Annotated in this window: 117 protein-coding genes and 3 tRNA genes (1 of these 120 running past the window's edge); 48 read left to right on the plus strand and 72 right to left on the minus strand. The window is 64.8% G+C overall.

All coding sequences use genetic code 11. The features are described 5' to 3' along the window. The 4 genes from CH290_RS30715 to CH290_RS14055 all read left to right on the plus strand — a co-directional run. The coding region (locus CH290_RS30715) for a methylmalonate-semialdehyde dehydrogenase (protein ID WP_094620605.1) at window positions 1-146 on the plus strand (146 nt) is incomplete at its 5' end. 156 nt (window positions 147-302) lie between these two features. Continuing rightward, window positions 303-1,460 (plus strand): iron-containing alcohol dehydrogenase, encoded by a 1,158-nt coding sequence (locus tag CH290_RS14045; RefSeq protein ID WP_019667407.1) that lies wholly within the window; start codon window positions 303-305, stop codon window positions 1,458-1,460. A gap of 114 nt (window positions 1,461-1,574) precedes the next feature. Further along, complete coding sequence (locus CH290_RS14050; RefSeq protein ID WP_033190626.1) at window positions 1,575-2,177, plus strand: superoxide dismutase; 603 nt, start codon at window positions 1,575-1,577, stop codon at window positions 2,175-2,177. A 54-nt stretch (window positions 2,178-2,231) separates the two neighbouring features. After that, window positions 2,232-3,167, plus strand: a complete 936-nt coding sequence (locus CH290_RS14055; RefSeq protein WP_033190486.1) for an NAD(P)/FAD-dependent oxidoreductase — start codon at window positions 2,232-2,234, stop codon at window positions 3,165-3,167. Here the strand turns inward: CH290_RS14055 and CH290_RS14060 are convergent. The 6 genes from CH290_RS14060 to CH290_RS14085 form a co-directional block, all read right to left on the minus strand. Next, window positions 3,164-3,955 (minus strand): MHYT domain-containing protein, encoded by a 792-nt coding sequence (locus CH290_RS14060; RefSeq protein WP_033190485.1) that lies wholly within the window; start codon window positions 3,953-3,955, stop codon window positions 3,164-3,166. The two genes, CH290_RS14055 and CH290_RS14060, sit on opposite strands and share 4 nt — an antisense overlap. Before the next feature lie 10 nt (window positions 3,956-3,965). Then, entirely contained in the window at window positions 3,966-4,550 is a 585-nt protein-coding gene (locus CH290_RS14065) for a GTP-binding protein (RefSeq protein ID WP_019667411.1), read from the minus strand. Continuing rightward, the gene (locus CH290_RS14070) at window positions 4,531-4,908 is read right to left on the minus strand and encodes a DUF742 domain-containing protein (RefSeq protein ID WP_051127756.1); all 378 of its coding nucleotides are present in this window, start codon (window positions 4,906-4,908) and stop codon (window positions 4,531-4,533) included. The genes CH290_RS14065 and CH290_RS14070 overlap by 20 nt, the downstream gene beginning before the upstream one ends. 120 nt (window positions 4,909-5,028) lie before the next feature. Next, window positions 5,029-5,442: a roadblock/LC7 domain-containing protein gene (locus CH290_RS14075; RefSeq protein ID WP_019667414.1), complete on the minus strand. Its 414-nt coding sequence runs from the start codon at window positions 5,440-5,442 to the stop codon at window positions 5,029-5,031. Then, entirely contained in the window at window positions 5,439-8,132 is a 2,694-nt protein-coding gene (locus CH290_RS14080) for an ATP-binding protein (protein WP_230621113.1), read from the minus strand. The genes CH290_RS14075 and CH290_RS14080 overlap by 4 nt, the downstream gene beginning before the upstream one ends. 267 nt (window positions 8,133-8,399) lie before the next feature. Further along, window positions 8,400-9,263 carry a LysR family transcriptional regulator ArgP gene (locus CH290_RS14085; protein ID WP_033190483.1) on the minus strand — a complete coding sequence of 288 codons (864 nt, stop codon included), beginning with the start codon at window positions 9,261-9,263 and terminating at the stop codon, window positions 8,400-8,402. A gap of 69 nt (window positions 9,264-9,332) precedes the next feature. On the opposite strand from CH290_RS14085, the gene CH290_RS14090 reads away from it, so the two are divergent. From CH290_RS14090 to CH290_RS14100, 3 genes are read left to right on the plus strand one after another with little or no spacing between them, the layout of a single operon-like run. Beyond that, window positions 9,333-9,956: a LysE/ArgO family amino acid transporter gene (locus tag CH290_RS14090; protein WP_020111578.1), complete on the plus strand. Its 624-nt coding sequence runs from the start codon at window positions 9,333-9,335 to the stop codon at window positions 9,954-9,956. Between the two features lie 30 nt (window positions 9,957-9,986). Next, on the plus strand, window positions 9,987-10,436 hold the full coding sequence (locus CH290_RS14095; protein WP_020111579.1) for a MarR family winged helix-turn-helix transcriptional regulator: 450 nt from the start codon (window positions 9,987-9,989) through the stop codon (window positions 10,434-10,436). Then, window positions 10,433-10,846 (plus strand): DUF5313 family protein, encoded by a 414-nt coding sequence (locus CH290_RS14100; RefSeq protein ID WP_019667419.1) that lies wholly within the window; start codon window positions 10,433-10,435, stop codon window positions 10,844-10,846. The genes CH290_RS14095 and CH290_RS14100 overlap by 4 nt, the downstream gene beginning before the upstream one ends. Here the strand turns inward: CH290_RS14100 and CH290_RS14105 are convergent. Further along, on the minus strand, window positions 10,812-11,471 hold the full coding sequence (locus tag CH290_RS14105) for a TetR/AcrR family transcriptional regulator (protein WP_019667420.1): 660 nt from the start codon (window positions 11,469-11,471) through the stop codon (window positions 10,812-10,814). The two genes, CH290_RS14100 and CH290_RS14105, sit on opposite strands and share 35 nt — an antisense overlap. Before the next feature lie 66 nt (window positions 11,472-11,537). Here CH290_RS14105 and CH290_RS14110 point away from each other — a divergent pair, with 66 nt between their 5' ends. After that, window positions 11,538-12,155: a TetR/AcrR family transcriptional regulator gene (locus tag CH290_RS14110; RefSeq protein ID WP_020111580.1), complete on the plus strand. Its 618-nt coding sequence runs from the start codon at window positions 11,538-11,540 to the stop codon at window positions 12,153-12,155. A gap of 114 nt (window positions 12,156-12,269) precedes the next feature. On the opposite strand, the gene CH290_RS14115 is transcribed toward CH290_RS14110, so the two are convergent. The 3 genes from CH290_RS14115 to CH290_RS14125 form a co-directional block, all read right to left on the minus strand. Beyond that, window positions 12,270-12,344, minus strand: a tRNA-Val gene (locus tag CH290_RS14115). 119 nt (window positions 12,345-12,463) lie between these two features. Continuing rightward, a complete protein-coding gene (locus CH290_RS14120) occupies window positions 12,464-12,928 on the minus strand; it encodes a peroxiredoxin (RefSeq protein ID WP_019667426.1) in 465 nt (154 codons plus the stop codon). 28 nt (window positions 12,929-12,956) lie between these two features. Beyond that, window positions 12,957-13,379, minus strand: a complete 423-nt coding sequence (locus CH290_RS14125; protein ID WP_026348189.1) for a DUF3052 domain-containing protein — start codon at window positions 13,377-13,379, stop codon at window positions 12,957-12,959. A gap of 267 nt (window positions 13,380-13,646) precedes the next feature. On the opposite strand from CH290_RS14125, the gene aceE reads away from it, so the two are divergent. From aceE to CH290_RS14155, 6 genes are all read left to right on the plus strand, one after another. After that, the gene (gene aceE, locus CH290_RS14130; RefSeq protein WP_230621123.1) at window positions 13,647-16,469 is read left to right on the plus strand and encodes a pyruvate dehydrogenase (acetyl-transferring), homodimeric type; all 2,823 of its coding nucleotides are present in this window, start codon (window positions 13,647-13,649) and stop codon (window positions 16,467-16,469) included. A gap of 167 nt (window positions 16,470-16,636) precedes the next feature. Continuing rightward, complete coding sequence (locus CH290_RS14135; protein WP_371828068.1) at window positions 16,637-17,923, plus strand: PucR family transcriptional regulator; 1,287 nt, start codon at window positions 16,637-16,639, stop codon at window positions 17,921-17,923. A 128-nt stretch (window positions 17,924-18,051) separates the two neighbouring features. Continuing rightward, window positions 18,052-18,960: an ACP S-malonyltransferase gene (locus CH290_RS14140; RefSeq protein WP_033190482.1), complete on the plus strand. Its 909-nt coding sequence runs from the start codon at window positions 18,052-18,054 to the stop codon at window positions 18,958-18,960. 144 nt (window positions 18,961-19,104) lie between these two features. Further along, the gene (gene acpM / locus CH290_RS14145) at window positions 19,105-19,407 is read left to right on the plus strand and encodes a meromycolate extension acyl carrier protein AcpM (RefSeq protein WP_019667431.1); all 303 of its coding nucleotides are present in this window, start codon (window positions 19,105-19,107) and stop codon (window positions 19,405-19,407) included. An 8-nt stretch (window positions 19,408-19,415) separates the two neighbouring features. After that, window positions 19,416-20,666: a KasA/KasB family beta-ketoacyl-ACP synthase gene (locus CH290_RS14150; protein ID WP_026348190.1), complete on the plus strand. Its 1,251-nt coding sequence runs from the start codon at window positions 19,416-19,418 to the stop codon at window positions 20,664-20,666. Between the two features lie 102 nt (window positions 20,667-20,768). Next, window positions 20,769-22,202, plus strand: coding sequence for an acyl-CoA carboxylase subunit beta (locus CH290_RS14155; protein WP_020111583.1), 1,434 nt, complete (start codon window positions 20,769-20,771; stop codon window positions 22,200-22,202). Window positions 22,203-22,273: 71 nt separating this feature from the next. Here CH290_RS14155 and CH290_RS14160 read toward each other — a convergent pair whose 3' ends face one another. From CH290_RS14160 to CH290_RS14175, 4 genes are all read right to left on the minus strand, one after another. Next, complete coding sequence (locus CH290_RS14160; RefSeq protein ID WP_019667434.1) at window positions 22,274-22,702, minus strand: cold-shock protein; 429 nt, start codon at window positions 22,700-22,702, stop codon at window positions 22,274-22,276. Between the two features lie 106 nt (window positions 22,703-22,808). Next, window positions 22,809-23,321, minus strand: coding sequence for a DUF3145 domain-containing protein (locus CH290_RS14165; protein WP_019667435.1), 513 nt, complete (start codon window positions 23,319-23,321; stop codon window positions 22,809-22,811). Between the two features lie 141 nt (window positions 23,322-23,462). Continuing rightward, on the minus strand, window positions 23,463-24,275 hold the full coding sequence (locus tag CH290_RS14170; protein WP_019667436.1) for a serine hydrolase domain-containing protein: 813 nt from the start codon (window positions 24,273-24,275) through the stop codon (window positions 23,463-23,465). Between the two features lie 43 nt (window positions 24,276-24,318). Further along, complete coding sequence (locus tag CH290_RS14175; RefSeq protein WP_019667437.1) at window positions 24,319-24,672, minus strand: hemophore-related protein; 354 nt, start codon at window positions 24,670-24,672, stop codon at window positions 24,319-24,321. Between the two features lie 197 nt (window positions 24,673-24,869). Here CH290_RS14175 and CH290_RS14180 point away from each other — a divergent pair, with 197 nt between their 5' ends. The 3 genes from CH290_RS14180 (at window position 24,870) to CH290_RS14190 (ending at window position 28,277) form a co-directional block, all read left to right on the plus strand. After that, window positions 24,870-27,005: a molybdopterin-dependent oxidoreductase gene (locus tag CH290_RS14180; protein ID WP_033190481.1), complete on the plus strand. Its 2,136-nt coding sequence runs from the start codon at window positions 24,870-24,872 to the stop codon at window positions 27,003-27,005. 38 nt (window positions 27,006-27,043) lie between these two features. Continuing rightward, a tRNA-Ile gene (locus CH290_RS14185) sits at window positions 27,044-27,117 on the plus strand. 65 nt (window positions 27,118-27,182) lie between these two features. Then, window positions 27,183-28,277 carry an adenine nucleotide alpha hydrolase family protein gene (locus CH290_RS14190; RefSeq protein WP_033190480.1) on the plus strand — a complete coding sequence of 365 codons (1,095 nt, stop codon included), beginning with the start codon at window positions 27,183-27,185 and terminating at the stop codon, window positions 28,275-28,277. 43 nt (window positions 28,278-28,320) lie between these two features. Here CH290_RS14190 and CH290_RS14195 read toward each other — a convergent pair whose 3' ends face one another. Beyond that, window positions 28,321-28,788: a universal stress protein gene (locus CH290_RS14195; RefSeq protein ID WP_019667440.1), complete on the minus strand. Its 468-nt coding sequence runs from the start codon at window positions 28,786-28,788 to the stop codon at window positions 28,321-28,323. A 144-nt stretch (window positions 28,789-28,932) separates the two neighbouring features. Between CH290_RS14195 and CH290_RS14200 the strand changes: the two genes are divergently transcribed. Then, the gene (locus CH290_RS14200; RefSeq protein WP_019667441.1) at window positions 28,933-29,388 is read left to right on the plus strand and encodes a cupin domain-containing protein; all 456 of its coding nucleotides are present in this window, start codon (window positions 28,933-28,935) and stop codon (window positions 29,386-29,388) included. A 110-nt stretch (window positions 29,389-29,498) separates the two neighbouring features. Further along, window positions 29,499-30,221, plus strand: a complete 723-nt coding sequence (locus tag CH290_RS14205) for a GAF and ANTAR domain-containing protein (protein WP_170947465.1) — start codon at window positions 29,499-29,501, stop codon at window positions 30,219-30,221. Between the two features lie 6 nt (window positions 30,222-30,227). Here the strand turns inward: CH290_RS14205 and CH290_RS14210 are convergent, their stop codons facing one another. Then, complete coding sequence (locus tag CH290_RS14210) at window positions 30,228-31,712, minus strand: DHA2 family efflux MFS transporter permease subunit (protein ID WP_020111608.1); 1,485 nt, start codon at window positions 31,710-31,712, stop codon at window positions 30,228-30,230. Next, the gene (locus CH290_RS14215; RefSeq protein ID WP_230621112.1) at window positions 31,709-32,326 is read right to left on the minus strand and encodes a PadR family transcriptional regulator; all 618 of its coding nucleotides are present in this window, start codon (window positions 32,324-32,326) and stop codon (window positions 31,709-31,711) included. The genes CH290_RS14210 and CH290_RS14215 overlap by 4 nt, the downstream gene beginning before the upstream one ends. Before the next feature lie 188 nt (window positions 32,327-32,514). On the opposite strand from CH290_RS14215, the gene CH290_RS14220 reads away from it, so the two are divergent. From CH290_RS14220 to CH290_RS14230, 3 genes are read left to right on the plus strand one after another with little or no spacing between them, the layout of a single operon-like run. Continuing rightward, a complete protein-coding gene (locus CH290_RS14220) occupies window positions 32,515-36,645 on the plus strand; it encodes a bifunctional nitrate reductase/sulfite reductase flavoprotein subunit alpha (protein WP_033190479.1) in 4,131 nt (1,376 codons plus the stop codon). A gap of 13 nt (window positions 36,646-36,658) precedes the next feature. Next, window positions 36,659-37,213, plus strand: a complete 555-nt coding sequence (locus CH290_RS14225) for an isochorismatase family protein (protein ID WP_033190478.1) — start codon at window positions 36,659-36,661, stop codon at window positions 37,211-37,213. Between the two features lie 44 nt (window positions 37,214-37,257). Continuing rightward, window positions 37,258-37,650, plus strand: a complete 393-nt coding sequence (locus CH290_RS14230; RefSeq protein ID WP_019667447.1) for a VOC family protein — start codon at window positions 37,258-37,260, stop codon at window positions 37,648-37,650. 27 nt (window positions 37,651-37,677) lie between these two features. Here CH290_RS14230 and CH290_RS14235 read toward each other — a convergent pair whose 3' ends face one another. Both CH290_RS14235 and CH290_RS14240 read right to left on the minus strand, forming a co-directional pair. Next, a complete protein-coding gene (locus CH290_RS14235; RefSeq protein ID WP_019667448.1) occupies window positions 37,678-38,067 on the minus strand; it encodes a VOC family protein in 390 nt (129 codons plus the stop codon). Next, window positions 38,064-38,369: an ArsR/SmtB family transcription factor gene (locus tag CH290_RS14240; protein WP_019667449.1), complete on the minus strand. Its 306-nt coding sequence runs from the start codon at window positions 38,367-38,369 to the stop codon at window positions 38,064-38,066. The genes CH290_RS14235 and CH290_RS14240 overlap by 4 nt, the downstream gene beginning before the upstream one ends. A 53-nt stretch (window positions 38,370-38,422) precedes the next feature. Here CH290_RS14240 and CH290_RS14245 point away from each other — a divergent pair, with 53 nt between their 5' ends. Continuing rightward, complete coding sequence (locus CH290_RS14245; protein WP_026348192.1) at window positions 38,423-38,716, plus strand: hypothetical protein; 294 nt, start codon at window positions 38,423-38,425, stop codon at window positions 38,714-38,716. A 59-nt stretch (window positions 38,717-38,775) separates the two neighbouring features. After that, entirely contained in the window at window positions 38,776-39,198 is a 423-nt protein-coding gene (locus tag CH290_RS14250; RefSeq protein WP_033190477.1) for a DoxX family protein, read from the plus strand. Window positions 39,199-39,207: 9 nt separating this feature from the next. Here the strand turns inward: CH290_RS14250 and CH290_RS14255 are convergent, their stop codons facing one another. Both CH290_RS14255 and CH290_RS14260 read right to left on the minus strand, forming a co-directional pair. Then, window positions 39,208-39,663: a MarR family winged helix-turn-helix transcriptional regulator gene (locus CH290_RS14255; protein ID WP_033190476.1), complete on the minus strand. Its 456-nt coding sequence runs from the start codon at window positions 39,661-39,663 to the stop codon at window positions 39,208-39,210. 33 nt (window positions 39,664-39,696) lie between these two features. Further along, entirely contained in the window at window positions 39,697-40,272 is a 576-nt protein-coding gene (locus tag CH290_RS14260; protein WP_230594140.1) for a TetR/AcrR family transcriptional regulator, read from the minus strand. Between the two features lie 88 nt (window positions 40,273-40,360). Between CH290_RS14260 and CH290_RS14265 the strand changes: the two genes are divergently transcribed. Further along, window positions 40,361-42,574, plus strand: coding sequence for a glycoside hydrolase family 3 C-terminal domain-containing protein (locus CH290_RS14265; protein WP_019667454.1), 2,214 nt, complete (start codon window positions 40,361-40,363; stop codon window positions 42,572-42,574). Beyond that, window positions 42,571-43,449, plus strand: a complete 879-nt coding sequence (locus tag CH290_RS14270) for an alpha/beta fold hydrolase (protein WP_230621110.1) — start codon at window positions 42,571-42,573, stop codon at window positions 43,447-43,449. The genes CH290_RS14265 and CH290_RS14270 overlap by 4 nt, the downstream gene beginning before the upstream one ends. Window positions 43,450-43,460: 11 nt before the next feature. Here CH290_RS14270 and CH290_RS14275 read toward each other — a convergent pair whose 3' ends face one another. After that, the gene (locus CH290_RS14275) at window positions 43,461-43,787 is read right to left on the minus strand and encodes an ArsR/SmtB family transcription factor (protein WP_230621109.1); all 327 of its coding nucleotides are present in this window, start codon (window positions 43,785-43,787) and stop codon (window positions 43,461-43,463) included. A 16-nt stretch (window positions 43,788-43,803) separates the two neighbouring features. Here CH290_RS14275 and CH290_RS14280 point away from each other — a divergent pair, with 16 nt between their 5' ends. Together CH290_RS14280 and CH290_RS14285 are read left to right on the plus strand one after the other, a co-directional pair. Then, entirely contained in the window at window positions 43,804-44,274 is a 471-nt protein-coding gene (locus CH290_RS14280) for an SRPBCC family protein (RefSeq protein ID WP_019667457.1), read from the plus strand. 19 nt (window positions 44,275-44,293) lie between these two features. Then, the gene (locus CH290_RS14285; protein ID WP_019667458.1) at window positions 44,294-44,659 is read left to right on the plus strand and encodes a RidA family protein; all 366 of its coding nucleotides are present in this window, start codon (window positions 44,294-44,296) and stop codon (window positions 44,657-44,659) included. Window positions 44,660-44,738: 79 nt separating this feature from the next. Here the strand turns inward: CH290_RS14285 and CH290_RS14290 are convergent, their stop codons facing one another. Then, entirely contained in the window at window positions 44,739-45,365 is a 627-nt protein-coding gene (locus tag CH290_RS14290) for a dihydrofolate reductase family protein (protein WP_019667459.1), read from the minus strand. Window positions 45,366-45,664: 299 nt separating this feature from the next. Here CH290_RS14290 and CH290_RS14295 point away from each other — a divergent pair, with 299 nt between their 5' ends. Genes CH290_RS14295 through CH290_RS14315 form a run of 5 tightly spaced genes read left to right on the plus strand, consistent with a single transcriptional unit; the run spans window position 45,665 to window position 52,760 of the window. Then, window positions 45,665-45,763, plus strand: coding sequence for a potassium-transporting ATPase subunit F (locus CH290_RS14295; protein ID WP_019667462.1), 99 nt, complete (start codon window positions 45,665-45,667; stop codon window positions 45,761-45,763). A gap of 5 nt (window positions 45,764-45,768) precedes the next feature. After that, a complete protein-coding gene (gene kdpA, locus CH290_RS14300) occupies window positions 45,769-47,523 on the plus strand; it encodes a potassium-transporting ATPase subunit KdpA (protein WP_033190474.1) in 1,755 nt (584 codons plus the stop codon). After that, window positions 47,520-49,628, plus strand: a complete 2,109-nt coding sequence (kdpB, locus tag CH290_RS14305; RefSeq protein WP_033190473.1) for a potassium-transporting ATPase subunit KdpB — start codon at window positions 47,520-47,522, stop codon at window positions 49,626-49,628. Before kdpA ends, kdpB begins: the two co-directional genes overlap by 4 nt. Window position 49,629: 1 nt before the next feature. Continuing rightward, window positions 49,630-50,262, plus strand: coding sequence for a potassium-transporting ATPase subunit C (locus CH290_RS14310; RefSeq protein ID WP_033190472.1), 633 nt, complete (start codon window positions 49,630-49,632; stop codon window positions 50,260-50,262). Continuing rightward, window positions 50,262-52,760, plus strand: a complete 2,499-nt coding sequence (locus CH290_RS14315) for a sensor histidine kinase (RefSeq protein WP_033190471.1) — start codon at window positions 50,262-50,264, stop codon at window positions 52,758-52,760. Before CH290_RS14310 ends, CH290_RS14315 begins: the two co-directional genes overlap by 1 nt. Before the next feature lie 23 nt (window positions 52,761-52,783). On the opposite strand, the gene CH290_RS14320 is transcribed toward CH290_RS14315, so the two are convergent. Next, window positions 52,784-53,140 (minus strand): putative quinol monooxygenase, encoded by a 357-nt coding sequence (locus tag CH290_RS14320; protein WP_230621108.1) that lies wholly within the window; start codon window positions 53,138-53,140, stop codon window positions 52,784-52,786. Between the two features lie 164 nt (window positions 53,141-53,304). Here CH290_RS14320 and CH290_RS14325 point away from each other — a divergent pair, with 164 nt between their 5' ends. After that, window positions 53,305-54,297 (plus strand): AraC family transcriptional regulator, encoded by a 993-nt coding sequence (locus CH290_RS14325; protein ID WP_033190469.1) that lies wholly within the window; start codon window positions 53,305-53,307, stop codon window positions 54,295-54,297. On the opposite strand, the gene CH290_RS14330 is transcribed toward CH290_RS14325, so the two are convergent. Beyond that, window positions 54,298-55,188 carry an alpha/beta fold hydrolase gene (locus CH290_RS14330; protein WP_033190468.1) on the minus strand — a complete coding sequence of 297 codons (891 nt, stop codon included), beginning with the start codon at window positions 55,186-55,188 and terminating at the stop codon, window positions 54,298-54,300. A 19-nt stretch (window positions 55,189-55,207) separates the two neighbouring features. Continuing rightward, window positions 55,208-55,813 (minus strand): TetR/AcrR family transcriptional regulator, encoded by a 606-nt coding sequence (locus tag CH290_RS14335; RefSeq protein ID WP_230621106.1) that lies wholly within the window; start codon window positions 55,811-55,813, stop codon window positions 55,208-55,210. A 61-nt stretch (window positions 55,814-55,874) separates the two neighbouring features. Here CH290_RS14335 and CH290_RS14340 point away from each other — a divergent pair, with 61 nt between their 5' ends. Further along, a complete protein-coding gene (locus tag CH290_RS14340) occupies window positions 55,875-56,864 on the plus strand; it encodes an alpha/beta fold hydrolase (protein ID WP_230621105.1) in 990 nt (329 codons plus the stop codon). 19 nt (window positions 56,865-56,883) lie between these two features. Here CH290_RS14340 and CH290_RS14345 read toward each other — a convergent pair whose 3' ends face one another. Then, window positions 56,884-57,075 carry a CbrC family protein gene (locus CH290_RS14345; RefSeq protein WP_033190466.1) on the minus strand — a complete coding sequence of 64 codons (192 nt, stop codon included), beginning with the start codon at window positions 57,073-57,075 and terminating at the stop codon, window positions 56,884-56,886. Window positions 57,076-57,234: 159 nt separating this feature from the next. Then, window positions 57,235-57,307 (minus strand) — tRNA-Asn (locus CH290_RS14350). 139 nt (window positions 57,308-57,446) lie between these two features. Here CH290_RS14350 and CH290_RS14355 point away from each other — a divergent pair. Continuing rightward, window positions 57,447-57,695, plus strand: coding sequence for a hypothetical protein (locus CH290_RS14355; protein WP_020111626.1), 249 nt, complete (start codon window positions 57,447-57,449; stop codon window positions 57,693-57,695). Here the strand turns inward: CH290_RS14355 and dnaG are convergent. The 7 genes from dnaG to CH290_RS14390 form a co-directional block, all read right to left on the minus strand. Then, on the minus strand, window positions 57,692-59,614 hold the full coding sequence (dnaG, locus tag CH290_RS14360) for a DNA primase (protein WP_019667474.1): 1,923 nt from the start codon (window positions 59,612-59,614) through the stop codon (window positions 57,692-57,694). The genes CH290_RS14355 and dnaG overlap by 4 nt on opposite strands. 42 nt (window positions 59,615-59,656) lie before the next feature. After that, complete coding sequence (locus CH290_RS14365; RefSeq protein ID WP_033190465.1) at window positions 59,657-60,934, minus strand: deoxyguanosinetriphosphate triphosphohydrolase; 1,278 nt, start codon at window positions 60,932-60,934, stop codon at window positions 59,657-59,659. After that, window positions 60,931-61,650 carry a YdcF family protein gene (locus CH290_RS14370; protein WP_019667476.1) on the minus strand — a complete coding sequence of 240 codons (720 nt, stop codon included), beginning with the start codon at window positions 61,648-61,650 and terminating at the stop codon, window positions 60,931-60,933. The genes CH290_RS14365 and CH290_RS14370 overlap by 4 nt, the downstream gene beginning before the upstream one ends. Before the next feature lie 54 nt (window positions 61,651-61,704). After that, window positions 61,705-62,313, minus strand: a complete 609-nt coding sequence (locus CH290_RS14375) for a response regulator transcription factor (protein WP_019667477.1) — start codon at window positions 62,311-62,313, stop codon at window positions 61,705-61,707. Beyond that, window positions 62,310-63,428, minus strand: a complete 1,119-nt coding sequence (locus tag CH290_RS14380) for a sensor histidine kinase (RefSeq protein ID WP_230621104.1) — start codon at window positions 63,426-63,428, stop codon at window positions 62,310-62,312. The genes CH290_RS14375 and CH290_RS14380 overlap by 4 nt, the downstream gene beginning before the upstream one ends. Before the next feature lie 67 nt (window positions 63,429-63,495). Next, complete coding sequence (locus tag CH290_RS14385; RefSeq protein ID WP_019667479.1) at window positions 63,496-64,281, minus strand: ABC transporter permease; 786 nt, start codon at window positions 64,279-64,281, stop codon at window positions 63,496-63,498. After that, window positions 64,278-65,180: an ABC transporter ATP-binding protein gene (locus CH290_RS14390; RefSeq protein WP_019667480.1), complete on the minus strand. Its 903-nt coding sequence runs from the start codon at window positions 65,178-65,180 to the stop codon at window positions 64,278-64,280. Before CH290_RS14390 ends, CH290_RS14385 begins: the two co-directional genes overlap by 4 nt. 117 nt (window positions 65,181-65,297) lie before the next feature. Between CH290_RS14390 and CH290_RS14395 the strand changes: the two genes are divergently transcribed. Further along, a complete protein-coding gene (locus CH290_RS14395) occupies window positions 65,298-67,298 on the plus strand; it encodes a TPM domain-containing protein (RefSeq protein ID WP_033190463.1) in 2,001 nt (666 codons plus the stop codon). Window positions 67,299-67,452: 154 nt separating this feature from the next. On the opposite strand, the gene CH290_RS14400 is transcribed toward CH290_RS14395, so the two are convergent. Next, window positions 67,453-68,838, minus strand: coding sequence for a glycine--tRNA ligase (locus CH290_RS14400; RefSeq protein WP_019667482.1), 1,386 nt, complete (start codon window positions 68,836-68,838; stop codon window positions 67,453-67,455). 186 nt (window positions 68,839-69,024) lie between these two features. On the opposite strand from CH290_RS14400, the gene CH290_RS14405 reads away from it, so the two are divergent. After that, window positions 69,025-69,438, plus strand: a complete 414-nt coding sequence (locus CH290_RS14405; protein ID WP_019667483.1) for an ArsR/SmtB family transcription factor — start codon at window positions 69,025-69,027, stop codon at window positions 69,436-69,438. A 3-nt stretch (window positions 69,439-69,441) separates the two neighbouring features. Beyond that, window positions 69,442-69,864, plus strand: coding sequence for a Fur family transcriptional regulator (locus CH290_RS14410; RefSeq protein WP_020111630.1), 423 nt, complete (start codon window positions 69,442-69,444; stop codon window positions 69,862-69,864). Between the two features lies 1 nt (window position 69,865). Here the strand turns inward: CH290_RS14410 and CH290_RS14415 are convergent, their stop codons facing one another. The 11 genes from CH290_RS14415 to hrcA form a co-directional block, all read right to left on the minus strand. Next, on the minus strand, window positions 69,866-70,261 hold the full coding sequence (locus CH290_RS14415; protein WP_019667485.1) for a hypothetical protein: 396 nt from the start codon (window positions 70,259-70,261) through the stop codon (window positions 69,866-69,868). After that, complete coding sequence (locus CH290_RS14420) at window positions 70,254-71,072, minus strand: isoprenyl transferase (RefSeq protein WP_019667486.1); 819 nt, start codon at window positions 71,070-71,072, stop codon at window positions 70,254-70,256. The genes CH290_RS14415 and CH290_RS14420 overlap by 8 nt, the downstream gene beginning before the upstream one ends. Beyond that, window positions 71,029-71,853, minus strand: a complete 825-nt coding sequence (gene recO / locus CH290_RS14425; RefSeq protein WP_026348198.1) for a DNA repair protein RecO — start codon at window positions 71,851-71,853, stop codon at window positions 71,029-71,031. The genes CH290_RS14420 and recO overlap by 44 nt, the downstream gene beginning before the upstream one ends. Window positions 71,854-71,905: 52 nt before the next feature. Continuing rightward, window positions 71,906-72,817 carry a GTPase Era gene (gene era / locus CH290_RS14430; RefSeq protein WP_020111631.1) on the minus strand — a complete coding sequence of 304 codons (912 nt, stop codon included), beginning with the start codon at window positions 72,815-72,817 and terminating at the stop codon, window positions 71,906-71,908. Then, a complete protein-coding gene (locus CH290_RS14435; RefSeq protein WP_019667489.1) occupies window positions 72,814-74,166 on the minus strand; it encodes a hemolysin family protein in 1,353 nt (450 codons plus the stop codon). The genes era and CH290_RS14435 overlap by 4 nt, the downstream gene beginning before the upstream one ends. Continuing rightward, on the minus strand, window positions 74,163-74,705 hold the full coding sequence (gene ybeY, locus CH290_RS14440; protein WP_019667490.1) for an rRNA maturation RNase YbeY: 543 nt from the start codon (window positions 74,703-74,705) through the stop codon (window positions 74,163-74,165). Before ybeY ends, CH290_RS14435 begins: the two co-directional genes overlap by 4 nt. Window positions 74,706-74,750: 45 nt before the next feature. After that, on the minus strand, window positions 74,751-75,752 hold the full coding sequence (locus CH290_RS14445) for a PhoH family protein (RefSeq protein ID WP_230594157.1): 1,002 nt from the start codon (window positions 75,750-75,752) through the stop codon (window positions 74,751-74,753). A 150-nt stretch (window positions 75,753-75,902) separates the two neighbouring features. Continuing rightward, window positions 75,903-76,637: an alpha/beta hydrolase family protein gene (locus CH290_RS14450; RefSeq protein ID WP_019667492.1), complete on the minus strand. Its 735-nt coding sequence runs from the start codon at window positions 76,635-76,637 to the stop codon at window positions 75,903-75,905. Further along, a complete protein-coding gene (locus tag CH290_RS14455; protein WP_033190462.1) occupies window positions 76,634-77,410 on the minus strand; it encodes a 16S rRNA (uracil(1498)-N(3))-methyltransferase in 777 nt (258 codons plus the stop codon). The genes CH290_RS14450 and CH290_RS14455 overlap by 4 nt, the downstream gene beginning before the upstream one ends. Window positions 77,411-77,412: 2 nt before the next feature. Next, window positions 77,413-78,567 (minus strand): molecular chaperone DnaJ, encoded by a 1,155-nt coding sequence (dnaJ, locus tag CH290_RS14460; protein ID WP_019667494.1) that lies wholly within the window; start codon window positions 78,565-78,567, stop codon window positions 77,413-77,415. Window positions 78,568-78,630: 63 nt separating this feature from the next. Beyond that, a complete protein-coding gene (gene hrcA, locus CH290_RS14465; protein ID WP_026348199.1) occupies window positions 78,631-79,674 on the minus strand; it encodes a heat-inducible transcriptional repressor HrcA in 1,044 nt (347 codons plus the stop codon). Window positions 79,675-79,802: 128 nt separating this feature from the next. Between hrcA and CH290_RS14470 the strand changes: the two genes are divergently transcribed. After that, window positions 79,803-80,108 (plus strand): type II toxin-antitoxin system VapB family antitoxin, encoded by a 306-nt coding sequence (locus CH290_RS14470; RefSeq protein ID WP_019667496.1) that lies wholly within the window; start codon window positions 79,803-79,805, stop codon window positions 80,106-80,108. Window positions 80,109-80,126: 18 nt separating this feature from the next. Here the strand turns inward: CH290_RS14470 and hemW are convergent, their stop codons facing one another. Continuing rightward, the gene (gene hemW, locus CH290_RS14475) at window positions 80,127-81,335 is read right to left on the minus strand and encodes a radical SAM family heme chaperone HemW (protein ID WP_033190461.1); all 1,209 of its coding nucleotides are present in this window, start codon (window positions 81,333-81,335) and stop codon (window positions 80,127-80,129) included. Between the two features lie 400 nt (window positions 81,336-81,735). On the opposite strand from hemW, the gene CH290_RS14480 reads away from it, so the two are divergent. Genes CH290_RS14480 through CH290_RS14500 form a run of 5 tightly spaced genes read left to right on the plus strand, consistent with a single transcriptional unit; the run spans window position 81,736 to window position 87,172 of the window. Continuing rightward, window positions 81,736-83,469: a nitrite/sulfite reductase gene (locus CH290_RS14480; RefSeq protein ID WP_033190460.1), complete on the plus strand. Its 1,734-nt coding sequence runs from the start codon at window positions 81,736-81,738 to the stop codon at window positions 83,467-83,469. Then, window positions 83,466-84,176: a phosphoadenylyl-sulfate reductase gene (locus tag CH290_RS14485; protein ID WP_019667499.1), complete on the plus strand. Its 711-nt coding sequence runs from the start codon at window positions 83,466-83,468 to the stop codon at window positions 84,174-84,176. Before CH290_RS14480 ends, CH290_RS14485 begins: the two co-directional genes overlap by 4 nt. After that, window positions 84,173-85,108, plus strand: coding sequence for a sulfate adenylyltransferase subunit CysD (gene cysD, locus CH290_RS14490; protein ID WP_019667500.1), 936 nt, complete (start codon window positions 84,173-84,175; stop codon window positions 85,106-85,108). The genes CH290_RS14485 and cysD overlap by 4 nt, the downstream gene beginning before the upstream one ends. Before the next feature lie 2 nt (window positions 85,109-85,110). Then, window positions 85,111-86,415, plus strand: coding sequence for a sulfate adenylyltransferase subunit 1 (locus tag CH290_RS14495; protein ID WP_019667501.1), 1,305 nt, complete (start codon window positions 85,111-85,113; stop codon window positions 86,413-86,415). Between the two features lies 1 nt (window position 86,416). Further along, on the plus strand, window positions 86,417-87,172 hold the full coding sequence (locus CH290_RS14500; RefSeq protein WP_033190459.1) for a sirohydrochlorin chelatase: 756 nt from the start codon (window positions 86,417-86,419) through the stop codon (window positions 87,170-87,172). Here the strand turns inward: CH290_RS14500 and CH290_RS14505 are convergent. The 7 genes from CH290_RS14505 to CH290_RS14530 form a co-directional block, all read right to left on the minus strand. After that, a complete protein-coding gene (locus CH290_RS14505) occupies window positions 87,133-87,804 on the minus strand; it encodes a YoaK family protein (protein ID WP_019667503.1) in 672 nt (223 codons plus the stop codon). The genes CH290_RS14500 and CH290_RS14505 overlap by 40 nt on opposite strands. 177 nt (window positions 87,805-87,981) lie before the next feature. Next, window positions 87,982-89,049 carry a sulfate/molybdate ABC transporter ATP-binding protein gene (locus CH290_RS14510; protein ID WP_019667504.1) on the minus strand — a complete coding sequence of 356 codons (1,068 nt, stop codon included), beginning with the start codon at window positions 89,047-89,049 and terminating at the stop codon, window positions 87,982-87,984. Then, complete coding sequence (gene cysW / locus CH290_RS14515) at window positions 89,049-89,849, minus strand: sulfate ABC transporter permease subunit CysW (RefSeq protein WP_019667505.1); 801 nt, start codon at window positions 89,847-89,849, stop codon at window positions 89,049-89,051. The genes CH290_RS14510 and cysW overlap by 1 nt, the downstream gene beginning before the upstream one ends. Beyond that, complete coding sequence (gene cysT, locus CH290_RS14520) at window positions 89,846-90,670, minus strand: sulfate ABC transporter permease subunit CysT (protein WP_196249917.1); 825 nt, start codon at window positions 90,668-90,670, stop codon at window positions 89,846-89,848. Before cysT ends, cysW begins: the two co-directional genes overlap by 4 nt. A gap of 5 nt (window positions 90,671-90,675) precedes the next feature. Then, window positions 90,676-91,698: a sulfate ABC transporter substrate-binding protein gene (locus CH290_RS14525; protein WP_033190458.1), complete on the minus strand. Its 1,023-nt coding sequence runs from the start codon at window positions 91,696-91,698 to the stop codon at window positions 90,676-90,678. Between the two features lie 200 nt (window positions 91,699-91,898). Next, window positions 91,899-92,000, minus strand: coding sequence for an Ms4533A family Cys-rich leader peptide (locus CH290_RS31145; protein WP_329955138.1), 102 nt, complete (start codon window positions 91,998-92,000; stop codon window positions 91,899-91,901). 134 nt (window positions 92,001-92,134) lie between these two features. Then, window positions 92,135-92,353 (minus strand): hypothetical protein, encoded by a 219-nt coding sequence (locus CH290_RS14530; protein ID WP_170947464.1) that lies wholly within the window; start codon window positions 92,351-92,353, stop codon window positions 92,135-92,137. A gap of 84 nt (window positions 92,354-92,437) precedes the next feature. On the opposite strand from CH290_RS14530, the gene CH290_RS14535 reads away from it, so the two are divergent. Beyond that, a complete protein-coding gene (locus CH290_RS14535; RefSeq protein WP_033190457.1) occupies window positions 92,438-94,480 on the plus strand; it encodes a glycoside hydrolase family 15 protein in 2,043 nt (680 codons plus the stop codon). A gap of 57 nt (window positions 94,481-94,537) precedes the next feature. Here the strand turns inward: CH290_RS14535 and CH290_RS14540 are convergent, their stop codons facing one another. Together CH290_RS14540 and lepA are read right to left on the minus strand one after the other, a co-directional pair. Then, on the minus strand, window positions 94,538-95,542 hold the full coding sequence (locus tag CH290_RS14540; RefSeq protein ID WP_033190456.1) for a nitronate monooxygenase: 1,005 nt from the start codon (window positions 95,540-95,542) through the stop codon (window positions 94,538-94,540). 22 nt (window positions 95,543-95,564) lie between these two features. Next, window positions 95,565-97,463, minus strand: coding sequence for a translation elongation factor 4 (gene lepA / locus CH290_RS14545; protein WP_051127752.1), 1,899 nt, complete (start codon window positions 97,461-97,463; stop codon window positions 95,565-95,567). Window positions 97,464-97,577: 114 nt separating this feature from the next. Between lepA and CH290_RS14550 the strand changes: the two genes are divergently transcribed. Next, window positions 97,578-98,141 (plus strand): type II toxin-antitoxin system PemK/MazF family toxin, encoded by a 564-nt coding sequence (locus CH290_RS14550; protein ID WP_033190455.1) that lies wholly within the window; start codon window positions 97,578-97,580, stop codon window positions 98,139-98,141. Between the two features lie 9 nt (window positions 98,142-98,150). Here CH290_RS14550 and CH290_RS14555 read toward each other — a convergent pair whose 3' ends face one another. Genes CH290_RS14555 through CH290_RS14570 form a run of 4 tightly spaced genes read right to left on the minus strand, consistent with a single transcriptional unit; the run spans window position 98,151 to window position 102,329 of the window. After that, window positions 98,151-98,921 (minus strand): aquaporin, encoded by a 771-nt coding sequence (locus tag CH290_RS14555; protein ID WP_019664686.1) that lies wholly within the window; start codon window positions 98,919-98,921, stop codon window positions 98,151-98,153. A 46-nt stretch (window positions 98,922-98,967) separates the two neighbouring features. Continuing rightward, complete coding sequence (locus CH290_RS14560) at window positions 98,968-99,798, minus strand: transglutaminase family protein (RefSeq protein ID WP_019664687.1); 831 nt, start codon at window positions 99,796-99,798, stop codon at window positions 98,968-98,970. A gap of 8 nt (window positions 99,799-99,806) precedes the next feature. Beyond that, entirely contained in the window at window positions 99,807-100,781 is a 975-nt protein-coding gene (locus CH290_RS14565; protein WP_019664688.1) for an alpha-E domain-containing protein, read from the minus strand. Then, window positions 100,782-102,329 (minus strand): circularly permuted type 2 ATP-grasp protein, encoded by a 1,548-nt coding sequence (locus tag CH290_RS14570; protein ID WP_230621122.1) that lies wholly within the window; start codon window positions 102,327-102,329, stop codon window positions 100,782-100,784. A 366-nt stretch (window positions 102,330-102,695) separates the two neighbouring features. On the opposite strand from CH290_RS14570, the gene rpsT reads away from it, so the two are divergent. Continuing rightward, entirely contained in the window at window positions 102,696-102,956 is a 261-nt protein-coding gene (gene rpsT / locus CH290_RS14575) for a 30S ribosomal protein S20 (protein WP_019664690.1), read from the plus strand. 62 nt (window positions 102,957-103,018) lie between these two features. Here the strand turns inward: rpsT and holA are convergent, their stop codons facing one another. The 11 genes from holA to CH290_RS14630 form a co-directional block, all read right to left on the minus strand. Then, window positions 103,019-103,993, minus strand: coding sequence for a DNA polymerase III subunit delta (gene holA / locus CH290_RS14580; protein WP_026347724.1), 975 nt, complete (start codon window positions 103,991-103,993; stop codon window positions 103,019-103,021). A 66-nt stretch (window positions 103,994-104,059) separates the two neighbouring features. Continuing rightward, window positions 104,060-105,598: a ComEC/Rec2 family competence protein gene (locus CH290_RS14585; protein ID WP_033190453.1), complete on the minus strand. Its 1,539-nt coding sequence runs from the start codon at window positions 105,596-105,598 to the stop codon at window positions 104,060-104,062. Next, on the minus strand, window positions 105,595-106,479 hold the full coding sequence (locus tag CH290_RS14590) for a ComEA family DNA-binding protein (protein WP_033190452.1): 885 nt from the start codon (window positions 106,477-106,479) through the stop codon (window positions 105,595-105,597). The genes CH290_RS14585 and CH290_RS14590 overlap by 4 nt, the downstream gene beginning before the upstream one ends. Before the next feature lie 120 nt (window positions 106,480-106,599). Continuing rightward, window positions 106,600-107,442, minus strand: a complete 843-nt coding sequence (locus CH290_RS14595; RefSeq protein WP_033190451.1) for a DegV family protein — start codon at window positions 107,440-107,442, stop codon at window positions 106,600-106,602. Continuing rightward, on the minus strand, window positions 107,439-108,182 hold the full coding sequence (gene octT / locus CH290_RS14600; RefSeq protein WP_019664695.1) for a diglucosylglycerate octanoyltransferase: 744 nt from the start codon (window positions 108,180-108,182) through the stop codon (window positions 107,439-107,441). The genes CH290_RS14595 and octT overlap by 4 nt, the downstream gene beginning before the upstream one ends. Continuing rightward, complete coding sequence (locus CH290_RS14605; RefSeq protein WP_033190450.1) at window positions 108,169-108,834, minus strand: histidine phosphatase family protein; 666 nt, start codon at window positions 108,832-108,834, stop codon at window positions 108,169-108,171. The genes octT and CH290_RS14605 overlap by 14 nt, the downstream gene beginning before the upstream one ends. Before the next feature lie 3 nt (window positions 108,835-108,837). After that, a complete protein-coding gene (gene rsfS / locus CH290_RS14610; protein WP_033190449.1) occupies window positions 108,838-109,248 on the minus strand; it encodes a ribosome silencing factor in 411 nt (136 codons plus the stop codon). Continuing rightward, window positions 109,249-109,977, minus strand: a complete 729-nt coding sequence (gene nadD / locus CH290_RS14615; RefSeq protein WP_254924953.1) for a nicotinate-nucleotide adenylyltransferase — start codon at window positions 109,975-109,977, stop codon at window positions 109,249-109,251. Between the two features lie 24 nt (window positions 109,978-110,001). After that, on the minus strand, window positions 110,002-111,417 hold the full coding sequence (locus CH290_RS14620; RefSeq protein WP_019664699.1) for a vWA domain-containing protein: 1,416 nt from the start codon (window positions 111,415-111,417) through the stop codon (window positions 110,002-110,004). A gap of 1 nt (window position 111,418) precedes the next feature. Further along, complete coding sequence (locus tag CH290_RS14625; protein WP_026347725.1) at window positions 111,419-112,306, minus strand: AAA family ATPase; 888 nt, start codon at window positions 112,304-112,306, stop codon at window positions 111,419-111,421. Window positions 112,307-112,356: 50 nt separating this feature from the next. Next, window positions 112,357-113,540: the 3' portion of a glutamate-5-semialdehyde dehydrogenase gene (locus CH290_RS14630; protein WP_019664701.1), read on the minus strand. Its footprint extends 85 nt past the window's final position; 1,184 of the gene's 1,269 nt are visible here — the last part of the coding sequence; its start codon lies beyond the right edge, outside the window — the gene reads right to left on this strand; the stop codon is at window positions 112,357-112,359.

A 113,540-nucleotide genomic window follows, 5' to 3' on the forward strand; every position in this document is an offset into this window, starting at 1 on the left:
GCGGCTGGAAAAACTCGCTGTTCGGCGACACCCACGCCCACGGCACCGAAGGAATCCACTTCTTCACCCGCGGCAAAGCCGTCACCTCCCGCTGGCTCGACCCCAGCCACGGCGGCATCAACCTCGGATTCCCCGAAAACAACTAGACCCCACGTGAGTGGAAATGTAGGCCAGGGCTCAGGAGCGGAGCCCGCGAAGCGACCAGAGAGCACCTACATTTCCACTCACGACGGGGGTCAGGCCGCGTCGGTGGCCGATAGTGTGCAGGTAAGTGCGCTGACGTATCTACAAAGGAGTAGTACATGGTTGCCAACATCTCGTTCCCGCGTTTTCTCAAGCTCGGGCCAGGAGCAGTGGAGAGCCTCGGTGACGTGCTGACCGACTTGAACGTGCATCGGCCCCTGCTCGTCACCGATGCGTTCATGGTGAGCAACGGCTCCGCGGAACGGCTTCTGAAGATCATTGCCGGAGCAGGCAAAGAGGGTGCACTGTTCTCCGGCACGGTCCCGGACCCCACCACCGAGTCCTTGCACGCGGGCTTGGACGCAGCGGCAGCTCACGACGCAGATGCTGTCATCGGGTTCGGCGGTGGCAGCCCGATGGACACGGCCAAAGCCCTCGCGGTGCTGTCGAAGCAGGGCGGCGAGATGCGCGATTACAAGGCGCCACGCCAGTACACCGGGCCTGCGTTACCCATCATCGCGATCCCGACGACCGCCGGAAGCGGTTCGGAGGCAACGCAGTTCACGATCATCACGGACGTCACGTCGGACGAGAAGATGTTGTGTCCCGGCCTGTCGTTTCTTCCCATAGCGTCGATCGTGGATTCCGAGTTGACTGCATCCATGCCGCCCCGCTTGACGGCGGACACCGGCGTCGACGCGTTGACCCACGCGATCGAGGCCTATGTGAGCAAGAAAGCCAACCCGATCTCCGACGGACTCGCTTTGTCCGCGATGCGGACCATCGGCCGGTTTCTGTTGCGCGCGTATCGGGATGGCTCCGACACCGAAGCGCGCGAGGCAATGATGCATGCGTCGACTCAGGCGGGTATGGCGTTCTCCAACGCCAGTGTCTGTCTGGTTCACGGTATGAGCCGACCGATCGGAGCGCACTTCCATGTCGCACACGGCCTGTCGAACGCGATGTTGCTCCCCGCCGTCACTGCGTTCTCCATCCCCGGGGCTCGCGACCGGTACGCCGAGTGCGCTCGCCAGCTCGGGGCGGCCGAACGCACGGATTCCGACGACATCGCGTCCGCGCGGCTGATCGAGTTCATCGACACTCTGTGCGCCGACGTGGAGGTTCCACGCCCGAGCACCTACGGTATCGACGAAGCCAAGTGGGACAGTCTGATTCCGCTCATGGCGGAGCAGGCATTGGCGTCGGGATCGCCGGGCAACAACCCCGTCGTGCCGACGGCCGACGAGATCGCAGATCTGTATCGCACCGTGTTCTGACCGCTCACGTCCACAGCCCACGCGCACAACCAGTACGGCGCTGGGCTTGACCTCGAGTGCGGTCGAGGTTCGAGGATGGTCATGTACCGATCGAACAGACCCGAAAGCGAGATCATGACCACCGACAAGTACGTACTACCCGAACTGTCGTACGACTACGCTGCCCTCGAACCGCACCTCAGCGGCGAGATCATGGAGCTTCATCATTCGAAGCACCATGCGGCCTACGTCGCGGGCGCGAACACCGCACTCGAACAGCTTGCGGCTGCACGTGAATCCGACGATCATTCACGGATCTTCCTGCACGAGAAGAATCTTGCGTTCCATCTGGGCGGGCATCGCAATCACAGTCAGTTCTGGACCAACATCTCCCCGGATGGTGGTGACAAGCCGGTCGGCGAACTCGCAGCCGCCATCGACGATCAGTTCGGGTCGTTCGACAAGTTCCGTGCACAGTTCACCGCTGCGGCGAACGGACTTCAGGGTTCCGGCTGGGCTGTTCTCGGCTGGGACGAACTGGGGCGGAGACTGCTCACTTTCCAACTCTACGACCAGCAGGCAAACGTCCCTGTCGGGATCACTCCCCTACTGCTGTTGGACATGTGGGAGCACGCGTTCTATCTCCAGTACAAGAACGTCAAGGCGGATTACGTCACGGCGTTCTGGAACCTGGTCGACTGGGCGGACGTCGCACGTCGTGGACCGTGGAACGACTAGTGTCTCGCGTATGAGGATTTCGGGACGGCGCTCGGTGTCGACGACGAGCCGATCGTGAGCACCGGGCGAACTCCGGTCACCATCGTCGGCGCGGGAATGGCCGGCGCCGCATGCGCGGTCGCGCTCAGGGACGGCGGCGTCGAGTGTCGTCTCGTCGATCGCGGCCGTGCGGTGGGCGGGCGGATGGCGTCTCCGCAACTGCACGGTCGCCGTGTGGACATCGGCGCGGGCTATTTCACCGTCCGCGACGACGGTTTCGCCGAGCTGGTCGAGGCGTGGGAAGCAGCCGGTCTGGCCAGGCCGTGGACCGACACGTTCGGAGTACTGGCTCCCGACGCTGACACCACCACCACCACAGGTCCGACGAGGTGGGCAACTCCGGGCGGGCTGCGTTCACTGGTCAGGGACGTGTTGGGCGCCGCCGGCCCGGGCGAGATCAAGGCCGAATCCACCGAGCTCACCACACTTCCCGACGGCATCGTCGTGTTGGCGATGCCGGATCCGCAGGCATCGAGACTCGCCGACGTGCCGGACCCGGTGAGCTACGACGCGGCTCTCACCCTGGTCGCCGGGTTCGAGAACATGCCGTTGCCGTTCGAGAAAGCAGCGTTCGTCAATGCGCATCCCGTGATCGAGTTCCTCGCCGACGACGGAGCGCGGCGGGGCGACTCGGCGCCGGTACTCGTCGCACACACCACTGCGGAATTTGCCCGTGCGCATCTGAGTGACCCGGACTCGGCGGTGGCGCAGACTGTGGCGGCGGTTCGATCTGTGACCGGGCTGCCGGCACCGTCGTGGACGCACGTTCATCGGTGGACCTTCGCGAAGCCGGCGCAGGCACACGACTCGACTTTCGGTTCGGTCGATCTCGCGAACGGAACCGTGTACTTCGCGGGCGATCAGTGGAGTCCGTCGGGGCCGCCTCGTGTCGAGAGTGCGTGGAGGTCGGGTACGGACGCGGGCCGCGCGATCTGCGCCAGGTTGTCCTAGCTCACGCGAGAGGCTGCATGCGGCTGGTCGAGCTGCATCGATTCGATGTCGTCGTCTTCGTCGTCGGTGAGGGTGAACAGCGCAGCGATCGGTGCCGCGAGCGCCAGGAGTCCGATGACGAAGACCGGGAACAGGAATCCGAACACTTCGAGCCCCGCGGGTACAGGTGCGTCCGGGTCGACGGTGACGCGCATGGCGGCCATTCCGGTGTAGTGCATTCCGACGACGGCGACGCCCATGACGAGACCTGCGGCCAACAACAACATCGGTTTCTGCAGGACCAGGGTGAACCACAGGGACAATGTGCCTGCGACGACGGCGATGGCCACGGAGACAGCAACGAGAGTCATGTCGTAGGACACCGCGCCCTGGATACGGACCGCGTTCATTCCGGTGTAATGCATGACGTTGACGGCGATTCCCATCACGACGCCACCGACGAGGAGCGTCCAGATGTTGACCTTGCGGCCGATGATGAGCAGTCCGACGAGGGTCGCTCCGATCGCCAGCAACGCCGAGACGACGGTCCACAGAAGGTCGTACCGTGCGACGCTGCCGGTCACGGTGAATCCGAGCATGGCGATGAAATGCATCAACCAGATACCGATGCCCCCGATCGAGACCGCCGCCATCGCCAACCATCCGAATCGAGCACGTGGTGACGAGACGACCGCGGATTGCCTGGTGCAGGCGAGGCCGACGACACAGCCCACGACGGACACCCCGTAGGCGAGGAACACGAGCCAGATGCCCATCGAGAAATGCTGCATCTCGTGTGAATGATCCATGGTGCTGCTCCTAGGTTGCCGAGTGCACGCGGTCGAGGGCGTACTCGGTGAGGGTGATGAGGGCGCCGCGTACGGAATCCGCGCGTCGCGCATCGACTTTGACTATCGGCACGAACGGGGCGATCGCGAGCGCTTCGCGGATGTCGTCGATCTCGAAACGCTGCGCACCGTCGAACTCGTTGACGGCGACGACGAAGGGAAGTCCACGAGCTTCGAAGTAGTCGATCGCCGCGAAGCAGTCGTCGAGACGACGCGTGTCGATGAGGACGATCGAACCGATGGCTCCGCGAACCAGGTCGTCCCACATGAACCAGAATCGCCGCTGGCCCGGAGTACCGAACAGGTAGAGCACCAGGTCGTCGGAGAGTGTGATTCTACCGAAGTCCATGGCAACGGTCGTGGTCGATTTACTGCCCGCGGAGTCCAGTTCGTCGATTCCTTCGGATTCGTCGGTGATCATCGCTTCGGTTCGGAGCGGCACGATCTCCGACACCGCGCCGACGAGTGTCGTCTTGCCGACGCCGAATCCACCTGCGACGACGATCTTCGTCGAAGCCGCTGTCCGACCTCTCGTGTCAGAGTGCGCGTAGTCCACGAAGTGTCCTTCCGATGAGTTCGCGGCGCTCGGCCGCGGTGGCGTCGTCGTCGAGAGTCGCCGACACACGCAATGTTCCAGATTCGACGAGGTCGCCGACGAGTACGCGGGCGACACCGAGGGGCAGGCTCAGGCGCGCGGAGATCTCGGCCACGGACGGGCTCTCCGTGCACAGCGCGACGATTTTCGATCTCATGTCGCTGGGCGGCCACATACTCGTCACGACCGGGGAGACGGTGTGCACGGGAGCTTCGAGAGGAAGGTAGACCTCGGATCGGGTTCGGCCCGCGGTGAGGGTGTACGGCCTCACCAGATTGGGAGTTGGTGCCGCGGCGTCGAACTCGTCCGAATCGTCCACGTTCACAGGAGCTTCGGGTGCAGACTCGTCGGTCGACTCGGATGCGCCCGATCGATCGGGTGAGGCGACCTCGACCAGCGCGTCGTCTACTTCAGGTATTTCCGACGGTGCCACCGTGCATCACCGATCTCGTATCCGCGCGGCCGGCTGCACCATACTGCCCACACGATCGACCAGCACGGCCATCTCGTAACCGACTTGGCCGATGTCGCACGATGCCGCCGTCAGTGCGGCTAGGTGCGATCCATCGCCGACGCTCATCAGCAGCAGATACCCGTTCTCCATCTCGACGATGGATTGGAGTACCGGACCACCGTCGAACAGTCGCGCTGCGCCGGAGGACAGGCTCGCCAGCCCGGACGTCACCGCGGCCAGCTGCTCGGCGCGTTCGCGAGGAAGTTGTTCGCTGGTGGCCATCAGCAACCCGTCCGCCGAGACCAGGACGGAGTGCGCGACTCCGACGATGTCGCGTGCGAAGTTCGACACGAGCCAGTCCAGGGACCGATCGGGGGTCGACGCGATGGGGTGGTTCATTCGCCTTCTTCCGTTCTGTGTCGGCCGGTGACGTCTTCGGCGCGCCCGGTGCGGACACCGGTGAAGTGACTGGTGAGTTTCTCGCGTACGGCGTCGGGTGACCGTGTGCGCGACGACGTCGGCGCGTCGTTACGGCTGTGCGTCGGGGTTCGTCCGGTGTCCACGGCGCCCGGGACCAGGCGGGCACCTGGCTTACGCAGCGGCAGCCCTGAGTCCGTTCTGGTGCGTGCGCGTGCGTCGTCGGCGTTCTCGGCGGCGGCCCAGCCTGCGTCCGCCGGTGACGACCAGGTGCGCGAACGGCCTTGTCCGGTAGCAGGGTCGACGAGCCACTCGGAGACCATTCGCTGGTAGATCGGCATCGCCTGGGTCGGCGGTGCCAGCGGATCCGGCGGTGGTGGGGTCGCATCCTCGGTACCCTGTGCGGTGTCGTTCTTCGCCGCGAGTGCCGCCGGGCGGGCGCCGAAGAACGACGAAGTGTCCGAGGTCCTTCTGACGGCTGCCATGTCGCCGGACGGGGCCGATTCTGCTCTGCCGGACGACAGGGCGATGTGTTCGTCGACGCCGCTCGCGCCTGGACGACGCCGGGGCAGCGATGCGGAGGTGACGTCCTTCGTGTCGGACCGACCGTTCCGCGTCTGGGCGACGTATCCGTTCTGCTCGGCAGGCGCCTGTGCGTCGGCACCTGGGGACGGCACTCCGGCCGTCGCGAGTCCGTCGAGCGCCATGAGCGACACCGGACCCGTGCGTTCCGTGGCGGTTTCGGCGTCCGTCGCGGTGTTCGGAGGCGCCCCGTTGCGCGGTGGCAGCGCAGATGCCGATCGACCGGCCGACAGATCCCTGCGGTTGGCGCGGACGTTCTCGGCCGTCGGGAATGCCGTCACGACGAGTGACACGGGGATGTGAACGCTGACAGTCACTCCCGACGCTCCTCCCTGCACCTGTGTCGCGCGTAGTCGTACCGTCACTCCGTGGAGCTGGGCGAGACGTCCGACCACGAACAGGCCCATTCGACGCGCAGTTTCGGGCGTGACTTCACCGCCGGCGGAGAGCCGTTCGTTGGTTTCGTCGATGTCCGCTGCAGGCATTCCCAGCCCGCGGTCGGCGACTTCGAGCAGGATTCCGCCTTCGACGGCGCGCGCGGCGGTGACGGCGACGGCACTGTCGGGCGGTGAGTAGCGCAGCGCGTTGTCGATCAACTCGGCGACAAGGTGCACGATGTCGGCTGCTGCTGCCGCGGTCAGTGCGGCTTCCGGCACATCGAGCATGAGCACGCGGCGGTAGTCCTCGACCTCCGACACGGCCGCGCTCATCACTGCGTCGAGTGCGACGGGGCGGTCACCCTGTGCTCGGCGCGACGGGGTGCCTGCCAGCACCATGAGGTTGGCACCGTTTCGGCGCATCCGGGTGGCCAGGTGGTCGAGGCGGAAGAGACTGTCGAGGCGGCGCGGATCGTCCTCGTCGCGTTCCAGCTCTTCGATCAAGGCCAGTTGCTGATCGACGAGCGATCGGCTTCGGCGAGAGAGCGTTTCGAACATGTTGCCGACCTGCACTCGAAGTCGCGCCTGTTCGCCGGCGAGCTGCAGCGCTTCCTCGTGGATGGCGTCGACTGCGCGGGCAAGCTGGCCGATCTCCTCCTGTGTGTGGACGGGAATCGGCACGATCTCCGGGGTGTGTCCACCGGATCTGATCCTTTCGATCTCAGCCGGGAGCGCGCGTCGAGCGACACCGAGAGCGCCCAACCGGAGCCTGCGGATGGGGCGGACGAGAGAGCGGGCGACGATCAGCGCGAGCACGAGCGCGGTGAGGACCGAGCCGAGTACGAGGGCAGTGTCGCGCAGCGCCACCGATCGACTCTCGGTGGCCTCGGATGTCAGTGTCTCGACGAGGCGGCCTGCGTAGCGGTCCGCGATGGAGGTGTAGATGTCGGTGGACTGTCCGGCCGAGAGGAACGGATTGGTGGGCCCACCGCTTGCCGCCGCGGAGTACATTCCGAGCCTGGTGTCGAATTGTGCCTGCAGCGCTTGCACTTCGGCGGACTCCGGACCGAGCACGGTCGAGAGTGCCGCGATGTCGGCGGCCTCACTGCCCGCGGCCCGGTTGACCTCGTCGAGAATCGTGACGTCGGGGGTGGAGACGAGTAGCTGCTGGGTCTGCGCGGCGCGACGGCCGGACATGGCGTCGACGATCGTGGACGTGAGGGTTCGAGGCTCGGCGCTCTCGACGGACAGGCCGTCGGCGATCAGCTCTGCGATCGATTCGGTGACGGCCGATGCGACACCGACGCGCTCGACGGGGGCTACCGGGCCTTGCCGCAGCCTGTCGCTCAGTTGCTCCGCGCCGGAGACGGCGCTCTCGAAGTCGACGAGGGCGCCTGCCTCGGGGCCTCCGCCATCCTGGTCACCGCTGGTTCCGAGTGCGTCGCGCACGGCGGTGAGACCGGATTGCGCTTCCTCGCCCGAGCCCGGCACACCGCTCAGCGTAAGATCTCCGACGGCCCGGTCGAGGGCGAGGAGTGGCGCCACGATTCGTGAATTGTCTGCAGCGGCAGACAGATCGGCTGCGGCGGACAGTTCGGTCTGGATGCGCAGGGCTCCGAAACCCATTGCGAGGATCAACGGCAGCGCGACGACGGCCGCGACCTTGGCCCGAACGGGCCATGCCGAGAGCGACCACGTGCGCTCGGTGGGCACCGTGTTCGGTGGTTCGGTTCCTATTTCGACCACTAGCCGGACTCGCTTCGACTTGCCCAGGGGCGGGCGGGGACAAGGGCGGGCTGACAGCTCCCGTGAACAACACAGACCCGTCCGTGCAGGCTGTGAATAACAACAAACCGCACGGACTTATTCTGTCCGGAGAACATATACCAAGATCCTGTTTCAGGAAAGATTTACGACTTGATGACTTTTTGAGCGTTCTTTGCTGATGAACACGCCTCCTCCCGCGTCCAGTCCGGGCGGTCAGTCCAGCGAACTTGCCGCCGCGACGGCGATCACCGACGCCAACTCGGCCAAAGCGGCCGTTTTCAACGTCCACTGCTGCCAGTAGAGCGTGACGTCGACGCCGGTGCCCGGCGCGAGGTCGACGACGTCCACTCCTGTGCGCATTCTGTCGATCTGCTGTCGGGGCAGGACGGCCCAGCCCATTCCGAGCCTCACCGCTTCGGCGAAGTCGGCCGACGACGGCACGAAGTGCGTGGGACCTGCACGCCTCGTCACACCCCACTGTTCGAGATATCGGTGTTGTAGATCATCGGAGCGGTCGAACACGATCATCGGAGCACGGGACAATGCGTCGCCCGACGGTCCGTCGCGAAACCATGTGTCCCGGAACTCCGGCGAGCACATCGGCCGATACTTCATCACCCCGAGTCGGGTCACGGAGCACCCCTTGACGGCATCCGCCGACGTGGTGACCGCCGCCACGACAACTCCCTGACGTAGCAATTCCGCGGAGTGGTCCTGGTCTTCTCTCTTGATGTCGAACTCCATGCGGTGCGACAGCTGTGCCACTGCAGGAAGAACCCAAGTGTTGAGCGAGTCACCGTTCACGGCAATCGGTACCGACGCGGGCGCGCCTGGAGTCAGCTCTGCGACGAGCGTTCCTATTTGCTGCGCCAGCCGCAGGTAGGGCATCCCCGCCTCGGTGATCCGGGCCGGCTTGGAGCGGTGAACCAGCACCGTCCCCACCGATGTCTCCAACGCTTTGATCCGTTGACTGACCGCCGAAGGAGTGATGTGCAATTGCGTGGCTGCGGAATCGAACGAGCCCTCGGAGACGACGGAGGCGAGAGCGTGAAGCTGCGACAGGTCGGGTTCGCGCATAAGTAATACTAATCATGGTGAAGATATATTCGCTGTACTTCAGATCTGACCGTTCTTAATCTTTGCTTCATGACGTGCGCACTCGGTCCTACCCTCGCGGGCCTGGCTTTCGGCCTGTCGCTCATCGTGGCCATCGGAGCTCAGAACGCGTTCGTTCTGAGGCAGGGGATCGCGCGGACGCACGTGCTTCCCGTCGTCGCGGTCTGCGCGGCGTCGGACATCGTCCTCATCGCGGCCGGCGTGGCCGGGGCAGGTTTCCTCGTCGACAACTCCCCCTCCTTGATGACGATCGCCTATTGGGGCGGCGCTGCGTTCCTTCTCGGATACGGCGCATTGTCGATGCGTCGCGCTCTGCGCCCGTCCGCCATGTCCGCGGATCGTGCGTCGCAACCGGCCAGGATCGGCACCGTCCTCGCTACAGCGGTGGCGCTGACCTGGCTGAATCCGCACGTGTACCTGGATACGGTGGTCCTCCTCGGATCAGTGGCGGCAACGTACGACACCGCGCGAATCTGGTTCGGAATCGGTGCGTGTACCGCCAGCGTCCTGTGGTTCACCGCGCTCGGATACGGTGCCCGCCTTCTGCAACCGGCATTTGCGAAACCGATGGCCTGGCGGGTCCTCGACGGCGCGATCGCAGCGTTCATGGTCGCTCTGGGCTCGACGTTGGCAGTACAAGCAGTAAATAGTTAGTGCACTAACCATTCGTGTACTATCAAAAGCGTGTCCGACGACGATCCACTCGCTCTCGACAGGCAGGTCTGTTTCGCACTGGCGGTTGCCAACCGAGCCGTTCTCGCCGTCTACCGGCCCCTCCTGGAGCCGATGGGGCTCACTCATCCTCAGTACTTGGTCATGCTGGCGCTCTGGGAGTCCTCGCCGCGGTCGGTGAAAGAAATCGCAGCGGCATTGCAACTGGACTCCCCCACCCTGTCCCCGTTGCTCAAACGGCTGGAGGCAGCCGGTCTCCTCGTTCGAACCCGCAGCCGTAGCGACGAGCGTCAGCTCGCCGTCGAGTTGACCGCAGACGGTGCCGAACTGAGGACGCAGGCGGAGAACATTCCCCCTGCCGTCGTCGAACGACTCGGAGTGGAGATCACCGAACTCGAAGAACTTCGCACGGTGCTCGGGCGCATCAACCGAGCCGCTATCGATGCAGGGGCGCTGCAATGAGCACGACACCACGAACACGACCGAACTTTCTGCAGTGGCTCGGCTACGTGGCCGGGCGCAGGCTTCCGATGTCCATGCAGGATTGGGTCCGCAACGACCTGATCGGGCGAGGGGCCGTTCCGAGACACCTTCTCCGATCCATGATTCCGTTCCTCCCGATCTTCATCGGGTTCTTCGTGCTGTTTCCCGGCGCACTGTGGTTGCGCGGAGCGATGGTGTTGCTGAGCGTGCTGCTCGCACTCTTCTACACCGTGGCGTTCATGGAGCTCAACCGCGCCCGCCGGCTCGAATTACACGGTCTCCCATCGAATCTCCAGAGCGATCGCAAGACGGCGGCACTCGAGGACGAGCGCGTTCGATACGAGCGCCTGCACCTCAGGAATCGTCAGCCGCCCCCGCGCCGACGATGATGCGTTGGCCGACCGTCACCACGGCACGGCTCAAACTCTTGGATGCGTGCTTGCTCAACGGACCTTCGTCCATGCGGAGGGCGTGCACGATCATCAGCAGTTCGATGAGCGTGCGAGTGGACAGGGTATGCGTGGCATGCTGACTCGCGGCAGCGCGCCGGCTCAGTGGTGTGGGGCTGGGCGGCAGGTACTCGAACGCGCGTTGCACGTGAGCTTCCTCGAACTCACGTCGTAGCACCGACGCCTCAGCCGTGGCACCGGGCAGATGGTAGTGCAGCAGGCGTGACTCGTCGGGATGCGACTCGACCCATTTCCACACGGCGAGGATCACGGCCTCGAGCGACGGATCGTCGTCGCCTTCCTGGGCACGAACCTGGGCTACGACAGCGTCGACCATGTCGAGCACCTGCCGCATGGCCAGCTCGAACAGCTCGTCCTTACCCGCGAAGTGGTAGTAGACGGCCGATGGAACGACGTCTGCTTCGAGCGCGACGTCCTGAATACTCGCGTCCGAGAAGCTCTTTGCTGCGAAGACTTTGATTGCCGCCGACACGATCTCGTGCCGCCTCGATGGTCTGTGCGGTGATTTCTTGCCCATGCCGACGCCCGCCCCCTTCTCGCTCACCTGGAAGTCTCACCTCTCGTTCGCCGAAGCACTAGTGTTGCATGACCCCGTTACAGAGGAGATCGAATGTCGGCAACAGTCAAGCGGCCCGCTCACCGTCCGTCGCGGCGGGGCGTCATAGTCTCCACCGCTTTCGAACTGTTCGCCGCTCGACCCGCTGATTCGATCACTGTCGCCGACATCGCGGCCGCCGCCGACATGACATCTGCGGCCATCTACTACCACTACCCCTCCCGTGAGGAGATTCTTCTCGAGGGTCTGCGGGAGTTCGCCGCCGACTACGTGAACGAAGTGGAACGCATTGCAACGGAGGTCGTTGTTCCCGAGCGGCAAATGGGAGCACTCGTCGCGCCGTTCGTGAAGTGGCTCGGCGACAACCGAACAGCCGCAACGGTGTATTTCGTCGCCTCCCGCGGCGCGAGCCAGCAAGTGGAGGCGATTCGGCGCGAGAACGCGCTGGTTCTGATTCCCGTCCTGGCGGCAGCCGCGAAGAAGGTCAGAGGGAAGGTGCCGGCTGCGGAAGCCGGAGTCATCGCGGTGGCGACGATCTCCGAGATCGAGATTTTCGCGTCGGCGTTCCTGTCCGACGACCGATCCTTCACGACCCTGGGGCGCCGCCGTTTCATCGAAGAGGGTGCGCGTCTGGCGGACCGCATTGCCGGAACAACGAAGCCGACGGACTGAGGTTCTGCACACAGCACTACTCAGGGCGGTAGGCCTGTAAAGCATTATGCGGCAGATCGATTGACTGCCGACTAGCGCGAGACCGGTCGTCGAACCCAGACGATCGACGAAATGTGGTGGGCGCAGAGGGGTTCGAACCCCCGACCGCTGGTGTGTAAAACCAGAGCTCTACCGCTGAGCTATACGCCCGGATCCCGATGACCGAGGCCACCGGAACACGGAGAAAAACTTATCCTGTCCGCCGGGAATCTACAATTCCGCAGGTCAGCCCACGTGAGTGGAAATGTAGGCCATCGCCTAGTTTCCACTCACGTACGGACTGTGCTGAGAGCTGTTTCCCAAGCGGTCTGGTCACGCGCTTCGCCGGGCTCTTTCATCTCGGCGAAACGAATGATGCCGTCGGTGTCGATGACGAAGGTTCCGCGGTTGGCGAAGCCTGCTTTGTCGTTGAACACCCCGTAGGCCTGTGCGACCGAACCGTGTGGCCAGAAGTCGGACAGCAGGGGAAATGTGTACCCCTGTTCTGCTGCCCAGATCTTGTGCGTCGGCGGTGGACCGACCGAGATGGCAAGGATCGCGGTGTCGTCGTTCTCGAACTTGGGTAGTTCGTCGCGAACCTTGCACAGCTCGCCCTGGCACGTGCCGGTGAAGGCGAGTGGATAGAACACGAGCAGTACGTTCTTGTCGCCTCGGTACGAGGACAACGTCACGTCCTGATTGTTCTGATCCTTGAGGGTGAAGTCCGGCGCCTCCGCGCCCACCTCGAGTGGCATGGAATCAAACTTCCTTGTCGACGGATCGTTAGCGCTTGACCGCGCGAGTCTTCGGCTGCACCAACCTGCTGCCGATCCAGTCACCGAGGTTGGCGGCCGACGTCTGAGTCAGTCCCGCCGTGGGGGCGGACTCGGCGATCTCGCTGGGCTCGACGTGGCCGGGAAGGCCGGTCTTGGGGCTGAGGACCCAGACGAATCCGTCGTCCGACAACGGACCGATGGCGTCCATCAGTGCATCGACCAGATCACCGTCGCCGTCGCGCCACCACAGCAGCACCACGTCGATGACTTCGTCGGAGTCCTCGTCGAGGGTTTCACCGCCGATGGTGTCCTCTACGTCGGCCCGCAGATCGTCGTCTGTGTCCTCGTCCCAGCCCAGCTCCTGAACGACCAAGTCGCGGGTGATTCCAAGTTTCTGAGCGTAGTTCTGAGCGTCCGCCGCGGCGACCACGGTGGTGACCTCCTTGCATAGTGGGTGAAGTAGTGCAAGCGAACAGTGTTTCTCCCGTTCGCGCAAGCTGACCGCGCCGAAATTGCGTACATAAATTTCTACTGGTGGGTATTGGGACTCCGTACTACGTCGGTGAAACATATGTAGGAGGATTGAGCGGAGTCACCGAGAAACCGAGAAGTAGCTCGCCGTCACAGAGCGCGAGTTGCATGGACCGGCCGCCGCACCGAGCGACCGCCACATGGAGGAGTACACACGTTGTCCGAGTTGAACCAGGACGATCGGCAGAACACACAATCTGCAGGCAAGACGAGCGGGCCCACCGGCTCGGAGGGTCGGGTACGCGTCATCCGTGAGGGTGTCGCCTCGTATCTGCCCGATATCGACAACGACGAGACCAACGAATGGATCGAATCGTTCGACGGCCTCCTCGAGCGGTCGGGTCCGAACCGCGCGCGCTACCTGATGCTGCGTCTGCTCGAGCGCGCAGGAGAACGACGTGTTGCGCTGCCGTCCCTGACTTCGACCGATTACGTCAACACCATCCCGACCGAGAACGAGCCGTGGTTCCCCGGTGACGAAGAGGTCGAGCGCCGCTATCGCGCGTGGATCCGCTGGAACGCCGCGATCATGGTGCACCGCGCTCAGCGGCCAGGAGTCGGCGTCGGCGGACACATCTCGACCTACGCGTCCTCGGCCGCTCTGTACGAGGTCGGTTTCAACCACTTCTTCCGCGGCAAGGACCACCCGGGCGGCGGCGACCACATCTTCATCCAGGGCCACGCCTCCCCCGGCATCTACGCCCGCGCGTTCCTCGAGGGTCGTATCCCGGCCGAGCGGATGGACGGATTCCGTCAGGAAGCCAGCCACGAGACGCAGGGTGGCGGACTGCCGTCCTACCCGCATCCGCGTTTGATGCAGGATTTCTGGGAGTTCCCGACGGTGTCGATGGGCCTCGGTCCGATGAACGCCATCTACCAGGCGCGTTTCAATCACTACCTGAACGACCGCGGCATCAAGGACACCTCGGACCAGCACGTCTGGGCGTTCCTGGGCGACGGCGAGATGGACGAGCCGGAATCGCGCGGCCTCGCACACGTCGCCGCGACCGAGGGCTTGGACAACCTCACGTTCGTGGTCAACTGCAACCTGCAGCGCCTCGACGGCCCGGTCCGCGGTAACGGCAAGATCATCCAGGAACTGGAGTCGTTCTTCCGCGGCGCAGGCTGGAACGTCATCAAGGTCGTCTGGGGCCGCGAGTGGGATGCGCTGTTGCACGCCGATCGCGACGGCGCACTGGTCAACCTGATGAACACGACGCCGGACGGCGACTTCCAGACGTACAAGGCCAACGACGGCGGCTACGTGCGCGACCACTTCTTCGGCCGCGACCCGCGGACCAAGGAGCTCGTCAAGGATCTCTCCGACGGCGACATCTGGAACCTCAAGCGCGGCGGTCACGACTACCGCAAGGTCCACGCTGCGTACGCCGCTGCGATGGCACACAAGGGCCAGCCGACGGTCATCCTGGCGCACACCATCAAGGGCTACACGCTCGGCAAGCACTTCGAGGGTCGTAACGCCACGCACCAGATGAAGAAGCTGACGCTCGACGACCTCAAGACCTTCCGCGATCTGCAGCACATCCCGATCTCCGACGAGGAGCTCGAGAAGGATCCGTACATGCCGCCGTACTACCACCCCGGTGCGGATGCTCCCGAGATCCAGTACATGCTCGATCGTCGCAACAAGCTCGGCGGGTTCGTCCCGGAGCGTCGGGTCAGCCCCAAGCCGCTTCCGCAGCCGGGCGATGCCACCTACAAGACGCTGCTCAAGGGCTCCGGCAAGCAGGAAGTCGCCACCACGATGGCGCTCGTGCGCGTCATGAAGGAGCTGCTGCGCGACAAGGAGATCGGCCACCGGATCGTGCCGATCATCCCGGACGAGGCGCGCACGTTCGGTATGGACTCCTGGTTCCCGTCGCTGAAGATCTACAACCGCAACGGCCAGCTGTACACGTCGGTCGACTCGGAACTGATGCTCGCCTACAAGGAGAGCTCGGTCGGTCAGATCCTGCACGAGGGCATCAACGAGGCCGGCTCGACGTCGTCGTTCACGGCGGTCGGAACGTCCTACGCGACGCACGGCGAGGTCATGATCCCGCTGTACATCTTCTACTCGATGTTCGGCTTCCAGCGGACCGGTGACGGCCTGTGGGCAGCGGCGGACCAGATGGCCCGCGGCTTCGTCCTCGGCGCCACTGCGGGACGTACGACCCTCACCGGTGAGGGTCTGCAGCACGCGGACGGTCACTCGCTGCTGTTGGCGTCGACCAACCCGGCCGCGGTCGCCTACGATCCGGCGTTCTCCTTCGAGATCGCGCACATCGTCAAGGACGGTCTGCGACGGATGTACGGCGGCACCGAAGGTGTGGACGGCTTCGGCGGCGAGAACATCTTCTACTACATCACCCTGTACAACGAGCCGTACGTGCAGCCGGCCGAGCCGGAGAACCTCGACGTCGAGGGCCTCCTCAAGGGCATCTACCGGTTCGAGGCTCCGCAGGACGGCGACGGACCCGAGGCACAGCTCCTCGCGTCGGGCGTCGGTCTCGTGTCGGCCCGCAAGGCTCGTGAGCTTCTGCTCGACGAGTGGGGCGTCCGGTCGGCGGTCTGGTCGGTGACGTCGTGGGGCGAGCTCCGCCGCGACGGTGTCGAAGCCGAGCAGGAAGCACTTCGCAATCCCGGTGCGGACAAGCGCGTCCCGTTCGTGACGACGGCTCTGCAGAACGCTGCCGGACCGGTCGTCGCGGCGTCGGATTGGATGCGGGCCGTTCCGGATCAGATCCGCCAGTGGGTTCCGGGCGACTACGTCACCCTCGGAACCGACGGATTCGGATTCTCGGACACGCGTCCCGCGGCTCGACGGGTGTTCAACGTCGACGCCGAGTCGATCGTCGTCGCGACGTTGTCCGCTCTCGCGGCCTCGGGTGAGATCGACAAGTCCAAGGCTGTCGAGGCCGCGGAGAAGTACAAGATCGACGACGTGACGGCGGCTCCCACGTCGTTCGCGGACACCGGCTCGGCGTAACGACCGACTGGAGACCACCAGTGCGCCCGTCCATTCGTACCGCTTCCCCGCGGACGAGTGGACGGGCGTAGGTTTTTCCTGTGGTCGCAGACAGAACGCCGACCGGCGCCGGTGACACACCGCCCGGAGTCGGCGACAGAACGGCATCCGCCGCCGGGGAGGAATACATCACCGACAACGAGGTGCATCTGCCGGTGACGGCGTTGACGTCGGCCCGCCAGAAGCGCGACCCCCTTCCCGACGCATTGCTGCGGCGCGTCAAGCAGTTCTCGGGGCGGCTCTCCACCGAGGCCGTGACCGCGATGCAGGATCAGCTGCCGTTCTTCGGTGGTCTCGATGCCGCGCAGCGTGCGAGTGTGCAGTTGCTGATCCAGACGGCGGTGGACAACTTCCTGGAGTGGTTGAAGAACCCGCAGAGTGATATCCGCTTCAGCCTGGACGCGTTTCAGGTGATCCCGCAGGATCTGGCCCGACGGTTGACGCTTCGCCAGACGGTGGACATGGTGCGGGTCGCGATGGAGTTCTTCGAGCAGTGGCTTCCTGCGTTGGCTCGAAACGATCAGCAGCTCGTTGCACTGACCGAGGCTGTCCTGCGGTACGGACGCGAGCTCGGTTTCGCTGCGGCGTCGGTGTATGCGAGTGCCGCCGAGTCCCGAGGCGCATGGGACACCCGCCTGGAAGCTCTCGTCGTCGACGCTGTGGTGCGAGGTGACACGGGTTCGGACATGCTCTCGCGTGCCGCAACGCTCAACTGGGACGCGACAGCGCCGGCGACGGTTCTCGTCGGTACACCGCCGGACGATCAGGGGGTGTCGGTCGTCGGCACCGTTCACGCCGTCGCACAGAAGCACGGTCGAGCGGCGCTCGCGGTAGTTCAGGGCACTCGGTTGGTGATGGTGGTCAGTGGGCAGCTCGTGGACGATTCTGCGAGCGCGGCGTTTCTGGCGGACATGTTGGAGAATTTCTCCGACGGCCCGGTCGTCATCGGGCCCACGACGAGGACTCTGGGCGCCGCGCATTCCAGCGCGGTGGAGGCGTTCGCGGGTATGCAGGCCGTTGCGGGGTGGCGCGGTGCGCCCCGTCCGGTGCACGCGGGCGAGCTTCTGCCGGAGCGCGCACTGTTGGGTGACTCGGCTGCGATCAGCGCTCTGAACGACCTGATCGTGCACCCGCTGTCGAGCGCGGGCCCCGGCCTTGCCGACACGTTGGACGCTTACCTCGACAGCGGGGGCGCTGTCGAGACTTGTGCACGTTTGCTGTTTGTTCATCCAAATACGGTGCGGTATCGCTTGAAGAAAATCACAGAGGTCACGGGCCGCGACCCCACGACTCCGAGGGATGCGTACGTGCTTCGAGTTGCGGCAACGGTGGGCAGACTGACTCAAACGCATCACGAACCGCACTATCCAGCCCCACAAATCCCACACGTCACATTCGGGGAAATCGTCACGTAACGCGAATGCGGACCGTGGCGATGTCGCGACTCCGGCCGAGCATTTGTTGGGACCCTACAAATTGGGCGGTAAGAGTTCATCGAGAGCGACATCTCCCAAACGGGTAGTCACGGTGTTCTCTTAACGATGTGATTGCGTTGCTTGCGCCCGGCCAGGGCTCCCAGACACCCGGCATGCTTCTGCCATGGCTCGAACTACCCGGAGCCGCCGACCGCGTGGCCCTGTGGTCCAAGGCGTCCGGACTCGACCTGGCACGGCTCGGTACCACCGCGACGGCCGAGGAAATCACCGACACGTCGGTGACCCAGCCCCTCGTCGTCGCGGCGGCTCTCCTCGCGTTCGAGGAGATCGCCGGCCAGGACCTGCTGCCGCAGAACGCGCTCATCGCCGGACACTCCGTGGGTGAGCTTGCCGCTGCCGCCGTCGCCGGCGTCATCTCCGCCGACGAAGCCGTCACCCTCGCTGCCGTGCGCGGGTCCGAGATGGCCAAGGCGTGCGCTCTGGAGCCGACGGGCATGTCCGCTGTGCTCGGCGGAGACGAGGCCGCTGTGCTCGCTCGGCTGGAGGAGCTGGGACTCGAACCCGCCAACATCAATGCTGCCGGGCAGATCGTTGCAGCCGGGTTGCACAGCGCGCTCGAGGAACTGGCCGCCAACCCGCCGGAGAAGGCACGGGTCCGCTCGCTCCCCGTGGCCGGTGCTTTCCACACTCGCTTCATGGCGCCCGCGCAGGAAGCAGTCGCCGCTGCTGCCGCCGCGATCACCCCGTCCGACCCTGTCCGCACCCTGCTGTCGAATTCCGACGGCAAGGCGGTCACCAACGGTGCGGACGCACTCACCAAACTCGCAGCGCAGGTCACCAAGCCTGTGCGGTGGGACCTCTGCACCGCGACGATGCGTGACGCCGCCGTCACGGCTGTGGCAGAGTTGCCGCCGGCCGGAACGCTCGTCGGTATCGCCAAGCGCGAACTGAAGGGCACACCGAACCTGGGCCTCAAGACACCCGAGGACATCGCCAAGCTGGCGGACCTGATCTGACCGCACCCGCGGCCGCCGATGACAGGCAGCCTCGCCGCGCACTCGCTCGATGAACGTACGAGTGCGCACCCATGACTTCGGTATGCCGATTCACGGCGTGCCGACCCGAAAAAGATAGACACCAACAAGAAGGGAGCCACTCAAGTGGCCAGCCAGGAAGACCTCATCGCCGGACTTGCAGAGATCATCGAGGAGGTCACGGGTATCGAGCCCTCCGAGGTGACCATCGACAAGTCCTTCGTGGACGACCTCGACATCGACTCCCTGTCCATGGTCGAGATCGCAGTGCAGACCGAGGACAAGTACGGCGTGAAGATCCCCGACGAGGACCTCGCCGGTCTTCGCACCGTCGGTGACGCAGTGTCGTACATCCAGAAGCTCGAAGCGGAGAACCCGGAAGCCGCAGAGGCAATCAAGGCCAAGCTCGACGACTCCGCGAGCGAGTGAGTCGGACCGTGACCAACCCATCCACCAACAACGGACGCTTCCCGAGTGTCGTCGTCACCAGCCTCGCTGCGACCACGTCCATCGCCGGTGATGTGGACGCAACGTGGAAGGGTCTACTGAACGGCGAGAGCGGAATCGGAGTGCTCGAAGACGATTTCGTCGCCGAGTACGACCTTCCCGTTCGAATCGGCGGACACCTCGCGGTGAACCCGGCGACGCTTCTGAGCCGAGTCGAGTGCCGCAGGCTGAGCTACGTGGAGCAGTTGTCCACGGTTCTCGGTCGCGAGGTGTGGAAGAACGCCGGCAGCCCCGAGGTCGATCCGCTCCGTCTCGGAGTGTCGATCGGCACCGGTCTGGGCGGCGGTGACTCCCTCATCGACGCGAACGACAAGATGAAGTCGGGCGGCTACCGCAAGGTGTCTCCTCTCGCGGTTCAGATGGTCATGCCGAACGGACCCGCAGCGGTCGTCGGCCTGGAGCTGAAGGCACAGGCAGGCGTCATCACGCCTGTGTCGGCATGCTCCTCCGGATCGGAAGCCATCGCGCATGCGTGGCGGATGATCGTCATGGGTGACGCCGACATGGTGGTCACCGGTGGCGTCGAGGGATACATCGACGCGGTGCCGATCGCGAGTTTCTCCATGATGCGAGCGATGAGCACCAACAACGACAACCCCAAGGGCGCGTCGCGACCGTTCGACAAGGATCGCGACGGATTCGTCTTCGGCGAGGCAGGCGCACTCATGGTCATCGAGACCGAGGAGCACGCCAAGGCTCGTGGGGCGACGATTCACGCCCGGCTGCTCGGCGCAGGCATCACTTCGGACGGTTTCCACCTCGTGGCACCCGACCCGGAGGGCAAGGGTGCTGCTCGTGCCATGCAGCGGGCAATCGAGAACGCTGGTCTGCAGAAGTCCGACATCAAGCATGTGAACGCGCACGCAACGGCAACACCTATCGGTGACACCGCCGAAGCGCTCGCGATCAACAAGGCAGTCGGTACCCATGCAGCGGTGTACGCGCCGAAGTCCGCTCTCGGACACTCGATCGGCGCTGTCGGCGCCCTCGAATCGGTGCTGACCGTTCTCTCGGTCCGCGAGGGAATCATTCCTCCCACGCTGAACCTGGATAACCAGGATCCGGAAATCGATCTCGACGTGGTCAAGGGCGAAGCCCGCAGCCTCGAAATCGATTACGCGATCAACAACTCGTTCGGATTCGGTGGGCACAACGTCGCGCTCGCCTTCGGTCGGGCCTGAACCGGCTCGACACCGTCGTAGCACCCGGGCGGGAGCGCACTCTCGCTCCCGTCCGGGGATCGCCCCTTCGATCGTGCGAGGGGCATGTAGAAGGAGAACGCGATGACCATCCTGTCCCCCGCCACTCGCTCAGGTCAGTCCACCGACCCCCGCGATCCCGTTACCCGCCTCGAGAAGTTGTTCGACGCCGGGACGATGACTCCTCTGCACGATCGTGACAAGTCCGGCCTTCTCGCCGCTGCAGGCGACATCGACGGCGTCCACACGATCGCCTATTGCTCCGACGCCACGGTCATGGGTGGCGCCATGGGTGTCGACGGTTGCGCACACATCGTCGACGCCATCGACGTCGCCATCGAACGCCGCGCACCGATCGTCGGAATCTGGCATTCCGGCGGTGCCCGCCTTGCCGAGGGCGTCGAAGCGCTGCACGCCGTCGGCCTCGTATTCGAGGCCATGGTCCGCGCTTCCGGCCTCGTCCCACAGATTTCCGTCGTTCTCGGTTTCGCAGCCGGTGGCGCCGCGTACGGTCCAGCGTTGACCGACGTCGTCATCATGGCTCCCGAGGGACGCGTGTTCGTCACCGGTCCCGACGTGGTTCGCAGCGTCACCGGCGAGCAGGTCGACATGGCGTCGCTCGGCGGCCCGGACACCCACTTCAAGAAGTCGGGCGTGTGCCATATCGTCGCCGACGACGAACTGGATGCGCTGACCCGCGCACGCCGGCTGGTATCGATGTTCAGCGAACAGGGCACCTTCGACATCGCGGCAGCCGAGCACGGTGACACCGATCTTCGCGCACTGCTGCCCGAGTCGAATCGTCGTGCCTACGACGTGCATCCGATCATCGACGAACTTCTGGACAACGTCGAGGGTGAGTCGACCTTCGAAGAATTTCAGGGCGGTTGGGCTCGCAGTATCGTCGTCGGTCTCGGTCGTCTCAGTGGACGTACCGTCGGCGTCATCGCCAACAACCCGATCCGGCTGGGTGGGTGCCTCAACTCCGAGAGCGCCGAGAAGGCAGCGCGTTTCGTTCGCCTGTGCGACGCCTTCGGCATCCCGCTCGTCGTCATCGTCGACGTTCCCGGCTATCTGCCGGGTGTGAGCATGGAATGGGAAGGCGTCGTACGCCGGGGAGCGAAGCTTCTCCACGCCTTCGCCGAAGCGAAGGTCGCTCGGGTGACGCTGGTGACCCGCAAGATCTACGGCGGGGCCTACATCGCCATGAACGCCCGAGCATTGGGTGCGACGGCGGTCTACGCGTGGCCCGGATCTGAGGTCGCGGTCATGGGCGCCAAGGCGGCCGTGGGCATTCTGCACAAGAAGGCGCTGGCCGCTGCACCCGACACCGAGCGTGATGCGCTGCACGACCGTTTGACGGTAGAACACGAGGCGATTGCCGGCGGTGTCGATCGAGCGGTGGCCATCGGTGTCGTGGACGAGGTCATCGATCCGGCGAAGACGCGCTCCATCGTCGCGAAGGCGTTGTCCTCGGCACCGGCACTTCGCGGAAATCACAAGAACATTCCGCTCTGATCAGGGGCGAACAGCACTGTGCCCCGGCGACTTCGGTCGCCGGGGCACAGACGTTCGTTCCACCGACTCGTTCAGCCCTCGAGCCACTTGTGCGACTGCGCGATTCGCATGACGACCTGCCGGACGTCGAGGATCTGTTCGGCAGTCAGTCCGCGGTTCGCACGCAACAGACCTTCGGTCAGTTCGGCCGAGAACTCCTGCAGCGACAGAACGTCGCACACGACGTCGTCGTACTCCGTCGTTTCCGCATTGGGGACGACCGCAGGAACCGCTGCACGAGTTACCGGCTTCGGCGAATCGATGATCTGAACCTGGGCGGCCTTGAGACCGCGGTCGCCTTCCTCGACGACGTACTCGACGCGCACGCCGGGCGCCAGCAGCCGCTTGTCGAAATCCAGATCGTTGACGTGGATGAACACATCCTCGCCGCCCTCGTCCGGAGCAACGAATCCGTAACCCTTGAATTCGTCGAATCGGATGACCTTACCGGTCGACAACATCCCAACCACCCTGTCTCACTACTCAGCCACACATACCAACCCACATGCCCACCTCGGACACGGTCGTCACGTTACCGGACGTGCGACGGCCGGTGCGGTGAGTCGGTCAGCCGGCGTTACGGCTCAGCCAGGTCACTTCGGCGCCTGCGCCGCCCGTTCGATAGGGCTCGAGGGCCTCGTCCCAGCTGCTGCCGAGGGCGTGTTCGATTTCGGCAGCGAGGTTGCCGGAATTGCCGTCGATCATCGACTTGAGCCTCATCTCGCCGAGGATGACGTCGCCGTTGGCGCTCGTCGTCCCACGCCACAGACCCAGGCCGGGAACGTGGGCGAATCGCTCACCGTCGACGCCGTCGCTCGGGTCCTCGGTCACCTCGAAGCGCAGCATCTGCCACGCACGGAGAATCCCTGCGAGTGAGGCGGCGGTACCGACCGGGCCGACCCAGTTGCTCGTCGCGCGCAGTTGTCCGTCCGAGGACGGCTGCGCGGACCACTTCAGGTTGGCCCTGCAGTTCAGGGCGTCGGACAGTGCCCATTCCACGTGCGGGCACAACGCGGCAGGCGACGAGTGGATGTACACAACACCCGACGTCGCATCCGCGAATTGGTTGGACTCGCGCATTAGAAACACCTCCAGCTTCGACGAGGGACGTCTTCCCCAACGACCTCGATCTGCTGCGATGTGTCTCGTACACGCGTGTGCATGTACCAGTGTGCCCCGAGTTACCCCTGTTGCGCCAGTGCACCGGCGTGTCGCGATGGACTAGCGGGGGTTGTTGTGCAGAATCTCGTCGGACAACTCCGGCCAGAGCGGCTTGGCCCACTCCCCGAACGCAAGGTCGGTGAGTACCACCGTTGCCAGACCTGCATCCGGGTCCACCCACAGGAACGTTCCGGACTGACCGAAGTGTCCGAACGTTCGCGGCGAGTTCGCAGCCCCGGTCCAGTGTGGAGTTTTGCCGTCCCGAAGCTCGAATCCGAGCCCCCAGTCGTTGGGCTTCTGGTTGCCGTATCCGGGCAGGATTCCCGGCAGCCCGTCGAACTGGATGGACGTTGCAGCCTGGAGAGTCTCCGCGGACACCAGCGTCGGCGTGAGGAGTTCGGAGGCGAAGACCTCCAGGTCCTGCACCGTTGACCGTGCGCCGTGTCCGGCCGATCCCGGGAGCGTCGAGTCGGTCATCCCGAGCGGTTGAAAGACGGCCTCGTCGAGGTAGTCCGTGAACGCGATCGACGTTTCAGCAGCAATGGTGTCCGCGAGGACCTCGAATCCCGCGCTGGAGTAGATCCGCTTCGTTCCCGGATCTGCCTGCACCTTCTGCTCGGCGAACGCCAGACCCGAGGTGTGCGCGAGCAGATGGCGAACCGTCGAGCCAGTGGGTCCGGCGGGCAGGTCGAGCGAAATGGCTTCTTCTTCGAGGGCGACCAACGCCGCGTACGCCACCAGGAGTTTCGTCACCGACGCCAACTCGTAGATCCGGTTCTGGTCGCCGTAGTGTTCTCGCGTCCCGGCCGTCGACACCACCGTCGCCGACGCATTGTCCACGGGCCATCCTGCGATCAAATCCAGACTGTGCACGTGGGCAACTCTAGTGTGCCCCCGGCTGGTCCCGAATTCGCTGTCAGTACTGCGTGCAGGTGTCGAACACAGTACGAACGAATCCGGAGCCCGGCCCGCCGAAGAAGGCGTTGACGCGATCGACCACGGCCGGCTGCGAAGACAGGAAGATCTGACGCTGCCACGGCGGCGCGGCAAGGAACGCGGCGAAGGACGACGAGAGGGGCGACGATGCGAGGGCCGCGCCTTCCTCCGGGCTCACGGCGTACGTCGCGGCGACGATCTGAGAGAACGAGCACGGCGAGTTGACGATGGTGTCGGAGGGGGCAGCACTGGCCACCGAACCGAACACCAGCGATCCTGCGGCGACGGCGCCCAGGACTGCTGTACCTCTGATCGTTGCTGTGCGAAAGTCCATGAAGATCCCCAGACGTGTAGTGCATGTGGTGGTCGACAGATCCGCCGACAGGGCAAACGATACCGCCCGGCCGGGTATCGCGTTCGGGTTAAGCTCGGCCGGGCGAGAGTGGAGCCAGCAGAAACGACCTGACAGAGGCGAGAGTGGAGCCTGCAGGCTGAGTGTTCTGGGCGTGACCGGGACGATGGGAGAACGAGATGACGGTCGAGTTCGGGACGTGCAATCTGTGCGAGGCGATGTGCGGTCTCGAGTTCACGGTCGACGACAACGCCGTGACCTCGATTCGCGGTGACAAGAAGGACCCGTTGTCCCGCGGTCATATCTGCCCGAAGGCATTGTCGCTGATCGACCTGCATGCCGATCCCGACCGGTTGATCAAGCCGGTACGCCGCACCGATTCGGGGTGGCAGGAAATCGAATGGGACGAGGCCTACCGCATCGTCGTCGACGGCCTGGTGTCCACGCGCCGGGATCACGGCGCCAACGCGGTCGGGATCTACCAGGGCAATCCGAACGTGCACAGTCTCGGCGCGATGACCCACGGTATTCCGTTCACGGCGATGCTGCGGACCCGCAACAGGTACTCGGCGACGTCGCTGGATCAGCTCCCCCACCAATTGGTCAATCACCTCATGTACGGGCATCAACTCGTACTCCCCATCCCGGACATCGACCGGACGGATTTCTTTCTGGTTCTCGGGGGCAACCCGATGGCGTCGAACGGATCGATGATGACCGTTCCGGATTTCGCGCAGCGTGTTCGAGACTTGAAAGCCCGCGGGGGGACACTCGTCGTGGTCGATCCGCGTCGAACCGAAACTGCTGACGTCGCCGACGAGCATCATTTCGTACGTCCCGGCACCGACGCGTTGTTACTGCTCGCACTCGTCAACGTCGTTCTCGAGACAGGCGCGACCCGCGTTGCCGACTACGTCGACGGAGTTTCCGAGATCGCTTCTCTCGTACGAGATTTCACACCGGAAGCCGTCGCTCCCGTCGTCGGCATGGCGGCTGAGGCCATCGACGATCTGGCAACCCGCTTCGCCGGCGCCGAGTCTGCCGTCGCATACGGACGGATGGGCGTGTCCACGCAGAAGTTCGGGACCGTGTGTCAGTGGGCAATTCAGGTCCTCAACATCGTCACCGGCAACCTGGACCGCGTGGGCGGGGCGCTTCTGACGGATCCCGCAATCGATCTGGTGGAGCGGAAGATCGTGGGGCGCGGCCACTTCGACAAGTGGCGCTCACGGGTGCGTGACCTGCCCGAGTTCGCAGGTGAGTTCCCCAGTTCCACACTTGTCGACGAGATGACGACTCCCGGAGACGGCCGTATCCGTGCAATGGCGGTGTTCTCCGGCAACCCGGTGCTGTCGATGCCCGGTGGCGACACTCTCGACCGGGCCTTCGCCGATCTGGACTTCATGGTGTCGTTCGATTTCTACATCAACGAGACCTCGCGTCACGCCGACGTGATCCTTCCTCCGACGATGTCGTTGGAACGCGATCACTACGATCTGATCTTCTCCACCTTCGCGGTACGCAACACGGCCAAGTTCATGCCCGCGGTGTTGCCGAAGAAACCGGGCGCGAAGGCGGACTGGGAGATTTTCCGCGACCTGGGCATCCGGTATCAAGCTGCGCTGGAACAGTCTCCGGTGGATCGTGTTCGACGACGCCTGTCACCGAAATCGATTGTGGCCGAGGCACGTCTACGCCTCTCGCCGCGTCGAACGGTGGATGTACTGCTGCGCAGCGGAAGGAAGGGACTGTCGGTCCGGGCCTTGTCCAAGTCCCCTCACGGCACCGACCTCGGCCCGTTGAGGCCCGGGCTCCCGGCCAAACTGCGTACCCGCGACAAGCGCATTCAGCTGGTTCAGGATGTCGTCGTGGGCGATCTGCCTGCCGTGCACGACATGTTGACGACGGCGTCCGTGCCCGCGGACGGTCAGTTGCTCATGATCGGCCGACGGCACCTACGTAGCAACAATTCCTGGATGCACAACACCGCTCGACTGACGAAGGGCAAGCCACGGCACCAGCTGCTCGCCCATCCCGACGACCTGCGCGCACGCGGGATCGGCGACGGGGCGCTGGTGACGGTCACGTCCGCAGCAGGCTCGGTCAGCATCGAAGTGCTCGCATCGGATCGTATGATGCCCGGAGTGGTCAGCATGCCCCACGGCTTCGGCCACCAACGCACAGGCGTCGAACTGTCCGTCGCATCGACCGTGAAGGGTCCGAGTGTCAACGACATCACCGACCCTCAACAGGTCGACGCGGTCTCGGCCAACGCAGTTCTGAACGGTATCCCGGTCACCATCGCAGCTGTGTGATTGTTGTAGCATTCGTAACCGCTCGCCTCGCGCGAGATGGGGCGGTAGCTCAGTCGGTTAGAGCCGTGGACTCATAATCCATTGGTCGCGGGTTCGAGCCCCGCCCGCCCCACGTCTGGTCCACCGCGCACCGACACGCCTCGGTAAAACCATATGGTTTCGTGTCAAAATTCGCCGGTGAACTCAATACGCGTCCGAGTCCAGTCGGCGTCGGCGAAGCAGACATCCGCGGTCATCGATGTTCCCGGTGGCGGCAGTTTCGACGTCTCCACGCAGTCGAACTACACGTTGGATCACTCTGCGACACCGTGGCTTGCGCCGGCGCTGGCAGCGGGTATGCGTCGGCACCGAGATCTCGTCATCGACGGGACGGTAGACCCGACGGCTCTCGATGGTGCGACGAAGGCCCAGAAAGTGTTGGCCGACTGGTACAGGACCTATCGTCGGATCGAAGTTTCTGCAGCGCAATCACCGCCCACCAGGGCGCTTCCTGAGCGGGCGACCGGCGTCGGCTGTTTCTTCAGTGGTGGCGTCGACAGTTTCTATTCGGCGATCACGCAAGCGGATCGCATAACTCACCTGATTTTCGTTCACGGTTTCGATATCGCTGTCGGCGATTCCGAACTGGCCCGGAAAGCGTTGACCGGCGCCCGCGCTTCTGCTGCAGAACTCGGTAAGCCCCTCATCGAGGTCCAGACCACGGTCCGGTCGGCACTCGGGGACCCTTTGGCTCTCGATTGGGGGCACGTCTTTCACGGGCCGTCGCTCGCCCACGTCGGACTTGCACTGTCGAAACACTTGGGGACGGTTGTGATTCCCTCGTCCTACAGTCGCGATCAGTTGCACCCGTGGGGCTCGCACCCGTCCCTCGACCCGTTGTGGTCCAGCGACTCGGTGTCGTTCGAGCACCACGAACTCGACGTCGGCCGGTTCGGGAAGATCAGGAGAATCAGCAGTTCGGACACTGCGATGAACAACTTGCGTGTGTGCTGGCTCAACACCGACGGGGCTTTCAATTGCGGAGAATGCGGCAAGTGCGTTCGAACGAAGCTCGGTCTCAGGACAGCGGGAGTAAAGAGCCCCACGCTCCCCGGATCCATAAGTCCTGAAGCTGTCCGGACCATGTATGTCAGCGAGGGTGAGCGCACGTTCTTGCGGGAAGGTCTCGCCGCAATGCAAGACGCTGGAATTCGAGACGAAGCGCTGACCAGAGCACTCCGGTATGCCATTCGCCGCAGCTACGTTCGACGCTTCATTCCGTTCTCTCGCTGATCGAGCTCGATATGTCCACCGTTGCCTGGATCAGCGGCAAGCTTCACGGCACCACGGTCACCGGCCATCGCCCAGCTTTGACCAATCGCACGGCGACGGATCCGAACATTCGATGGCCTGCGTGCTCGGAGGCGCCGACGACGATGGCGTCGGCGCGTAGTTCGTCGGCGACGGCGACGAGGCCGTTGAAGGGGTCACCGGTCGCGGTGCGGAATTCCCACCGGATCGCGTCGGTGTCGTGGGTCGACTTCTGAATGTAGGCGAGGAGTTCGTCGGCGATTTCCTTGCCGGTTTCGACGAGAGAGATTCCGGCTTGGCCCCAGGCGGCGGTTGCGATGGGTTGGACGTAGACCAGGACGAGCAGCGAGCCTTGCCGGCGAGACAGTCCGGCGGCATAGGCTGCGGCACGCCAGGCCGAATCGGAGCCGTCGATCCCGGCGAGGATGACCTTGGGCCCGTCCACTCCGTACTCGAAGACGGAGGAATCGGGGGCATGCGCTGGCTCGTCCACCCTTGCAGGTTACCCAGCCTCACGATCGCGTCGGTCACTCCTCCCGACTCCGCTCTCGGCCGCGGAAATTTCGATACCGACTCCGCGATTGACCTGCGTATCTACGCTGGGTGCGGGTCGGCCCTTCCACGAGAGGTGAACCACATGTCCGTGCTTTCTCGCTGTGCCGCGGTAGGCGTGTCCTGTGTCGCGTTGGCCGGCCTCTCCCCTGCTCTTGCCGGTGCGACGCCTCCGGCCGGAGTGACAGCGGAAACTCTGGCTCATGTTTCGTTTCCGCTGATCGCCGGCAGCGCAGAGTTCGCCGGCACCGATTTCACTGCGCGCCGGATCACCATTGCACCCGGCGGAACCACGGGATGGCACTATCACGACGGTCCGGTGTACGCGTACGTCGAATCCGGTGTTCTGACAAGGACTTTGCACGACTGCACCAGGGTGTCGACGCCTGCGGGTCAGGTTGTTGCCGAGGAGGTCGACGCCAGCCACGTCCATCAGGGCGCCAACCTCGGCGACGTCCCCGTGGTTCTGTACGCTGCCTACATCGAGCCTCCGGGCAAACCGTTTGCCGAGGATGCGCCGGCGCCCCTGTGCGCCGGGTGATCGATCCACTGTGACCACTCGGTATCCTTGACGGTCGAATGCAGCTTCTCGAGTCCAGGGCAGCGACACCAGACCCTGTGCGATATCCGCACACCCCGATCGGAGTGTTCATGACCGGTGATTTACACGCCAACGGAATCGCGTCGACCGATCCGGCGACGGTGTTCGCGGCTCTTGCGGACATCGTGTATCGCGGTACCAGCGCCGACGAGGTGTACTCAGCCATCTGTGTTGCTGCGACGCTGCTGGTCGACGGGTGTGACCATGCGAGTTTGATGGTCGTTCAGCGGGGTCAGCCGGTCACTGTGGGTGCGTCCGATCAGGTGGCGCGGACGGTGGACGACATCGAGCGCGCCACCGGCGAGGGCCCGTGTCTGGACGCGATCGAGCAGGAATCTGCTCAGATCGAACCCGATTTCCTGTCGCCGACGCAGTGGCCGGCGCTTGCGCGAGGCGTGGTGACGCGGACTCCGGTCCGCGGAGCGATGGGTTTTCGGTTGTTGCTGGGCACAAAGAAGGTGGGCGCGCTCAACCTGTTCAGTGACACCCCTGGGGCGTTCGACGGTGCCGTCGCGGATCGCGCCATCGTGATCTCGGCGTTCGCCGCGGTGACGGTGTCGGCGATCGCGAGCGGCGAGGAAGCCAGCACCCTGCGTGCCGGGTTGGAGAGCAACCGTGAGATCGGCAAGGCGATCGGCCTTCTGATGGCGACGCACGACGTCGGCGACGATCAGGCGTTCGAGATGCTGCGCAAGACGTCGCAGGACATGAACGTGAAGATCGCTGCGCTTGCGCGATCGGTGATCGAAGCGCACAAGCGCAGCCTCCCCTAGTAGGGGTCACTCACTCCGGACAGGTGGCCCTGGTGCGTCGACTCGCTTGGGCAGAGCGAAGACGAGCAGCAGTGCCGCGACACCGAATGCCGCACTGACGGCCATTGCGACGGACGCGGCGTGCATGAATCCGCTGGCCACGGTGTCGGGGCCGGTGATCGTCAGCGATCCGAAGAGGACACTGCCGATCACCGCGATGCCGACGGCGCTGCCGATGCGCTGCATCGTCGAGATCACGCCGCTGGCCGCTCCCGCATCCTGACGGTCGACCGTCGCGACGATGAACTGCGCGTTCGGTGCGATGAAGGCGCCGTTGCCGAGTCCGCCGATGAACAAGGGCAGCAGCAGTTTCCAGTTGGTGAGGTCTGCGGCCTCGGTGGTCGCGAGAACGATCCAGATCCAGATCAGACCGATGGCGACGAACGACGTCCCGAGCAGCAATACTGTGCGCCCGAGGCGTTGGGTGAGCTTGTTGCTCTGCGACGACGCGATGATGCTTCCGATTGCGAACGGCAGCATCACTGCTCCCGACGACAGCGCGGAGTTGCCCAGACCTGATTGCCACAGCAGCGACAGCGTGAAGAAGATACTGGTGAACGACGCGAAGTACACGAGCGCCAGGATGGTGCCACCGGTGAAGGCCGGGTGGGTGAAAAGCTTGGGCGGCACCAGCGGGTTGCGTCCGCGTCGTGTGTATCGGACTTCCCATACGGCGAACGCAGCGATCAACAGCACACCTGCGACGAGCGTCAGATACGTCCACAGTGGCCAGCCCTGGTCCTGGCCTTCGATCAGCGGTACGAGCAGCGCGACGAGACCTGCGGTGACGAGAACGAGGCCCACCCAGTCGATTCCGGATTGCGGCGTGGTCTCCGTCTCGGATCGCTTCGGCAGCAGAACCGCGGCGGCGATCAGTCCGACGATGCCGATGGGCAGGTTGACCCAGAACACTCCGCGCCAACCGTTCTCGTTTCCGAACGCCTCGATGATGAGACCGCCTGCTATGGGACCGAGCGCGGTGGAGACGCCGATGACTGCGCCCATGATCGCAAAGGCCTTGCCCCGCACCTGCCCTGGGAACAGCAGCTGGATGAACGCGGTCACGGCGGGGACGAAGATGCCACCGGCCAGTCCCTGGACGATACGGGCGACGACGAGTTGAATGTCGTTCTGAGCCAACCCACATGCGAAGCTGGCCACGGTGAACAGTGCCAATCCGGCGAAGAACACCCATTTGTGACCGATTCGGTCACCTACTTTTCCAGCTGGAATGAGCGCAAGCCCGAACGCGAGGGCGTACCCGGAGATGATCCAGGACAGCGTGGCCTCGGACGCGTCGAGACTGGTTTCGATGGTCGGGAGTGCGACGTTGACGATGGTGGTGTCGAGCAGCGCCATGAACATTCCGAGCAGCAGCACCACCAGCGCCTGCCATGAGCGGCGCGGCACCACCGCGGCCGGTGCCGAGGCTCGTGAGTTGATTTCGGTCATGGTGTGGAAGAGCCCTTCGATCGGTGTGATGGCGGTGTGTGACGTGGTGGCGGAAAGTGTGTGCGTGCACGTTCCTCGGCGACGAGGTCGGGTAAGGCGTCGACGAGGCTTTCGTGCCAGTCGATTTCTGCGTGCAGGCGTTTCTCGCGATGTTCCAGAGCGAACGTCTCGGCCCTCGACAAGTACGGCCGCGCCCGTGCATTTGCTTCTCGGGCGGTGTGCAGTAGTTCTTTCAGCATCGCGATGCGCCCGGTGACGATGCCGGGAAGCTCGTCGAGACGGTCGGGGTCGAGCCTGCTCAGGGCCAGGTCGAACGGATCGGGTCGTAGCACGTAGTCGGTCAGTCCGTCACGTCTGAGTTCGCTCAGTGCGACGCGACCGGCCTCGGTGATGCCGTACACCTGGCGAGCTGGGAAGTTGCCTTCCTGCTCGGTGCGTACATCGGAAATCAGACCTTCGGCATGCAACCGCTTCAGCGCGCCGTACAGCCCGCCGACGGAGATGTCGGTCCACATGTGGACGTGCTCTTCCTCGGCCAGCAATTTGAGGTGATGGCCGTGCATCTCACCACGCTGGGCAAGAGACCCCAGGATGAACAGGCGGATGGACGACACGGAACTACTCTCGCAGGAGTACTCGCGCAAGTCAAAGCGTCTACCAGCGGAAATATCCCATTCATCGGATTCGTCCGGATCCGATCCGGTCGACTTCACGTCGTGCACCGGGCAGCCGTGAGGACAACGTCACATCGGCCTAACCGACAGGTCATCGATGGGAATCCTCGGACGATGATCGTGGGTTCGTGGCAACAGAAACAGTCGACGTCAGTGTGGACACCGTCAAGACGGTGTGCGCGTACTGCGGCGTCGGATGCGGAATGACGTTGCAGATCAGCCGGGGACCCGACGGCCCGGCGACGGTCGAGAAGTCCGTCGGAGACAAGTCTCATCCGTCGAACTTCGGCCGACTCTGCACGAAGGGTTCGACGACGTCGGACATGCTGCTGGCTCCCGGGCGCCTCACCACTGCGCTGACCAGAGCCAGGCGTGGGGACGATCCGATGCCTGCGGACACACGTCGGACGATCGAGGAGACGGCGCGGAGGCTGCGGGCGATCCTCGACGAACACGGACCCGACTCCGTTGCGATCTACGTGTCCGGGCAGATGTCCTTCGAGGCGCAGTATCTGTCGAACAAGTTGGCCAAGGGTTTCATCGGAACCAACCAGATCGAGTCCAACTCGCGGCTCTGCATGGCCAGCGCAGGTACCGGCTACAAGCAATCGTTGGGAGCGGACGGCCCTCCCGGCTCGTACGAGGATTTCGATCACGCAGACGTGTTCTTCGTCACCGGGGCGAACATGGCCGACTGTCACCCCATCTTGTTCCTACGCATGATGGATAGGGTCAAGCAGGGCGCCAAGCTGATCGTGGTCGATCCTCGGCGCAACGCAACCGCGGACAAAGCTCACCTGCATCTGCAGATCACCCCCGGAACCGACCTGGACCTGTTGAACGGTCTCCTGCACCTTCTGGTCGCCGACGGTCACGTGGATCGCGAGTTCGTCGACGAGTTCACCGACGGCTGGGACGCCATGGAGAGCTTCCTCGCCGAGTACACGCCGGCCGAAGTGAGCAGGAGAACCGGCATCGACGAGCAGGCACTACGGACGGCCGCGACGTGGATCGGCGAGGCCGGCAACTGGATGAGCTGCTGGACAATGGGTTTGAACCAGTCGACGCACGGAACCTGGAACACGAACGCCGTGATCAATCTACATCTGGCGACCGGTGCGATCTGCCGTACCGGCAGTGGTCCGTTCTCTCTGACCGGTCAGCCGAACGCCATGGGCGGCCGCGAGATGGGGTACATGGGCCCCGGCCTACCGGGTCAGCGGTCCGTGCTGTCGGAGGAGGATCGGACGTTCGTGGAGAACCGGTGGGACCTTCCTCCGGGAACACTCCGCACCGAGGTCGGCGGCGGCACCATCGACATGTTCTCACGCATGGCCGACGGCGACATCAAGGCATGCTGGATCATCTGCACCAATCCTGTTGCCTCGGTGGCAAACAGGAAGACAGTCATTGCCGGACTCGAACGTGCCGAGTTGGTGATCACTCAGGATGTGTTCGTGGACAACGAGACCAACGGATACGCCGACGTCGTCCTTCCCGCCGCACTGTGGACGGAATCGGAGGGTGTCATGATCAACTCCGAACGCAACCTCACACTGTTCCAGAAGGCCGTCGACGCTCCGGGGCAGGCGTTGCCGGATTGGCAGATCATCGCAGCGATGGCGTGCGAGCTCGGATTCGCCGACGCTTTCACCTATTCGAGCGCCGAGGAGATCTTCGAGGAGATCAAACAGTTCTCCAATCCGCGAACCGGGTACGACCTGCGCGGAGCGACGTACGACCGTCTGCGCGCCACCTCGTTGCAGTGGCCGTGCCCGCCGGACGACGACGCCGACCGGCATCCTATTCGCTACGTCAACGACGGAATCAGCCAGACTCAGCGCGTGCTGAGCGACGGATCGGTTCCGCGCCTGTCATTTCCGACGCCGACCGGCCGAGCGCAATTCTTCGCTCGACCGTCCATGGCACCGGCGGAGATGCCCGACGACGACTACCCGTTCCTGCTCAACACCGGCCGACTTCAGCACCAGTGGCACACCATGACGAAAACCGGAAAGGTGGCCAAACTGAACAAGCTGAACCCTGGTCCCTTCGTCGAACTTCATCCCCTCGATGCCGAACGGCTCGGCGCTGCGAACGGCGACCGGATCGAAGTAGCGTCCCGGCGTGGCCGAGCAGTGCTGCCTGCCGTGATCAGCGATCGCGTCCGACCTGGAGACTGCTTCGCGCCGTTCCACTGGAACGACTCCTTCGGTGAATACCTGTCCATCAACGCCGTGACCAACGACGCGATCGATCCGTTGTCCCAACAGCCCGAGTTCAAGGTGTGCGCCGTGACGTTGACCAAGGTTGCCGGGGCCGTCGAGAAAAGCGACTCCGTGCCCGCTTCGGCTTCGCCTTCGGCAATCGACGCGTTGGCCGGCCTGGTCGGCGATCACGCCGGACCGGCGCTACCACTTCCCGTGCACGAACAGCGTTACATCGCAGGCCTTCTCGCCGGTCTCCGCGCGGACGGTTCGTTGGCCGGCACTCCCATGTTGCCCGCCACTACTCCCCTCTCCCCCGAGACCCGAGCGTGGGTGGAAGGACTGCTCGCAGGCCTGTTCTCGCGCCAGGACGTAGCCGCACTGGACGCACAGGCGGGGAGCGACGCGCTCGGGCGGGATGCATCGGGCAAGGCAGCGGTGCTCGTCCTGTGGGCGTCGCAGACCGGCACGGCCGAGGAGTTCGCCTACTCGAGCGTGGATGCGTTGAGGAACGCCGGCATCGCGGTGACGGAGCACGTCATGGACGATTTTCCGGCCGCTCGTCTGTCGCAGTACACAGACGTGCTGCTGATCAGCAGCACGACCGGTGACGGTGACGCACCCGACAACGGCGCGACGTTCCTCGACGGACTCAGCGGGGACGACGCCCCGGATCTGACCGGACACCGCTTTTCGGTCCTCGCATTCGGAGACTCAAACTACGACGACTTCTGCGGCAACGGGCGTCGACTCGACAGCAGATTGGCCGATCTCGGCGGCGAACGCCTCGTGGGCCGAGTCGACTGCGAACCCGACCACGAGGAAGCGTCGGCGATGTGGCTCGAACGGGTGCTGGCCAAGCTGAACACGGCATCGCAGCCCGTCCCGCCGGCCGTGATCGCTCCGACGTCAGCATCGGCCGCCGGAGCGCCGTCGTACGGCAAGAAGGCGCCGCTGCCCACTGCACTGGTACGAAACACCCCACTGAGCGCGGCCGGCTCGAGCAAGGACGTCAGGCAGTTCGGATTCCACTTGCCGGAAGGCACGCTCACCTACTCGGCGGGTGACGCGCTCGGCGTCTGGCCGCGCAACAGTGACGTGTTGGTCGAGGAATGGCTGGGCGCAACGGGTCTGGACGGAGACACCGTCGTCGACCTTGCCGGGCACGAGTCGATGCCGCTTCGCATCGCTCTCCGCGACCGGCTCGAGATCGCGAAGGCCACACCGGACCTGCTGAAGTTCGTGCACTCCCGCACCAACGACGCCGACCTCGAACGAATGCTGATGCCGGAGAACAAGAGTGCGCTCGCGGACTGGATGTGGGGTCGGCAGTCCATCGACGTACTGGCTCACGCTCCGGTGACAGCGGACGTGGACCAGTGGCTGACGGTACTGAAGCCGCTGCAGCCGCGGCTGTACTCCATTTCGTCGAGCCCGAAGGAAAGCCCGAGCGAAGTGCAACTGACCGTGTCCACGGTGCGGTTCAACGTGCACGGCATACCGCGTCGCGGTGTGTGTTCGACGTATCTCGCCGACCACGCCGAGGGTGAGGACGTGGGAATCTTCGTTCAGAAGTCGGCGCATTTCAAACCCCCGGAGGACCCGACCGTACCGATGATCATGGTCGGACCAGGGACGGGAATCGCCCCTTTCCGCGCCTTCCTGCACGAGAGGCGCGCTCTCGGCCACACCGGCCCGAACTGGCTGTTCTTCGGTGAGCAACATGCCGCAACGGACTTCTACTACCGCGACGAGCTGACGACGATGCTCGACGACGGTTCCCTCACGCGCCTCGACGTCGCGTTCTCTCGGGATCAGGCATCCAAGGTGTACGTGCAGGATCGGATGGTCGAGCACGGTCCTACGCTGTGGAAGTGGCTCCAGGAGGGCGCACACTTCTACGTCTGCGGCGACGCGTCACGCATGGCGAAGGACGTCGACAACGCACTCAAAGGAATTGTCGCTCAGCATGGTCGGCTCGCTCCAGCCAGCGCCGACGCCTACGTCAAGTCGTTGTCGGCCGAGAAGAGGTACGTCCGCGACGTGTACTGAGTATCGTCGTCGCATGACGATGTGGAAGGACCGCCCGCGTACCGCGCTGCTCGTCGTCGACGTTCAGGTCGACGTAATGGCGGCGTCGATCGATTCCGACACCGTGGTGGGTCGCATCGTCGACTTGGTGGAGAAGGCACGCTTCGCTGGTGCGCCGGTGGTGTGGGTTCAGCACTCGGCCGACGACCTCGTCGTGGGATCTTCGGGCTGGGAGTACGTGCCACAGTTGAGACGGGACGCGTCCGAACCCGTGATTCACAAAACGTACGGCGACTCGTTCGAGGACACCGATCTCGACGCCGTCCTCGCGACGTCGGCCGTCGGCAGGATCGTCGTCGCGGGCGCCCAGACGGACTTCTGCATCAGAAGCACACTGCACGGCGCGCTCACCCGCGGTTACGACACCGTTCTGGTCGGTGACGCGCACACCACGGAGGATTTGACCGAGTGGGGTGCGCCGAGCCCGGAACAGGTGATCGCACACACCAATCTGTACTGGGACAACCAGCGCGCCCCGGGAAGGAAAGCCGGAACGGTTTCGACCGACGAGATCGACTTCGGCCGGTAGAGCAGCGCTAGGCTCTGCCGAGGTGCCGGGCTCGAGGAGGACACATGGACATGAAGTTGGAACTGATCCCTATCGCGGTGAGCGACGTCGATCGAGCCAAAGCGTTCTACGTGGACAAGCTCGGGTTCGTCGCCGACGTGGATGTCACTCCCGCGGAGGGTGTTCGCGTGGTTCAGCTGACCCCTCCCGGGTCGGCATGTTCGATCAGCATGGGAACCGGGCTCGGTGCGTACTCGATGCCTCCCGGTTCCACCAAAGGGCTGCATCTGGTCGTCGCGGACATCGAGGCATCGCGGGCCGAGTTGGAACACCGCGGCGTTCGGGTCGACGACGTCCAGGATGTGGGGGGCGGGGTGAAGTACGCGGCATTCGCCGATCCCGACGACAACACGTGGACACTGCAGGAGATGGCGTGGCGCACCGGGGACGCGTTCTAGACGCCCGAGCCACGCCTGCGCTCCATCTCAGCCTGCGTAGCTGGAAATCTGAATCAGGTTGCCGCAGGTGTCGTCGAACGTCGCGACGGTGACCGGGCCCATGTCGGTGGGCTTCTGCGTGAACACGACGCCGAGGCCGACAAGACGCTCGTATTCGGCGCGGACGTCGTCGACGGCGAAAGACGTGGCAGGAATGCCGTCGGCCATCAGGGCGTCGCGGAATGGCTTCACCGCGGGGTGTTCCGCAGGTTCGAGGCCGAGTTCGGGGCCGTCTTCGTTGCCTGGACCGACCAACGTCAGCCACTTGTGTTCGCCCAGCGGAATGGCGTGCTTGACGACGAATCCCAATATGTCGGTGTAGAACGCAAGCGCTTTGTCCTGGTCGGACACCATGAGGCTGGTGATGTAGATCTTCATGATTTCTCCTGTTCTCCGGCGACCGGCCATCGGTCGCCTATCGAGCGAAGCGGTGACGTGTCGAGATAGTGAAACTTGTAGCGGCCCTTGCGTTCCGAGCGAATCAATCCGGCAGCCTCCAACACGTCCAGATGCTGGGACACCGCCTGCCTGGACAACGAAAACCCGTGGATCGAGATGAGTCGGGTGCACAACTCGAACAGCGTCTGCTCGTCGCGGAGCACCAATTCGTCCAGAATCACTCGACGGGTGGCATCAGACAACGCCTTGAACAGTTCGGGAGTCCCCGAGTCCTCGGGCATGGGAAAACAATAGGCAAGTACGCGCTTGCATGTCAATGCGTACCGTCGACTTCATGCCCGATGGCCCCGAGCGCACCGAAGACGGTCGATACGTCGTGATCAACGGTCGCCGATGGAGGGCAACCGACCCGGCAATTCCGGAGGACCGAGCCGCGGAGCTACGGTCGATACTCATGGCGTGGCGTCGAGACGTGAAGGCAACGGGCGGCGCCCCGGAGTCACGGGCAGGAGTTCAGGCCTCCAAGGTTGCGCTCGGCGAACGCGGCACACCCTGGTGGGACCAAACCGACGACGAGCGTCGCCGACGCTGGGAGACCCCGGTCCCCCGCCCCGGCGACGACACCTGACCGCCGACTCCGCGGAGCCGATCACCACGATCGAGGAATGACTGCACGCGGTGCGGGGTATGCGGCCGGGCATGTCGAGAACCGAACTTCCCGAAACCACCCCCGCTCGCACGGTTGCCCGCTACTCGCTGGCGGGCATCCTCGTCTTCGCCGGCCTCAGCCACCTGTTCTGGGCCCGCGACACCTTCCGCGCGCAGGTGCCCAAATCGATCCCCCTCGACGAGGACGGCGTCGTGATGGCGTCGGGGGGTGTCGAGATCATGCTCGGCGCCGGTCTTGCCGTCGTGCAGAAGGATCGAGTTCTGCTGGGTCGCCTCGTCGCAGCGTTCTTCGTCGCGATCTTTCCCGGCAACATCGCCCAGTTCGTCAACAAGCGTGATGGTTTCGGCCTGGACTCGGACGGAAAGCGTTTCGTCCGGTTGCTGTTCCAACCGCTGCTCGTCCTGTGGGTGCTGTGGTCGACAGGCAAGCCGCGCTCGTGATCGAACCTGTCAACCGGTGATGTGTGACCTCATGCGATCGAATGTCTGTCCCAGTGACGCGACGTCTTCGGTTGTCAGGCGATCGAACATCAACTCCCGCACGGCAGCGACGTGTCCCGGGCTGGCGTCGGCGAGCTTTGCCATCCCCGCGTCGGTGAGTTCGGCCGACATCCCACGCTTGTCGTCGTCGCATTTGACTCGGTGCACCCAACCGGCGTCCACGAGCCTGGTGGTTGCGCGCGTGACGCCGCTGCGGGTGGTGGTCACGGCGTCGGCGAGTTCGCTCATGCGCAGCCTGCCACCGGGCGCCTCGGACAGCACGACCAGTAGTTCGTAGTCGGCGAACGAGATGCCCGAGTCACGAGTCAATTGCCCGTCGAGCGCGCGCACCAGCAGGCGGGTCGCGTCGAGATAGGCACGCCATGTGTGCTGCTCGGAGTTATCGAGCCACCGTGTGGACGTCATGCGGTGAGCTTACCTATTTGATTGATTCGGAAACTACTTACCGGCCCGTCGCAGTACTTCCCAGAAGTAGGACACATGCTGCGCCATGTCGAGCTCCGGGTCGAACATCCAGTGCGTCTGCAGTCCGTCGATCATGGCGAACATCATGATCGCGATGCGCTCGGCGTCGAGATCCGACGGTAGTTCACCGGACGCTTGCATGCGCTCGACCTCGGCAGCAAGCCCGGCGCGAGACAACCGGTAGCGCTCACGGAAGAACTCGTGGGACGGGTGATCCTTCTCGGCCGCCTCGGAGGCGAATCGCGAGTACAGCTGCACCAGGCCCGGCACCTCCGCATTGTGCTCGACCAATTCGACCAAGGAATCCTCGCCGGGGTCACCGAGCGCGCGGTCGACGTCCACCTCGTCGCGTCGCTGCAGAATCGCGGTGAACAGCACTTCCTTGGTACCGAAATAGTGGAGCAGACCGGCCTGACTCAGTCCGACGGCGTCCGCCAGTTCCCGCACGGTGGCCTTGCTGTAGCCATCGCGCGCGACGATCTCGAGGGCCGTCGTCAGGATTTCCTCCCGCTTGGCCACCCCTTTCGAGTACGCACCTCGTCGAGCCACGAGGAGAACTGTACGGCGGGTCCGTTGCAGACCAAAACCGAGCGACGTACTGTTTTGGTATCACTTCCTTTCGACGACGAGGCGAGCCATGGACCAGAACACCGAGATCACCGACATGTCGCTTGCCGACAAGATTGCGCTGGGAAGCGGAGCGGACTTCTGGACCACCCGCGCTGCCGGATCCGTGCCGTCGCTGATGCTGACCGACGGCCCACACGGCGTCCGAAAGCAGACCGGGGCGACGGATCACCTCGGACTTGCCGGCAGCGCCCCTGCAACATGTTTTCCGCCCGCTGTGGGACTGGGCCAGTCCTGGGACCCCGAACTGGTCGGTCGCGTCGGCGAGGCCCTCGGCGTCGAAGCCCGCGCCCTCGATGTCGACGTGCTTCTCGGCCCCGGCGTGAACATCAAGCGAGACCCCCGCTGCGGCAGGAACTTCGAGTACCTCTCCGAGGACCCTGTCGTGGCAGGTGTCCTGGGTGCGGCGTGGGTGAGCGGTCTGCAGAGAACCGGCGTAGGGGCGTCGCTGAAGCACTTCGCGCTGAACAACACCGAGCACGATCGAATGCGGTCGAGCTCGGACGTCGATGCGCGGCCGCTCCGCGAGATCTACCTGAACGCTTTCTCCCACATCGTGCGCACCGCGAACCCGTGGACGGTGATGTGCTCGTACAACAAGATCAACGGCGTCTACGCCTCCGAAAACACGTGGCTGCTGACGGACGTGTTGCGCGGTGAGTGGGGTTTCGACGGCGTCGTCGTCAGCGACTGGGGTGCCGTCGCCGACCGTCCGACGTCGGTTGCGGCCGGTCTGGACCTCGAAATGCCCGGCCGCGGCGGCGCAACCGATGCACAGGTCGAGTCGGCCGTGAAGTCCGGCGCAGTTCCGATGGCTGCAGTCGACCGCGCAGCCGAGGCCGTCGCTCGACTCGCAGGACGCGTGCGCCGCAATGACGGAGCCACCGCGCCCGACCTCGATGCTCATCATGCCCTGGCACGCGAAGTAGCTGCTCGGAGCGTCGTTCTGCTGAAGAACGACCGCGACGTTCTCCCTCTGCGACCCGATCACCGGATAGCCGTGATCGGCGAGTTCGCACAGGAGCCGCGTTATCAAGGCGGTGGCAGCTCGCACGTCAATCCCACCCACCTCGACGTGCCAGTCGACGAAATCCGGCGGCACGCATCGTCCGTCACATACCACCAAGGCTTCACGACGACCGACAACCCACCGCATGCCGACGCTTCACTGCATGCCGACGCGGTCGCTGCTGCCGCCGACGCGGACGTGGCCGTGGTGTTCGTCGGACTCGGCGCACGTCAGGAGTCCGAGGGATTCGACCGCGAAGACATCGACATCCCCGACGATCAGCTGGACCTGATCACAGCCATCGCGCGGACGCAGCCGAGAACCGTCGTCGTACTGTCCCACGGCGGTGTTCTTCGCCTGCAGCCGATTTCGACGATCGTCCCTGCGATCCTCGACGGCGCCCTACTCGGCCAGGCAGCAGGCGGCGCTCTCGCGGATGTACTGTTCGGCGTCGTCAATCCGTCGGGCCGGTTGACCGAGACGGTCCCGGAGAGAATCCAGGACGTGCCGGCCTATCTGAACTTCCCGGGCGAGAATTCACACGTCCGCTACGGGGAAGGCATCTTCGTCGGGTATCGCTGGTACGACGCCCGCGAGATCGAGGTGACCTATCCGTTCGGACACGGATTGTCCTACACCGAGTTTCGATACTCCGATCTCGACGTGTCCGTGACGGACTCCGGCGTTACCGTGTCGGTCACCGTCACGAACTCCGGTTCCCGGTCCGGCCGCGACGTCGTTCAGGTCTACGTGGGCAAGCCCGATTCGACGCTCGTTCGAGCGCCCCGCGAGCTGAAAGGGTTCGCCGTCACCTCCGAGCTGGATGCAGGTGCCGACGAGCGCGTCGAGGTTCACCTCGACAGATCCGCACTCGCCTACTGGGAAACTCGAACGGACCGATGGGCCGTCGAGGACGGTGACTACACCGTCGACGTCGGCGCGTCGAGTCGCGATATCCGCGCGTCGGCAACGGTGGCAATTTCCGGCGATTCCGTCGAGATCCCGCTGACCATGAACTCGACTCTCGGAGAAGCACTCGCCGACCCGCGGACCGCTCCCGCCCTGGCCGACATGTTCCCTTCCGCACCATCGGGTTCCGACGACGCACTGGGCGTCGACATGGTGCGCATGATGGCGTCGATCCCGTTGAACCGACTCGTCGGATTCGGAATGGCACCGGAGGTGTTGAACGGAATCGTCGAATCGGACCGATGAGACGGATACCACCCCTGCTGGCAGGTAGGGCGAACCCCCACCAGCGCGCAGGGCATCTGGCGGCCAGCCGCGACGACATCGTCGGCCCGGGAGACGAGAGTTTCGGTAAGAACACACCGTTCTCTCGTCTTCCGGAAGGCACCATCATGGCCAGCACTCCCACGGTTGTACTGATTCACGGCGCTTTCGCAGATGCGTCAAGCTGGACACCGGTCACACGACGGTTGATCGACAAGGGCTACCGCGTTCTCGTGCCCGCGGTGCCGAACCGCAGCCTCCTCGGAGACTCCGCGTACATCCGATCCATCGTCGAGTCGATCGAGGGACCCGTCCTCCTGGCCGGGCACTCGTACGGCGGCGCTGTCATCACGGTGGCGGGCGCCGCAGACAACGTCGTCGGCCTGGTCTACGTGTCGGGTTACGCCCTCGAGGAGGGTGAATCTCTCGGTGAGCTGCAGGGGAGGTTCCCCGACTCCGACCTCGCTGCCAATCTCGTCTACACACCCTTCCCCGTCGCGGGCTCCGAGGACGGTACCGACGTCTCGGTGAAGATCGACTCGTTTCACGAGGTCTTCGCCGCCGGCATTCCGCCGGAGACTGCCGAAGTACTCGCAGTGTCTCAACGACCTTTGGCAGCAGCGGCATTCGGTGAAGCGGCGCCCGTCGCAGCGTGGAAGACCAAGCCGGGCTGGGGAATCGTGAGCAGCAACGACCGCACCATCAACCCCGATGTGGAGCGTTTCGGTTACGAACGTGCGGGGCTGCGCTCCGTCGTCGAGATCGGTGCACCTCACCTGGTCATGATTGCCGAGCCGGCCGCGGTCGTGTCCGTCATCGAGGAGGCACTGGCCGCCGTCACCGCGCCTGTGGTCTGACCCCGGCTCGGTCACGACTCGTCGAGGCGCCCCAGCAGGTCGACGGCGGCGCGGGTGTACTCCCCTATCCACCGGTCCGAGATTCGCTTGATCGGCAGCGGCGCCAATGCGAGGTGGCGCTCGCGGCCGATCTTGCGACCGGTCACGAGTTCGGCGGATTCGAGGACTCGCAGGTGCTGCAGCGCTGTCGTCCGGTCGATGTCGGGAAACAGCGCACACAGTTCGCCCGTGCTACGGGGAGCTTCTTTCAGGGCGTCCAGCATACGTCGACGTAGCGGCGATGCAAGCGCTTTGAACACGCGGTCGTCGTCGTCACCCTTGCGCCCGGAAGCCGTCATGTTGTAAAAATACAACATGTCCGAGAATCTGACCGAACTGTCCTTCACCGTGTCGGGACGAATTTCCCGACCCGTCGCCGATGTCTACGAGGCCGTCGCCGACCCCGAGCAGCTGTCGAGGTACTTCACCACCGGAGGTGCACGCGGGCGACTCGACGCGGGCACCGAGGTGACCTGGGATTTCCACGACTTTCCCGGCGCGTTCCCCGTTCAGGTGATCGACGCCGATCCACCCAACCGGATCGTGATCAGGTGGGACGGCGAAGGTACGTCCTCCGACGACGGGAGCACCACGACGACCTTCGAGTTCGAGCCGCTCGATGACGACACCAGGACACTCGTGACGATCACGGAGTCCTCGTGGAGGCCGACGCCTGCCGGTGCGAAGAGCGCGTTCGGCAACTGCCAGGGCTGGACGGGAATGCTCGCTGCCCTCAAGGTGTGGGTGGAGCACGGAATCAACCTGCGCGACGGGTTTTACAAGTAGAGCAGCATAATTGGGCCCCATGAGCCAAAGACAGAACATCTCGTCCGGGTCCGAGTGGGAACCCAAGATCGGGTACAGCCGCGCAGTCCGGATCGGCAACCACATTGCGGTGTCCGGCACCACAGGTCAGGGAGCAACCGCGGCCGAGCAGGCCCGAGCCGCACTCGAGACCATCGAACGCGCGCTCGTGGAGGCGGGTGGTTCGCTGCAGGACGTCATCCGCACCCGCATCTACCTGACCGATGTGTCGCTGTGGCAGGAAGTCGCCGCAGTCCACGGCGAGATCTTCGCCTCGATTCGTCCGGCGTCGACGCTTCTCGGAGTCGGCGCACTCATCGACGAAGCACTGTTCGTGGAGATCGAAGCCGACGCGATCGTGTCCTGACACCACCCCGACTCCGAGCCCGCGCAGGGTGTCCCGGTAGAAGTCCGGGGCACCCTGACGTGCATCCGGGCCTTCCGAATCACTGCCGCTCGGCGGACATGTCGCCTGTCTGCGGCGTGCCGTCGAGTCGCCCGTACTGGAGGTAGGTGACGCCGTTGTCCGTGGCCTCCGGCGGAGCCAGCAACTCGAGGTTGGTGGGGACCGCACCACCGTCGAACACCTTCTTGCCCACTCCGAGAACTATGGGATACAGCCACAGATCGATGCGGTCGAAGAGCTTCTCGCGCACCAGCGTCTGCACGAAGTTCAGGCTCCCGACGACCTTGATGTCCTGGTGCCGATTCTTGATCTCCCCTATCGCCGACGCCAGGTCGGAGCCCAGGTGCGTGGCACCGTTCCACGACAGATCGGGCGTGCCGCGCGACGCCACGTACTTGGGGACGCGGTTGAACAATGTCGCGATCGAATCGTCCTGACCACCTTCCTGGTGCGGCCAGTACGCGGCGAAGATGTCGTACGTTCGACGCCCGAGCAGTAACGCGTCGGTTCCCTCGTACGCAGCCTGCACCTGAGCTCCGGTGAGTTCGTGCATGAGAGGTGCTTGCCATCCTCCGAAGGGAAACCCGGTGGGATCCTCTTCGGGGCCTCCCGGCGCTTGAGCCACGAGGTCGAGCGTTGCGAACAGTTCCAGCCGTATCGTGCCCATGTTCTTTCTCCTTCGAGGTCGTCTGCAGTACCGACCGTCGTGTCGCTCGAAATTCATCGCTGCCGTCTTGTTCGCGTCAGAACTCGGTTCGGTCCCGTAAAGGATCCGTAAGGATCCGTTCCGCGGCGCACACACGGCAGTAGACATGCAGTCGACCGGCAGGCACTGGGCCGCCGGAACGCTACGAAAAAGAGGGCGAAGAAATTCATGGCTGATCTCGGCTACCTCGTGGTCATGGCCGGCGGATTCGGTGTGTGCGCATTGATCCTGAAGGCCATCGCCTCGAACGGGGTGTCCAAATGACACTCGACGGCGCAATCAGCGTGATCCTGCTGGTGATCGCGGCCGCAACGATCGTGTACCTGTTCGTTGCACTCGTCGATCCCGAAAGGTTCTGACGGCGATGAACTCTGCTCTGGCTTCTGCCCTTCAGATCGGCGTCGTGGCAGTCGTACTCGCGGCCGCCTACGTCCCGCTGGGCGACTACATGGCGAAAGTGTTCGCGCACGACAGCGACCGAGCACCGGACGTCGCCTCCGCCTCGGGTGGGACGGCGACCGTGGTGCGGTCACCGGCGATGGCGGACCTCCGCGTCGAGACCTGGATCTACCGGTTGTGTCGGATCGATTCACGGTCGCAGCAGACCTGGATCGGGTACTCGTTGTCCGTTCTGGGATTCTCGATTGCGAGTGCGTTCTTTCTTTATGTGCTGCAACGAGTTCAGGGCGTGCTCCCGCTGAACGGTGGCCTACCCGGCGTCAGTCCCTCGGTTGCGTTCAACACGGCGATATCGTTCGTGGCCAACACGAACTGGCAGTCCTACGTGCCGGAGACGACGATGTCGAACTTCACTCAGCCCGTAGGACTTGCCGTGCAGAACTTCGTGTCGGCGGCCGTCGGGCTTTCGGTGGCCATCGCAGTTGTCCGTGGATTCGTCCGCGTACGGACGGGCGGTGAACTCGGCAACTTCTGGGTCGACCTCGTACGCGGTTCACTTCGCATCCTGCTCCCTTTGTCCTTCGTAGTCGCCCTGATCCTGTTGACCCAGGGCGTTGTGCAGTCCTTCGCCAGCAGTTTCGCGTCCACCGGACTCGACGGGTCGACGGCCGGTAATGCGCTGGCTCCTGCCGCATCGCAGGAAGCCATCAAGGAACTCGGTACCAACGGTGGCGGCATCTTCGCCGCCAACTCGGCGCATCCGTTCGAGAATCCGACGCCGTTGTCCAACGTCGTACAGATCATCTCCATCTTGCTCGTCCCGGTGGCATTGACCCGGACGTTCGGAACCATGGTCGGCGATCGAAAGCAAGGCCTGACACTGCTCGCCGTGGTGACAGTTCTCTTCGGCGCCCTGCTCGCGGTGACCGCTGCTGCAGAATCGGGCGCACGCGGTGTGGCTGCCCAAGCCGCCGGAGTGATGCTCGAAGGCAAGGAAGTTCGTTTCGGCATCCCTGGATCCACGTTGTTCGCCGTGGCGACCACCGGTACGTCCACCGGCGCGGTCAATTCCGCACACGACAGCATGTCCCCACTGGGCGGCGGTGCGGTGCTACTGAACATGCTGCTGGGTGAAATCGCCCCGGGCGGTGTGGGAACCGGCTTGTACGGCCTACTCGTCCTCGCCGTCATCGCAGTCTTCGTCGGCGGTCTGCTCGTCGGCCGAACACCCGAGTATCTCGGTAAGAAGATCGGCCAACGCCAGATAACCCTCGCCGCACTGTCGGTGCTCGTCATGCCCGCGTTGGTTCTCACCGGTACGGCGATCACCGTGATCCTGTCGTCCACCACCGGTTTTCAGGGCAACGCCGGTGAACCGGGCACTCCCGGCTCCATCCACGGTTTCACGGAGGTGCTCTACGCGTTCGCCTCCGCTGCCAACAACAACGGCAGCGCTTTCGGTGGGCTCACCGTCACGAGCGACTGGTTCCAGACATCGCTCGGCGTCGCGATGCTGCTCGGTCGCTTCCTCCCGATCATTTTCGTCCTGGCACTCGCCGGATCACTCGTCACCCAGCGGCGCAGCGCACCGAATCCTGGAACCCTGCCCACCACCGGTCCGTTGTTCTCGGTCCTGGTACTGGGAACCGTGGTTCTCGTTGCGGCACTGACATTCTTCCCGGCCCTCGCTCTGGGCCCGATAGCAGAGGCATTGCAATGACCATCACCACCTCCCCGCTCCTCGCAGACGAATCCGACGTCGACGAGTCACCGTCACCGGTCAGGTCGGGATATTTCAGTCCACGTCAGTTGTGGACTTCGCTGCCGAACGCCGCGGCCAAACTCGATCCCCGGCATCTCGCACGCAACCCCGTGATGTTCGTCGTCTTCGTCGGATCGGTGGTCTGCACGGTCCTCGCCGTGCTGTCCCCGTCGGTGTTCGCGTGGCTCGTCGCGGCATGGTTGTGGTTCACCCTCCTGTTCGCGAACCTCGCCGAGTCCGTCGCCGAGGGGCGCGGAAAAGCACAGGCCGCCAGCCTGAGAGCCGTCAAACGTGACACCGTCGCCAAGCGTCGGGCAACCGACGGAAGCATCGAGGAAGTTCCGGGTACGGACCTGCGCGTCGGGGATCACGTGGTCGTCTCCGCAGGAGAGGTCATCCCAGGCGACGGCGACGTCATCGAGGGAATCGCGACGGTCGACGAGTCCGCCATCACCGGCGAATCCGCACCCGTAGTACGTGAATCGGGCGGCGACCGGTCCGCGGTCACCGGTGGCACCACAGTTCTCTCGGATCGTATCGTCGTCGAGATCACGTCCGCGCAGGGCGAGACGTTCGTGGATCGGATGATCGCTCTCGTCGAGGGCGCCTCGAGGCAGAAGACCCCGAACGAGATCGCGCTCGACATCCTGCTGGCGTCCCTGACGATCATCTTCCTTCTCGCCGTCGTCGCGATCGGCCCCATGGGCGCGTACGCGGGTGAGGCGCAGGATCCCGTCAAACTGATCGCGCTGCTCGTCTGCCTGATCCCGACGACCATCGGCGCCCTGCTGTCGGCAATCGGGATTGCCGGGATGGACCGGTTGGTCCAGCGCAACGTGCTGGCCATGTCCGGGCGCGCCGTCGAGGCAGCAGGCGACATAGACACTCTGTTGATGGACAAGACCGGCACGATCACCTACGGAAACCGCCGCGCCACCGGGCTCCATCCGATTCCAGGCGTCACGGCCGACGAATTGGCTGCGGCCGCCCGGTTGTCCTCCCTCGCGGACGGAACGCCGGAGGGGCGCAGCATCGTGGATCTGTGCGCGCTCGATTTCGGATTGCCCCTGCACCCGACCGAATCGGAGAAGTCAGCGGAGTTCGTCCCGTTCACCGCACAGACGCGAATGAGCGGAATCGACCTGGACGGCACTCGAATCCGCAAGGGGGCGGCGGATTCCGTCCTCGCGTGGGTCGACTCTTACGTGCGTGGAAATGTAGGCCCTGGCCTACATTTCCACGCACAGGAGACCGTCACCTCGATCGCGGAGATGGGCGGCACTCCCCTGGTCGTCGCCTCCGCCGGACGGGACGACTCGGCGCATGTCCTCGGCGTGATCGAGTTGTCGGACGTGGTCAAGCCTCGAATCGCGGAACGCTTCGCGCAACTACGCGCAATGGGAATCCGCACGGTCATGGTCACCGGCGACAACCCGAAGACCGCCAAAGCAATTGCCGCACAGGCCGGGGTGGACGACTTCCTGGCCGAGGCCACCCCCGAGGACAAGCTGGAACTGATTCGCCGAGAACAGCAGGGTGGTCGCCTCGTGGCCATGACGGGTGACGGGACCAACGACGCTCCTGCCTTGGCGCAGGCGGACGTCGGCGTCGCCATGAACACCGGCACATCGGCCGCCAAAGAAGCCGGCAACATGGTCGATCTCGACTCCGATCCCACGAAACTCATCGAGGTCGTCGAGATCGGAAAACAGCTGCTGATCACGCGGGGAGCGCTGACGACCTTTTCGCTCGCAAACGATCTCGCGAAGTACTTCGCCATCCTGCCGGCACTGTTCAGCGTGGTGTATCCGCAACTCGGCACGCTGAACATCATGGGGCTGGCAACGCCGGAATCGGCCATTCTGTCGGCGGTGATCTTCAATGCACTGGTCATCATCGGGTTGATCCCCCTGTCGCTGAAAGGCGTTCGTTACGTGCCGTCCAACGCGGGGACGTTGCTTCGGCGGAACCTCCTCGTCTACGGAGTCGGTGGTGTGATCACCCCGTTCATCGGTATCTGGCTCATCGATCTCGTCGTTCGTTTCATCCCAGGGATAGGCTGACATGCGCTTCGTTCAAAGGTTCTTCGGTCAGATCGTCGCCGGACTCGCCGTCCTGCTGACACTCACGGTGATTCTGGGCGTCGGGTACCCGGCCGCAGTGTGGGCGGTGAGCAGGCTCGGATCGGACTCCGCGGAAGGGTCGCCGTTGACCGACAGCGCCGGCTGCGTGGTCGGCAGCAGCTTGATCGGCGTGGATCCTCGAGTCGAGGACGGCATGCCGGATCCGTTCTTCCACACCCGGGTCACCGGATCGGTGGCCGACGAGGACGCGTTCGCACCGGGTGATCCCGCCGCCGCACTTCCCTCGAACCAGGGACCGAGCAGCGAGACGCTCGCCGATTTCGTCGAGCAGCGACGCGTGCAGGTCGCCGAACGTGAGAACGTCGACCCGGATCAGGTTCCGGCCGACGCAGTGACCGGATCCGGATCCGGCATCGATCCACACATCAGCCCCGCCTACGCGGCAATCCAGATCGCCCGAGTCGCAGAGGTGAACGGGCTGAGTCAGGACACGGTGAAGTCCCTCGTCGACGAGTACACCTCGGGACGCCAACTCGGTTTCCTCGGCAACGAGCGAGTCGACGTGCCGGAGCTCAACGTCGCGCTGGGTCTGACCGCCCCCGGCTGCAGCTGATGTCCCCCGACGCCCGCGGTGAACTGCGCATCTATCTGGGCGCCGCTCCTGGCGTCGGGAAGACCTTCGCGATGCTCGGCGAAGCGCATCGCAGGAAGGAACGCGGATGCGATGTCGTTGCGGCCGTGGTGGAAACCCACGGCCGCGCGCGCACCGCAGCCCTGCTCGAGGGAATCGAGATAGTCCCGATGCGCACCGTGGACTATCGCGGTAGCAAAGCGCTGGACATCGACGTCGACGCCGTCATCGCGCGTGGACCTGGTCTGGTCCTCGTCGACGAGCTCGCGCACACCAACACCCCCGGCAGCCGAAACGGCAAACGCTGGATGGATGTCGAGGACTTGCTTGCCGCCGGGATCGATGTGGTGTCGACTCTCAACGTCCAACATCTCGAGAGTCTCAACGACGTCGTCGAACACATCACCGGCGTCCCGCAGCGCGAGACCGTCCCCGATTCGGTGGTCCGAGCCGCGGATCAGATCGAACTGGTGGACGTCACTCCCGAAGCACTTCGACGCCGCCTGTCGCACGGGAACATCTACGCCGCCGACAAGATCGACGCAGCACTGAGCAACTACTTTCGGCAGGGCAACCTCACTGCGCTGCGGGAACTCGCCCTTCTGTGGATCGCCGATCAGGTCGATGCGGCCCTGGCCAAATATCGAACGGCACACCGGATAACCGAGACGTGGGAGGCGCGCGAGCGGGTCGTCGTGTCGGTCACCGGTGGACCCGAATCGGAGACGCTGGTGCGTCGGGCGCGGCGTATCGCATCGAAGTCGTCCGCGGATCTGATGGTGCTGCACGTCATTCGAGGCGATGGGCTCAGCGGAGTGTCGGCGCCGCAGATGGGTAAGGTCCGCGCACTGGCCGAGCGTCTCGGAGCCAGCATGCACAGTGTCGTCGGCGACGATGTTCCTGTCACCCTGCTGGAGTTCGCCCGCGGCGTGAACGCAACCCAGTTGGTGATCGGAACGTCGAGACGCTCTCGGTGGGCCCGCATTCTCGACGAGGGTATCGGTGCTGCCGTGATCCAGAAGTCGGGGAAGATCGACGTCCACATGGTAACGCACGACGAGGTCAGCCGCGGGTGGCGTCTGTCCCGACTGATCAGACCCGATCCGACGCACCGGCGGATTATCTCCTGGGCGGCAGCCGTCGTCGTCCCGTTCCTGTCGGCGCTGGCGATGCTGCTCGTGGACCCCTATCTCGACCTCGGCGGCGAGAGTGCCTTGTTCTTCATGGTGGTTCTTGCAGTCGCCTTGCTCGGTGGAGTTGCCGCAGCGGCGCTGTCGGCACTGATAGCCGGGTTGCTTCTCAATTTTTTCTTCGCCGACCCCCGCTACAGTTTCACCATCGCCGAACCGGACAATTTCGTCACGACGGTGGTGCTGCTGATCATGGCCGTCGCCGTCGCCTTCCTGGTCGATGTCGCCGCTCGCCGTGCCGCGCGGGCGAAACGTGCATCTCAGGAGGCCGAGCTGTTGACACTGTTCGCAGGCACGGTTCTGCGCGGCGGCGACCTGCACGCCTTGCTGGAGCGAGTCCGTGAAACCTATTCGCAGCGTGCAGTATCGATCATTCGACGGTCGGGCGACGTCGTCGAATCCGTCGGTAGCGACGCGCCCATCGACGCCCCCTCGGCCGACACCGCGATCGAGACGCCGGACGCCGATTTCGCGTTGCTGTTGGCCGGATCGAAAACCGGTGCACACGATCGACGAGTACTCGCAGCGGTCGCGAACCAGGCGGCGGGACTCATCCGTCAAGCCGAACTGGCCGAGGAAGCGAGCACAGCATCGGTTGTGGCGGAGGGTGACCGCTTGCGGCGGGCCCTCCTGTCATCCGTCAGCCACGACCTTCGAACTCCCCTCGCCGCTGTCAAGGCGTCGGTCTCCAGCCTGCGCAGCACCGACGTCGAATTCTCCGCCGACGACACCGCTGAGTTGCTCGCGACGATCGACGAGTCCACCGACACGTTGACCGCTCTCGTCGGGAACCTGCTCGATTCGTCTCGCCTCGCCGCCGGTGTCGTTCGGCCCACGCTGTCGACCGTTCGGGTCGAGGACACGGTGCGAGCAGCGTGCGACTCCACTACGCGAGGCACACCCGACCTCGTCGTCGACGTCGGTGACACCACCGTCGCGGCCGACCCGATTCTGCTCGAACGGGTACTGGCCAATCTCGTCGACAACGCAGCCAGGCACGCCGCCGACACCACGATCCGGATCGGCGCCGCTACCGTCGGCGACCGCACGATCATCACTGTCGCCGACTGTGGCCCGGGGATCACGCTCGGCTCGAAAGACGCTGTCTTCGAGCCGTTTCAGCGCCTCGGCGACACCGACAACACCACCGGCGTCGGCCTCGGACTGTCCGTGGTCCGCGGTTTCGTCGACGCGATGGGCGGGTCGGTCTCTGTGTCGGACACCCCCGGCGGCGGTGTCACGATGACGGTGGAGCTGGCGTCGTCCATCTCACCGACATCCGACACCTGATCAGCCCGAGTTGGCGGTGCGGCTCAGTCGCTCAACGGCCGGAGCCATTCGGCCTCGAGGTCGCCCTCGACGAGTTCGGGGAGCGCACCGAAATAGGTTTGCATGAACGGTTGCTGGAGGTGGCGGGCGATATCTGCCCCGGTCGACCATCGCTCGTAGAACGCGAACGCACCCGGCTGCGCCGGCGTGGTGTGCACCGAGTACTGCTCGTATCCTTGTTCGGCGCGTACGGCGGGAACGATCGAACGGATGAGGCGTGCGAGTGCCTCTTCTTTTCCTGCCTTGGCGCGAGCGAAACCGTACACCGCGACAGGCGTGGTCGAATTCAGTACGTCGTTGGGAACGAGGCCATCGGGAACCGTGTTGTCGTGTGTGCTCATCAGACTTCTCTCATCCAGGCCGCGGGCTGTGTGCTCGCGGCTGAGATCCACGCTAGAACCGCAACGACGACGCATCCATGGCTGAAACTCCCCGAAAAATACCCGAATGAACCACTCGAACAATCGTTATGAGTATTTCGGTACGCCGTTGCTAATCTCGACAGGTGGATGTTCTCTCCGAGATGTTGTCGGTCTCGTCGGTACGGGGCAGTGCAGGCGCTCGGATCACTGCCGCAGGCGAATGGGGTGTGGAGTGGGCGGGAGACCGTGATGCCGTCGTGTATGCAGTCACCGCCGGGATCGCATACCTGATCGTCGACGGCGACACACCCCGCATGTTGATGCCTGGCGACGTCGTAGTGCTCGCCCAGGGCTCAGGTCATACGCTCGCCAGTGCACCGTCGGCTCCGGTGCACTCCTGCGACAATGCGGCCGCGGTCGATGCCAGGCTCCGCGGCGCGGCCCTCGCGCTCGGGAACGGCGGCACTCGGACCCACATCCTCGGAGCCTCGTACAGTTACGATTTCGCGGCTCCCGTTCCCGTTTTCGCGGTTCTACCTCCCGTACTTCATCTCTCTGCGCCGCAACTCGACGCGAGTGCGTCCGATATCGTCACCATCCTCGGCAGGGAGCTTGCCGCACCTGGACCCGCCACGGATCTGTTGCTGGACCGTCTGGTCGACGTCCTCCTGGTGGAAGTCATGCGAGCCTGGCTCTCGACCGACACGGAACTGTCGGCGTCCTGGTGGGGCGTTCTTCGTGACCCGTTGCTCTACTCGGCAGTCAGCAAGATCCACGAGGAGCCCGGCCGTCCGTGGACCACGGAGTCGCTGGCGCGCGAAGTGTCGACGTCGAAACAGACTTTGATGCGGCGATTCGCCGTCTTCGCCGGAACCACTCCCGGCAAGTACATGACCGACTGGCGCATGAATCTTGCAGCCCGACGGCTACGCGATACCGACGACTCCCTCGACACGATCGCAACCGATCTCGGGTACGCCAGCGAATTCGCTTTCAGTCGTGCCTTTCGCCGCGAACGACAGATCCCGCCCGGACGATACCGCTCACGATCGCGGGACGTCGGGAGCCGTTCTCGGACGCGACCGTCGTCGACAGCGGAACCGGCGCCGTCCATTGCGCCGACATCCGACACCTGATCAATCCAGGACGGAACGCAGCGCTGCCGCGAATTCGACGGGCCTGCCGGTCTGGCCGAACTCGCCGCCACAGAACCCCTGGTGTCCGCCGGGGAACACGACGGCGTCGCGGCCCAGCAGCGCAGCAACGGCATATCCAGCGCGACCGGCTAATTCACCGTCGACCGGACCGCCGGATTCCTCACCGACGGCGACGACGATGCGGGTACCGGACGTCTTCAACGCGTCTACGTCGGGCGCGAAATCCACAACGCCGCCGCGCATGTTGGACATCAACGGGTCGTTGCGCGATCCATCGTCGTCCGTCGGCAGGCCGAACTGCGATGGATCCGGCGCCGGTCGATCGAGGTAGTCATGGTCGACCTCACCGCGGTGCATCACCAGCATGATGAATGCAGCCATCGCGGGGCCGGAGCCCTGCGCGTCGTAGATGGAGACCATGTCCTCGCAGACGGCGCGGATGTGGTCGCGGTCCGGCAGCGTCGCACCGGCCGGTGGTTCGTGTGCGACGAGCGTTCGAACGAGTCCGGGGTGGGCAGCCACGAATGCCAGCGCATTCACTGCTCCCCCACTGGTCGCGAAGACATCGACCGTGTCCGAGCCCAGTTCGAACAGGAGCGCGCGGAGATCGTCCGCGTGCTGAGCGGCTGTCACTGCGGCGGTGTCGTCCTCGCATGTACTGCGACCGGTGTTGCGGGGATCGTAGGTGACCACCACCCTGTCGGTGAAGTGCGACGCCAGGGTTCCGAATCCGCTTGCGTCCATAGGTGAACCGATCAACAGAAGCGGTACCGCGTCTTCGCTCGACGGACCGACGACGTCGTACGTCAGAGTTGCACCGGGCACGGTGAAAGTGTGAGTTGTCATGCTCGTGTCGACCGCGCTGGGCATGAAAACTCATCGCGGCGCCTCACGAGTCGGCTCCGAGCCTGCTGCCGACCATCTCGACGATCTCCGACGCCGCCGACCCCGTGTCGAAGGTGGGGTCCTCCAGGAATTCGTCGACGACCGCATCGATCATCCCTCCCGCGAGGATCGCCAGTGTGCGCTCGTCCCGTCCCGGTCCCCGGTCGTCACCCCTGGCCTCGGACAACAGTCCCGCAAGGGGACGCCAGCGCTCCTGCCTCTCGTGTCGGGACGCGCCGTTGTTCGCAGCTGCCAGTCCGGCCTGCACCATGGTTCGTGCGTGATCCGGATGATCCGCCAGGTATCCGATCATCGCGCGCACGTATGCCTCGGGGCGTTCCGGTGGCGGCGACGCGTCGACGTGCTCGCCGACGTGTGTGACCAGCGCGGTCAGAACATGCTGATATGCGGCCGTGAGCACCGCATCCTTGGTGGTGAAGTGGTACACCACCGTGCCCTTGACGACCCCCGCGGCATCGGCGATCCGCGCCAACGACGCGGCGGCATATCCGTGTTCGGCGACCAGTGAGACAGCTGCGGCGATGATCTGCGCACGCCGTTCGCGCTCGATTCTGGTCGGTCCATCGGCCCCTGACATACGCGCAGACATGACGTAAGGTTACCGACATCGACCAATTTTTGACCATAAGGTCAAGAAATGAGAGGTAGTCATGGACGATCCATCGCCAACCCGCCCCAGGAGAAGGCGTCGAGCATGGGTGATTGCGGCACTCGTCGTGGCGGTAACGGTGACCGCGGGCGCATTCGCCCTCCGCACCCCCAGCCCCGTCGGTCATTGGAACTCCAAGGACAAGCACGAGAAGTTCGTGGCCGATTACCAACGCGCCTGGGAGGACATGCCGACGCCTGACCGAACCCTGGACGTACGAACGGAATTCGGATTCGTTCGTGTCTACCGCTTCGACGGCACCGGACCGACCAGGACGGAGCACCCGTTCGTGCTGCTTCCCGGTAGATCGTCACCCAGCCCTATCTGGGCCACGAACATGCCCTCGCTGCTCGCACTCGGTGACGTGTACGCACTGGACCTGCTGGGCGAACCGGGAATGAGTGTGCAAGAGGTCCCGATCGAGAACGACGACGACAACGCGGCCTGGCTCGACCAGACTCTCGAACAACTCCCCGAGGACGAATTCAACCTACTGGGCCTGTCCATCGGCGGATGGGCCGCGACCAACCTGGCAACCCATTACCCCGACCGTGTTGCCTCCCTGATGCTGATCGACCCGGCGTACACATTCGCCACCATCCCGCTCGGGACGGCGGTTCGAGCCATCCCGGCATCTGTCTCGTGGCTACCCAAGTCCTGGCGGGATTCGTTCGCCTCGTACACAGCCGGCGGCGCACCTGTCGAGGACAACGCCGTGGCTCGGATGATCGAAACCGCCATGAGCGCCTACTCGATCAAGCTGCCGCAACCGTCGCTGATCCCCGAGAGCGACCTGGAAGGCCTCCGAATGCCTGTCCTCGCGATACTCGCCGGACGATCGGTCATGCACGACGCCTCCGACGCCGAGGAGGTCGCGCGACGTGCACTCGGCAACGGCACCGTCGTCGTCTACCCGGAGGCGTCGCACGCCGTCGGCTCCGAGGAGGCCGACCGAATCGCCGACGAGATCAGCCTATTCCTCTCGTCCTGAACCTGTATCCGGCACTGCCTCAACAGGAGTCGACATGAAGCCGGTGTGCACCGCAGGTCACGCACTGGAACAGGTAGCCCGACAGATCACCTTCGACTTCCAGATACGCCCTCACGACGTCGGGCTCGAAGCCGGTTCCACCGTCGACATCGGCGGCGAAGTCCACGGAGTAGAACGAACCCTGGTACTCAGGGCACTCGGTCGACCGCACGCATCGCACTCTCCCTGCCATCGACGCAGGAACACAACCCGCGACGAAATTCACCCACCTGTTGTGCGTTGCGCAGGTCTGCGTACGCACAACAGGTGGGTGAATGTGCGCCCTCGACAGCAGAAAACCCCCACCCAGGAACTGGATGGGGGTCTCGAGCTCCCCCGGCTGGACTCGAACCAGCAACCGTCCGATTAACAGTCGGAAGCTCTGCCAATTGAGCTACAGGGGATTACTCAGTGGCTTCGCACTCTCGTGCGGGCCGAGAGAAACAATAGCGCACACCCCCATGGGAGTACCAAATCGCCCTGCTCGGGCCCCGTCAGGCAGGATGGTGGGACGCGTGCACAACACTGATCTAAGGACTTGTGATGATTCGTTTGGTTCTGGCTGCTGGGGCGGCGTACGTGCTCGGAGCCAAGGCTGGTCGTGGTCGCTACGAGCAGATTCGTAAGACGGCTTCCGCCGTGGCGGGTAGCCCGGCGACCAAGAAGGTCATCGAGGTCAGCAGGCAGAAGCTGTCGGATTCGCTGAACACGCAGCCGAAGCTCGAGCCGATGAAGCCCATCGACGACGAGACGCAGCTCTACATCCCCCAGGATCAGCTGCGTAAGCGTTAGCCGGCCGCAGAGTCGTCCTCGACGTTGCCGATGGCCTGTTCGAGCAGGCTTCGTCGGTACTGTTCGAGGGCGATGACGTCGCCGAGGAGCGCGTAGTACTCGTCCTGGTTGTCCTGCGGTGACATGCGCTGCATCTTGGATTTGAGCTCGGCGACCTGCTCCCCCACCCAGACTTCCTGTAGACGAGCCAGTACCCCGCCGATGTACCGCGTGAGCGCGATGTCCGCCACCGGGATGTGCTCGACCGCGAGCTCCATCACGAGCGATTTCACGACCGCAGTTTCGGTCCGCTTGGCGACGGCGTCGACCCATTCCCCTCCGCCGAGGCCTGCGGCGGTCCCCCCTGCGGCGGTCACCGCTGCGCTGACGGCGGCGTAGGCGGGGTGAGTGAAGGTCTCGGGAGGCAGTGAGTCGAAGACCGACCCGGCGATCGCCGGGTTCTGCAGCGCGGACTTCAACGCCTCACGCTGAGGCCACAGGGACGGATCCTTGGGGTGTGGACGCGTCGGGCCGGCCGGCACCTCCGCCGGGGGCGCCTGGCGCTTGTCGAACGGTGTGCGTTTCTTCGTGTCTCCGCGTGCACCCTTCTTGGCTTCGTCTCGAACCCGTGCGAGAACCATCGCGGTGTCGTCCCAACCGGTCCAGCCGGCGAGTTGGCGCGCGTATTCGTCGCGCAGCGATGCGTCCTTGATCCGCGCCACGACGGGGACGGTTCTGCGCAGCGCTTCGACCCGACCTTCGGGCGTGTCCAGATCATGTTCACGCAGAAGCGATTTCACGACGAAGGCGAACATCGGGGTGCGGCGTGCAACGAGGTCACGTACGGCGGGGTCGCCGGATTTCTGCCTCAGCTCGCAGGGATCCATGCCCTCGGGCGCGATGGCAACGAAGGTCTGTCCGGCAATCTTCTGATCACCCTCGAAAGCCTTCATCGCGGCCGCCTGGCCTGCGTCGTCGCCGTCGAAGGTGTAGATGACCTCGCCGCGGAAGTAGCTGTCGTCCATCATGAGTCGACGCAGCATCGCCAGGTGGTCCTCACCGAAGGCGGTGCCGCACGAGGCGACGGCGGTCTTGACGCCTGCCAGGTGCATGGCCATGACGTCGGTGTATCCCTCGACGATGACGGCCTGATGCGATTTGGCGATGTCCTTGCGTGCCATGTCGAGCCCGAACAGCACCTGAGACTTCTTGTACAGCATGGTTTCCGGCGTGTTGATGTACTTGCCGGGCATGGTGTCGTCGTCGAACAGTTTCCTGGCGCCGAAGCCGATGGTGTCGCCGCTCTGACTGCGAATCGGCCACACCAACCGTCGCCGAAACCTGTCGATGGGTGTTCCGCGCTTACCGGGTGTCGCCAGGCCCGCGTCGATGATCTCCTTGGCTTCGAAGCCGCTGGACAGCAGGTGCTTGGTCAGGGTGTCCCAGCCGTCGGGCGCGTATCCGCAGCCGTACGCCAGCGCGGCTTGGCCGTCGAAGTTGCGCTCGGTCAGGTAGTCCCGAGCGGCCTGGGCGTCGGGTTCACGCAGACGCGCGGCGTAGAACTCCTGGGCCGCCGAGTTGGCTGCGATCAACCGCGCTCGGGTGCCCCGGTCACGTTGAACCGATGGCCCTCCGCCCTCGTAGGTGATCGAGTAGTTCAGCCGGTCGGCGAGTTGCTCGACGGCTTCGACGAAGGAGATGTGCTCGATCTTCTGGAGGAAGGAGTAGGCGTCACCTCCCTCACCGCAGCCGAAGCAGTGGAAATGCCCGTGGTTGGGTCGGACGTGGAACGACGGAGATTTCTCGTCGTGGAAGGGGCACAGGCCCTTCATCGAGTCGCCGCCCGCGCGCTTGAGAGAGACGTAGTCACCGACGACGTCTTCGATCCGTGTGCGTTCGCGAATGGCGGCGATGTCACGTTCAGGAATTCGGCCGGCCACGAAGGGCAGTCTAGTCCTGTCCCACGACTCCGACGAAGCGGATCAGCCCCAGCTGGCCTGAGCTCCGAGGCTGCGCTTGTCGATCAGTTCGAGGCGGCTTTCGGTGTACGACGCGATCTGGTCCACCACGACTCGGGTGCGCTCGGCATCGGACTGCGCGTCGTTCCAGGCGGGGACGAAAATAGGGTCCAGCTCACCCGGCCCGGATCGTTCGACCCATTCGGCGACGCGGTGAATGCGGTCGCGTTGGCGTGCCTGCCGCACTTTGTGGCTCGCGTCGGACATCACGTAGCGCAAGGCCATCGTCTTCAGCAGAGCGACCTCGGACGCAACGATCGGCGGGATGACCAAGTCCGCGTCGTACCGGGACAAGGGTTCGGTTCCCCATTTCTGACGGGTGGCGTCGATGGCTGCGGTGGCGAATCGCCCGACCAGCTCGCTGGTCAGATGCTTCAACGCGACCGACGCGGCGAGGGTGCCGTCGAATTCACCGACAGCGAGGACCACCGGCATGCGGGACAGGCGTTCGGCGGCTTCGACGAGCTCGTTCTGGTCGAGGCCGCGAAACTCGCGAACACCGAGTTCGGCGAGCTCTCGTTGCTCGGACCGGTCGCCGAGTGACCGGAGTGCGATGCGGCCGTCGATGACGCCGTCTTCGACGTCGTGAACCGAGTAGGCGACGTCGTCGGCCCAGTCCATGGATTGGGCTTCGAGGCATTTGCGACGGTCGGGTGCGCCGTCGCGTACCCAGTCCAGGATGGCGGAATCGTCATCGTAGGCACCGAATTTCGCGCCGGGCGACGGGCGCAACCAGGGATACTTGATGGCGGCGTCGAGCGATGCGCGGGTGAGATTGAGCCCGACGCTGGTGCCGTCGGAATCGAGGATCTTGGGCTCGATTCCGGTGAGGATGCGCAGGTTCTGCGCGTTGCCCTCGAACCCGCCGCAGTTCGCGGCGACCTCGTCGAGCGCTTTCTCGCCGTTGTGCCCGTAGGGCGGGTGCCCGATGTCGTGGGCGAGACCGGCGAGGTCGACGAGGTCGGGGTCTGCGCCGAGTCCTTCCCCGATGCTGCGACCGATCTGTGCGACCTCGAGTGAATGTGTGAGCCTGGTGCGCGGAGTGTCGCCGTCGCGCGGCCCGGTCACCTGTGTCTTGTCGGCGAGCCTGCGCAATGCCGCGCAGTGCAGCACACGTGCTCGGTCGCGCGCGAACTGACTGCGATGCGACGCGTTTTCCTGCCCGCTGTCCAGCCCGGCGGTCTTGGGTGCTTCGGTGACGAATCGTTCGATGTCGTGGTCGGTGTAGTCGCTCACTGTCATTGCCCTGCCGTGTAGGAGAAGTCCGCGGTGAAGTGCGTCAGCTGATACCACAGCAACGCACCGGTCTCACGCGCGATTCCGTGGGCCTGGGACTCGCGGGTGTACACGGCCGGGCCGGTGCGGGTGGGCGATGTCCACGCTTCGAGTCCAGCGTCGCGGGCCATGGTGCGCGTGCGCAACGAATGCCACGGATCGCTCACCAGCACGACGGACGACTTACCCTGTGCGCGAAGCGTTTCGCTGACCGCCTCGATGCTTTCCAGCGTGTCCGAGCCCTGTTCGACGGCAATGATCTTGTCCGCCGGCACTCCCTGATCGATGAGGTAGTTACGGCCGGACGCAGCCTCCGTGTAGAGGTCGCCTTCCTGCTTCCCGCCGACGGTCACTATTTCCGGTGCGACCCCTTCTTCGTACAACGCGGCTGCCTGTGACAATCGAGCCTCGAACACGCTCGACGGAGTGCCCGAGTACTGCGCTGCGCCGAGCACCACGATCGCCTGTGCAGGCGTGTGGTCGTCGATCCGGGCCACCTGCCAGACCCGCACCGCGGTGCCGCCGACGACGACGAGTCCCATCAGAACTACGCCGACGACGAGCCTCGTCGTCCAGCGACCGAGCGTGCCGAAGAACCCGAGCCGCGCGGGTTCGGGCTCGGTGTATTCGTACGTCTCCCCGTAGGGATCGCCGTACGGATCGCGGTCGACAGTCGAGTTCACTCCTCGAGTTTGCCAGCCCGACCCGCGAGAAGGCGCCTGGGCACGCGGGGCGGCCTACAACCATCCCCGTTCCCGCGCGACTCGGATTGCCTCGGCTCGCGTCGTCGTACCCGTTTTTCCGATTGCCGCGGACAGGTGATTCCGTACCGTCCCTTCCGACAGATGGAGCGCAGCGGCGACTCGACCTGCGGTTCCTCCCTCGGCAGCAGCACGGAGAACTTCCTGCTCACGTGCCGTCAGCGGGGACACTCCGTCGGTCAACGTCTCGGTTGCGAGAGTGGGATCGACCACCCGCAGGCCCATGTGAACGCGCCGGACGGCGTCGGCGAGTTGGCGCGCCGGGGTGTCCTTGACGACGAATCCATCGGCACCCGCGTCGATGGCGCGTCGCAGATATCCGGGCCGGCCGAAAGTGGTGACGATCATCACTCGGCAACCGGGGTAGTGCTTTCTCAGTTCTGCAGTCGCTGCGATGCCGTCGAGGCCAGGCATCTCTACGTCCAGCAGTGCGACGTCCGGGCGATGCTCCACGGCCGCCGCAACCACCTCGTCGCCGCGCCCGACTTCCGCGACGACCTCCAGATCGGATTCCAAGTCCAGCAGCGCCGCCAAGGCGCCTCGGACGAGAGCCTGATCGTCTGCCAACAGCAACCGGATACTCATGCCGCCACCACTTCCACCCGGAATCCACCCGCAGCTGACTTCCCCACGCTCAACGAGCCGTTCGACGCCTTCACGCGCTCGGCGAGCCCTCGCAGGCCGTGTCCGTCGTCCGAGATCCTTCCGGACGTGCCGACGCCGTCGTCGGAGATCTCGATGCGACCGGGTTCGACGACCACCGTGCACTGCCGGGCCCCACTGTGCCGGATCACGTTGGTGACCGCTTCGCGCACAGTCCACCCGAACAGTTCACGGTTGCGGAGAGGGACCACGTCGGCATCGGTGGGAAACACGGCATCGATCCCCGCCGCGTCGAGAGCCGACCGCGCCGACGCGAGTTCCGTTGCGACGTCGACCGTGCGCATGGCCCCGACGGTGGAACGGACATCGCCGAGTGCTTCCCGAGCGAGAGCTTCCACCTCGGCGATCTCGACGGCCGCCCGGGCAGGATCGATCTCGACGAGCCGCCCGGCGAGTTCTGCTTTCACCGTGATGACGGTCAGCGAGTGCCCGAGAATGTCGTGGACATCGCGGCTCACTCGTTCACGCTCGGCGACGACGGCGAGGTCGGCGAGCTGTTGCCGTGCCTCGGCGAGTTCATGGTTGCGCTTGAAGACCTGAGTGATTCCCCAGGCCGCAACTGCGCTGATCACGAGCTGAAATGCGAAGAAGGAACCGGGATCCCAGGACGAAACGATGCGGGGCAGAAGTTCGACGACGGCGACCAGTGCGATAACAGCCGCCCACGCCTGACGGGTGGACAACGTCATCATGGCGAGAACCGCCATGTAGATGGTCGCGCCGAACGCCTGACTTCCGATGAGTACCGCGAGGAACAGCGTCAGTGCCGCCATGCCGGCCAGGCTCGCCCAAGCCCATCCACGGGCGAGCGCAGGTCCTTCCCGTCGCGCAGTGCGAAATGCCCAGAACGTGACGACGAACAGAGCACCGAACGCGACGACGGCGGTCACGCCCGCCACTTTCCCGGCCAGACTGGGCAGCGCCAGGGACTCCCCCAGCGGGTACGCGAGATAGAACAGCCAGATCATGCCGAAGACCCAGCCGAAACGGAACGTCCGTCCAAGTCCCTCGGAGTCGTCCGTGTCTGACCGGGTCATGGCGAACACGCTAGTACGTGCGTGGAAATGTGTCCCAGGGGACACATTTCCACGCACAGCGGATCGGTCAGACACGCTTGGTGTCTCGGCGGAACAACACGGCGGCACCGAGTACGAACAGACCGGCCCAGACGGCCAGGTTGGCCAGAGCGACCACGAGCGTCCCCGTCGTCGGATCGGTGAACGGCGCACGGGCAACCGTCGCGAGCCCGTAGAGCGGAGTGAACTTGGCAACGAAGGGGAACCATCCGCTGTCTGCCAGCGGTACGAACAGTCCGCCGGCGAACGCGAGGACGGCGAGGAGCGGACCGAGGACCTGCATCACGTTCTCGGACGGCAGCAGGTATCCCATGAACAGTCCGAAGGCTGCGAACACGCCGCTTCCGAGCCACGCGATGAGGCCGCTGGTGATCCAGATCCAGATCGGCATGTCCGCCCCGACGAACGCGGCCACCACGAAGACCGCCACCACCGACGCGAGGCCCATCGTCATCGCGACCACGATCTTGGTGACGATGTACGCGACCGGACGCAGCGGTGTCAGCCGGAGCTGTCTGCTCCAGCCCTGCGCCCGCTCGACGGACACCATCGCTCCACCGCTGGTTGCGCCCAGCATCGCACCGTAGACCGCCATGCTGATGGCGATGTACGCGGTGACGTTGCCGTGCGCGAAGGAATAGTCGGACTTGAAATCCGACTGCGAACCGAAGATCACGAAGAACACCGGTGGCATGACGAGAGTGAAGGCAATGGTCCGCCGATTGCGGAACAACCTTTTGATCTCCAGTCCGAGAAACGTGAGGCTGAACCCTCCTAGAGCCAGGGTCGGGCGAGGAGCGGTTGCTGTGGTCATGTCGCACTTCCTACGAGATCGGTTGTCAGAGCGAGGAATGCATCCTCGAGGTTCTTGGAGACGATTTCTACGTCGACGGCGTCGGTGCACGTCAACAGATACCGCGCGACGGCATCGGAATCCTTACCGTGGACTATCACTCGCTCGCCGCGCATCTCGACGTGGTCCACACCTGGAATACGCAGCAGCGCAGTCTGATCCACACCGCGGGCCGTTGCCGTGACAGTTCGACCGGAGGCGAGGTTCTTGACTTCCGCAGCGCTGCCGTCGGCGACGATCCTGCCGTGGCGCAGGAGCACGATTCGATCCGCGTACGCGTCGGCCTCGTCGAGATAGTGCGTCGCGAACATGACCGTGCGGCCGCCGCGAGCATCGTGACGAATCGCATTCCAGAAGTCGCGCCGCCCTTCGACATCCATTCCGGTCGTGGGCTCGTCGAGAAGAATCAGATCGGGTTCCGGCAGCAACGCGAGGGCGAAGCGAAGCCGCTGCTGCTCACCCCCGGAGCATTTCGCCACGCGCCGATCAGCGATCCCAGTGATCCCGGCACGCTCGAGAACGCTGTCGACCGGACTCGTGCGAGGAAACAGTGACGCGGTCAGCTGAATCGTCTCGCGGACCGACAGATCCCGGATGAGCCCTCCGCTCTGCATCACCGCCGACACCCTCCCGTCGGCGATCGCCTCGGCGGGTGAGCGGCCGAACACCCGCGCAGTACCCGTATCGGGCTTGGCCAGCCCGAGCATCATGTCGATCGTCGTCGTCTTGCCCGCTCCGTTCGGACCGAGAAACGCCACCACTTCACCGGGCTCCACGCGCAAACTCACATCCGCGACGGCCTGGACTTTCCCGAAAGCTTTGCTCAGGTGCTCGAGATGCACCGCAGGTGTTGTTGTCATGAGAACTACCCTGCTCGCGTTCGGCCTTTCATCCCTCGTCCGAGCGTCACGTTGTTGCCGTGACACCTGTCATGGGTGGTGCCGCGGTGTTACCACCGGACGGTAGATTCTCATCTCATGACGCAGTTCACGGTCCGACGCTTTTTCGCAGTCACTGTTCTCACGTCGATGCTCGGGTTGGCAACCCTGATCGGAGTGACGGCCCCGGCCTCTGCGGAAGCGCCGTCGAGGCTCGCCGGCCAGATAACGGATTCGGTCGGTGCACTCGACGAATCGGAACTCGTCGACGTTCAGGCCGCGATCGACGATCTGTACAACTCGGCACAACTGCGACTGTGGGTCACGTACGTCGCTGACTTCGACAACCTGTCGGCCGAGCAATGGGCCCAGCAGACCTATCGGGCGAGCGACTTCGGGCAGCGCGACGTGCTGTTGGCGGTCGCCACCGTCGACCGGTCGTACTACCTCGCCGTCGACACGTCGTTGGACCGAATCACCGCGAGCGAGCAGACGGACATTCGGACCGACGACGTCGAGCCCGCTCTGCGAGAACAGGATTGGTCCGGCGCAGCCATCGTTGCCGCAGGATCGCTCGGCGAAGCGTACGCAAGTTCCGGCAGCGGCGGGTCCAGTACACCGTGGCTGATCGGCGCAGGCGTCGTGGTCGTTGCCGGAGGCGGCGCCGTCGTCTACTCCTCGCGGCGCAACAAAGCACGCAGGCAAGCGGGAATCGACGCTGCACACAACATCGACCCCACCGACACCGCGGCACTGTCCGCTCTACCCCTGGAAATTCTCGACGCGAGAGCGCACACGATGCTCGTCGAAACCGACAACGCCGTCCGGTCGAGCGAGGAAGAACTGTCGATCGCGCGCTCGGAATTCGGCGACACCACCTCCGCCCCGTTCATCAACGCGTTCGAAGAGGCGAAGAAGGCGCTCGGAACCGCGTTCGAGATCCGTCAACGCCTCGACGACGCCATCCCGGAAACACCGGAACAGCGACGCTCGATGCTCATCCAGATCATCTCCTCGTGTGGCCGCGCCGATCACGAACTGAATTCGCGGGTCGCCGAGTTCGAGTCGATGCGAGACCTGCTGATCAACGCAGATTCCAAGCTCGACTCGCTGACGCAGGCCGTCGTCGAACTCACCGTGCGCGTACCCGAGTCGGATGCCGTTCTGAAGGCACTGCACACCGAGTTCGCGGAGCCGGCGCTCGCCTCGATCTCGTCGAACATCACCATGGCCCAGGAGGACATCGAACTGGCCGAGCGCAACATCGAGGTCGGCCGCGAGGCTGCGACGAAACCCGCAGGCCAACAGGGCGAGCTCGTGTCCGCGATCCGGACCGCGGAAAAAGCCGTCGACCAGGCTCGGGCACTGCTCGACGGAGTAGACCACGCGCAGAACGACATTCGCAATGCAATCGCCACACTGCCCGCAGCGATCGACGACGTTCGTCGCGACATCCAGAATGCCGCCACGCTCGCCGAGCACGGCGGACAGGAGCTTCAGAACGCACGCGCCGCGGCCGAGCAGGCACTCCGCATCGCCGAAGAATCCAAAGCAACCGATCCGCTCGGCAGTTTCACGCAACTCGTCGCTGCCGATCAGCACCTCGATGCCGTCATCGCCGACGCCACCGAGGCGAAGACCCAGGACGATCTGCTCCGTTCACGACTGGCCCGCGACCTCGGCGGCGCACAATCCCAGATCACCGCAGCGAAGGACTACATCTCCACCCGACGCGGCGGCGTCGGCGCGGAAGCTCGTACCAGACTCGCCGAAGCGGAGCGCCACTTCGCTGCGGCTCGACAACTCGAATCCTCGGACCCGGCCAAGGCAATCCAGCACGCACAGGCAGCAGCCCAACTGGCATCGAGAGCATCTCAGTCCGCGCAGGCCGACGTACGGGACTGGGAGAATCGCAACCGCCCACGAGGCGGTAGCAGCGGGGGCAACGTCGCCGGCGCAGTCCTCGGCGGCATCCTCATCAACAGCGTCCTCCGCGGCGGCGGAGGAGGCGGTGGCTTCGGCGGTGGTGGTTTCGGAGGCGGAGGCTTCGGCGGGGGCGGTGGTGGCGGCGGCTTCGGTGGCGGCGGCGGTCGGTTCTAGCTCCCCTCCGGTGGCCGAACAGCGCCCCGTCCCGTGAGCGAACAGCGCCCAGTCCGGTGAGCGAATGAACCGTTCGGTCACTTGGAGTGACCGAACGGCTCATTCGGTGCTACGTGCGGGTCTCGACCGAGCCGAAGCTGCGGTGAGGGGTGGACTAGGCGCCCAGTAGCCGGGCCGCGAGGTAGGCCTCGACTTGATCGAGGGCGACGCGTTCCTGTGCCATGGTGTCGCGCTCGCGGATGGTGACCGCCTGGTCGTCGAGGGTGTCGAAGTCGACGGTGATGCAGAACGGCGTACCGATTTCGTCCTGACGACGGTAGCGGCGGCCGATGGCGCCGGCGTCGTCGAATTCGACGTTCCAGTAGGCGCGCAGCTGCTGTGCGAGGTCCTTGGCCTTCGGAGTCAGGTCGGCGTTGCGCGAGAGCGGCAGTACGGCGACCTTGACCGGTGCGAGGCGACGGTCGAGCTTGAGTACGACGCGCTTGTCGACGCCACCCTTGGCGTTGGGGGCTTCGTCCTCGGTGTAGGCGTCGACGAGGAATGCCATGAGTGAACGCGTCAGGCCGGCTGCGGGCTCGATGACGTACGGCGTGTAGCGGGTGTCCGTCGCCTGCTCGTAGTAGCTGAGGTCCTGACCGGACGCTTTGGAGTGGACCGACAGGTCGTAGTCGGTGCGGTTGGCGATGCCTTCGAGCTCGCCCCATTCGCTGCCCTGGAACTTGAAGCGGTATTCGATGTCGACGGTTCGCTTGGAGTAGTGCGAGAGCTTCTCCTGCGCGTGCTCGTAGAGGCGTAGGTTCTCGGGGTCGATACCCAGGTCGGTGTACCACTTCATGCGGTAGTCGATCCAGTACTGGTGCCACTCGTCGTCTTCGCCGGGCTTGACGAAGAACTCCATCTCCATCTGCTCGAACTCACGGGTGCGGAAGATGAAGTTGCCGGGGGTGATCTCGTTGCGGAAGCTCTTGCCGATCTGGCCGATGCCGAACGGCGGCTTCTTGCGCGAGGTGGTGAGGACGTTGGCGAAGTTGACGAAGATTCCCTGCGCCGTCTCGGGACGCAGGTAGTGCAGGCCTTCTTCGTTGTCGACCGGTCCGAGGTAGGTCTTGAGCAGACCCGAGAATGCGCGGGGCTCGGTCCACTGGCCGGGGTCGCCGGTTTCGGGGTCACGGATGTCGGCGAGTCCGTTCTCCGGCGGGCGTCCGTGCTTCTCTTCGTACGCTTCGAGGAGGTGGTCTGCGCGGTAGCGCTTGTGCGTGATGAGCGACTCGACCAACGGATCGGAGAACGTCTCGACGTGTCCCGACGCTTCCCACACCTCACGCGGAAGGATCACCGAGGAGTCGAGGCCGACCGTGTCTTCGCGGCTGGTGACCATGTTGCGCCACCACTGCTTCTTGATGTTGTCCTTGAGCTCGACGCCGAGTGGACCGTAGTCCCACGCCGACTTGGTACCGCCGTAGATCTCACCGCACTGGTAGACGAGTCCTCGACGCTTGGCGAGGTTGGCGACGGTTTCGACTTTGGACTTGGGTGCCACTGGCGGAGCTCTCCATCTTGTGTCTTGCGAGAGGGACTTGTACAGGCGTCAAGACTATCGGTCGAGGGCCGCTTTCTCCGAACGCTCGCGTTCGCGTTTGACATGCGCACTCGTGCATATCAAAATGGAAGTGATTTGCATTAACGATCGCTGGACTACTGTGAAGCAGGTACGCGAGCCCTGAACATGAAGGAGAATCTGTTGGCAATCCTGGAGACGGACCCTTCGCACCTCGGCAACGAACAGCCTGCACACAGCCCCTCCACCGAAGCCCACGTGCATGATCCGTTCGTGTCTGCGCCGCCCGCGCCGGTCCCGGCCAAGGAGACACTGACGGCCGCAGGCGACATCCTGCGCGCGCTGGCAGCGCCTGTTCGAATCGCGATCGTGCTGCAACTTCGTGAATCCGAGAGGTGCGTCCACGAACTGGTGGGCGCCCTCGGAGTGACCCAACCGTTGATCAGTCAGCACCTGCGCGTGCTCAAGGCCGCCGGTGTCGTACAGGGTGAACGCAATGGACGCGAAGTGCTGTACCGACTGGTCGACGATCACCTGGCTCACATCGTCGTCGACGCTGTCGCCCACGCAGAGGAAGGCTGATAGATGCCGGAGAGCACGAGAACCCGCAAGCCCGTCGCAGTCGGGATCCGAGCAACGAAGCAGCGCAGTGCCATCTCGGATCTGTTGGACAACATCGACGAGTTCCGGTCGGCGCAGGATCTGCACGACGAGTTGCGCAAGCGCGGTGAAGGCATCGGGCTGACGACGGTGTATCGCACTCTCCAGGCTCTGGCCGATGCCGGCACCGTCGACGTCCTCAGAATCGACACCGGGGAATCGGTCTACCGGCGGTGCTCGTCCGGCCACCACCACCATCTGGTCTGTCGTGATTGCGGCTACACGGTCGAGGTCGAGGGCCCGACAGTCGAGAAGTGGTCGCAGGGCGTCGCGGAGGACAACGGATTCTCCGACGTCAGCCACACCATCGAGATCTTCGGCACCTGCAACGAGTGCAGGGCCAAGTAGGTCACGGAAGCAGGCCCTCGCGCGCTTTCTCCACTCCCCCGAGGACCAGCACCAGCATGGTCATCAGGGCTTCGTCGTCGAGGCCACTCGCCGGAAACGTGTAGCGCAGCAGCACATCCGCCGATTTCTCGTGGACGTTCACCGAGATGGACCCGAACTGCGAGTCCGCATTACGGTCCGCCACCTTCTTGTGCAGAGCGGCCTTGAGGGGCCGGTCCCACGCCAGCACCGCCGTCAGCGACAGCACCTCGAGCCCTGGCGACAGTGCCACCGAGCGGAGGGAACACAGGGCCCCGGCATAGTCGAAGCCGAGCGAGCCTTCCTCCCCGACGACGACCGTCGCGAACTGCGACAGCGCCAGTTCGGCACGCGACTGCAGGGTCGTGGGCTCACTCATACTTCACTCCTCCGAATCGACGGTCCCTGGACGCGTACTCGATGCACGCTTCCCAGAGGTCCCGGCGATCGAAATCCGGAAACAGTTTCTTCTGAAAGACGAACTCCGCGTATGCGGACTGCCAGATGAGGAAGTTGGATGTGCGCTGCTCCCCCGACGGACGCAGGAACAGATCGACGTCCGGCATGTCTGCTTCGTCGAGGTACTTGGCGACGGTGGCTTCGGTGATCTTCTCGGGATCGAGTTTTCCCGCCGCCACCTGACGCGCGATTTCTCGTGTTGCGTCGGCGATCTCGGCACGCCCACCATAATTGACGCACATCGTCAGCGTCATGACGGTGTTCTTCTTCGTCAGTTCCTCGGCGACTTCCAGTTCCTTGATGACGCTGCGCCACAAGCGAGGCCGTCGTCCGGCCCACCGAACTCGGACACCCATCTCGTTCATCTCGTCACGGCGACGCCGGATGACGTCGCGGTTGAAGCCCATCAGGAACTTCACCTCGTCCGGGCTGCGCTTCCAGTTCTCTGTCGAGAACGCGTAGGCCGACAGCCACTTGACTCCGATGTCGATGCATCCGCAAACGGTGTCCATGAGCACAGCCTCGCCGCGCTCGTGACCTGCGGTTCGTGGCATTCCACGGTCCTGTGCCCACCGGCCGTTGCCGTCCATGACGAGGGCGACGTGACGCGGAATCAGTTCGGGTTGAATGATCGGAGGCGTGGCTCCCGACGGGTGTGGATCAGGGGGCCGAATCGCCCTGTCACCGTCAGACTGACTGCGCGGTTCGCGTCGGAGAATCACGGTCTTCATCCTGCCCGACGCCGGTTGCTCGAACCGCACCAGGCCCGACCTGATGCGGCGCTGTGCGTTCGACGAGCGGCAACGTCCGGAGTTGGCGTTCCAGGTGCCACTGAAGATGAGCGGCGACCAGTCCACTGGCTTGGGACCGAACGGCCGTCGACGTCGTTTCCGTGTAGTCCCATTCACCGCGTTCGAGGGCGACCATCAGGTCCACGACGCCGGTCATGGGCGTCGCCGAACCCGGGGGCCGGCAGTGCACGCACACGGACCCACCTGCCGCGACATGAAATGCTCGGTGCGGCCCCGGAGCTGCACACCGCGCGCATTCGGTCAACGACGGCGCCCAGCCGGAGAAGCCCATGGCTCGGAGCAGGAACGCGTCGAGAATCAATTCAGGAGGGTGAGATCGATCGGCGAGCGCGCGCAGCGCGCCCACGGTCAGCTGGTGCAGACGTTTCGCCGGTGCATGTTCTTCACCGGCCAGCCGCTCCGCGGTCTCGAGGATCGCGCAGCCGGTGGTGTAGCAGCCGTAGTCGCTGACGATGTCGCCGCCGAACGCGTTGACTGTGTGCACCTGGGTGACGATGTCCAGATTTCGACCCGGATGAAGAAGCAAGTCGACGTGGGCAAAGGGCTCGAGCCGAGCCCCGAACTTCGATTTCGTGCGGCGCACCCCCTTCGCGACGGCCCGAACGATGCCGTTGTCACGAGTCAGTAGCGTGACAATACGGTCGGCCTCGCCCAGCTTGTGCTGGCGCAGCACGACTGCGTTGTCCCGGTATAGCCTCACGTACTCCAGTGTCCCACGGAGCGGGGGTAGCGCATCTTCGCCACTCGGGCTTCTAGAAGCCGAGCTTGCCCATCTGCTTCGGGTCGGTCTGCCAGTCCTTGGCGATTTTGACGTGCAGGTCGAGGTAGATCCTCGTGCCGAGGAGTTTTTCGATCTGCAGCCTCGACGCGGTGCCGACCTCTTTCAGTCTCGATCCGCCTTTGCCGATGATGATGGCTTTCTGGCTCGGGCGTTCGACGTAGAGGATCGCGTGGACGTCGAGCATGTTGTCGTGGCCCTCGCGAGGGGTGACCTCGTCGATCACCACGGCGAGCGAGTGCGGGAGTTCGTCGCGCACGCCTTCCAGCGCTGCTTCGCGGATGAGCTCGGCCATCAGGACGTCTTCGGGCTCGTCGGTCAGTTCGCCGTCCGGGTAGAAGGCAGGGCCCTCCGGCAGCTCCGACGCGAACAGGTCGACGAGCTTCTCCACCTGCTCACCCGACGCGGCGGAGACCGGAATGACGTGACTGTCCTCGCCGAGGAGCTTCGAGAGCGCCATCAACTGCTGTACGACGCGTTCCTTCTTGACTTTGTCGATCTTGGTGACGATGCCGATCAACGTGGTCCTGGGCGCGATGTGACGCACCTGTTCGAGGATCCACCGATCGCCGGGGCCGATCTTCTCGTCGGCCGGGATGCAGAGCCCGATGATGTCGACCTCGGAGTACGTTTCCTGGACCAGGTCGTTCAGGCGCTGCCCCAGAAGCGTTCTGGGCCGGTGGAGTCCGGGCGTGTCGACGAGGATCAGCTGCGCGTGCTCGCGGTGAACGATTCCGCGGATGGTGTGCCGCGTCGTCTGCGGCCGGGACGAGGTGATCGCGATCTTGGAGCCGACGAGCGCGTTGGTGAGCGTCGACTTGCCGGTGTTCGGCCGTCCGACGAAACAGATGAATCCTGATCGAAATTCGGTGCCTGCGTCGGTCATTCTTCGTCTCCCAGCTCTTCCCGCCGTGTGTGGCTGGGATCGTCGTCGTCTGCCGTGTCGTGCTCGTCGTCCTCTTCGGGAGCTGGCACTCGTTCCACCAGAACGGTCGTGATGCGTACTCGCCCACGTGGGTCCGCCCCACCTTCGCCGATCAGGATCAGGCCGTGTGTCTCGACGCGCGAACCGGGTAGCGGCACGCGGCCGAGCTCGTAGCCGAGCAGGCCACCGATGGTGTCCACGTCCTCGGACTCGATCTCGATGTCGAACAGTTCACCGACGTCCTCCAGTGTGACGCGGGCGGACACACGATAGGTGCCGTCGCCCAGGTCCTCGATGGGCGCGACCTCGGCGGAATCGTATTCGTCGGCGATCTCGCCGACGATCTCCTCCAGCACGTCCTCGATGGTCACCAGCCCTGCGATGCCACCGTATTCGTCGACCAGCAGGGCCATGTGGTTTCGATCGCGCTGCATCTCGGCCAGCAGGCTGTCCAGTGCCTTCGAATCCGGCACGAACACCGCAGGCCGCATCAGTTCGTCGACCTTGACGCCGCGGCCACCGTCGGTGGAGTAGTACGTCCGCTGGACGAGGTCCTTGAGATACACCACGCCCACGACGTCGTCGACGTTCTCGCCGATGACCGGGATGCGGGAGTGTCCGCTGCGGACTGCAAGGGATGTGGCTTGGCCTGCCGACTTGTCGGATTCGATCCACACCATCTCCGGGCGGGGCACCATGATCTCGCGCGCGGAGGTGTCCCCGAGTTCGAACACCGACTGGATCATCCGACGCTCGTCGTCGGCAACGACGCCGCGTTCGCGGGCCATGTCCACCAGCTCGCGAAGCTCGATCTCCGACGCGAACGGGCCGTTGCGAAAACCGCGTCCAGGTGTGATGGCATTTCCGATGAGGATGAGAAGCCGGCTGATCGGGCCGAGTATCCAGCCGAGAGCTCGAAGCGGAAACGCGGCGGACAATGCGATCGAGTACGCGTGCTGCCTACCGAGCGTTCGCGGGCCGACACCCACCGCCACATAGCTGACCAGCACCATGACGACGGCGGTGACCGTCAGAGCGAGTGTTTCCGACAGCAGGTCCATCATGCCGCCGACGAGAAGTACGGTTGCCGCGATCTCGCACAGAATGCGCAGCAGAACCGTCAGGTTGACGTAGCGTGGCCGGTCCGCGACCACCTCGAGCAATCCGATTGCACCGGGCCGCTCGTCCTTGGCCATGTCCTCGATCCGTGCCCGCGACACGGTGTTGAGGGCCGAGTCGACGGCAGCGAAGACACCTGCGACGGGCACCAGCACCACTGCGGAAACGATGAGTGCGGGTGCACTGCTCACAGGTTCTCGTCCCTGGAGAACCCGGTCTTGCCCAGTAGCCGTGCGTCGCGAGCCGCTTGGATCTCGGCTTCCTCGGTCCGCCGGAGATCCTCGTACCATTCTTCGAGGATGCGATTCTGGAGACCGAACATCTCCTTCTCCTCGTCGGGCTCGGCGTGGTCGTAGCCGAGCAGATGCAGCACACCGTGCACCGTGAGAAGAGCGAGTTCGTGTTCCAGCGGGTGCCCGGCTGCGGCTGCCTGATCGGCAGCGAACGACGGACACAACACGATGTCGCCGAGCATCGACGGCCCCGGCTCGGGGGCGTCGGGACGGCCTCCGGGCTCCAGTTCGTCCATGGGAAACGACATCACGTCCGTCGGACCCGGGAGATCCATCCACCGCATGTGCAGGTCGGCCATGGTCGCCGAGTCCACCAGCACCATCGACAGTTCGGCGGCAGGGTGCACGTCCATACTCGCGATCGCGAACCTCGCCACGCTCACCAGTTCCGGCTCGGAGACATCCATCCCCGATTCGTTGGACACCTCGATACTCATCTACCGCTCATTCTCTGTCGATTCTCCGCTCGGGCAGCCATGAGTCTAACGGCGTGCGGCACGTGCCCCACCCGAGCGTCGCTGCGCACGGTTGCCGATCGAGTCGTTGCTCTCGCGCGAGGACTCGAAGCGCTCGTACGCGTCGACGATGTCGGACACCAGCCGATGCCGAACGACGTCACTGCTGGTCAGCTGCGCGAAGTGGATGTCGTCGACCTCGGTCAGGATTTCGCTCGCGGCGCGCAGACCCGATCGAGCTCCACCCGGCAGGTCGACCTGGGTGACGTCTCCGGTGACGACGATCTTGGATCCGAACCCCAACCGCGTCAGGAACATCTTCATCTGCTCGGCAGTGGTGTTCTGAGCCTCGTCGAGAATGATGAAGGCATCGTTGAGGGTTCGGCCACGCATGTACGCGAGTGGCGCCACCTCGATGACGCCCGCCTGCATCAGCTTCGGGATGGCTTCGACGTCCATCATGTCGTGCAACGCGTCGTGCAGCGGACGCAGATACGGATCGATCTTCTCGTGCAACGTGCCGGGCAGGAATCCGAGACGCTCGCCGGCCTCCACTGCCGGCCTGGTCAGGATGATTCGACTGACCTGCTTGGCCTGCAGAGCCTGCACGGCCTTCGCCATGGCGAGGTAGGTCTTGCCGGTTCCCGCAGGCCCGATGCCGAACACGATGGTGTTCGCGTCGATGGCGTCGACGTACCGCTTCTGGTTGAGGGTCTTCGGCCGAATGGTCTTGCCTCGGCGCGAGAGGATGTCCAAGCTGAGGACCTCGGCCGGCGACTCGGAGACGCCCTCGGTGAGCATCGCCACCGTGCGCCGGACGGCGTCGGGAGTCAGAGGTTGGGCACGCTTGACGACGGCCGCCAGCTCGGAGATCACGCGTTCCGCCAGCGCGACGTCCGCGACCTTGCCGCTGAGCGTCACCGCGTTACCGCGCACATGGATATCCGCGCTCAGCATCTGCTCGAGTGTGCGTAGGTTCTCGTCCGACGGTCCCAGCAGCGGCGGAACCGCTTCTGGTGCCAATTCCATACTCGACCGAACCTGGCGTTCGGCAGGAAGATCGCTGTGTTCACTCACGTGGTGGCTATGGCCTGCTTTCGGTTGTCTGGTCTCGAACTCGGCTGTTGGAAGTTTAACGCTCCTGGATGTGAGCGCATTCCAATTACTCCGCCCGCAGCGTCACTCCACCACCGCGGCGAGAGAGTGCTTCCAGCATCGGCTACCGGGCTGGAGAAATGCGAAATGATCCTCGCCGTCGACGACGACCGAGGTCACGTGGTCTCCCGCCGCACGTGCCGCCTGTGCGTACTCTTCGCTCTGCGACACCGAGACCTGCACGTCCTCGGCCCCGTGGATGCAGTGCACGGGAATACCGGTCGGCACGCGATGGAGCGGCGATGCCGCACGGTAGGTCTGCGGCGCGTCGTCGTAGTCGACGTCGAAGAGTGCCCGAATCGGCTCGTAGGAGGCGCGGGACACCAGATCGAGTACACCCGCCTGCGACACCACCCGCGACGGCCGAATTGCGACGTCCCGCTCCCCGGCAAGCCAGACCGCGAGGTGGCCACCGGCCGAATGACCCAGCAGACGCACGTCGGCGAGATTCAGCGTGCGCGGTGAATTGTCCTGCACCACAGTGGCGACCGCGGCGACGGCCGACGCCACGTCGCTGCTGATCTCGGGCCAGAGCCCTCCGGCACCCACACGTCGGTACTCGATGTTCCAGGCGGCGTACCCGGCCCGCGCGCATTCGACGGCGTACTGCGTTCCCAGGTTGAGCGCGTACTGCCCACTCCAGAAGCCGCCGTGGATGACCACGACGACCGAAAGCGGTTCCGTCGCATCACCTTCGGGCAGATACAGATGTCCGAACTGCTGCGGGTGGTCACCGTAGGCGATGGTGGTTCGCTTCATTCCGGCGATCCGAAGTCGAGGGGCGCGTGCCTCCATCTGTCGGTGAGTGCCCCGATCGCACCCAGCGCAACCGCTGCCGCCGTCGACGTCCGTAACACCGTGGGCCCCAGCATGACCGGGGTCGCCCCGGCATCCGTCAGCCGAGCGATCTCCTTGTCGTCGATGCCGCCCTCCGGCCCGACGATCAACAGGACCTCCGGGACGGTTCGGAACGGGAGCGAAGAGAACTCGGCGGTTGCCGCCTCGTGCAGCACCGCGACCACCCCGCCTCGTCCGACCACGTCGCGCGCCAGGGAGACCACGCCTGCGGTGTCCTGCACGTCGCTCACCGACGGCACGAACGGCCGCCTGGACTGCTTCGACGCCGCGGCTGCGACTCCTTGCCATCGCGCGACGCCCTTGGCTGCCTTCGGTCCGTCCCAGCGCGCAACGCAGCGCGCGGACTGCCACGGGTGAATCGAATCGATACCCGCTTCGGTGGCCAGTTCGACCGCCAGCTCCGAGCGCTCTGCTTTGGGTAGCGCCTGGACCAGGCCGACGGTCGGTGTCGGCTGCGTTGCTGCGGATCGAGCGTTCACCGACAGCTCGAGACGGTTTTTCTCCGCAGCCGTCACGACGGTGTCGGCGAGGCCGCCTCTACCGTCGGACAGCAGTATCCGTTCGCCGACGCGGATGCGCCGGACCGTGGCGGCGTGGTGACCTTCCTTGCCGTCCAGCACGGCGACGCCACCGACCGCGGGCAGCGGATCGAGATAGAAGACGGTAGCCGCCATCGTCAGCGACCGCTGAACGCTTCCCGCAACCGGGAGAACAACCCGCCGCTGTGCTGAGATCCGGTGGTGACGACCTCGGCGGCGTCGCGGTCACGCAACCGCTTCAGGTCCTCGAGCACCTGAGTCTGCTTGCTGTCCAGGCGAGAGGGCACGACGACTTCCAAGTGCGCGTGGAGGTCGCCGCGGACGCCCGAGCGGAGCTTCGGCATTCCGTGTCCGCGCAGCACCGCGACCGACCCCGGCTGGGTGCCCTGGTCGACCGTGATCTCGGTCGGTCCGTCGATGATGGCGTCCACGGACACCGATGTTCCGAGTGCTGCGTCCACCATGGGGACGCGGATGGTGCAGTGCAGGTCGTCGCCGTCGCGAACGAACACCTCGTGCGGCTGCTCGACGATCTCGACGTACAGGTCACCGGCAGGGCCACCACCCGGTCCGACCTCGCCCTGTGACGCGAGGCGGATACGCATTCCGTTGCTGACGCCGACGGGCACCTTCACCGAGATCTCACGACGCGACCGCACCCTGCCGTCACCCGCGCACTTACGGCACGGGTCGGGAATGGTCTCGCCGGCTCCGCGGCACGTGGGGCACGGGCGCGACGTCATGACCTGGCCGAGGAACGAGCGCTGCACCGACTGGACCTCACCGGCACCGCCACACGTCTCGCAGCGCACCGGCTTGGAGTCCCCGTTGGTGCCGGAACCGGTACACACGTCGCAGAGAATCGCCGTGTCGACGGTGATGTGCTTGGTGACACCGGTGGCGCATTCGTCGAGCGTCAGCTTGGTGCGCAGCAAGGAGTCGGCACCGGGCTGAACACGGCCACGGGGACCACGCCCGCCGCCTTGGCCTCCACCGCCGAAGAACGCTTCGAAGACGTCGCCGAGACCTCCGCCGAAGCCCGCGCCGCCGAAGCCACCGCCTCCGCCGCCGCCCTGCTGCAACGGATCGCCGCCGAGATCGACGATGCGGCGCTTCTCCGGGTCGGACAGCACCTCGTACGCCGTCGAGATGTCCTTGAACCGAGCCTGGGCAGCCTCGTCCGGGTTCACGTCGGGGTGGAGCTCACGCGCCAACTTGCGGTAGGCGCGCTTGATCTCCTGGTCGGTGGCCTTCTGACCGACCCCGAGTGTTCCGTAATAGTCCCGTGCCACGTGAGTCTCTTTCTTCGAATCTGTTCTTGGTTGATCGAGCCGATGCAGTCGAGCTGGAGGTGCTCAGCGTTCTGCGAGCACTTCTCCGATGTATCTCGCAACGGCCGCAACCGATGCGATTGTTCCTGGATAGTCCATCCGCGTGGGCCCCAGCACACCCATGCCACCGAGCACCATGCCAGCCGAACCGTATCCAGTGGAAATCACCGAGGTGCCGCGCATCTCCTCGACCTGCGTTTCCTCGCCGATCCGGACGGTGACCGTGCGCGTGTCCTGCGTCACGGCTAGAAGCTTGAGCACGACGACCTGTTCCTCGAGCGCTTCGAGGACACCGCGCAAGGACCCGGGGAAGCCCGCGTCGCCCGCGAAGTCCGCCGCGTTGCGCGTCAGATTCGCGGTTCCCCCGAGAACCAACCGTTCCTCGGGATGTTCGACGAGCGATTCGATCAGAACAGTTGCCGACCTGATGATGGCGTCACGCAGGGATGCGGGCGAGTTCTCCGCGAGCTCGGCGACGGCAGCCGACGCCGCAGCCAGTCGCTTGCCTTCCATCGCGCCACCGAGCAGTCGCCGCAGTTGCGCCAGCTCGTCGTCGTCGATGACGTCGCCGAGTTCCACGATCCGCTGATCGACGCGGCCCGAGTCCGTGATGAGCACCATCAGCAACCGTGCCGGGGTCAGCGCGACGATCTCGAGATGACGAACCGAGGACACCGACAGGGTCGGGTACTGCACGACCGCCACCTGACGAGTCAGCTGGGCCAGCAGCCGCACACCGCGTCGCAACACGTCGTCGAGGTCGACGCCGTTCTCGAGAAACTCCAGAATTGCCCGGCGCTCGGCGGACGAGAGCGGTTTGACGTCCGCGATGCGGTCCACGAACTGCCGATACCCCTTGTCGGTGGGTACACGACCGGAACTGGTGTGCGGCTGCGCGATGTACCCCTCGGCCTCGAGCACCGCCATGTCGTTGCGGACGGTCGCGCTCGACACGCCCAGATTGTGACGCTCCACCAACGCCCGGGAGCCGACCGGTTCCTGAGTGGAGACGTAATCCGCGACGATTGCACGCAGAACTTCGAATCGCCTGTCCTCGGTGCTCGACACGTTCCCCCCTTCGGTTCGTTCGGTCACGCGGTTGTCAACAGTCTGAGTCTAGTAGCCGCGACGAACACGAGCCGTCCAAGGCCTTACTGTGGTGCGGTGACCTACTCGACTTCGACGACGTTCACCGCATGATCTTCAAGGGCGTACGCGACGGGAAGCCGTATCCGGAGCACGGTCTCTCTCTGCGGGACTGGTCCAAGATCCCGCCGAGGCAGCTGCGACTCGACGAGATCGTCACCACGACGAAGGTGCTCGAACTCGACAGACTCCTGTCCGAGGACTCCACGTTCTACGGCGACCTGTTCCCCCACGCCGTTCACTACCGGGGCGTGATCTACCTCGAGGACGGACTGCATCGTGCAGTGCGCGCTGCGCTCCGGAACCGGACCGTGTTGCACGCCCGCGTGTTCGACTACGACGTCCTCGGCGCCTGACGGTCCACACCCGACCGGTCAGGCCGCAATCGCCCTGACGACGGCGTCGGCGAGCAGGCGCCCACGGTCGGTCAGCACATAGCGTCCGTCCCCGAACGTCATGAGGCCGTCGGCAACCACCTGCGCTGCTGCACTGCGTTCCGTCTCGCTCAGCACATCGGCGGGAAGGCCGGTTCTCAACCGGATCTTCAACATCAGCTCTTCGAGGTGGCGATCGTCCGCCGTCAACCGTTCGCTGCCCGCGATCGGCAGAGCACCGGACGCCAGATCGTCCGCGTAGCGGGCCGGGTGCTTGACGTTCCAGAAGCGCGTGCCGCCGATGTGACTGTGTGCGCCTGGTCCGGCGCCCCACCAATCGCCGCCGTCCCAGTACCCGATGTTGTGCTTGCACTCCGCATCGGCGCCGGTCGCCCAGTTGGACACCTCGTACCAGTGCAGGCCGGCAGCGTCCAGCACCGCATCGATCCGCTCGTACCGGCCCGCGAGAACGTCGTCGTCGGGCATCGGGAGTTCTCCGCGCCGGACCTTGCGAGCCATCGCGGTTCCGTCCTCGACGATCAGCGCGTAGGCGGACACATGGTCGACGCCTGCGTCGAGCACCGCGGCCAACGACGCGTCGAGGTCCTCGTCCCTCTCCCCCGGCGTTCCGTAGATGAGGTCCAGATTCACATGCTCGAAGCCTGCCTCGCGCGCCTCCTTCGCAGCCGCCACCGCCCGGCCGGGCGTGTGCGTGCGATCGAGAACGGCCAGTACGTGCTGGGCGGCGGACTGCATGCCGAGCGAGACCCGGGTGAACCCAGCGGCACGAAGATGCTCGAAGAACTGCGGCGACGTCGATTCCGGATTCGATTCCGTGGTGACCTCGCCTCCCTCGGTCAGGCCGAAGCTCGAGCGAACGGCGGCAAGCACGTCGGAAAGACCGGCTCCCCCGAGAAGAGAAGGCGTGCCGCCACCGACGAACACGGTGTCGGCCGTCGGAACGTGCCCGGAACGCGCGTCCATCACGGCGGCCGCAGCGTCGAGCTCGCGCCGCAGGCCGTCCATCCAGGACTCCGGCGATGCGGAGGTCCCCAGCTCACCGGCGGTGTATGTGTTGAAATCGCAGTACCCGCAGCGCGTCGCACAGAACGGGACGTGGACGTAGATTCCGAACGGCCGCTGTCCGATTCCGTCGAACGCCTCGTCGGGCAGGTCGAGTGGGACGGGCGGGGCAGCGAGCAGGTTCACCGCTCCAGTGTCCCAGAAGTCGAGCGCACCGAATCACCTCGCGGGCTCGCAGCCTCGTGTCGGGGGCGCGCCGCGAGTTTCCGGCCCTCTGCCTGCCTATTTACCGAAAATCGTGGGTAAATAGCCCTGCTGCGGTCGGACCAGCAGGAATGACGTGGCACAATGGTCGGCGTGACTGACTCCGGGATCCCGCTCGTGGCGCGTCGCCACGTCGATCTCAAGCGTGTGTGCAGTTCCTCGTGTCCTTGTTGTCGAGTCTGTAGCTGAGCTCTGCGCCGGCCTGCTCGACCGAACACCCACACTCGAAGTCAGAACGATCCGTCCGGATGCGCGTGCACGCGGCGAGAACCAGCCCTCTCCCCGCGGCGGCCCGGAAGCCGATAGATCCAGGAGCACACCGATGTCGTCGACAACCGACGCGGCCACGTCCGCCGCTTCGTCCACGCCTGCGCGCGTCGCCCCCAGGGAGCGCACCGCCAGGCCGACCAAGCGCCGAGCCGAGGGCCAGTGGGCGCTCGGCTACCGCGAACCGCTCAACGCCAACGAGCAGTCCAAGAAGGACGACAACCCGCTGAACGTCCGCGCCCGTATCGAGAACATCTACTCGAAGCAGGGTTTCGACAGCATCGACAAGGGCGACCTGCGCGGTCGGTTCCGCTGGTGGGGTCTCTACACCCAGCGCGAGCAAGGCTACGACGGCACGTTCACCGGTGACGAGAACATCGACCTGCTCGAAGCCAAGTACTTCATGATGCGCATCCGCTGCGACGCGGGCGCACTGAACCTCGAACAGTTCCGCACCCTCGCCGGGATCTCCCAGGAATTCGCTCGCGACACCGCCGACCTGTCGGACCGCGAGAACGTCCAGTACCACTGGATCGAGGTCGAGAACGTCCCCGAGATCTGGCGTCGCATCGAGGCAGTCGGCCTGAAGACCACCGAGGCGTGCGGCGACTGCCCGCGTGTCGTCCTCGGATCCCCTCTCGCCGGCGAAGCCGTGGACGAGGTACTGGACCCGACGTCCGCCATCGACGAGATCGTCGAGCGCTACATCGGCAAGCCCGAGTACTCCAACCTCCCGCGCAAGTTCAAGACGGCCATCTCCGGCCTGCAGGACGTGGTGCACGAGATCAACGACTGCGCCTTCATCGGAGTCAACCACCCCGAGCACGGACCGGGACTGGACCTCTGGGTCGGCGGCGGACTGTCGACCAACCCCATGCTCGCCCAGCGCGTCGGCGTGTGGGTGCCGCTCGAGGACGTGCCGGACGTCTGGGAAGGCGTCGTCTCCATCTTCCGCGACTACGGATACCGCCGCCTGCGCACCAAAGCTCGCCTGAAGTTCCTGATCAAGGACTGGGGAATCGAGAAGTTCCGTCAGGTGCTCGAGGACGAATACCTGCACCGCAAGCTGATCGACGGCCCGGCGCCGGAAAAGCCTGCCCGCCCCCGCGACCACGTCGGCGTCCAGAAACTCAAGAACGGGCTCAACGCAGTCGGCGTCGCGCCGATCGCCGGCCGCATCTCCGGAACGATCATGGCCAAGGTCGCCGACGCAGCCGAGAAGGCCGGATCGGATCGTCTGCGGTTCACTCCCTACCAGAAGCTGATCGTCCTCGACGTCCCCGACGACAAGCTCGAGCAGCTCATCTCGGACCTCGACGCACTCGGACTGCCTGCCCGGCCGTCGCACTGGCGCAAGAACCTGATGGCCTGCAGTGGAATCGAGTTCTGCAAGCTGTCCTTCGCTGAAACTCGTAAGCGCTCACAGGTTCTCGTTCCGGACCTCGAGGCTCGCCTCGAGGACATCAATGCCGAGCTCGACGTACCGGTCACGATCAACATCAACGGCTGCCCCAACTCGTGCGCGCGCTCCCAGATCGCCGACATCGGATTCAAGGGAATGCTCGTCGACGACGGTGCCGGGAATCAGGTCGAGGGATTCCAGGTTCACCTAGGAGGCAGTCTCGGTCTGGACAGTGCGTTCGGCCGGAAGCTGCGCCAGCACAAGGTGAACAGCACCGAACTCGGTGACTACATCGAGCGAGTGGTGCGGAATTTCGTGAAGCACAGAGGCGAAGGCGAGCGGTTCGCTCAGTGGGCCGTGCGAGCAGACGAGGCGGATTTGCGATGACTACCAGACTGGACCTGTCGGTCGATCAGCTGAAATCGATCGCCGAGCGCGGCGCGAGGGAGTTGGACGGCGCCAATGCCGTCGAGCTGCTCGAGTGGACCGAACGAGAGTTCGGCAACGACTACATCGTGGCGTCCAACATGCAGGACGCCGTTCTCGTTCACCTCGCCGCGCAGGTACACCCGAACGTCGACGTCTTGTTCCTCGACACCGGCTACCACTTCGCGGAAACCATCGGCACTCGTGACGCCGTCGAGGCCGTGTACGGCGTCAACGTCATCAATGCGCGTGCCGAACAGACCGTGGCGCAGCAGGATTCGACAGAAGGCAAAGACCTGTTCGCACGCGAACCCAACCGATGCTGCGCACTGCGCAAGGTGGCTCCGCTACGCAAGGAACTCGCCAACTACAGCGCCTGGGTCACCGGTATCCGACGCGTGGAGGCACCTACCCGCGCCAACGCGCCCCTCGTCTCGTTCGACGATGCATTCGGCCTGGTGAAGATCAATCCGATCGCTGCGTGGTCCGACGACGACATGCAGCGCTACATCGACGAACACTCCATCCTCGTCAATCCACTCGTCGACGAGGGATATCCATCGATCGGGTGCGCGCCGTGCACCGTCAAACCTGCCCCCGGCGCCGATCCGCGTAGCGGTCGGTGGGCCGGCAAGGCCAAGACCGAATGTGGGTTGCACGCCTCATGACCGTGAACACAGCAACGGATCGCCCCCGTGTCGACAGCGCGCGCTTCGACACTCTCGACGCACTCGAGTCCGAGGCAATCCACATCTTCCGCGAGGTCGCAGGGGAATTCGAACGCCCGGTGATTCTGTTCTCCGGCGGTAAGGACTCCACGGTCCTGCTGCACCTGGCGATCAAGGCCTTCTGGCCGGCGCCGCTGCCGTTCGCGCTTCTCCACGTGGACACCGGTCACAATCTGCAGGAGGTGCTGGACTTCCGCGACTACGTCGTCGCGAAGTACAACCTGCGCCTGCACGTCGCGAAGGTCGAGGACTACCTCGCCGACGGCCGCCTCACCGAGCGTCCCGACGGCATTCGCAACCCCTTGCAGACCGTTCCCCTGCTCGACGCCATCTCCGAGAACCGCTTCGACGCGGTCTTCGGCGGCGCACGTCGCGACGAAGAGCGCGCTCGCGCGAAGGAACGGATCTTCTCGCTGCGCAACGCATTCGGCCAGTGGGACCCGAAGAAGCAGCGCCCCGAGTTGTGGAACCTCTACAACGGCAAACACTCCCCCGGTGAGCAAGTGCGCGTCTTCCCCCTCAGCAACTTCACCGAACTCGACATCTGGCGCTACATAGCGCGGGACAACGTCGAACTGGCGAGCATCTACTACGCCCATCAGCGCCCGGTCTACCAGCGCGACGGCATGTGGATGACCCCGGGCGTGTGGGGCGGTCCGACGGAAGCCGAAGAGCTGCAGACACTGTCGGTGCGCTACCGCACCGTGGGCGACGGATCCACCACGGGCGCCGTCCTGTCCGACGCGGCGGACAACGAGGCCATCCTCGCGGAGGTGGCCGCGTCCCGCCTCACCGAACGTGGCGCCACCCGAGGCGACGACCGCGTCTCCGAGGCAGCCATGGAAGACCGCAAGCGCGAAGGATACTTCTGAGCATGTCCACATCTGGTTCGCAGCTTCTTCGCCTCGCCACCGCCGGTAGCGTCGACGACGGTAAATCGACACTCGTCGGACGGTTGCTGTACGACACGAAATCGGTGCTGGCAGACCAGATCGACGCCGTCACTCGGGCGTCGGTCGACCGTGGCCTGAGCACACCCGACCTGTCGCTACTGGTGGACGGCCTCCGAGCCGAACGCGAGCAGGGCATCACGATCGACGTCGCGTACCGCTACTTCGCCACGCCTGCAAGGTCTTTCGTGCTCGCCGACACTCCCGGCCATGTTCAGTACACACGCAACACGGTGTCCGGTGCGTCGACGGCGCAGTTGGTGATTCTGCTGGTCGACGCCCGCAAAGGTGTCATCACACAAACTCGTCGTCACGCTGCTGTTCTGGCGCTCCTCGGTGTGCCGAAGCTGGTTCTCGCGGTCAACAAGATCGACCTCGTCGAGGATCCGGCTCAGGTGTTCGCGGACATCTCGGCCGAGTTCAACTCGCTCACGTCGTCACTCGGATGGGCGTCGGAGGACGTCGTCGAGATTCCGGTGTCCGCGCTGCACGGTGACAACGTCGCGGTCCGGTCGACCAACACTCCGTACTACGACGGCCCCACGCTCATCGAGCACCTCGAATCCGTTCCCGTCGACGCCGAGCCACATCGCGTCGGCCTGCGGTTCCCGGTGCAGTACGTCATCCGTCCACGGACGGCCGACTTCCCCGATTACCGCGGTTACGCGGGCCAGGTCGCGGCGGGAGCCGTCACCCCCGGGGACGAGGTGGTCGTGTTGCCTTCCGGAACCCGTACCACCGTCGAGCGAATCGACACGGCCGACGGAGAACTAGATTCCGCACACGCAGGGCGCAGCGTCACGCTGATCCTCGCCGACGACGTCGACGTCTCCCGAGGCGACACCATCGTCTCGCCGCAGGACGCTCCCGAGCCGATCGGCGAATTCGACGCCACCGTCTGCTGGCTCGCCGAGAAGCCCCTGCGTCCCGGTGCCCGCCTGCTGCTCAAGCACGGCACACGCACCACCCAGGCCATCGTCGGCACACTCGTCGAGAAGTTCGACGAGCAGAACCTCACGGCCGATCCTTCACCGGAATCGTTGGAGCTGAACGACATCGGACGCATCTCGGTGCGTGTCGCCGAGCCGATCGTCGCCGACGACTATGCCGTCAACCGGCACACGGGAAGCTTCCTGCTCATCGATCCCTCCGGCGGCAACACTCTTGCTGCCGGCCTCGTCGGCGACGCCCTGTCCGCGGTCGAGCTGGGGGAATCGGTACCGGCCTGACATGAGCGTCCTGATCGCCGTCGCCCACGGCAGTCGCGATCCGCGTTCCGCGGAAACCGTTGCTGCTGTGGTCGACGGCGTTCGACTTCGCCGTCCGGATCTGGACGTGCGGGTGGCGTATCTCGATCTGACCGAGCCTGCTGTCGGCACCGTCATCGGTGAGGTTGCGGCCGAGGGACATTCGTCTGCGGTCGTGGTTCCGCTCCTGCTCGGCAGCGCGTTCCATGCGCGCGTCGATCTTCCGGGCATACTCGACGCGGCGCGCGTCCGATACCCGTGGATGACGTTCACTCAGGCCGATGTACTCGGTGACGATTCGCGGCTGGTCGACGTGCTCCGCGCACGCGTACTGGGCACCGGCGTCGACCGTGACGACCCCGACGTCGCCGTTGCCGTCGCCGCCGTCGGATCCTCGGATTCGCTTGCAAATCGACGCACTCGCACGTTGGCGTCACGTCTTCTGGACGGAACCGAATGGTCGGGTGCGCAGGTCTGCTTCGCGACCGGGGTCGAATCCCCGCCTGCCGACGCCGTCGCGCGGCTGACAGCGGCGGGGCCCCGCCGAGTCGTCGTAGCCCCGTGGTTTCTCGCGCCGGGCTTGCTCATCGACAGAGTGTTCGGTGCGTTCGACAACTCGGCCCTACGTGCCGATGTGCTCGGCGACCACCCGCTCGTCGCGGACGTGGTGTCGTCCAGGTTCGACGAGGCACCGCGATATCAACCGAGAATCGACGAGTCCTCCACCGTCCGCCGGTAGGTGTAGAGCGTGGTGACCGCGCAGACGACGGTGGCGGCGATCAGCACCTGAGGGCCGGTGATGGCCAGGCTCATGATTCCGCCGACGAGAGCGCCGAGACTGAACGCTGCGTAGAGCAGGAAGTATTCGAGCCAGTCCTTGGCCGATCCGCCGCTGATGTGACGCTCGATCCCCTGCCCCATCTTCACCAACGTTCCTGTGACGTAACTCAGCGGGATCGACACTTCACCATTCTTCACGAACGACGTGTTGAGCGCGCCCATTGCGAAGGAGATGAACAGGATCGGCACGAACTGCACCTGCGGAGCGCTCCATCCGCTCATCACGACGTCGACCACGGATGCGATCGCCAACGCGATGGTGGTGAGTACGGTTGCGCCGTGTGGATGATCGCGCCAGACGTGGCGCCGACACAGCGACGCGATGACGACGCCTGCGACGAACGTCAGGATCAGCAGAATCGCTGCAGCGGCCATGGCGTTCTCACCTCGGAAGAATCCGACCGCGCCGCGCTCGGTGTTTCCCGTCATGAACGTCACGAAGTATCCACCGGTGTTGGTGAACGCTGCGGCACCGACCAACCCGGCGAGGCCGGCGAGCACCCAGGACAGTCGGGCGTGAGAGCTGAACATTTCTCGCATGTACCCCGACGGTAGCGGGGCCTATCCCGAGGTTCCCGGTGGAATTCGTCACGGTGGGCGTAGCGGTGCGACCACGTCACGTGGAGATGCGATTATCACGGACTGCCGTTACAGTCCCGGCGCGCGTGCGCCGGGACCGTGACGCCATGGAGCCGAAATCCGTTGCTGCTAGCTGGAAGTGGCACTCTCCAGCGGATCCGTCTGCACGGCATCACCCGTCGGCGCGATCTCCGGGATCCTCGTCGCTCTGGCGTAGACGGTTTCGCCGGGGTTCAGCTGCAGCGCTTCACTGTCGCCGCGGGTGATCTGCGCCGCGAACAATTCTCCGGTGGCCGCGTTCTGGAGTTCGACCTTCACCTCGAACCCGAGATGCACGACACGCTGGACGACGGCGCGCGTGACGCCTGCGGATTCGGCGGTCCCGTTCTCCTGAGCGAGAGCCAGCGACGGGTCTCGGCCGACCCGGATGTCGTGCGGGCGAACCAGTTGACCGTTGAGCTTGGCAACCTGCCCGAGGAACGACATGACGAAATCGTTGCCCGGACGGTCGTAGAGATCCTCGGGCGAACCGACCTGTTCTATGCGCCCCTTGTTGAGAACGGCGATCCGGTCGGCGACGTCGAGCGCCTCTTCCTGATCGTGCGTCACCAAAACGGTGGTGACGTGCACTTCGTCGTGCAGCCGCCGCAGCCACGTGCGCAGGTCCTCACGGACCTTCGCGTCGAGTGCACCGAAGGGCTCGTCGAGAAGCAGGACCTGAGGGTCGACGGCAAGGGCCCGTGCCAATGCCATGCGCTGGCGTTGACCACCGGACAGCTGTGCAGGGAACCGAGTCTGGAAACCCGCCAGTCCGACGATCTCGAGCAGGTCGTCGACCTTGCGTTTGATCTCGTCCTTGGGACGCTTCCTGATCTTCAGACCGAACGCGACGTTGTCCCGGACGCTGAGGTGCTTGAACGCGGCGTAGTGCTGGAAGACGAACCCGATCTCGCGCTTCTGGGGGCTGATCCACGTCACGTCCTGCCCACCGAGGATTACCTGGCCGGAGTCCAACTGTTCCAGACCGGCAATCGATCTCAGGAGCGTCGACTTGCCGGAACCGCTCGGCCCGAGCAGCGCGGTCAACGAACCCTTGGGGATGTCGATGCTGACGTTGTCGAGGGCCGCGAAGTCGCCGTAGTGCTTGTTGGCACCGATGACGGAGATCTCGATGTCGTCCGATTTCTGTACGGTCATTACTTCGTCCTCTTCTTGTCGAGGGTCGTCATCAGCAACAGCACGATGACGGCGATTGCCATGAGGAGAGTCGATGCCGCATAGGCGCCCTGCTGGTTGAAGTCCTCGTACCTCGAATGAACCAACAGCGTCAGGGTCTGAGAGATGCCGGGAAGGTTGGTGGACACCATGATCACAGCACCGAACTCACCGAGCGAACGTGCGACGGTCAACACGATCCCGTAGGTAAGACCCCAACGAATGGCGGGCAGGGTGATGCGCCAGAACGTCTGCAACGACGACGCACCCAACGTCGACGCGGCTTCTTCCTGCTCCTCGCCGATCTCGTACAGAACCGGCTCCACCTCGCGAACCACGAACGGCAGCGTCACGAAGATGGTCGCGATGACCATGCCTGGAAGCGCGAAGATGACCGTGAAACCCAGGGTTTCGAGTCCACCGAACCAACCGTTCGCACCCCACAACAGGATCAGTGCCACACCGATGACGACGGGTGACACCGCGAACGGAAGGTCGACTATCGCTTCGAGCACGCCTTTGCCGCGGAACCGACCGCGAACCAGAGCGAGCGCGGTGATGACACCGAAGACCACGTTCACCGGCACGACGATCGCCACGATCAGCAGCGACAGCTGCAAGGCGGATTGCGCTGCCGGAGTGGTGATCAACCCCCAGAACTCGAGGAAGCCGTTCTCGAACGTGCGGTACAGAATGGCACCGAGCGGGAACAGCACGAGGGCAGCGAGATACAGCAACGCAATCGACCGGAGCGACAGCTTGACCGGTAATCCGATCCTCATCGAATCTGCTCCTCACGACGTGCCAGGCGATTGCCGACGATGCGCAGGACGAACAGAACCACGAACGCGAAAGCAAGCAACACGACCGAGATCGCGGCGGCGTCGACGGTCTGGTCGTACTCGATCAACTCGCGAATGTACTGCGAGGCGATCTGCGTGTCGCCCGGAATGTTGCCACCGATCAGTACGACCGAGCCGAATTCACCGATGGCCCGAGCGAAGGCGAGTCCGGTTCCGGTCAGCACGGACGGGAGCAGAACCGGCAGAATGATCGACCTGAAGATCGTCCAGTTGTTCGCGCCCAACGACGCCGCAGCTTCCTCGACCTCTTGATCCAACTCGATCAACACGGGCTGCACGGCACGAACCACGAACGGCAGGGTGACGAACAGCAGTGCGACGACCACTGCGGGCTTGGTCGCGTTGAACACCAGGCCGATCGGGCTCGCCGGCCCGTACAGCGACAGCAGAACGAGACTCGCCACGATTGTCGGCAGCGCGAACGGGAGATCGATCAACGCGTTCACGAACCGCTTGCCGGGGAACTCGTCACGAACGAGGACCCACGCGATGAGAGTCCCGAGCACCATGTTCACCACCGCCGCAGCGACCGAGACGATCAGGGTCACCTCGAACGTCGCAATCGCGCGAGGTGCCGTGACCGCATCCCAGAAGCCGACGATGCCGTCGTCGAACGATTTCACGGTGAGCGCGGCGAGCGGCAGCAGCACGATGATGCTGAGCCACAACACCGCGACCCCGAGGCCGAAGGGTCCGACGGACCCCGGGCCACGGAATTTCCTTCCCCTACGTTCAGACATGGCAGCTATTTGGTGTTCTCTTTGTAGATCGTCGTGATTGCGCCGGTGTCACCGAAGAGTTCGGCGTCCACGACGTCCCAGCCGCCGAGATCGTCGATGGTACGCAGGTTCTGCGGGGTGAAGAACTTGTCCGAGAACTCGGCGGCGATCTCCGGGTTGGTCGGGCGGAAGCCGGACTCGGCCCAGATGCGCTGGCCCTCGTCGGTGTAGATGAAGTCGTTGAGGGCGTTGGCCTTCTCCAGCTGTGAGCTCGAGTTCACGACGGCGACCGGGTTGTCGATTCGGAAGGTGTCGGCCACATCGACGTGCTCGACGGGCTGGCCCTGCTCCTCGATCAGCAGCGCTTCGTTCTCGTAGCTCAGCAACACGTCACCCTGTCCCTGCAGGAACGCCTCCGTGGCGGCGCGGCCCGATTCCGGCTGCACCGGGAAGTGTCCGGACACGAGCTGCTGGACGTAGTCGAGACCTGCCTGCTTGTCCTGACCGCCGTTGCTCTTGGCTGCGTACGGCGCCAGAAGGTTCCACTTGGCCGAACCGGAGCTGAGCGGGCTCGGGCTGATCACCTGAACGTCCGGCTTCAGCAGATCGTCCCAGGTCTGAATGTTCTTGGGGTTGCCCTCGCGCACCACCAGGGTCACGACCGAGCCGAAAGGCACACCGCCGTAAGCGTTCTCGTTCCAGTTCTCGCCGACCTTGCCGGCCTTCACGAGGCGCGTGACATCCGGCTCGACGGAGAAGTTCACGATGTCCGCCGGAGCACCGTCGGCAACCTTGCGAGACTGGTTGCCCGACGCACCGTAATCGGCGTTGATGGCCGTGTCCGTGCCGCCCTCGGTGGCCTCGAACGCAGGCCCGATGGCGTCCCACCCGTTCTTCGGCACCGCGTATCCGACGAGCGTCAGTGTCGAACCGCTGCTCGACCCGCCTTCGGCTCCGACGGTATCGCTCGATCCTCCGCCGCATGCGGCGAGAACAAGCGTTCCCACGGCAGCGAAAGTGGTGAGCAGGTATCGAGAGTTGAGCCTCATCGAGAAGTGCCTTTCATCGAATGTGAATCTGATTGGTCGTTGACGAGATCCGTAGAACAATCGAAGACCGCGCCCACCTGCGTCGCTCTTACCCAGCCGATGGCACGGTGAAGCGTCCAGGGCGCACGCACGAGGAATCCGAGACCTCGTAGCGCACATTTATCAGGCGCAGGAAGGTAAGGTCCGGTCAGGCGGGCGAATCAGGACGCGGATCGACAACAGTCGATATCCGCGACTGCAAGCATGCCGACCGCGATCAACGCCAGTTCATGGCGGACCCGGTACTCGGCAGCGGCAGACACGGACAGAAATCTAGCAGAGGAACCCGGCGGACTCTAATTGCGCGGGCACGCGTGCGATCACCTGGTCAGAAACCATGCCAGAACGACGAGTACGAGCAGTGCGATCAGGGCCAGCGTGACCCTCGACTTCGGCATCAATGACCTTCCGCAACGGGCGACTCGGACGCATCCTTCTCGGCACGCGCGTCACGTCCGAGGGCATGGAGCACAGCAGCCAGAACTCGATCGAACACCCGAGCCGATCCCAGCGCAGCCGGGACCAGAACGAGCAGGATGACGAGCGACTGCGGCACGAACGGCAGCCCGGTGATCCACAGCTCGATCCCGTCCCACCACGTTGCCACTGCATGCACGAACCTCAGCCTAGAGGGCACGTGCGCCACGCCGAAAATCGCCACCGGTGGACGCCGGGCACCGGTGGCGTCGATGATTGAGCGATGACGGCCTTCGACGAACGTTCCACCGTGGTGCCCGTGCCCGACGATTCGATTCCCCGACCAGGCTCTCCCGACGGCGACGGCCTTGACCCGCAGGGAGTGTTGTCGAGTACCGAAGCGCCGGTGTCGACCATCACCACCGGCCGAAGCGCATTTCCTCCGATCGACGATTACGCGTTTCTCTCCGACTGCGAGACAACGTGCCTGATCGCTCGCAACGGCTCCGTCGAGTGGATGTGCGTTCCTCGTCCCGACTCCCCCAGCATTTTCGGTGCCGTTCTCGATCGGAGCGCCGGACACTTCCGCGTCGGCCCCTACGGCCAATCGGTTCCCGCCGCGCGCCGCTACCTGCCCGGTGGACTGATCGTCGAGACCACGTGGCAGACCGAGACGGGCTGGCTCGTCGTCCGTGATGCATTGGTGATGGGGCCCTGGCACAACACCGATCAACGCTCACGAACACACAAGCGGGCCCCGTCGGACTGGGATGCGGAACACATTCTGCTGCGCACCGTCAAGTGTGTCAGCGGCACCGTCGAACTCGAGATGAGTTGCGAGCCGGCGTTCGACTACCACCGCGCGCCCGCCCGCTGGGAGTACACGGGAAAGGTGTACGAGGAGGCGACGGCGACGTGCGAGGCCAGCTCGGTCGGTGACCAACCGACGTTGAAGCTCACCACCAACCTCCGCATCGGCATCGAGGGTCGCGAGGCGCGCGCACGCACCCGAATGACCGAAGGCGACAACATTTTCGTAGCACTGTCCTGGTCGGATCTGCCCGCACCGCAGACGTTCGAGGAAGCGGCGGACAAGATGTGGCGCACGTCCGAGTGCTGGCGCCAGTGGATCACCATCGGCCGCTTCCCCGATCACCCGTGGCGCGGCTACCTGCAGCGCAGCGCGCTCGCCCTGAAGGGGTTGACGTACGCACCCACCGGCGCCCTGCTGGCGGCGTCGACGACGTCATTGCCGGAAACTCCTGGAGGAGAACGCAACTGGGACTATCGCTATGCGTGGGTACGCGATTCGACGTTCGCCCTGTGGGGGCTCTACACCCTCGGACTCGACCGTGAGGCGAACGACTTCTTCTCGTTCATGTCCGACGTGTCGATGACCGAGGACGGCAAAGCCAATCCGCTGCAGGTGATGTACGGCATCGGCGGCGAGAAGACGCTGGAGGAAAGCGAGCTGTCCCACCTGTCCGGGTACGACGGCGCGAAGCCGGTCCGAATCGGCAACGGTGCCTACAACCAGGAGCAGCACGACATCTGGGGCACCATGCTGGATTCGGTGTACCTGCACGTCAAGTCACGCGAGCACGTTCCGGAGTCCCTGTGGCCGCTGCTCAAGCGTCAGGTCGAGGAGGCCATCGCCAACTGGCGGAAACCGGACCGCGGCATCTGGGAGGTGCGCGGCGAGCCGCAGCACTTCACCTCGTCGAAGGTGATGTGTTGGGTGGCGCTCGATCGGGGCGCGAAGCTCGCGTCCATTCACGGCGAGACCGACTACGCGGACCAGTGGAACGAGATCGCCGACGAGATCAAGGCCGACATTCTCGAACACGGCGTCGACGACCGCGGTGTGCTGACGCAGCGGTACGGACACGAGTCGCTCGATGCCTCCCTGCTGCTGGTGCCGCTGCTTCGCTTCCTCCCCGCGGACGATCATCGCGTGCGGGCAACGGTCCTGGCGATCGCCGACGAACTGACCGTCGACGGCTTGGTCCTGCGGTACATGGTGGACACCACCGACGACGGTCTGGAGGGCGAGGAGGGAACGTTCACCATCTGCTCGTTCTGGCTCGTATCCGCGCTCGTCGAGATCGGTGAGCTCGTCCGCGCGAAGCACCTGTGCGAACGGTTGTTGGGGTACGCCAGCCCGCTCAAGCTCTACGCGGAGGAAATCGACGCGAGGTCGGGACGGCACCTGGGCAACTTCCCGCAGGCTTTCACTCACCTGGCGCTGATCAACGCGGTCGTCCACGTGATCCGCGCGGAGGAAGCCCAGGCCGCCGGCCACTTCCAGCCGGCACACACCAACTGACGTGGGTGGAAATGTAGGCCCTGGCCTACATTTCCACGCACAACGACAGTGGTCGACTCACTGCAACTGGGTCGCCCATTCCGCCATCAGGTCCGTCGCCGACGCCGCGCGTGCGCGTCGGTGACCGGTTCCCGCCCACATCGACAGCGCCGACGGGTCCCCGGCTGCACCTGACTTCGCGCGCATCGGAGCGGTCAGGTAGTGCAGGTCCGGGTACGCGAGCGGGGCGTCACCGGAGTGATCGCGCATGAACTCGTTGACGATTCCGCGCGCGGGGCGTCCCGAGAATGCGCGGGTCACGGCGGTCTCTTCGGTGGCGGTCAGCTGCTCGCGGTGGATCGGTCGCGTTCCCGCTTCGGCCGTGTTCAGAAACGCCGTGCCCAGCTGAGCAGCGTGCGCCGCTCCGGATTTCAACAGCGGTGCAACGTCGTTGCCGTCCATCAGGCCGCCCGCAGCGATACGAGGCAGAGCGGACGCCCGCCGCACCACCTCGAGCAGCTCCGCCAACGGTTCCTCGGGAGCCGAGCCGTCGAAGCTTCCGCGGTGTCCACCGGCCTCGGGACCTTGGACGATCAGCGCGTCGACGCCGTTGGCCTCGGCTTCCCCGGCTTCGCGTGCGGAGGTCACCGTGCACCACACTTCGGTGCCGACCTCGTGGAGAGCGGCAACTTCCGCCGCGTCGAACGTCCCGAACGTACTCGACACGAGTGGAACCGGATTCTGCACCAGCCAGCGGAACTTCTCCGGGTAGAAATCGTCACGCCTGGTCAGTTCACCGCGTGGAGCGTCGTACTTCTCCAGCCACGGTGCGATTCGATCGGCGTACGCGTCGACATCAGCACCGGAGGGGTCGTCGGGAAGGAACAGGTTGACGCCGAACAGGACCTCTCGCAGCGAATCCACCTTCGCCGCGAAAGCGTCCAAGTCGAGCAGCGCGCCGGCCAGCATGCCGAGGCCTCCGGCCCGCGAGACCGCGGCAGCGAGCTCGGGAGTGGACGGTCCGCCTGCCATCGGCGCACTGATGATCGGAATGGTCAGTTCGTTCAGGAGTCTCGTCGTCACACTCCGTGAAACTACTCCGCTGCTATTTCTTGGGCTTGTCCGCCGACGACTCGGAGGACAGTGCAGCGACGAATGCTTCCTGCGGCACGTCCACGCGACCGATCGTCTTCATGCGCTTCTTGCCTTCCTTCTGCTTCTCGAGCAGTTTGCGCTTACGGCTGATGTCACCGCCGTAGCACTTGGCGAGAACGTCCTTACGGATCGCTCGAATGTTCTCGCGGGCAATGATTCTGGATCCGATCGCAGCCTGGATGGGCACCTCGAACTGCTGACGAGGAATCAGTTCCTTGAGTTTGGTCGTCATCTTGTTGCCGTACGCGGCTGCGGCGTCCTTGTGCACGATCGCCGAGAACGCGTCGACGGCCTCGCCCTGCAGCAGTATGTCGACCTTGACGAGCGCCGCACTCTGCTCGCCCACCTCCTCGTAGTCGAGGCTGGCGTAGCCGCGGGTGCGCGACTTCAGGATGTCGAAGAAGTCGAAGATGATCTCGGCCATGGGGATGGTGTAGCGGAGCTCGACACGCGTTTCGGACAGGTAGTCCATGCCGCCGAGCTCGCCACGCCTCCCCTGGCACAGTTCCATGATGGATCCGATGAACTCGCTCGGGGAGATGATGGTGCACTTGACCATCGGCTCGAACACGTCGCGTGTCTTGCCTTCCGGCCAGTACGACGGGTTGGTCACGATGTGCTCGGCGCCGTCCTCCATCTCAACTCGGTACACCACGTTGGGTGAGGTGGAGATCAGGTCCAGGTTGAACTCTCGCTCGAGACGCTCGCGGGTGATCTCCATGTGCAGCAGACCGAGGAAGCCGCAACGGAAACCGAAGCCGAGCGCCACGGACGTCTCGGGCTCGTAGGTCAGTGCTGCGTCGTTGAGCTGCAGCTTTTCGAGTGCATCGCGCAGGTCCGGATAGTCGGACCCGTCGAGGGGATAGAGCCCGGAGTACACCATCGGCCGCGGCTCGCGGTATCCGGTCAGAGGTTCCGTCGCGCCCTTGCGTGCCGTGGTGACGGTGTCACCGACCTTCGACTGACGCACATCCTTGACGCCCGTGATGAGGTACCCCACCTCGCCGACGCCCAGGCCCTTGGTCGCCTTCGGATCCGGCGACACGATGCCGACCTCGAGAAGCTCGTGTGTCGACCCCGTCGACATCATCGTGACCTTCTCGCGAGGATTCAACGCACCATCGACGACACGAACATAGGTCACGACGCCGCGGTACGTGTCGTAGACGGAGTCGAAAATCATCGCGCGGGCCGGGCCGTCGGCGTCACCGACGGGAGCAGGCACCTGCTTGACAACCTCGTTCAGCAACTCCTCGACACCGACACCCGTCTTGCCCGACACGCGCAGGACGTCGTCCGGCTCGCAGCCGATGATGTGAGCGATCTCCGCGGCATAGCGATCCGGATCGGCAGCAGGCAGGTCGATCTTGTTGAGCACAGGAATGATCGTCAGCTCTTTGTCGAGCGCCAGGTACAGGTTCGCGAGCGTCTGAGCCTCGATACCCTGCGCTGCGTCGACGAGCAGAACAGCACCCTCACACGCCTCGAGAGCACGAGACACCTCGTACGTGAAGTCGACGTGACCAGGTGTGTCGATCAGGTGGAGAACGAACTCTTCACCATCGACGACCCACGGCAGGCGCACGTTCTGCGCCTTGATCGTGATGCCACGTTCACGCTCGATGTCCATGCGGTCGAGGTACTGAGCACGCATCGACCGATCGTCGACGACGCCCGTGAGCTGCAGCATCCGGTCAGCCAGCGTCGACTTGCCGTGGTCGATGTGGGCAATGATGCAGAAGTTCCTGATCCGTGCGGGGTCAGTGAACGTCGTGTCGGCGAAGCTGGGCACTCGTATCCTTTGCTGGCGCTTGCAAGAGAGAACCCGACTATCGTCCCACAGGCCCATTCCACAGCCTCCACTCCCGCCTGCCCCACCAAGGTCATTGCGCAGGCTCCACTCCCACCCGCCCATGTCCTGGCTCGACGGGTTCCGCGGGCCGGGTCGCTAAACTCGACGCTCATGGCGGGCAACTGGAGCAAATTGGGCAAGCAACTCGGGAAAATTGCGCTACGGGAGGGCCCGAGACTGTTTCGCCAATTGCAGAATTCCGGCGCCTTTCAGAAGGGCAAGGACGCGATTGCCGGGAACTCGTCGCCGGCACCCGGCCCCACGCCGGGTCGCCCGGTGGCGTCGAAGACCGTTCCGACGGCCCATCGAGCGCGTCGGGTCGAGTACTCCCCCGATCTCGACGGCAAGGCCGATCCCGGTGAGATCGTGTGGACGTGGGTCACGTACGAGGAGGATGCGAGTCAGGGCAAGGACCGCCCGGTGCTCGTCGTCGGCCGTGACGGACAGACCCTTCTCGGGTTGATGCTGTCCAGCCAGGACAAGCGCGACGGTGACCCGGATTGGGTGTCGATCGGGTCGGGGTCGTGGGATGCGGAAGGTCGGCCGAGTTGGATCAGGCTCGACCGTGTTCTCGACGTGCCGGAGAGCGGCATCCGGCGTGAGGGCGCCATCCTGGCCAAGGGAAAGTTCGACGCCGTCGCCGCCCGTCTGCGTAAGGATTACAGCTGGTCCTGACCGGCACGGTCAGGAGTCGAGCCTGTCGTACCGTCCGAACACTCCGCGGTACATCAGCGCGCCGAGCGCGCCGCCGATCAGAGGGAACACGATGAACACCCAGAGCTGACCGAGTGCGCCCGGTTGCCAGGGTGCGACGGCCAAGCTGCGAGCCGGGTTCACCGATGTGTTGTCGATCGGGATCGACACGAGGTGGATCACGACGAGAGTGAACCCGATCGACACTCCGGCAAGCGGAACATCGGAGATCTGATCGGTCGACGCGAGAACGACGAATACCAGCAGCGCCGTCAGAAGCACTTCGACGAGGATGGCCGCGCCGATACCGTATCCGTTCTCGAGGATGCCTCCGAGGGGTCCCTCGATCGCCGACGGGCTGTGCGGGCCCCACCCGTTGGCGCCGAGACCGTTCACCGCACGGTCGTAGGAGGGCAGGCTGTTCGCGACAGCGAACAGCACGGCACCCGCGATCAGCGCGCCCACGATCTGCGCGACGATGTAGAGCGCCGCGGCCTTCGCAGTCAGCTTGCCCAGCAACGCCTGTCCGACGGTCACCGCCGGGTTGACGTGGCATCCCGATATCGGCCCGATCGCGTAGACCAGGAAGAGCAGCGTCAGGCCGAAGGCCAACGCCACACCGAGATTACCGACCTTGTCGCCGGCGAACACCGCCGTCCCGACGGCGGTGAACACGAGGACGAACGTGCCTATCGCCTCGGCCACGCATTTCTTCGTGTCCGAGATGACTTCCGGTTCGACGTACTCCTGTGCGGTCGACATTGCCCACCCCTGCTCGATAGGTCTTCCCACCCTGCCGAGCAGTACGTTACGCCAGCCTTGTGATCTCCACCACAACATCGAGGGCGGTGGATCCGCCGCCCGAGAAGATGCCCTTCAGTGGTGGCACGTCCGCGTAGTCACGACCGAGACCGACCGAGACGTGTTGCTCGTTGACGGCGATGGCATTGGTGGGGTCGTATCCCCACCAGGCACCGGTCCACGCTTCGATCCAGGCGTGAGACTGCCCTTCCACCGACGCACCGATGACGGCGTCCTTCTTGGGGTGCAGGTAGCCGGAGACGTAGCGGCTGGGAATCCCGAGGCTACGCAACAGGAGCAGCGTCAGGTGCGCGTAATCCTGGCAGACGCCTTTCTTCTCGGACCAGGCCTCGACCGCCGAGGTGTGTACGCCTGTGGTTCCCGGAACGTAGGACATCTCCTGGTTCACCCAGTTCGCGATCTCCACGACCGACTCCTGAGGCGGCAACCCCTTGGACAGCTTTTTCGCGATCGCCGCGAGCTGCCGATTCTTGGGAACGTAGACGGTGTTGTCGAGCACTTCGTTGAAGCGGTCGATCACGGGCTCGCTCGCGAGTTCCTCCCACGACGCGTTCTCCTCCGGCGCCAGGAACGGATCGGTTTCGACGACGGACGACCCCGTCACTTCCAGCTCCGTGTGCGGTGCGTGCAGATCGAAGGCGGTCACCGCCGTACCCCAGTAGTCGGTGTACCGGTAACTTCTGGTCACCGGATTGGTCTCGACCCGATTCAGAATGACGTTCTGCCGGTTGTCACTTCGCGGTGTCAGGCGCGCCTCGTTGTAGGACGACGTCACCGGAGCGTCGTATTGATAGCCCGTGGTGTGGACAACGCGCATACGCCAGCTCACAGTTCACCTTCCAATTGATCCTCGTACGTTCCCGACCCCGCATCCGTCCACGCGACCCAGGGCGCCGCGTGGAAGTACTGCTTCGAAATGGCCTCGCCCAACTCTCGGCACGTCTCCTGCAACGCCAGCAACCGGTCCTGCAGATCGTCCAACAGCGCTCCGGGACGGAGGAATTCGAGCTCACTACGCGCGCGGCCCAGTAGACGCTGCGCTTCGGCGCGCGCACCGACGCGGCTGTTCGGCTGATGGTCGAGCTGATCCAACGAGCGTTCCGCTTCGCTCAGCGCATAGAACACCGAACGCGGGAAAAGCCGGTCCAACAACATGAATTCGAGGACTCGCTGCGCGTCGAGCGCGCCGCGGTACGTGCGAAGGTACGTGTCGTGCGCGCCGGCCGCACGGAGCACGGTCACCCACGCCGGCGACGACGGCCGATCACCGGCACGCGAGAGCAGCAGACGCACCACCATGTCGACGCGCTCCACCGACCGACCGAGGATGAGGAAGCGATATCCGTCGTCGTGGCTCAGCGTGGAATCGGCGAGCCCGGCGAACATCGCCGCTCGCTCCTCGATGTAACTGAAGAACTCGTGTGGTCCGGTGCGCTTCGACGCCCGGATGCGATCACCCAGTCCGTTGTAGGTGGTGTTGAGGCACTCCCACATCTCGGTGGACGTCACTTCCCGTGCGCCGCGGGCATTTTCGCGAGCACCCGACAGGGAGTCGACGATCGATCCGCGCCCTTCGCGGCTGAACGCGACCACCTCGGTCAACGACCATACGTCGAGCGACACGTCGGGTTCGTGCTGAAACCCCAGGACGCGCAGTAGAACACGCGAGATGTGATCGGGGTCGACCGTCGCGTCCTCGAGAAGCTGATGGACCGTGACGTCCAGGATTCGGGCCGTGTCGTCCGCCCGCTCGACGTACCGCCCGATCCAGTAGAGCGACTCTGCGTTACGCGCGAGCATCTAGCGTCCACCACCGTTCGAAAGCTGTTGTTGCTGCTGTTGTTGCTGCTGTTGCTGTTGCTGTTGCTGGTCCATCGTCAACTCCGGGCCCTGTTCGGCCCGAGGAGCCTCGGGCGGTTCGCTGACGATCTCCTCGCCGGCGAGTTCCTGCTCTTCCTGCGATGTTCGAGTTGCCAGAACCCAGGTGTCCTTGCTGCCGCCGCCCTGGCTGGAGTTGACCACGAGCGAGCCTTCGGGGAGAGCGACCCGCGTGAGTCCTCCCGGCAGCACCCAGACGTCGTCTCCGTCGTTGACCGCGAACGGCCGCAGATCGACGTGGCGAGGAACCAACCTTCCGCCGATCTTCGTCGGGACCGTGGACAACTGGACGACGGGTTGCGCGATCCAGCCGCGAGGATCCGCTCGGATCTTCTTGCTGATGGTCGACAGTTCCTTGGGCGACGCGTCGGGACCGAAGACGATTCCGTACCCGCCTGATCCTTCGACCGGTTTGATGACCAGTTCGTCCACCCGGTCCAGCACTTCCTCGCACTCGTCGTCGAGCCAGCACCGGAACGTGTCGACGTTCGCGAGAAGCGGCTTCTCGCCCAGGTAGTAGTCGATGATCGTCGGGACGTACGTGTACACCAGCTTGTCGTCGCCGACGCCGTTGCCGACGGCACTCGAGATGACGACGTTGCCTGCGCGGGCGGCGTTGACCAGTCCGGCGACGCCCAGGACCGAGTCCGGACGGAACTGCATCGGATCCAGGTAGTCGTCGTCGATGCGGCGGTAGATGACGTCGACCTGGCGCTCACCCTCCGTCGTACGCATGTAGACGACGTTGTCGCGGCAGAACAAGTCGCGGCCCTCGACCAGTTCGACACCCATGAGACGGGCGAGCAGCGAGTGCTCGAAGTACGCGGAGTTCGCGACACCCGGCGTGAGGACGACCACTGTCGGGTCGGCTTCGTTGAGCGCTGCGGAGGCGCGTAGCGCTCGGAGCAGATGCGAGGCGTAGTCACCGACGGCGCGCACGCGGTGCGTGGCGAAGAGATCGGGGAACACCCGCGCCATGGTGCGGCGATTCTCCATGACGTAGGACACACCGGAGGGCGACCTCAGGTTGTCCTCCAATACGCGGAAGGTGCCCTGGGCGTCGCGAATCAAGTCGATACCGGCGACGTGAATGCGTACGCCGTTGGGCGGGACGATGCCCACTGCCTCACGGTGGAAGTGCTCACAGGAGGTGACCAGACGCTTCGGTACGACGCCGTCGCGCAGGATCTCCTGGTCTCCGTAGATGTCGGCCAGGAACATCTCCAGCGCCCGGACGCGCTGCTTGATGCCACGTTCGAGGCGCGACCACTCGCCTGCGGCGATGACGCGCGGAACCTGGTCGAGGGGGAAGGGGCGTTCCTGTCCCGAGAGGGAGAACGTGATGCCCTGGTCGACGAACGCGCGACCGAGTGCATCGGAGCGCGCGTCGAGGTCCGCTGAGCTCGACGGTTCGAGTGCGGTGTGAATGCCCTTGTAGGGAGTTCGGGTCTTGCCGTCCGGGTCGAACATCTCGTCGAAGGCCAAACCGTATTTTCCTACGTCGGAGTAGCCACCGAAGACGCCGTCCACTTCCGGTTTCTCGCGAGCTGCCGACTTGGATTTGCTTGGCTTGGCCTTGTCTTGGGCAGTGGCTGCAGATCGCGGGCTCATCTCGGCAATGTTGCTACAGAGGCAGGAGATAAGCGCGCCGGACGCGTTAATTTCTGGAAACGCACAACACTTAGGCTGTGTACACGGAGGCCGAATTGGGTTCTGCCGTCGGTGCTGGTATTCTCGATCTTCGGCGCTGGGCTTCACAGCTCGGCAGCAGACTTCGGGCATTCCAGCATGGACCGCCCTGACCGGAATACCGACGAAGACAGAAGGATTTTACGCGTGGCCAACATCAAGTCCCAGAAGAAGCGGATTCTCACCAACGAGCGCAACCGTCTGCGCAACCAGTCGGTGAAGTCCTCGCTGCGGACGATCATTCGCTCCTTCCGCGCCGCTGAGGCCGAGGGCGACAAGGACAAGGCTTCCGCCATCCTCGTCAGCGCAGGTCGCCAGCTGGACAAGGCAGCCAGCAAGGGTGTCATCCACAAGAACCAGGCAGCCAACAAGAAGTCGGCTCTGGCTCTGGCAGTCAACAAGCTCTGATTTTCTCGTCGAAAGAACCCGCTCGGTCTTCACCGAGCGGGTTTTTCGCGTTCGCGTGACTCTTACCGCGCACTGAGTGTGGCTACCTCCGACACTGCGCTCTCCACTGCGTAATCCGCGTCGGCTGCCTGGCCTTTCACGTCGGCGTTGAGCTTCGACACCACCTGGAGTGCATGCCCGATGGACGCACCGGTCCAGCCGCGTGCTTGTGCTTGCGCCTTCTTGATCTTCCACGGCGGCATCCCCAGTTCCCCTGCCATCTTGAACGGGTCACCTCGACCTGCCGACCCGACGAGTGCAATGGTTCGAACGGCATCGGCCAGCGCGTCGGCCAACAGAACATGGGGCACGCCGCGATGCATGGCCCACCTCAACGCCTCGAGGGCGCCGGGAACGTCTCCGCCGACGGCTTTCTCTGCGACGTCGAACCCGGATACCTCGGCCTTGCCCGAGTAGTAGCGGCGGACCGCGTCGACGTCGACCTTGCCCGCGGTGTCCGCGATGAGCTGCGAGCACGCGGCCGCGAGTTCACGAAGGTCGGAACCGACGGCCTCCACGACCGCGTCCACGACATCCTGGTTCACCCGTACCTGGGCCGTGCCGAACTCGCGCTTCACGAAATCCGACCTCTCCGAGGCCTTGGTCAGCTTTGCGCATTCGTGGACGACGGCACCGGACTTCTGCAGCGACCCGACCATCGCCTTGGCCCTGCCGCCGCCGGAGTGCATGATCACCAGGACGGCGCCTTCGGGCGGATCGGCCGCCGCATCCAGGACCAGCGCGACGGCATCCTTGCCTGCCTCGGCGGCTGCTTCGAGCACGACCACGCGGTCCTCGGCGAACAGCGACGGGCTGAGAAGTTCGGCAAGTTCCGGTCCACTTGCGTCACCCGCCCGCAGCTTGGTGACGGGAACATCGTCCCCCTCGGGGGCGGACTTCTTGACCGACGAGACGATCGACGCCACTGCCCGGTCCATGAGCAGTTCCTCGTCGCCGAGAACGAGATGCAGAGGTTCCACCGGGCTGTTCGCATTCACACCGACGATCGTGCCATGTGGGTCCGACGCAGTTCACCTCCACCTGCCGCGACGGGGGTTCCGTCTTCACACCGACCAGACGATCCACAGGATCGACGCCGCAGCCCCCACTCCCCCGATCACCCACCGCATGAATCGAATCCTCAGAGAGCAGACGATTGCGGCCGTCGCGGCCACGACGACCGCCACACCCCCTGCGCCGCTGGGAGTTCCGATGCTCGCGCCAGGGACGGATCCCGCGCGTCCGGCAACCAGGATCAACCACGCCAGCGGCGCGTCGGTGAGTCTCAATACCAGGGACGCCGGTCCCGAGGCCCACGGCGCCAATGCGGCACCGACGACGCCGACGACGGTGATCGGCGCCACGACGGGTGCGACGGCCATGTTCGCGGCGATTCCGACGACCGACAGGGTTCCGGACATGCCCGCGACGATCGGTGCGGTCACCGCATGTGCCGCCGACGCGACCGCGACGATCTCCGCGGCGCCGCGTCCCCAACCGTGGCGGCGCAGCCAATCCACCCACACCGGCGCCACCACGACCAGTCCTGCGGTTGCGGCCACCGACAGCGCGAATCCGACGTCGACCGCGAGTTGAGGGAGCCACACCAGCAATCCGAGGACGGCCGTACACAACGCGGGGACCGCTTGCCTACGTCGGCCGGTCACGAGGGCGAGCAAACCCACAGCGCCCATGACGGCTGCACGCAGCACGCTCGGCGACGGTCTCGCGACGACGACGAACGCGACGAGAACCACCGCGCAGATCAGCACCGTGGTCCTGGGACCGAGCGCCGCCGCACGGGTGAGCAACAGAACCGCACCGAGAAGAATCGCGAAGTTCGCACCCGACACCGCAGTCAGATGAGTCAGTCCGGCTGCGCGAAAGTCGGTTTCGACGTCCTCGGGCAGCGTGGAGACATCACCGACCACCAGCCCGGGAAGCACACCTGCGCGATCGGCAGGGAGAGCGTCCGCGGCGGCGGACGACAGCGAGGTCCGGACGGACGACGCCGCGCGGGCGACGGTTCCCGGCGGCTGGACGTGCAGGGGTGGTCCGTTCACACGGACGACCGCGAGTGTCAGGTTGCGCCTGGTCGGTTCCGCCAATCGACCTCTCACCAGCACCTGTTGGCCGGGCACCAGATGGGCCCATCCGTCCGAGGGCGCGAGCACCGTCAGCCGGCCACCCAATTCGATCGCTGTGCCCGCGAGGTCGATCCGTCGGAGCTCCACGGCGATCGTCACCATCGGCGGTCCGGGCGAACGTGACCGTCGGGGATCCTCCACGACGGACACTGCGGCGCTGATCCAGGCGCGGTCCTGTACCGCCGCGGTTACCGGACTGGACTCGAACACCGCGGCGTGTACGGCCGCTGCGCCTGCGTAGCAGCACGAGACGACGGACATCGCGATCAACCCGGACGCTGCCGCGCCGAGCCGCGCCCGGCAGCACAGCACAACGGCCACCACGACACCCGAGATCACCGCCATCACGGCGGCGAGAACCGACCCACCGAGAACGCCGACGAGGGTCGCACCCCATCCCGCTGCTGCCGCAGGCACCAGGCGCACGTCGTGTGCTCGGATCTGCGGTTCGGTCATACCGTCACCTGGGTTCGGAGCTTCTCGAGTCGCACCGGGCCGATACCGTCGACCTCCGCCAATTGCCCTACGTCGCCGAATTTTCCATTGACCTCCCGCCACGCGACGATGTTGGCCGCAGTGACCGGGCCCACGCCGTCGAGGGCGTCGAGCTCGGCAAGGGTCGCGGTGTTGAGGTTCACCAGTGCCGTGGAACCGGCAGCTGGATTCTCCGCAGAACCCGGCTGGGCGGCGGTGTCTGGGTCGTTCGAGGAACCGGGTCCGGGCGGCGCAGCCGAATCTCGTACGGTGCCACTGACTACCGGTCTGCCTTCCGGAGGAAGAACGCCGACGACGATCTGCTCACCGTCGGCCACCTTGGCGGCGAGGTTGAGCGCCAACATGTCCGCACCGTCCAGGACTCCACCGGCCGCAGCGATCGCGTCCGCCACACGGGCACCGGGCGGCAAGTCGATCAACCCGGACGACACGACGAGCCCGACGACGCTGACCACGATGCGCGTCGGGGGCTCGGGCACCGATGGCTCCGTCGCACTCGGTGGTGTGACGGACGATTCCGTCACCGACTGCACGACGGGAAGGGCCGGTACCGGTGCGACTGCCGGCGAGTCCCGCAGCATCGCGTATCCGGCGACGAGCAGCACGATGAAACCGACACCGCACAGTCCGAGGAGACCGGCGCGCCCGGGATCCACGCGAGCTCCACGCCACCGCTCCGGAAGATACGCGGACAGAGCGGAGTCGCGACCGTCGTCGACACCGAACCCGTCCGGTCCCTCCCGTACCGCGATGTCGGAGTCGTCGGTGTGCTCGGGGTCGCCGGCGTTGCGATCGGCTCGAACGGCCTCCCGAGAGATGGGCCGTGCCCGCGGCGATGACATGGGAGGTGACGGTAGCGAGGCCGGCGACCCCATCGAGCCGCGAAACCCAGGTCGTGAATTGCCCTGTGGACAACCCAGCGCCTGTGGACAGGCCCACACCCCGAGGCGGTCCGACGACGGCTACTGCGCGACGACTACCCCGACCGCGCCGGGCCCGACGTGCGCTCCGAGAACAGCACCGAAGGGCACCACATCGATGTCGATCGGGTGCGCGATGCGCTCGCGCAGCATGGACACCACCGTGTCGGCACGGTCCGGGCAGAGCATGTGGTGCACCGTCATGGCGAGGTCGTCGTCCCCCGAGCCGGCGGCGCCCTCGGCCACCCTCGAAGCAGTGTCGACGAGCTTGCCCAGCGCTTTCGTCGAGGTGCGTGCCTTCTCGCCCAGTACCAGTTTTCCGTCGGTGAGGTGCAGCACCGGTTTCATCGCGAGTGCGGTACCGAGCAGTGCTGCGGCAGCACCGATTCTGCCGCCGCGACGAAGATGGTCGAGACGATCGACGACGATGAAGCTGCTCGTTCTCGCCGACATCGACGCCGCGGTGTCGTACACATCGTCGAGACTGTCACCGTTCGCGGCCGAGCGCGCTGCGGCGAGCACCACATAGCCGAGCCCCATGCCTGCGGAGGCCGAATCGACAACGCGAACTCGATCGCCGATGGCCGCTGCAGCCTGACGCGCAGCCTCCCACGTGCTCGACAGTCCGCGCGAGATGTGCACGGCCACAACCCCGTCACCGCCACTGCGATCGAGGGCGTCCGCGTAGAGGTCGGTCAGCTCGGACGGCGACGCTCCGGCTGTCGTCACCGGGCCCTGCGCGGCGAAGTCCTCGGGGATTGTGTCGACGCCCTCCCGCAGGTCGACGCCGTCGACGAACACATGAAGCGGTGCCACCGCGATTGCCGAACCACCGCGTTCGAAGCCGATGCATGCCGACGAGTCGGTCACCACGACGACCGTCACGCCGGTGCGCTCCGATCGGGTGTGACCGTTCTCAGCACCGAAAGCATGGCGGCGGCGACCTGTACGTGGGCGTCCCAGCCCCAGTGAATTCCGTCCGGGTTCGCCTGTCCGGAGTCGATGTTCGCTCGTACGGCGGCGGCAAGATCCACGAGCGGGACACCGGTGCTCGAACTCCACTGCCGCAGAGCCTTTTCCGCCGCCGGACGCCCGGAGTGGACCCGGCCGTAGGCCTCGGAGCGGTGCACGGAAGGAAGCGTCCCGACGACCGGTAGATCCGGGCGGACGTAGGCCAGCGCGGCACGCGACTGTTCCAGATAGTCGACGCTGAGTTTGGGCGGCAGAGCGACCGGCCACCCGAGGTGCGCGAGTCGCGGCTGCGCCCACTGGTATCCGGTTCGAACGATCCTGCGAAGCGCGGGCGGGCGAATGTATCGAATCTGCTCACGGAACGCCGTCGGCATGGGCGACGGCAGCGAGTCCATTCCACCGACACCGAACACGACGGCGCCGGCCTTGGGGATCGCGGCCCACACCCGTGGATCCTGGGTCAGCGCCCACCACGCGTCCCGGCTCGTCCAGCCGATCCGAGCGACCAGCTCTACCGTCCAACCCAGCTCGGCGGCAACGATATTCGGCCAGATTCGAGGATCGTCGACGGGCAGTCCGCCTTCGGGCCCGTAGTAACTCAGCGAGTCCGCCAGCACCAACAGAACGGGGGCGGGAGCGTCAGAGGACGTCACTGGCCACCCGTGCCGACGCATTCCACACGTCGAGGCGCCAGCCGAGATTCTCGCCCTCTCCGTGGCTGCTCAACTGCACCCAACTCGTGTTGGACAGTCCGCCGAGGACCGGCCACCGGTCCACCGGCAGGTCCAGCAACGCCGCGGTCAGGGCGGCGATCTGACCGCCGTGAGCGACGAGGACGACGGGTGCGTTCGCCCCGTCGGCTCCCCACTCCGGTAGATCTGCGACGAGTTCCTGCACGACGGGCAAGCTGCGGCGCGCGACGTCGATGCGGCTTTCGCCTCCTGGAGGTGACATCGTCGCGTCGGCGCGCCATGCGGCCCGAGCCCCGGGCGCGACGGCGTCGACATCGAGGTGGGTCAGACCCTGCCATTCGCCGAGGTGCGTCTCCCGGAGTCGCTGATCGGTGTCGACGACTACGTCCGACGCGTCACCGAGCGCAACCGCGGTGTCGTAGGCGCGTCGCAGGTCGGAGGACACGATGCGGAGCGGTGAACGGGTCGCGAGTTCTGCGGCCGCGGTCTTGGCCTGGGATCGTCCGAGTTCGGTGAGGTCGGTGTCCAGCTGTCCCTGCATCCGGTCGCCTGCGTTGTACTCGGTCTGACCGTGGCGCAGCAGGATCAGCTGCCGTTTCGTCGGTTCGGTCACTGCTCAGGAATCCGAACCGTCGTCGCCTGCTGTCTCGGACGTCTCGGGACGCTCGCCGAGCCCGTTGACCTCGATGCTGGGGCAGTCCTTCCACAGTCGCTCGAGGGCGTAGAAGTTCCGTTCGTCGTTGTGCTGCACGTGCACGACGACGTCGACGTAGTCCAGCAGGGCCCAACGGCCTTCCCTGGTTCCTTCTTTGCGGACGGGCTTGAAGCCTTCTTCGCGGAGCTTGTCCTCGATGTTCTCGACGATCGCGTTGACTTGGCGCTCGTTGGGCGCCGAGGCGATGACGAAGCAGTCGGTGATGACCAACTGCTCCGAGACGTCGAGAACCACGACGTCGCTCGCCAGCTTGTCGTCGGCCGCGAGTGCCGCGATACGTGCGATCGAGGTGGCCTGGTCTGTAGCAGTCACTTAACTTGTCTCCCGTTGTGTGGAACTCGAGTGTGTCGAACCGGCTTGTGTCTTCTGGGGGGCAGGCTCCGACATGGTGACGGAGCCGTCGAGGCGCTGTTCGCCTCGTGGTCGGTAGAGGTTGCGCTTGGAGATGTACTGGACCACGCCGTCCGGAACCAGGTACCAGACCGGGCGATTCTCGCTGGCGCGTAGTCGGCATTCGGTGGAGCTGATCGCGAGGGCCGGGATCTCGATCAGCGTCAGGGCGTCCTTCGGCAGGTCTTGGAGATGATCCGCCAGGTGCTCGACACCCAGTTCGAAGCCCGGCCTCGATACTCCGACGAATTTGGCGAGCTCGAACAGTTCCTCCCAGTTCTGCCAGGTGAGGATGCTTTCCAGGGCGTCGGCGCCGGTGATGAAGTACAACTCGGCGCTGGGATGCTGCTCGCGCAGGTCACGAAGTGTGTCCACCGTGTAGGTGAGTTTCTCGCGGTCCACGTCGACGCGACTGACCGAGAACCGTGGATTCGACGCCGTCGCGATGACCGTCATGAGATAGCGATCCTCGGCCGGGCTGACGGCTTTGCCTTCCTTCTGCCACGGTGTACCCGTCGGGACGAAGATGACCTCGTCGAGGCCGAAGCTGTTGGCGACCTCGCTCGCTGCCACGAGGTGGCCGTGGTGGATGGGATCGAACGTTCCGCCCATCACTCCCAGCCTGCGAACTACGTCGGGTTGTCGGTGCACGATTGACGAGCTTACTTGCCGTGCTCAGACGGGAAGGAGTCGCGAGACGATGTCGCTCAGCTGCTGTGCCGATCGGCACTCGTACATTCCGATCACGTCGCTGTACACCTTCGCCGCGGAGTCGCCGGTCCCCCACTGACCCTTCGGTTCCGGATTGAGCCAGTACGCGTGTTTGGCCACCGCAACCGTTCGTGCCAGTGCGTCGAGCTTCGGATCCCGATAGTTCGTGCGGCCGTCGCCCAGGACGAGCACCGAGGTTCGAGAGGTGACGGTGTGCGCGTACTTGTCGTCGAACGTCTCGAACGCGTTGCCGTAGTCGGAGTGGCCGTCGTAGGTGATCAGCTCGGATTCCCGCATGATCCGGGACATGGCAGCTCCCAGGTCGCTTCCGGTGTCGAAGAATCGAGTCACCTCGTCCGTCGAGTCGATGAACGCGAACACGCGTACCCGCGAGAACTGCTCCCGCAGCGCGTGGACGAGCAACAACGTGAAGTGGCTGAAGCCTGCAACGGAACCGGAGACGTCGCACAGCACGACGAGCTCGGGACGCGCTCGCCTGGGCTTGCGCTGCACGAGATCGATGGGTACGCCTCCGGTGGACATCGATTTTCTGAGCGTCCGACGGAGATCGATCGAGCCGCGCGTGCTGCGCTGCCGTCTCGCGGCGAGGCGGCTCGCCAGCAGCCGCGCAAGTGGCGCGACGCTCCGCTTCAGGGCGACCATCTCGGTGTCCGACGCTCGGAGGAAGTCGACTTCCTCGGCGAGCTTGGGAACGCCGTAGCTCGCGACGCGTTCCTTGCCGAGGCGCTCGGCGGCGCGGCGGCGAGTCTCCTTGTCCACCATCTTCTTCAGGTCGGCGATGCGCTGAGCGGCCGTCCGCTTCGCGACCTCGTCCTCGTACGATCCCGCGGACCGGTTCGACCCTGTCTCGGCGTTGCCGAGCAATCCTTCGAGTATCCGGCTGAGCAATGTGTCCGGAGCGACGTCCCGGAGAGCCTGGTACGCCGAGAACGACGGTCCGTTCGCCGATTTGTACTGGCCGAGCTCCTCGACCATCTGCGCAGCGAGCATCTCGGTCAGGCCGATCGCCTCCTCGCTGCCGTCGACGAGCAGGTCGGTGATGAGTTCGCGGAGTGCGATGAAATCGACGTCTCCGTCGGGTGTGCGCGGAAGGGCGGTGTCTATCCGGCCGGAGTCGCGTTGCCCGGTAGCAGCAGGGAACCACAGGTCGAACAACGCGTCGTAGGTGTCGCGGTGCGTGGGCCGCCGCAACAGCGCGCAGGCCAGCCCTTCACGGAGCGCTTCGCGATCGAGCAGATCCAGAACCGCGAGCACGTGCCCCGCGTCCACGGTCTCCGACGGTCCGACGGATATGCCGCGCTTCCGCAGCGCCTCGACGAAGTCGACGAGGTGGCCGGGAAGCCCGTGCGGTGCAAGCATGTCAGTTCAACCGGAGCTCGGCCGCGGCCTTGTCCTGATCGGACCGGTGCTTGAGCACGACCCCGAGCGTGGCACGGACCGCGTCGTCGTCGAGTGTGTCCATGCCGAGCGCGAGCAGGGTACGTCCCCAGTCGATCGTCTCCGCTACCGACGGCAACTTCTTGAGTTGCATCGCCCGCATGACGCGCACGACGCGCACCAGCTGCTCGGCGATGGCCTCGGGGAGCTCGGGTACACGGCTCGCGAGGATCTTGCGTTCGAGGTCGGCATCCGGAAAATCGAGATGCAGGAACAGGCAGCGCCGCTTCAGGGCCTCGGACAGCTCACGGGTGGCGTTGGAGGTGAGGACCGTGAACGGTCGCCGCACCGCCGTGATGGTGCCGAGTTCGGGGATGGTGACGGCGAAGTCACTGAGCACCTCGAGAAGCAGGCCCTCGATCTCGACGTCGGCCTTGTCCGTTTCGTCGATCAACAGCACCGTCGGATCCTCGCGGCGGATGGCCTGGAGAAGTGGGCGGGCCAGCAGGAATTCCTCGGAGAACACATCCAGCTTGGTCTCGTCCCAGCCGGCGGACCCGGTGGTGCTGGATTGGATGCGGAGGATCTGCTTGGCGTGGTTCCACTCGTACAGCGCACGGGCCTCGTCGACGCCTTCGTAGCACTGCAGACGCACCAGTTCTGCGCCCGCTGTCTGCGCGACGGCCCGCGCGAGCTCTGTCTTGCCCACGCCCGCCGGTCCCTCGATGAGAAGCGGCTTACCGAGCCGGTCCGCGAGAAACACCGACGTCGCCGTCGCCTTGTTCGCGAGGTATCCCGTCTCGGCGAGCTTGGTCACGACGTCGTCGACGCTCGCGAACAAAGGTGGTGTCGTCGGTAATGCTCGATCCACGGTCAATCCTCTCGGGTTCTGCTTCGGGACCTCGGTCACTCCGGGCACGATCAGACCGGTCGGGTGTGCCCCTCGCCCCAGACGATCCACTTGGTCGACGTGAGCTCCGGAAGACCCATCGGGCCTCGGGCGTGCAACTTCTGGGTGGAGATGCCGATTTCGGCGCCGAAGCCGAACTGCTCTCCATCGGTGAAGGCAGTCGACGCATTCACCATGACGGCAGCGGCGTCGACTCGCGTCGTGAACTCGCGTGCGGCACCGAGGTCTGCGGTGACGATGGCCTCCGTGTGTCCGGTGCCGTAGGTGTCGATGTGCGAGATCGCGGCGTCGATTCCGTCGACGACCTTCAACGCGACGTCGAGAGACAGGTACTCCTCGGACCAGTCCTTCTCCGTCGCGGGCACCAATCCGGGCAGGTCACCGTGCACGACGACACTGTGCGCCTGGAATGCCTGCAGCAGACGCGGAACCGCGACGTCCGCAATCGATTGGTCGACCAGAATGGTTTCCGCCGCATTGCACACGCTGACGCGTCGAGTCTTGGAGTTCAGGGCGATCTTCTCCGCGGTATCGAGGTCCGCGGCCGAGTGCACGTAGATGTGGCAGTTTCCGACACCGGTCTCGATCGTCGGCACCGTCGCATCACGAACGACTGCCGAGATCAGTCCGGCTCCGCCGCGCGGAATGACGACGTCGACGAGGCCGCGGGCCTGGATCAGGTGGGTGACCGTGGAGCGATCGGAGCTACGCAGAAGCTGCACGGCGTCGACGGGTAGTCCGCCGGCTGCGAGCGAGCCCCCGATAGCGTCGACGAGAGCGGCGTTGGATCGTGCCGCGGAGGAGGATCCCCGCAGCAGCGCGGCGTTACCGGACTTGAAGGCAAGACCGAAGGCGTCGACCGTCACGTTCGGCCGCGCTTCGTAGACCATTCCGACGACGCCCAGCGGAACGCGCTGTTGACGAATCTCCAGACCGTTCGGCAGCGTCGAGCCCCGAACGACCTCCCCGACCGGGTCCGGTAGGCCGGCGACCTGGCGCAGACCGGCGGCGATTCCGTCGATGCGAGCGTCGGTCAACCTCAGGCGATCGAGCAGACCCTCGTCGGTGCCGGCGGCACGTGCGGCCTCGACGTCCGCAGTGTTGGCTTCGATGACCTGTGGAGCTGCGGCGAGCACTGCGTCCGCCGCTGCATGGAGCGCAGCATCCTTCTCGGCGGTGGTGAGGAGGGCCAGGG

This window comes from Rhodococcus sp. 06-156-4 (genome assembly GCF_002259345.1).
Lineage (GTDB): Bacteria > Actinomycetota > Actinomycetes > Mycobacteriales > Mycobacteriaceae > Rhodococcoides > Rhodococcoides fascians_E.

What these genes read in the sequence shown, in the direction of transcription:
- CH290_RS14045 (WP_019667407.1), top strand. Translation starts at nt 303, where the DNA reads ATGGTTGCCAACATCTCGTTCCCGCGTTTTCTCAAGCTCGGGCCAGGA.
- CH290_RS14050 (WP_033190626.1), top strand. Translation starts at nt 1,575, where the DNA reads ATGACCACCGACAAGTACGTACTACCCGAACTGTCGTACGACTACGCT.
- CH290_RS14060 (WP_033190485.1), bottom strand. Translation starts at nt 3,955, where the DNA reads ATGGATCATTCACACGAGATGCAGCATTTCTCGATGGGCATCTGGCTC.
- CH290_RS14075 (WP_019667414.1), bottom strand. Translation starts at nt 5,442, where the DNA reads ATGAACCACCCCATCGCGTCGACCCCCGATCGGTCCCTGGACTGGCTC.
- CH290_RS14085 (WP_033190483.1), bottom strand. Translation starts at nt 9,263, where the DNA reads ATGCGCGAACCCGACCTGTCGCAGCTTCACGCTCTCGCCTCCGTCGTC.
- CH290_RS14090 (WP_020111578.1), top strand. Translation starts at nt 9,333, where the DNA reads ATGACGTGCGCACTCGGTCCTACCCTCGCGGGCCTGGCTTTCGGCCTG.
- CH290_RS14100 (WP_019667419.1), top strand. Translation starts at nt 10,433, where the DNA reads ATGAGCACGACACCACGAACACGACCGAACTTTCTGCAGTGGCTCGGC.
- CH290_RS14110 (WP_020111580.1), top strand. Translation starts at nt 11,538, where the DNA reads ATGTCGGCAACAGTCAAGCGGCCCGCTCACCGTCCGTCGCGGCGGGGC.
- CH290_RS14120 (WP_019667426.1), bottom strand. Translation starts at nt 12,928, where the DNA reads ATGCCACTCGAGGTGGGCGCGGAGGCGCCGGACTTCACCCTCAAGGAT.
- CH290_RS14155 (WP_020111583.1), top strand. Translation starts at nt 20,769, where the DNA reads ATGACCATCCTGTCCCCCGCCACTCGCTCAGGTCAGTCCACCGACCCC.
- CH290_RS14160 (WP_019667434.1), bottom strand. Translation starts at nt 22,702, where the DNA reads ATGTTGTCGACCGGTAAGGTCATCCGATTCGACGAATTCAAGGGTTAC.
- CH290_RS14165 (WP_019667435.1), bottom strand. Translation starts at nt 23,321, where the DNA reads ATGCGCGAGTCCAACCAATTCGCGGATGCGACGTCGGGTGTTGTGTAC.
- CH290_RS14175 (WP_019667437.1), bottom strand. Translation starts at nt 24,672, where the DNA reads ATGGACTTTCGCACAGCAACGATCAGAGGTACAGCAGTCCTGGGCGCC.
- CH290_RS14180 (WP_033190481.1), top strand. Translation starts at nt 24,870, where the DNA reads ATGACGGTCGAGTTCGGGACGTGCAATCTGTGCGAGGCGATGTGCGGT.
- CH290_RS14200 (WP_019667441.1), top strand. Translation starts at nt 28,933, where the DNA reads ATGTCCGTGCTTTCTCGCTGTGCCGCGGTAGGCGTGTCCTGTGTCGCG.
- CH290_RS14205 (WP_170947465.1), top strand. Translation starts at nt 29,499, where the DNA reads ATGACCGGTGATTTACACGCCAACGGAATCGCGTCGACCGATCCGGCG.
- CH290_RS14210 (WP_020111608.1), bottom strand. Translation starts at nt 31,712, where the DNA reads ATGACCGAAATCAACTCACGAGCCTCGGCACCGGCCGCGGTGGTGCCG.
- CH290_RS14225 (WP_033190478.1), top strand. Translation starts at nt 36,659, where the DNA reads ATGACGATGTGGAAGGACCGCCCGCGTACCGCGCTGCTCGTCGTCGAC.
- CH290_RS14230 (WP_019667447.1), top strand. Translation starts at nt 37,258, where the DNA reads ATGGACATGAAGTTGGAACTGATCCCTATCGCGGTGAGCGACGTCGAT.
- CH290_RS14235 (WP_019667448.1), bottom strand. Translation starts at nt 38,067, where the DNA reads ATGAAGATCTACATCACCAGCCTCATGGTGTCCGACCAGGACAAAGCG.
- CH290_RS14240 (WP_019667449.1), bottom strand. Translation starts at nt 38,369, where the DNA reads ATGCCCGAGGACTCGGGGACTCCCGAACTGTTCAAGGCGTTGTCTGAT.
- CH290_RS14245 (WP_026348192.1), top strand. Translation starts at nt 38,423, where the DNA reads ATGCCCGATGGCCCCGAGCGCACCGAAGACGGTCGATACGTCGTGATC.
- CH290_RS14250 (WP_033190477.1), top strand. Translation starts at nt 38,776, where the DNA reads ATGCGGCCGGGCATGTCGAGAACCGAACTTCCCGAAACCACCCCCGCT.
- CH290_RS14255 (WP_033190476.1), bottom strand. Translation starts at nt 39,663, where the DNA reads ATGACGTCCACACGGTGGCTCGATAACTCCGAGCAGCACACATGGCGT.
- CH290_RS14265 (WP_019667454.1), top strand. Translation starts at nt 40,361, where the DNA reads ATGGACCAGAACACCGAGATCACCGACATGTCGCTTGCCGACAAGATT.
- CH290_RS14270 (WP_230621110.1), top strand. Translation starts at nt 42,571, where the DNA reads ATGAGACGGATACCACCCCTGCTGGCAGGTAGGGCGAACCCCCACCAG.
- CH290_RS14275 (WP_230621109.1), bottom strand. Translation starts at nt 43,787, where the DNA reads ATGACGGCTTCCGGGCGCAAGGGTGACGACGACGACCGCGTGTTCAAA.
- CH290_RS14280 (WP_019667457.1), top strand. Translation starts at nt 43,804, where the DNA reads ATGTCCGAGAATCTGACCGAACTGTCCTTCACCGTGTCGGGACGAATT.
- CH290_RS14285 (WP_019667458.1), top strand. Translation starts at nt 44,294, where the DNA reads ATGAGCCAAAGACAGAACATCTCGTCCGGGTCCGAGTGGGAACCCAAG.
- CH290_RS14290 (WP_019667459.1), bottom strand. Translation starts at nt 45,365, where the DNA reads ATGGGCACGATACGGCTGGAACTGTTCGCAACGCTCGACCTCGTGGCT.
- CH290_RS14295 (WP_019667462.1), top strand. Translation starts at nt 45,665, where the DNA reads ATGACACTCGACGGCGCAATCAGCGTGATCCTGCTGGTGATCGCGGCC.
- kdpA (WP_033190474.1), top strand. Translation starts at nt 45,769, where the DNA reads ATGAACTCTGCTCTGGCTTCTGCCCTTCAGATCGGCGTCGTGGCAGTC.
- kdpB (WP_033190473.1), top strand. Translation starts at nt 47,520, where the DNA reads ATGACCATCACCACCTCCCCGCTCCTCGCAGACGAATCCGACGTCGAC.
- CH290_RS14310 (WP_033190472.1), top strand. Translation starts at nt 49,630, where the DNA reads ATGCGCTTCGTTCAAAGGTTCTTCGGTCAGATCGTCGCCGGACTCGCC.
- CH290_RS14315 (WP_033190471.1), top strand. Translation starts at nt 50,262, where the DNA reads ATGTCCCCCGACGCCCGCGGTGAACTGCGCATCTATCTGGGCGCCGCT.
- CH290_RS14320 (WP_230621108.1), bottom strand. Translation starts at nt 53,140, where the DNA reads ATGAGCACACACGACAACACGGTTCCCGATGGCCTCGTTCCCAACGAC.
- CH290_RS14330 (WP_033190468.1), bottom strand. Translation starts at nt 55,188, where the DNA reads ATGCCCAGCGCGGTCGACACGAGCATGACAACTCACACTTTCACCGTG.
- CH290_RS14335 (WP_230621106.1), bottom strand. Translation starts at nt 55,813, where the DNA reads ATGTCTGCGCGTATGTCAGGGGCCGATGGACCGACCAGAATCGAGCGC.
- CH290_RS14340 (WP_230621105.1), top strand. Translation starts at nt 55,875, where the DNA reads ATGGACGATCCATCGCCAACCCGCCCCAGGAGAAGGCGTCGAGCATGG.
- CH290_RS14355 (WP_020111626.1), top strand. Translation starts at nt 57,447, where the DNA reads ATGATTCGTTTGGTTCTGGCTGCTGGGGCGGCGTACGTGCTCGGAGCC.
- CH290_RS14365 (WP_033190465.1), bottom strand. Translation starts at nt 60,934, where the DNA reads ATGACAGTGAGCGACTACACCGACCACGACATCGAACGATTCGTCACC.
- CH290_RS14375 (WP_019667477.1), bottom strand. Translation starts at nt 62,313, where the DNA reads ATGAGTATCCGGTTGCTGTTGGCAGACGATCAGGCTCTCGTCCGAGGC.
- CH290_RS14380 (WP_230621104.1), bottom strand. Translation starts at nt 63,428, where the DNA reads ATGACCCGGTCAGACACGGACGACTCCGAGGGACTTGGACGGACGTTC.
- CH290_RS14385 (WP_019667479.1), bottom strand. Translation starts at nt 64,281, where the DNA reads ATGACCACAGCAACCGCTCCTCGCCCGACCCTGGCTCTAGGAGGGTTC.
- CH290_RS14390 (WP_019667480.1), bottom strand. Translation starts at nt 65,180, where the DNA reads ATGACAACAACACCTGCGGTGCATCTCGAGCACCTGAGCAAAGCTTTC.
- CH290_RS14395 (WP_033190463.1), top strand. Translation starts at nt 65,298, where the DNA reads ATGACGCAGTTCACGGTCCGACGCTTTTTCGCAGTCACTGTTCTCACG.
- CH290_RS14405 (WP_019667483.1), top strand. Translation starts at nt 69,025, where the DNA reads ATGAAGGAGAATCTGTTGGCAATCCTGGAGACGGACCCTTCGCACCTC.
- CH290_RS14410 (WP_020111630.1), top strand. Translation starts at nt 69,442, where the DNA reads ATGCCGGAGAGCACGAGAACCCGCAAGCCCGTCGCAGTCGGGATCCGA.
- CH290_RS14415 (WP_019667485.1), bottom strand. Translation starts at nt 70,261, where the DNA reads ATGAGTGAGCCCACGACCCTGCAGTCGCGTGCCGAACTGGCGCTGTCG.
- CH290_RS14420 (WP_019667486.1), bottom strand. Translation starts at nt 71,072, where the DNA reads ATGAAGACCGTGATTCTCCGACGCGAACCGCGCAGTCAGTCTGACGGT.
- era (WP_020111631.1), bottom strand. Translation starts at nt 72,817, where the DNA reads ATGACCGACGCAGGCACCGAATTTCGATCAGGATTCATCTGTTTCGTC.
- ybeY (WP_019667490.1), bottom strand. Translation starts at nt 74,705, where the DNA reads ATGAGTATCGAGGTGTCCAACGAATCGGGGATGGATGTCTCCGAGCCG.
- CH290_RS14445 (WP_230594157.1), bottom strand. Translation starts at nt 75,752, where the DNA reads ATGGAATTGGCACCAGAAGCGGTTCCGCCGCTGCTGGGACCGTCGGAC.
- CH290_RS14450 (WP_019667492.1), bottom strand. Translation starts at nt 76,637, where the DNA reads ATGAAGCGAACCACCATCGCCTACGGTGACCACCCGCAGCAGTTCGGA.
- CH290_RS14455 (WP_033190462.1), bottom strand. Translation starts at nt 77,410, where the DNA reads ATGGCGGCTACCGTCTTCTATCTCGATCCGCTGCCCGCGGTCGGTGGC.
- CH290_RS14470 (WP_019667496.1), top strand. Translation starts at nt 79,803, where the DNA reads ATGATCTTCAAGGGCGTACGCGACGGGAAGCCGTATCCGGAGCACGGT.
- CH290_RS14480 (WP_033190460.1), top strand. Translation starts at nt 81,736, where the DNA reads ATGTCGTCGACAACCGACGCGGCCACGTCCGCCGCTTCGTCCACGCCT.
- CH290_RS14485 (WP_019667499.1), top strand. Translation starts at nt 83,466, where the DNA reads ATGACTACCAGACTGGACCTGTCGGTCGATCAGCTGAAATCGATCGCC.
- cysD (WP_019667500.1), top strand. Translation starts at nt 84,173, where the DNA reads ATGACCGTGAACACAGCAACGGATCGCCCCCGTGTCGACAGCGCGCGC.
- CH290_RS14495 (WP_019667501.1), top strand. Translation starts at nt 85,111, where the DNA reads ATGTCCACATCTGGTTCGCAGCTTCTTCGCCTCGCCACCGCCGGTAGC.
- CH290_RS14500 (WP_033190459.1), top strand. Translation starts at nt 86,417, where the DNA reads ATGAGCGTCCTGATCGCCGTCGCCCACGGCAGTCGCGATCCGCGTTCC.
- CH290_RS14505 (WP_019667503.1), bottom strand. Translation starts at nt 87,804, where the DNA reads ATGTTCAGCTCTCACGCCCGACTGTCCTGGGTGCTCGCCGGCCTCGCC.
- CH290_RS14510 (WP_019667504.1), bottom strand. Translation starts at nt 89,049, where the DNA reads ATGACCGTACAGAAATCGGACGACATCGAGATCTCCGTCATCGGTGCC.
- cysW (WP_019667505.1), bottom strand. Translation starts at nt 89,849, where the DNA reads ATGAGGATCGGATTACCGGTCAAGCTGTCGCTCCGGTCGATTGCGTTG.
- cysT (WP_196249917.1), bottom strand. Translation starts at nt 90,670, where the DNA reads ATGTCTGAACGTAGGGGAAGGAAATTCCGTGGCCCGGGGTCCGTCGGA.
- CH290_RS14525 (WP_033190458.1), bottom strand. Translation starts at nt 91,698, where the DNA reads ATGAGGCTCAACTCTCGATACCTGCTCACCACTTTCGCTGCCGTGGGA.
- CH290_RS14535 (WP_033190457.1), top strand. Translation starts at nt 92,438, where the DNA reads ATGACGGCCTTCGACGAACGTTCCACCGTGGTGCCCGTGCCCGACGAT.
- lepA (WP_051127752.1), bottom strand. Translation starts at nt 97,463, where the DNA reads ATGGGCCTGTGGGACGATAGTCGGGTTCTCTCTTGCAAGCGCCAGCAA.
- CH290_RS14550 (WP_033190455.1), top strand. Translation starts at nt 97,578, where the DNA reads ATGGCGGGCAACTGGAGCAAATTGGGCAAGCAACTCGGGAAAATTGCG.
- CH290_RS14555 (WP_019664686.1), bottom strand. Translation starts at nt 98,921, where the DNA reads ATGTCGACCGCACAGGAGTACGTCGAACCGGAAGTCATCTCGGACACG.
- CH290_RS14560 (WP_019664687.1), bottom strand. Translation starts at nt 99,798, where the DNA reads ATGCGCGTTGTCCACACCACGGGCTATCAATACGACGCTCCGGTGACG.
- CH290_RS14565 (WP_019664688.1), bottom strand. Translation starts at nt 100,781, where the DNA reads ATGCTCGCGCGTAACGCAGAGTCGCTCTACTGGATCGGGCGGTACGTC.
- CH290_RS14570 (WP_230621122.1), bottom strand. Translation starts at nt 102,329, where the DNA reads ATGTTCGACCCGGACGGCAAGACCCGAACTCCCTACAAGGGCATTCAC.
- CH290_RS14585 (WP_033190453.1), bottom strand. Translation starts at nt 105,598, where the DNA reads ATGACCGAACCGCAGATCCGAGCACACGACGTGCGCCTGGTGCCTGCG.
- CH290_RS14590 (WP_033190452.1), bottom strand. Translation starts at nt 106,479, where the DNA reads ATGTCATCGCCGCGGGCACGGCCCATCTCTCGGGAGGCCGTTCGAGCC.
- CH290_RS14620 (WP_019664699.1), bottom strand. Translation starts at nt 111,417, where the DNA reads ATGCTTGCACCGCACGGGCTTCCCGGCCACCTCGTCGACTTCGTCGAG.